At 67.6% G+C, this 108175-nt stretch carries 118 protein-coding genes, 1 tRNA gene and 1 riboswitch (1 of these 120 cut by a window edge); of the genes, 56 read left to right on the top strand and 63 right to left on the bottom strand.

Annotation, left to right across the window (positions count from 1 at the left end; genetic code table 11):
- The 12 genes from ACK4SG_RS06610 to ACK4SG_RS06555 all read left to right on the top strand — a co-directional run.
- Positions 1-36, top strand: partial view of a potassium transporter Kup gene (locus ACK4SG_RS06610; RefSeq protein WP_409600942.1) — the final stretch only. 1893 nt of this gene lie to the left of the window's left edge; 36 of the gene's 1929 nt are visible here — the last part of the coding sequence; the start codon falls outside the window, past its left edge; it ends in the stop codon at positions 34-36.
- An 87-nt stretch (positions 37-123) separates the two neighbouring features.
- On the top strand, positions 124-1158 hold the full coding sequence (gene ruvB / locus ACK4SG_RS06605; protein ID WP_409600941.1) for a Holliday junction branch migration DNA helicase RuvB: 1035 nt from the start codon (positions 124-126) through the stop codon (positions 1156-1158).
- On the top strand, positions 1151-1567 hold the full coding sequence (gene ybgC, locus ACK4SG_RS06600; protein WP_409600940.1) for a tol-pal system-associated acyl-CoA thioesterase: 417 nt from the start codon (positions 1151-1153) through the stop codon (positions 1565-1567). Before ruvB ends, ybgC begins: the two co-directional genes overlap by 8 nt.
- On the top strand, positions 1567-2352 hold the full coding sequence (tolQ, locus tag ACK4SG_RS06595; RefSeq protein ID WP_409600939.1) for a protein TolQ: 786 nt from the start codon (positions 1567-1569) through the stop codon (positions 2350-2352). The genes ybgC and tolQ overlap by 1 nt, the downstream gene beginning before the upstream one ends.
- Positions 2353-2359: 7 nt before the next feature.
- Positions 2360-2803, top strand: a complete 444-nt coding sequence (gene tolR / locus ACK4SG_RS06590; protein WP_409600938.1) for a protein TolR — start codon at positions 2360-2362, stop codon at positions 2801-2803.
- A gap of 7 nt (positions 2804-2810) precedes the next feature.
- Entirely contained in the window at positions 2811-3710 is a 900-nt protein-coding gene (locus ACK4SG_RS06585; RefSeq protein ID WP_409600937.1) for a cell envelope integrity protein TolA, read from the top strand.
- Between the two features lie 91 nt (positions 3711-3801).
- Positions 3802-5106, top strand: coding sequence for a Tol-Pal system beta propeller repeat protein TolB (gene tolB, locus ACK4SG_RS06580; RefSeq protein WP_409600936.1), 1305 nt, complete (start codon positions 3802-3804; stop codon positions 5104-5106).
- A gap of 79 nt (positions 5107-5185) precedes the next feature.
- On the top strand, positions 5186-5719 hold the full coding sequence (gene pal / locus ACK4SG_RS06575; protein WP_409600935.1) for a peptidoglycan-associated lipoprotein Pal: 534 nt from the start codon (positions 5186-5188) through the stop codon (positions 5717-5719).
- Positions 5719-6495, top strand: a complete 777-nt coding sequence (ybgF, locus tag ACK4SG_RS06570; protein WP_409600934.1) for a tol-pal system protein YbgF — start codon at positions 5719-5721, stop codon at positions 6493-6495. Before pal ends, ybgF begins: the two co-directional genes overlap by 1 nt.
- A gap of 9 nt (positions 6496-6504) precedes the next feature.
- Positions 6505-7191: a 7-carboxy-7-deazaguanine synthase QueE gene (gene queE, locus ACK4SG_RS06565; protein WP_409600933.1), complete on the top strand. Its 687-nt coding sequence runs from the start codon at positions 6505-6507 to the stop codon at positions 7189-7191.
- A 26-nt stretch (positions 7192-7217) separates the two neighbouring features.
- Positions 7218-7919: a 7-cyano-7-deazaguanine synthase QueC gene (gene queC / locus ACK4SG_RS06560; RefSeq protein WP_409600932.1), complete on the top strand. Its 702-nt coding sequence runs from the start codon at positions 7218-7220 to the stop codon at positions 7917-7919.
- Positions 7920-7958: 39 nt separating this feature from the next.
- Positions 7959-8034, top strand: a tRNA-Lys gene (locus ACK4SG_RS06555).
- Here the strand turns inward: ACK4SG_RS06555 and ACK4SG_RS06550 are convergent.
- The 6 genes from ACK4SG_RS06550 to ACK4SG_RS06525 all read right to left on the bottom strand — a co-directional run bounded on the left by ACK4SG_RS06550 (position 7993) and on the right by ACK4SG_RS06525 (position 12781).
- Positions 7993-8202, bottom strand: coding sequence for a hypothetical protein (locus tag ACK4SG_RS06550; RefSeq protein WP_409601341.1), 210 nt, complete (start codon positions 8200-8202; stop codon positions 7993-7995). The genes ACK4SG_RS06555 and ACK4SG_RS06550 overlap by 42 nt on opposite strands.
- Before the next feature lie 34 nt (positions 8203-8236).
- Positions 8237-8455: a TraY domain-containing protein gene (locus ACK4SG_RS06545; protein ID WP_409600931.1), complete on the bottom strand. Its 219-nt coding sequence runs from the start codon at positions 8453-8455 to the stop codon at positions 8237-8239.
- A 238-nt stretch (positions 8456-8693) separates the two neighbouring features.
- Positions 8694-9638 (bottom strand): ribokinase, encoded by a 945-nt coding sequence (locus tag ACK4SG_RS06540; RefSeq protein WP_409600930.1) that lies wholly within the window; start codon positions 9636-9638, stop codon positions 8694-8696.
- Positions 9639-9640: 2 nt separating this feature from the next.
- On the bottom strand, positions 9641-10918 hold the full coding sequence (locus tag ACK4SG_RS06535) for a nucleoside permease (RefSeq protein WP_409600929.1): 1278 nt from the start codon (positions 10916-10918) through the stop codon (positions 9641-9643).
- 122 nt (positions 10919-11040) lie between these two features.
- Positions 11041-12174: a diguanylate cyclase domain-containing protein gene (locus ACK4SG_RS06530; RefSeq protein ID WP_409600928.1), complete on the bottom strand. Its 1134-nt coding sequence runs from the start codon at positions 12172-12174 to the stop codon at positions 11041-11043.
- Positions 12175-12220: 46 nt separating this feature from the next.
- Positions 12221-12781 (bottom strand): TMEM165/GDT1 family protein, encoded by a 561-nt coding sequence (locus ACK4SG_RS06525; RefSeq protein ID WP_409600927.1) that lies wholly within the window; start codon positions 12779-12781, stop codon positions 12221-12223.
- A 291-nt stretch (positions 12782-13072) separates the two neighbouring features.
- On the opposite strand from ACK4SG_RS06525, the gene ACK4SG_RS06520 reads away from it, so the two are divergent.
- The 5 genes from ACK4SG_RS06520 to ACK4SG_RS06500 all read left to right on the top strand — a co-directional run bounded on the left by ACK4SG_RS06520 (position 13073) and on the right by ACK4SG_RS06500 (position 17318).
- The gene (locus ACK4SG_RS06520; RefSeq protein WP_409600926.1) at positions 13073-13999 is read left to right on the top strand and encodes an SPFH domain-containing protein; all 927 of its coding nucleotides are present in this window, start codon (positions 13073-13075) and stop codon (positions 13997-13999) included.
- A gap of 2 nt (positions 14000-14001) precedes the next feature.
- Positions 14002-14445: an NfeD family protein gene (locus tag ACK4SG_RS06515; protein ID WP_409600925.1), complete on the top strand. Its 444-nt coding sequence runs from the start codon at positions 14002-14004 to the stop codon at positions 14443-14445.
- Positions 14446-14499: 54 nt separating this feature from the next.
- The gene (gene gcvT, locus ACK4SG_RS06510) at positions 14500-15600 is read left to right on the top strand and encodes a glycine cleavage system aminomethyltransferase GcvT (protein ID WP_409600924.1); all 1101 of its coding nucleotides are present in this window, start codon (positions 14500-14502) and stop codon (positions 15598-15600) included.
- Positions 15601-15673: 73 nt separating this feature from the next.
- Positions 15674-16069, top strand: coding sequence for a glycine cleavage system protein GcvH (gene gcvH, locus ACK4SG_RS06505; protein ID WP_409600923.1), 396 nt, complete (start codon positions 15674-15676; stop codon positions 16067-16069).
- Between the two features lie 688 nt (positions 16070-16757).
- Complete coding sequence (locus ACK4SG_RS06500; RefSeq protein ID WP_409600922.1) at positions 16758-17318, top strand: histone H1-like repetitive region-containing protein; 561 nt, start codon at positions 16758-16760, stop codon at positions 17316-17318.
- A gap of 132 nt (positions 17319-17450) precedes the next feature.
- On the opposite strand, the gene ACK4SG_RS06495 is transcribed toward ACK4SG_RS06500, so the two are convergent.
- The gene (locus tag ACK4SG_RS06495; RefSeq protein WP_409601340.1) at positions 17451-18770 is read right to left on the bottom strand and encodes a serine hydrolase domain-containing protein; all 1320 of its coding nucleotides are present in this window, start codon (positions 18768-18770) and stop codon (positions 17451-17453) included.
- Between the two features lie 109 nt (positions 18771-18879).
- Between ACK4SG_RS06495 and ACK4SG_RS06490 the strand changes: the two genes are divergently transcribed.
- Positions 18880-19476, top strand: coding sequence for a LemA family protein (locus ACK4SG_RS06490; protein ID WP_409600921.1), 597 nt, complete (start codon positions 18880-18882; stop codon positions 19474-19476).
- A gap of 73 nt (positions 19477-19549) precedes the next feature.
- Positions 19550-21439 carry a M48 family metallopeptidase gene (locus ACK4SG_RS06485; RefSeq protein ID WP_409600920.1) on the top strand — a complete coding sequence of 630 codons (1890 nt, stop codon included), beginning with the start codon at positions 19550-19552 and terminating at the stop codon, positions 21437-21439.
- 108 nt (positions 21440-21547) lie between these two features.
- Here the strand turns inward: ACK4SG_RS06485 and ACK4SG_RS06480 are convergent, their stop codons facing one another.
- On the bottom strand, positions 21548-23155 hold the full coding sequence (locus ACK4SG_RS06480; RefSeq protein ID WP_409600919.1) for a GMC family oxidoreductase: 1608 nt from the start codon (positions 23153-23155) through the stop codon (positions 21548-21550).
- A gap of 129 nt (positions 23156-23284) precedes the next feature.
- Here ACK4SG_RS06480 and ACK4SG_RS06475 point away from each other — a divergent pair, with 129 nt between their 5' ends.
- Positions 23285-24637: an NTP/NDP exchange transporter gene (locus ACK4SG_RS06475; protein WP_409600917.1), complete on the top strand. Its 1353-nt coding sequence runs from the start codon at positions 23285-23287 to the stop codon at positions 24635-24637.
- 50 nt (positions 24638-24687) lie between these two features.
- On the opposite strand, the gene ACK4SG_RS06470 is transcribed toward ACK4SG_RS06475, so the two are convergent.
- Both ACK4SG_RS06470 and ACK4SG_RS06465 read right to left on the bottom strand, forming a co-directional pair.
- On the bottom strand, positions 24688-25125 hold the full coding sequence (locus ACK4SG_RS06470; RefSeq protein ID WP_409600915.1) for a hotdog fold domain-containing protein: 438 nt from the start codon (positions 25123-25125) through the stop codon (positions 24688-24690).
- Between the two features lie 105 nt (positions 25126-25230).
- The gene (locus ACK4SG_RS06465) at positions 25231-27711 is read right to left on the bottom strand and encodes an acyl-CoA dehydrogenase (protein WP_409600913.1); all 2481 of its coding nucleotides are present in this window, start codon (positions 27709-27711) and stop codon (positions 25231-25233) included.
- 171 nt (positions 27712-27882) lie between these two features.
- On the opposite strand from ACK4SG_RS06465, the gene ACK4SG_RS06460 reads away from it, so the two are divergent.
- From ACK4SG_RS06460 to ACK4SG_RS06425, 8 genes are all read left to right on the top strand, one after another.
- Positions 27883-28458 (top strand): TetR/AcrR family transcriptional regulator, encoded by a 576-nt coding sequence (locus ACK4SG_RS06460; RefSeq protein ID WP_409600911.1) that lies wholly within the window; start codon positions 27883-27885, stop codon positions 28456-28458.
- An 86-nt stretch (positions 28459-28544) separates the two neighbouring features.
- The gene (locus ACK4SG_RS06455; protein ID WP_409600909.1) at positions 28545-30296 is read left to right on the top strand and encodes a phosphoenolpyruvate carboxykinase (GTP); all 1752 of its coding nucleotides are present in this window, start codon (positions 28545-28547) and stop codon (positions 30294-30296) included.
- Positions 30297-30590: 294 nt separating this feature from the next.
- Entirely contained in the window at positions 30591-33620 is a 3030-nt protein-coding gene (locus tag ACK4SG_RS06450) for a TonB-dependent receptor domain-containing protein (protein ID WP_409600907.1), read from the top strand.
- 126 nt (positions 33621-33746) lie between these two features.
- On the top strand, positions 33747-35318 hold the full coding sequence (locus tag ACK4SG_RS06445) for a tetratricopeptide repeat-containing sulfotransferase family protein (protein ID WP_409600905.1): 1572 nt from the start codon (positions 33747-33749) through the stop codon (positions 35316-35318).
- Entirely contained in the window at positions 35315-36904 is a 1590-nt protein-coding gene (locus ACK4SG_RS06440) for a sulfotransferase (RefSeq protein WP_409600903.1), read from the top strand. The genes ACK4SG_RS06445 and ACK4SG_RS06440 overlap by 4 nt, the downstream gene beginning before the upstream one ends.
- A 236-nt stretch (positions 36905-37140) precedes the next feature.
- Positions 37141-37725: an RNA polymerase sigma factor gene (locus ACK4SG_RS06435; RefSeq protein ID WP_409601339.1), complete on the top strand. Its 585-nt coding sequence runs from the start codon at positions 37141-37143 to the stop codon at positions 37723-37725.
- Positions 37722-38216 (top strand): hypothetical protein, encoded by a 495-nt coding sequence (locus ACK4SG_RS06430; protein WP_409600901.1) that lies wholly within the window; start codon positions 37722-37724, stop codon positions 38214-38216. Before ACK4SG_RS06435 ends, ACK4SG_RS06430 begins: the two co-directional genes overlap by 4 nt.
- Before the next feature lie 10 nt (positions 38217-38226).
- Positions 38227-39117, top strand: coding sequence for a DUF4097 family beta strand repeat-containing protein (locus tag ACK4SG_RS06425; protein ID WP_409600899.1), 891 nt, complete (start codon positions 38227-38229; stop codon positions 39115-39117).
- A 114-nt stretch (positions 39118-39231) separates the two neighbouring features.
- On the opposite strand, the gene ACK4SG_RS06420 is transcribed toward ACK4SG_RS06425, so the two are convergent.
- A complete protein-coding gene (locus ACK4SG_RS06420) occupies positions 39232-40101 on the bottom strand; it encodes a hypothetical protein (RefSeq protein ID WP_409600897.1) in 870 nt (289 codons plus the stop codon).
- Between the two features lie 127 nt (positions 40102-40228).
- Entirely contained in the window at positions 40229-41128 is a 900-nt protein-coding gene (locus tag ACK4SG_RS06415) for an Hsp33 family molecular chaperone HslO (protein WP_409600895.1), read from the bottom strand.
- Positions 41129-41238: 110 nt separating this feature from the next.
- Between ACK4SG_RS06415 and mtgA the strand changes: the two genes are divergently transcribed.
- From mtgA to ACK4SG_RS06395, 4 genes are read left to right on the top strand one after another with little or no spacing between them, the layout of a single operon-like run.
- On the top strand, positions 41239-41994 hold the full coding sequence (gene mtgA / locus ACK4SG_RS06410; RefSeq protein WP_409600893.1) for a monofunctional biosynthetic peptidoglycan transglycosylase: 756 nt from the start codon (positions 41239-41241) through the stop codon (positions 41992-41994).
- A gap of 59 nt (positions 41995-42053) precedes the next feature.
- A complete protein-coding gene (locus tag ACK4SG_RS06405; RefSeq protein WP_409600891.1) occupies positions 42054-43106 on the top strand; it encodes a glycosyltransferase family 2 protein in 1053 nt (350 codons plus the stop codon).
- A complete protein-coding gene (locus ACK4SG_RS06400; protein WP_409600889.1) occupies positions 43066-43494 on the top strand; it encodes a CBS domain-containing protein in 429 nt (142 codons plus the stop codon). The genes ACK4SG_RS06405 and ACK4SG_RS06400 overlap by 41 nt, the downstream gene beginning before the upstream one ends.
- 25 nt (positions 43495-43519) lie before the next feature.
- Positions 43520-43894: a CBS domain-containing protein gene (locus tag ACK4SG_RS06395; RefSeq protein ID WP_409600887.1), complete on the top strand. Its 375-nt coding sequence runs from the start codon at positions 43520-43522 to the stop codon at positions 43892-43894.
- 10 nt (positions 43895-43904) lie between these two features.
- On the opposite strand, the gene ACK4SG_RS06390 is transcribed toward ACK4SG_RS06395, so the two are convergent.
- A complete protein-coding gene (locus ACK4SG_RS06390; RefSeq protein WP_409600885.1) occupies positions 43905-45509 on the bottom strand; it encodes a peptide chain release factor 3 in 1605 nt (534 codons plus the stop codon).
- A 133-nt stretch (positions 45510-45642) separates the two neighbouring features.
- On the opposite strand from ACK4SG_RS06390, the gene ACK4SG_RS06385 reads away from it, so the two are divergent.
- Positions 45643-46764, top strand: coding sequence for an HDOD domain-containing protein (locus tag ACK4SG_RS06385; RefSeq protein WP_409600883.1), 1122 nt, complete (start codon positions 45643-45645; stop codon positions 46762-46764).
- Here the strand turns inward: ACK4SG_RS06385 and ACK4SG_RS06380 are convergent.
- Positions 46677-47549: a M23 family metallopeptidase gene (locus tag ACK4SG_RS06380; protein ID WP_409600881.1), complete on the bottom strand. Its 873-nt coding sequence runs from the start codon at positions 47547-47549 to the stop codon at positions 46677-46679. The two genes, ACK4SG_RS06385 and ACK4SG_RS06380, sit on opposite strands and share 88 nt — an antisense overlap.
- 121 nt (positions 47550-47670) lie before the next feature.
- A riboswitch (SAM riboswitch) is annotated at positions 47671-47790 on the top strand.
- A gap of 93 nt (positions 47791-47883) precedes the next feature.
- Here ACK4SG_RS06380 and ACK4SG_RS06375 point away from each other — a divergent pair.
- The 3 genes from ACK4SG_RS06375 to ACK4SG_RS06365 are packed head-to-tail and all read left to right on the top strand — an operon-like array spanning position 47884 to position 51304.
- Positions 47884-48960, top strand: a complete 1077-nt coding sequence (locus ACK4SG_RS06375; protein ID WP_409600879.1) for a homoserine O-succinyltransferase — start codon at positions 47884-47886, stop codon at positions 48958-48960.
- A complete protein-coding gene (gene metB / locus ACK4SG_RS06370; RefSeq protein WP_409600877.1) occupies positions 48957-50168 on the top strand; it encodes a cystathionine gamma-synthase in 1212 nt (403 codons plus the stop codon). Before ACK4SG_RS06375 ends, metB begins: the two co-directional genes overlap by 4 nt.
- On the top strand, positions 50165-51304 hold the full coding sequence (locus ACK4SG_RS06365) for a homoserine dehydrogenase (protein ID WP_409600875.1): 1140 nt from the start codon (positions 50165-50167) through the stop codon (positions 51302-51304). The genes metB and ACK4SG_RS06365 overlap by 4 nt, the downstream gene beginning before the upstream one ends.
- On the opposite strand, the gene ACK4SG_RS06360 is transcribed toward ACK4SG_RS06365, so the two are convergent.
- The 3 genes from ACK4SG_RS06360 to ACK4SG_RS06350 form a co-directional block, all read right to left on the bottom strand.
- Positions 51250-53430, bottom strand: a complete 2181-nt coding sequence (locus ACK4SG_RS06360) for a putative bifunctional diguanylate cyclase/phosphodiesterase (protein WP_409600873.1) — start codon at positions 53428-53430, stop codon at positions 51250-51252. The genes ACK4SG_RS06365 and ACK4SG_RS06360 overlap by 55 nt on opposite strands.
- Positions 53431-53434: 4 nt before the next feature.
- Positions 53435-56509: a diguanylate cyclase gene (locus tag ACK4SG_RS06355; protein WP_409600871.1), complete on the bottom strand. Its 3075-nt coding sequence runs from the start codon at positions 56507-56509 to the stop codon at positions 53435-53437.
- Positions 56510-56626: 117 nt separating this feature from the next.
- The gene (locus ACK4SG_RS06350) at positions 56627-58009 is read right to left on the bottom strand and encodes an L-serine ammonia-lyase (protein WP_409600869.1); all 1383 of its coding nucleotides are present in this window, start codon (positions 58007-58009) and stop codon (positions 56627-56629) included.
- A 72-nt stretch (positions 58010-58081) separates the two neighbouring features.
- On the opposite strand from ACK4SG_RS06350, the gene ACK4SG_RS06345 reads away from it, so the two are divergent.
- On the top strand, positions 58082-58315 hold the full coding sequence (locus ACK4SG_RS06345; RefSeq protein ID WP_409600867.1) for a glutaredoxin family protein: 234 nt from the start codon (positions 58082-58084) through the stop codon (positions 58313-58315).
- Between the two features lie 64 nt (positions 58316-58379).
- On the opposite strand, the gene ACK4SG_RS06340 is transcribed toward ACK4SG_RS06345, so the two are convergent.
- Positions 58380-58925: a YceI family protein gene (locus ACK4SG_RS06340; RefSeq protein WP_409600865.1), complete on the bottom strand. Its 546-nt coding sequence runs from the start codon at positions 58923-58925 to the stop codon at positions 58380-58382.
- Positions 58925-59509: a cytochrome b gene (locus ACK4SG_RS06335; protein ID WP_409600863.1), complete on the bottom strand. Its 585-nt coding sequence runs from the start codon at positions 59507-59509 to the stop codon at positions 58925-58927. The genes ACK4SG_RS06340 and ACK4SG_RS06335 overlap by 1 nt, the downstream gene beginning before the upstream one ends.
- Before the next feature lie 165 nt (positions 59510-59674).
- Between ACK4SG_RS06335 and ACK4SG_RS06330 the strand changes: the two genes are divergently transcribed.
- A complete protein-coding gene (locus tag ACK4SG_RS06330) occupies positions 59675-63190 on the top strand; it encodes a two-component regulator propeller domain-containing protein (protein ID WP_409600861.1) in 3516 nt (1171 codons plus the stop codon).
- 201 nt (positions 63191-63391) lie between these two features.
- Here the strand turns inward: ACK4SG_RS06330 and hemE are convergent, their stop codons facing one another.
- Positions 63392-64468: a uroporphyrinogen decarboxylase gene (gene hemE / locus ACK4SG_RS06325; protein ID WP_409600859.1), complete on the bottom strand. Its 1077-nt coding sequence runs from the start codon at positions 64466-64468 to the stop codon at positions 63392-63394.
- 87 nt (positions 64469-64555) lie between these two features.
- A complete protein-coding gene (locus tag ACK4SG_RS06320) occupies positions 64556-64810 on the bottom strand; it encodes a hypothetical protein (protein ID WP_409600857.1) in 255 nt (84 codons plus the stop codon).
- A 96-nt stretch (positions 64811-64906) separates the two neighbouring features.
- Between ACK4SG_RS06320 and ACK4SG_RS06315 the strand changes: the two genes are divergently transcribed.
- Positions 64907-65287, top strand: a complete 381-nt coding sequence (locus ACK4SG_RS06315) for a VOC family protein (RefSeq protein ID WP_409600855.1) — start codon at positions 64907-64909, stop codon at positions 65285-65287.
- Between the two features lie 13 nt (positions 65288-65300).
- Here ACK4SG_RS06315 and aroB read toward each other — a convergent pair whose 3' ends face one another.
- Positions 65301-66401, bottom strand: a complete 1101-nt coding sequence (gene aroB / locus ACK4SG_RS06310) for a 3-dehydroquinate synthase (protein ID WP_409600853.1) — start codon at positions 66399-66401, stop codon at positions 65301-65303.
- Entirely contained in the window at positions 66398-66931 is a 534-nt protein-coding gene (locus ACK4SG_RS06305) for a shikimate kinase (protein ID WP_409600851.1), read from the bottom strand. The genes aroB and ACK4SG_RS06305 overlap by 4 nt, the downstream gene beginning before the upstream one ends.
- Before the next feature lie 107 nt (positions 66932-67038).
- Between ACK4SG_RS06305 and ACK4SG_RS06300 the strand changes: the two genes are divergently transcribed.
- Genes ACK4SG_RS06300 through ACK4SG_RS06285 form a run of 4 tightly spaced genes read left to right on the top strand, consistent with a single transcriptional unit; the run spans position 67039 to position 69014 of the window.
- Positions 67039-67242 (top strand): dodecin family protein, encoded by a 204-nt coding sequence (locus ACK4SG_RS06300; protein WP_409600849.1) that lies wholly within the window; start codon positions 67039-67041, stop codon positions 67240-67242.
- Between the two features lie 37 nt (positions 67243-67279).
- Positions 67280-67876, top strand: coding sequence for a pyridoxamine 5'-phosphate oxidase (gene pdxH / locus ACK4SG_RS06295; RefSeq protein WP_409600847.1), 597 nt, complete (start codon positions 67280-67282; stop codon positions 67874-67876).
- Positions 67873-68217 carry a hypothetical protein gene (locus tag ACK4SG_RS06290; RefSeq protein WP_409600845.1) on the top strand — a complete coding sequence of 115 codons (345 nt, stop codon included), beginning with the start codon at positions 67873-67875 and terminating at the stop codon, positions 68215-68217. Before pdxH ends, ACK4SG_RS06290 begins: the two co-directional genes overlap by 4 nt.
- On the top strand, positions 68214-69014 hold the full coding sequence (locus tag ACK4SG_RS06285) for a cobalamin-binding protein (protein ID WP_409600843.1): 801 nt from the start codon (positions 68214-68216) through the stop codon (positions 69012-69014). Before ACK4SG_RS06290 ends, ACK4SG_RS06285 begins: the two co-directional genes overlap by 4 nt.
- Here ACK4SG_RS06285 and ACK4SG_RS06280 read toward each other — a convergent pair.
- The 3 genes from ACK4SG_RS06280 to ACK4SG_RS06270 are packed head-to-tail and all read right to left on the bottom strand — an operon-like array spanning position 69002 to position 70996.
- On the bottom strand, positions 69002-69490 hold the full coding sequence (locus tag ACK4SG_RS06280) for a DUF4426 domain-containing protein (protein WP_409600841.1): 489 nt from the start codon (positions 69488-69490) through the stop codon (positions 69002-69004). The two genes, ACK4SG_RS06285 and ACK4SG_RS06280, sit on opposite strands and share 13 nt — an antisense overlap.
- A 10-nt stretch (positions 69491-69500) precedes the next feature.
- A complete protein-coding gene (proC, locus tag ACK4SG_RS06275) occupies positions 69501-70319 on the bottom strand; it encodes a pyrroline-5-carboxylate reductase (RefSeq protein WP_409600839.1) in 819 nt (272 codons plus the stop codon).
- Entirely contained in the window at positions 70316-70996 is a 681-nt protein-coding gene (locus tag ACK4SG_RS06270) for a YggS family pyridoxal phosphate-dependent enzyme (protein WP_409601338.1), read from the bottom strand. Before ACK4SG_RS06270 ends, proC begins: the two co-directional genes overlap by 4 nt.
- Before the next feature lie 157 nt (positions 70997-71153).
- On the opposite strand from ACK4SG_RS06270, the gene ACK4SG_RS06265 reads away from it, so the two are divergent.
- From ACK4SG_RS06265 to ACK4SG_RS06240, 6 genes are read left to right on the top strand one after another with little or no spacing between them, the layout of a single operon-like run.
- Positions 71154-72191 carry a type IV pilus twitching motility protein PilT gene (locus tag ACK4SG_RS06265; protein ID WP_409600837.1) on the top strand — a complete coding sequence of 346 codons (1038 nt, stop codon included), beginning with the start codon at positions 71154-71156 and terminating at the stop codon, positions 72189-72191.
- Between the two features lie 48 nt (positions 72192-72239).
- Positions 72240-73370: a PilT/PilU family type 4a pilus ATPase gene (locus tag ACK4SG_RS06260; protein ID WP_409600835.1), complete on the top strand. Its 1131-nt coding sequence runs from the start codon at positions 72240-72242 to the stop codon at positions 73368-73370.
- A 43-nt stretch (positions 73371-73413) separates the two neighbouring features.
- Positions 73414-73980, top strand: coding sequence for a YqgE/AlgH family protein (locus tag ACK4SG_RS06255; RefSeq protein WP_409600833.1), 567 nt, complete (start codon positions 73414-73416; stop codon positions 73978-73980).
- On the top strand, positions 73977-74459 hold the full coding sequence (ruvX, locus tag ACK4SG_RS06250) for a Holliday junction resolvase RuvX (protein WP_409600831.1): 483 nt from the start codon (positions 73977-73979) through the stop codon (positions 74457-74459). The genes ACK4SG_RS06255 and ruvX overlap by 4 nt, the downstream gene beginning before the upstream one ends.
- 36 nt (positions 74460-74495) lie before the next feature.
- Positions 74496-75422 carry an aspartate carbamoyltransferase catalytic subunit gene (locus ACK4SG_RS06245; RefSeq protein WP_409601337.1) on the top strand — a complete coding sequence of 309 codons (927 nt, stop codon included), beginning with the start codon at positions 74496-74498 and terminating at the stop codon, positions 75420-75422.
- 31 nt (positions 75423-75453) lie between these two features.
- Positions 75454-75837 (top strand): YbjQ family protein, encoded by a 384-nt coding sequence (locus tag ACK4SG_RS06240; RefSeq protein WP_409600829.1) that lies wholly within the window; start codon positions 75454-75456, stop codon positions 75835-75837.
- Between the two features lie 53 nt (positions 75838-75890).
- On the opposite strand, the gene ACK4SG_RS06235 is transcribed toward ACK4SG_RS06240, so the two are convergent.
- From ACK4SG_RS06235 to ACK4SG_RS06175, 13 genes are all read right to left on the bottom strand, one after another.
- Positions 75891-76514 carry a DUF1294 domain-containing protein gene (locus tag ACK4SG_RS06235; RefSeq protein WP_409600827.1) on the bottom strand — a complete coding sequence of 208 codons (624 nt, stop codon included), beginning with the start codon at positions 76512-76514 and terminating at the stop codon, positions 75891-75893.
- Between the two features lie 4 nt (positions 76515-76518).
- Complete coding sequence (gene mgtE / locus ACK4SG_RS06230) at positions 76519-77880, bottom strand: magnesium transporter (RefSeq protein ID WP_409600825.1); 1362 nt, start codon at positions 77878-77880, stop codon at positions 76519-76521.
- Between the two features lie 114 nt (positions 77881-77994).
- On the bottom strand, positions 77995-79722 hold the full coding sequence (ptsP, locus tag ACK4SG_RS06225) for a phosphoenolpyruvate--protein phosphotransferase (RefSeq protein WP_409600823.1): 1728 nt from the start codon (positions 79720-79722) through the stop codon (positions 77995-77997).
- Positions 79722-79991, bottom strand: coding sequence for an HPr family phosphocarrier protein (locus tag ACK4SG_RS06220; protein WP_409600821.1), 270 nt, complete (start codon positions 79989-79991; stop codon positions 79722-79724). The genes ptsP and ACK4SG_RS06220 overlap by 1 nt, the downstream gene beginning before the upstream one ends.
- Positions 79992-80030: 39 nt before the next feature.
- The gene (locus ACK4SG_RS06215; protein ID WP_409600819.1) at positions 80031-80423 is read right to left on the bottom strand and encodes a PTS sugar transporter subunit IIA; all 393 of its coding nucleotides are present in this window, start codon (positions 80421-80423) and stop codon (positions 80031-80033) included.
- Positions 80424-80475: 52 nt separating this feature from the next.
- Positions 80476-81345: an RNase adapter RapZ gene (rapZ, locus tag ACK4SG_RS06210; protein WP_409600817.1), complete on the bottom strand. Its 870-nt coding sequence runs from the start codon at positions 81343-81345 to the stop codon at positions 80476-80478.
- On the bottom strand, positions 81342-82298 hold the full coding sequence (hprK, locus tag ACK4SG_RS06205) for an HPr(Ser) kinase/phosphatase (RefSeq protein ID WP_409600815.1): 957 nt from the start codon (positions 82296-82298) through the stop codon (positions 81342-81344). Before hprK ends, rapZ begins: the two co-directional genes overlap by 4 nt.
- A gap of 40 nt (positions 82299-82338) precedes the next feature.
- Positions 82339-82665: a ribosome hibernation-promoting factor, HPF/YfiA family gene (hpf, locus tag ACK4SG_RS06200; protein WP_409600813.1), complete on the bottom strand. Its 327-nt coding sequence runs from the start codon at positions 82663-82665 to the stop codon at positions 82339-82341.
- Between the two features lie 466 nt (positions 82666-83131).
- Positions 83132-83851 (bottom strand): LPS export ABC transporter ATP-binding protein, encoded by a 720-nt coding sequence (gene lptB / locus ACK4SG_RS06195; protein ID WP_409600811.1) that lies wholly within the window; start codon positions 83849-83851, stop codon positions 83132-83134.
- Entirely contained in the window at positions 83851-84366 is a 516-nt protein-coding gene (lptA, locus tag ACK4SG_RS06190) for a lipopolysaccharide transport periplasmic protein LptA (protein WP_409600809.1), read from the bottom strand. The genes lptB and lptA overlap by 1 nt, the downstream gene beginning before the upstream one ends.
- Positions 84350-84904, bottom strand: coding sequence for an LPS export ABC transporter periplasmic protein LptC (lptC, locus tag ACK4SG_RS06185; RefSeq protein WP_409600807.1), 555 nt, complete (start codon positions 84902-84904; stop codon positions 84350-84352). The genes lptA and lptC overlap by 17 nt, the downstream gene beginning before the upstream one ends.
- Complete coding sequence (locus ACK4SG_RS06180; protein WP_409600805.1) at positions 84901-85446, bottom strand: KdsC family phosphatase; 546 nt, start codon at positions 85444-85446, stop codon at positions 84901-84903. Before ACK4SG_RS06180 ends, lptC begins: the two co-directional genes overlap by 4 nt.
- Positions 85446-86432 carry a KpsF/GutQ family sugar-phosphate isomerase gene (locus tag ACK4SG_RS06175; protein WP_409600803.1) on the bottom strand — a complete coding sequence of 329 codons (987 nt, stop codon included), beginning with the start codon at positions 86430-86432 and terminating at the stop codon, positions 85446-85448. The genes ACK4SG_RS06180 and ACK4SG_RS06175 overlap by 1 nt, the downstream gene beginning before the upstream one ends.
- A 67-nt stretch (positions 86433-86499) precedes the next feature.
- Between ACK4SG_RS06175 and ACK4SG_RS06170 the strand changes: the two genes are divergently transcribed.
- A complete protein-coding gene (locus ACK4SG_RS06170; protein WP_409600801.1) occupies positions 86500-86733 on the top strand; it encodes a BolA family protein in 234 nt (77 codons plus the stop codon).
- A complete protein-coding gene (gene murA, locus ACK4SG_RS06165) occupies positions 86733-88004 on the top strand; it encodes a UDP-N-acetylglucosamine 1-carboxyvinyltransferase (RefSeq protein WP_409600799.1) in 1272 nt (423 codons plus the stop codon). The genes ACK4SG_RS06170 and murA overlap by 1 nt, the downstream gene beginning before the upstream one ends.
- A 19-nt stretch (positions 88005-88023) precedes the next feature.
- Here murA and ACK4SG_RS06160 read toward each other — a convergent pair whose 3' ends face one another.
- From ACK4SG_RS06160 to ftsH, 10 genes are all read right to left on the bottom strand, one after another.
- The gene (locus tag ACK4SG_RS06160; RefSeq protein WP_409600797.1) at positions 88024-88446 is read right to left on the bottom strand and encodes a hypothetical protein; all 423 of its coding nucleotides are present in this window, start codon (positions 88444-88446) and stop codon (positions 88024-88026) included.
- Between the two features lie 62 nt (positions 88447-88508).
- Positions 88509-88991: a cupin domain-containing protein gene (locus tag ACK4SG_RS06155; RefSeq protein ID WP_409600795.1), complete on the bottom strand. Its 483-nt coding sequence runs from the start codon at positions 88989-88991 to the stop codon at positions 88509-88511.
- A 34-nt stretch (positions 88992-89025) separates the two neighbouring features.
- Positions 89026-89421, bottom strand: a complete 396-nt coding sequence (locus ACK4SG_RS06150) for an ACT domain-containing protein (protein WP_409600793.1) — start codon at positions 89419-89421, stop codon at positions 89026-89028.
- Between the two features lie 14 nt (positions 89422-89435).
- Positions 89436-89570, bottom strand: coding sequence for a hypothetical protein (locus tag ACK4SG_RS06145; protein ID WP_409600791.1), 135 nt, complete (start codon positions 89568-89570; stop codon positions 89436-89438).
- Positions 89560-89781 carry a hypothetical protein gene (locus ACK4SG_RS06140; RefSeq protein ID WP_409600789.1) on the bottom strand — a complete coding sequence of 74 codons (222 nt, stop codon included), beginning with the start codon at positions 89779-89781 and terminating at the stop codon, positions 89560-89562. The genes ACK4SG_RS06145 and ACK4SG_RS06140 overlap by 11 nt, the downstream gene beginning before the upstream one ends.
- 8 nt (positions 89782-89789) lie before the next feature.
- Positions 89790-90176: an MAPEG family protein gene (locus tag ACK4SG_RS06135; RefSeq protein WP_409600787.1), complete on the bottom strand. Its 387-nt coding sequence runs from the start codon at positions 90174-90176 to the stop codon at positions 89790-89792.
- A 52-nt stretch (positions 90177-90228) separates the two neighbouring features.
- The gene (locus tag ACK4SG_RS06130; RefSeq protein ID WP_409600785.1) at positions 90229-90579 is read right to left on the bottom strand and encodes a YrdB family protein; all 351 of its coding nucleotides are present in this window, start codon (positions 90577-90579) and stop codon (positions 90229-90231) included.
- Between the two features lie 72 nt (positions 90580-90651).
- Complete coding sequence (locus ACK4SG_RS06125; RefSeq protein WP_409600783.1) at positions 90652-92358, bottom strand: cation:proton antiporter; 1707 nt, start codon at positions 92356-92358, stop codon at positions 90652-90654.
- Between the two features lie 175 nt (positions 92359-92533).
- Positions 92534-93562, bottom strand: coding sequence for an HPF/RaiA family ribosome-associated protein (locus ACK4SG_RS06120; RefSeq protein WP_409600781.1), 1029 nt, complete (start codon positions 93560-93562; stop codon positions 92534-92536).
- A 34-nt stretch (positions 93563-93596) separates the two neighbouring features.
- On the bottom strand, positions 93597-95441 hold the full coding sequence (gene ftsH, locus ACK4SG_RS06115; protein ID WP_409600779.1) for an ATP-dependent zinc metalloprotease FtsH: 1845 nt from the start codon (positions 95439-95441) through the stop codon (positions 93597-93599).
- A gap of 326 nt (positions 95442-95767) precedes the next feature.
- Here ftsH and ACK4SG_RS06110 point away from each other — a divergent pair, with 326 nt between their 5' ends.
- A complete protein-coding gene (locus ACK4SG_RS06110; RefSeq protein WP_409600777.1) occupies positions 95768-96802 on the top strand; it encodes a 2-hydroxyacid dehydrogenase in 1035 nt (344 codons plus the stop codon).
- Between the two features lie 21 nt (positions 96803-96823).
- Here the strand turns inward: ACK4SG_RS06110 and ACK4SG_RS06105 are convergent, their stop codons facing one another.
- The 11 genes from ACK4SG_RS06105 to ACK4SG_RS06055 all read right to left on the bottom strand — a co-directional run bounded on the left by ACK4SG_RS06105 (position 96824) and on the right by ACK4SG_RS06055 (position 103981).
- Positions 96824-97066 carry a hypothetical protein gene (locus ACK4SG_RS06105; protein ID WP_409600775.1) on the bottom strand — a complete coding sequence of 81 codons (243 nt, stop codon included), beginning with the start codon at positions 97064-97066 and terminating at the stop codon, positions 96824-96826.
- Between the two features lie 19 nt (positions 97067-97085).
- Positions 97086-97496 (bottom strand): hypothetical protein, encoded by a 411-nt coding sequence (locus tag ACK4SG_RS06100; protein ID WP_409600773.1) that lies wholly within the window; start codon positions 97494-97496, stop codon positions 97086-97088.
- A 63-nt stretch (positions 97497-97559) separates the two neighbouring features.
- The gene (locus ACK4SG_RS06095; RefSeq protein ID WP_409600771.1) at positions 97560-97826 is read right to left on the bottom strand and encodes a hypothetical protein; all 267 of its coding nucleotides are present in this window, start codon (positions 97824-97826) and stop codon (positions 97560-97562) included.
- 126 nt (positions 97827-97952) lie between these two features.
- Positions 97953-98339 carry a hypothetical protein gene (locus ACK4SG_RS06090; RefSeq protein WP_409600769.1) on the bottom strand — a complete coding sequence of 129 codons (387 nt, stop codon included), beginning with the start codon at positions 98337-98339 and terminating at the stop codon, positions 97953-97955.
- A 120-nt stretch (positions 98340-98459) separates the two neighbouring features.
- Positions 98460-98927, bottom strand: coding sequence for a hypothetical protein (locus tag ACK4SG_RS06085; protein WP_409600767.1), 468 nt, complete (start codon positions 98925-98927; stop codon positions 98460-98462).
- 75 nt (positions 98928-99002) lie between these two features.
- Positions 99003-99473, bottom strand: coding sequence for an HNH endonuclease (locus ACK4SG_RS06080; protein WP_409600765.1), 471 nt, complete (start codon positions 99471-99473; stop codon positions 99003-99005).
- Between the two features lie 141 nt (positions 99474-99614).
- A complete protein-coding gene (locus ACK4SG_RS06075) occupies positions 99615-100052 on the bottom strand; it encodes a hypothetical protein (protein WP_409600763.1) in 438 nt (145 codons plus the stop codon).
- A gap of 625 nt (positions 100053-100677) precedes the next feature.
- Positions 100678-101235 (bottom strand): hypothetical protein, encoded by a 558-nt coding sequence (locus ACK4SG_RS06070; protein ID WP_409600761.1) that lies wholly within the window; start codon positions 101233-101235, stop codon positions 100678-100680.
- Positions 101236-101959: 724 nt separating this feature from the next.
- Positions 101960-102175: a hypothetical protein gene (locus ACK4SG_RS06065; RefSeq protein ID WP_409600759.1), complete on the bottom strand. Its 216-nt coding sequence runs from the start codon at positions 102173-102175 to the stop codon at positions 101960-101962.
- Positions 102176-102336: 161 nt separating this feature from the next.
- Positions 102337-102966, bottom strand: coding sequence for a hypothetical protein (locus tag ACK4SG_RS06060; protein WP_409600757.1), 630 nt, complete (start codon positions 102964-102966; stop codon positions 102337-102339).
- Positions 102967-103045: 79 nt separating this feature from the next.
- On the bottom strand, positions 103046-103981 hold the full coding sequence (locus tag ACK4SG_RS06055) for an HNH endonuclease (protein WP_409600755.1): 936 nt from the start codon (positions 103979-103981) through the stop codon (positions 103046-103048).
- Positions 103982-104649: 668 nt separating this feature from the next.
- On the opposite strand from ACK4SG_RS06055, the gene ACK4SG_RS06050 reads away from it, so the two are divergent.
- Positions 104650-105162, top strand: a complete 513-nt coding sequence (locus ACK4SG_RS06050) for an SAM-dependent methyltransferase (protein ID WP_409600753.1) — start codon at positions 104650-104652, stop codon at positions 105160-105162.
- Between the two features lie 160 nt (positions 105163-105322).
- Here the strand turns inward: ACK4SG_RS06050 and ACK4SG_RS06045 are convergent, their stop codons facing one another.
- Positions 105323-105559: a hypothetical protein gene (locus tag ACK4SG_RS06045; protein ID WP_409600751.1), complete on the bottom strand. Its 237-nt coding sequence runs from the start codon at positions 105557-105559 to the stop codon at positions 105323-105325.
- 99 nt (positions 105560-105658) lie between these two features.
- Between ACK4SG_RS06045 and ACK4SG_RS06040 the strand changes: the two genes are divergently transcribed.
- Complete coding sequence (locus ACK4SG_RS06040) at positions 105659-106087, top strand: HD domain-containing protein (RefSeq protein WP_409600749.1); 429 nt, start codon at positions 105659-105661, stop codon at positions 106085-106087.
- 100 nt (positions 106088-106187) lie between these two features.
- On the top strand, positions 106188-106427 hold the full coding sequence (locus ACK4SG_RS06035) for a hypothetical protein (RefSeq protein WP_409600747.1): 240 nt from the start codon (positions 106188-106190) through the stop codon (positions 106425-106427).
- Between the two features lie 97 nt (positions 106428-106524).
- Here the strand turns inward: ACK4SG_RS06035 and ACK4SG_RS06030 are convergent, their stop codons facing one another.
- The gene (locus ACK4SG_RS06030) at positions 106525-107091 is read right to left on the bottom strand and encodes a hypothetical protein (protein ID WP_409600745.1); all 567 of its coding nucleotides are present in this window, start codon (positions 107089-107091) and stop codon (positions 106525-106527) included.
- 68 nt (positions 107092-107159) lie between these two features.
- Complete coding sequence (locus ACK4SG_RS06025) at positions 107160-107702, bottom strand: hypothetical protein (protein WP_409600743.1); 543 nt, start codon at positions 107700-107702, stop codon at positions 107160-107162.
- 89 nt (positions 107703-107791) lie between these two features.
- Between ACK4SG_RS06025 and ACK4SG_RS06020 the strand changes: the two genes are divergently transcribed.
- On the top strand, positions 107792-108058 hold the full coding sequence (locus ACK4SG_RS06020; RefSeq protein WP_409600741.1) for a hypothetical protein: 267 nt from the start codon (positions 107792-107794) through the stop codon (positions 108056-108058).
- Positions 108059-108175: the final 117 nt, after the last annotated feature.

The raw sequence follows: 108175 nt of genomic DNA, 5'->3' as shown, positions 1-108175 counted from the left end.
AGGCTGGTGGAACTGGGCGCGCAGGTCGAGATCTGACGGCGTTTCACGTCCTGGCAAAACCCCGTTGCCGGCTTCTGCCGGGCGGGGTCGGTAAATGCGTCCACATCGGGCGATAATCCGGGCATGACAGACCCTCGCCTGATCGCCCCCGCCGCCACCCGTGAAGATGACGTGGTAGACGCCAGCATCCGCCCGCGCCGGCTGGACGAATACCTCGGCCAGCAGCCGGTGCGCGAGCAGATGCAGATCTACATCGAGGCGGCCAAGGGCCGCGGCGAGGCGCTGGACCACGTGCTGATCTTCGGCCCGCCCGGGCTGGGCAAGACCACGTTGTCGCATGTGATCGCCAACGAGCTGGGCGTCAACCTGCGGGTCACCTCCGGCCCGGTGATCGAGAAGGCCGGCGACCTGGCGGCGCTGCTGACCAACCTGCAGCCGCACGACGTGCTGTTCGTGGACGAGATCCACCGCCTGTCGCCGGTGGTCGAGGAGATCCTCTACCCGGCAATGGAGGACTGCCAGATCGACATCATGATCGGCGAGGGACCGGCCGCGCGCTCGATCAAGCTCGACCTGCCGCCGTTCACCCTGATCGGCGCCACCACCCGTGCCGGCCTGCTGACCGCGCCGCTGCGCGACCGCTTCGGCATCGTGCAGCGGCTGGAGTTCTACTCGCCGGATGAACTGGCGCGGATCGTCCGCCGTTCCGCGCAGATCCTGGGTATCCCCTGCGACGCCGAGGGTGCGGGTGAGCTGGCGCGGCGCTCGCGCGGCACCCCGCGCATCGCCAACCGGCTGTTGCGGCGGGTGCGTGACTTTGCCCAGGTCAAGGGCGATGGCACCATCGATGCCGCCATTGCGCGCGCGGCGATGGACATGCTGAAGGTGGACCCGGAGGGCTTTGACGAGCTTGACCGCCGCATGCTGGGCACGATCATCGATGCCTTCGACGGCGGCCCGGTCGGCGTGGAATCATTGGCCGCGGCGCTGAGCGAAGAGCGCGGCACGCTGGAGGACGTGATCGAGCCCTACCTGATCCAGCAGGGTTTTCTGGTGCGCACCGCCCGCGGCCGCATGGCCACGCCCAAGGCGTACCGCCACCTGGGCTTCAAGGCCAAGGCCGGCGCGCCGGGACTGTTCGAGGCCGGCGATGGCTGAGCCCTTCGCCTGGCCGGTCCGCGTCTACTGGGAAGACACCGACGCCGGCGGCGTGGTCTACCACGCGCAGTACCTGGCCTTCATGGAGCGCGCCCGCAGCGAGTGGATGCGCGCCATCGGCCTGCACCAGGACGCGCTGCGCCGGGGGCAGGACCTGGTGTTCGTGGTGCGCGCGATGGAGGTCGACTTCCGCGCGCCCGCCCGCCTGGACGATCAGCTGTCGGTCAGCGTGGCCCTGCTGGAATGCCGTGGCGCCAGCCTCGTGCTGGCACAGCGGATCGAGCGCGACGGCGCCCTGCTGGTGGCTGCGACGACGCGGATCGCCGCATTGCGCGCTTCCAGCTTCCGGCCCTGTCCATTGCCCGAGTTCCTCTCATCGACCCTCAAGCCGCTGTTGGAGACCCCTTGATGCCCGCATCGACGATGCTGCAATCCCTGCCGCAGGCGCTGCCCGACGCGGCGGCCCCCGACGCCGTGGCGCTGGCCGCGACCACCGCGCAGGCCGCGCCGCCCGCCGACCCGGGACTGGACATCCTGCACCTGGTGCTGCACGCCAGCCTGCCGGTGCAACTGGTGATGGCGCTGCTGCTGCTGGCCTCGCTGGCGTCGTGGGTGATCATCCTGCGCAAGAAGCGCGTGCTGGACCGCGCCGAGCGCGAGGCCGACCGCTTCGAGGAGACCTTCTGGTCCGGCGTGGAGCTGCCCAAGCTGTACGCGGCGGCCACCGAGCGCCACCGCGACATCGAAGGGCTGGAGGCGATCTTCGAGGCCGGCATGCGCGAGTTCAACCGCATCCGCCAGCGCCGCGGTGTTGACGCGCGGATGCAGCTGGAAGGCGCGCAGCGCGCCATGCGCGCGGCCACCTCACGCGAGTTGGACGGGCTGGAGCGCAACCTCGAGTTCCTGGCCAACGTCGGTTCCATCAGCCCCTACGTCGGCCTGTTCGGCACGGTATGGGGGATCATGATTTCGTTCCAGGGCTTGGCCAGCATGAAGGAAGCGACCATCGCCACCGTCGCGCCGGGCATCTCCGAGGCGCTGGTCGCCACCGCGATGGGCCTGTTCGCCGCGATCCCGGCGGTGTGGGCCTACAACCGCTTCGCCACCCGCGCCGAGCGCATGGCGGTGCGCTACGAGACCTTCAGCGAGGAGTTCTCCTCGATCCTGCAGCGCCAGACCCACGGCGACGACTGAGGCGCGCATGGCACTCGCAACCGCAAGCCGCCGGCACCGCAAGCGCAAGCTCAAGGCCGAGATCAACGTCGTTCCCTACATCGACGTGATGCTGGTGCTGCTGATCATCTTCATGGTCACCGCGCCGCTGCTCAACGTGGGCGTGGACGTGAACCTGCCGCAGGCCGACGCCAAGTCGCTGGAGCAGAAAAAGAAACAGCCGGTGGTTGTGCAGGTCGGCAAGGACGGCGCGCTGGCGTTGACCTACGAAGGCGTGGATCGCCCGCAGGCGGTGGATGCGCGGCAACTGGTCGCCAAGGTGCGCGCCTTCGTCGAGGCCGATCCGCAGCTGGCCGTTTACGTGGCCGGCGACCGTGACGTGAGCTACCAGAGTGTCTATGAGGTCCTGTCGCTGCTGCAGCGCGACGCCAAGGTGTCGCGCGCCGGACTGATGGGCGAACCGAAGCGGTGACGACCCGGTGAAGCAGACGCGCACCGACACGTGGATGGCGCTGGTGCAGGCGTTGTTGCTGCACGCGGTGCTGTTCGTGCTGCTGTTCGCCGGCCTGCGCTGGTCGCAGCGCAGCGTGGTCGAGCCTGCGCAGGGCGACCCCATCGAGGCCGACCTGGTGGCGGTGTCCGACCTCAGTGCCTCGATGCAGCGCGCGCTGCAGCGCGCACCGAAGGCGCAGCCCGTGTCGCCGCCGGAGCCGGACGTTCCGACACCGTTGCCGGATCCCCTCCCGGAGGCGGCACCCCCGCAGCCGAAGGTGCTGCCGCCGCCGGTACCGGACCCGGCGCCGGTGGAGCAGGAGAAGGTGCAGCGCGATGCGCCCTCGCCGCAGGTCGCCAAGGTGCCGCGCGAGCAGGAGCAGCAGCGCAAGCAGCCTGACCAGGCGGAACTCCTGGCCAAGCAGCAGCAGGAGCAGGCCCGCCAGAAAGAGCGCGAACTGGCCGAACTCCGCCGGCTGCGCGAGCAGGCCGCGCGCGAGCGCAGCCTGGCCGAGCAGCGTGCCCAGCAGCTGGCCGAGGCCCGCTCGGCCAGCACGGCCACGGCCACGGCGCCGCCGTCGCCCGGCAACCGCGGCACCGATCCCAGCCTGCAGGCCAAGTACGCCGCCGCGCTGCAGCAGGCCATCCTGCGCCAGTGGATCCGCCCGGAAACCGTGCCGTTGGGGCAGCGCTGCCGGATTTCGATCCGCCAGCTGCCGGGGGGCGAGGTGGTCGATGTCGATGTGTCCGCCAGCTGCCCCTACGACGCGGCGGGACGCCAGTCGGTGGAGCGCGCCGTCTACAAAGCCTCGCCGCTTCCCTATGCCGGCTTCGAGGCGGTGTTCAACCGCAACCTCAACCTGAACTTCGTTGCGGAAGACCGTTGAGCGTGCGGGTTCCTTTCCGGTCCGCTTGCGTTCATCCTCGCGTCGTCCGGATCGGCCAACCTATTCTTCTCGTCCCTGCCAGTGAGGCCGCATGAAGCGTATCGCCCGCCGCCTGCTTGTCCCGCTGCTGTTGCTGCCCGCCTGCGCGGCGCTGGCGCAGTCCCGCGGCAGCCTGGAAATCGACATCGTCGGCGGCAACGCCGCGGCCCTGCCGATCGCGGTGGTGCCGTTTGGCGGCAATTGCGGTGATACCGATGTGGGCGGCGTGGTGCGCGCCGATCTCACCCGTTCCGGGCAGTTCCGCAGCCCCGATCCGGCCAGCCTGCCGGAACGCCCGGTCCAGGGCAGCGAGGTGGCGTATCCGACGTGGCGGATGCTCAAGCAGGACTATCTGCTGATCGGCCGCTGCGTCAGCGGCGGCGACGGTTACCGCACCGAGTACGAGTTGTTCGACGTCGCCAAGCAGGAGCGGCTGCTCGGTTTCGCGCTCACCGCGCCCGCCGGCGCCATGCGCGACGTTGCCCACCAGATCAGCGACGCGGTGTACGAGAAGATCCTCGGCGTGCCCGGCGCCTTCTGGACCCGCATCGCCTACGTCTCCGCCACCGGCCTTGGCCGCAACACCCGCTATGCGCTGGTGGTGGCCGATGCCGACGGCTACAACCCGCATACGGTGGTCAATTCCACCGAGCCCCTGCTGTCGCCCTCCTGGAGCCCGGACGGGCGCAAGCTGGCCTACGTCAGTTTCGAAGGCGGCAACTCCGGCATCTGGATCCAGGACATCGCCACTGGCAGCCGCGAGAAGGTCACCAGCTTCCGGGGCATCAATGGCGCGCCCGCGTTCTCGCCGGACGGCAGCCGTCTGGCCATGACCCTGTCCAAGGGCGGCAACCCGGACATCTACGTCCTGGACCTGGGCACCCGCCACCTGACCCAGCTCACCAACCACTTCGGCATCGACACCGAGCCCACCTGGAGCCACGACGGCACCAGCCTGTACTTCGCCTCAGACCGTGGTGGCCGCCCGCAGATCTACCAGATGCCGGCCAGCGGCGGCAGCGCCAACCGCGTCACCTTCGATGGCAGCTACAACGCCAGCCCGTCGCTGTCCTTCGATGGCAAGAAACTGGCCACCGCGCAGGGCGCGGGCAACACCTACCGTATCGCGCTGATGGACCGCAGCACCGGCGCCGCGCGCTGGAGCCTGCTGTCGCCGGGTTCGCTGGACGAATCCCCAAGCTTTGCTCCCAATGGCGCCATGCTGGTGTACGCGGCCCGCGAGGGCCGGCGCGGCGTGCTGTACACCGTGTCTGCGGATGGCCGCGTACGCCAGCGTTTGACCCTGGGGGGCGAGGATGTCCGCGAGCCTGCCTGGTCGCCCTATCGCAAGCGCTGACTCACGGCGCCATCACGCAAGAACCGGCTAGACTCACTGGCCACTGCCTCCCTTCCCACCTTACAGCGAGGATCTTCCGATGACCGTTCCGCTTCCGCACATTGCCCGCATCCTTACCGTTGCCGCGCTGGCCTCCGTCGTCGCTGTCGGCTGCTCCAAGAAGGTGAAGGAAACCCCGCCCGTTGAAACCCCGGTCGAAACCGCGCCGGCCACCACGGCCCCGATCAACACCGCGCCCGGTGCCTACACCCCCGCCGACCTCGATTCCGATGCCTGCCTGCGCCAGCGCGTGGTGTACTTCGACCTGGACCAGGACGCGCTGAAGCCGGAGTTCCAGGCTGCCATGAGCTGCCACGCCAAGTACCTGCGTGACCGTCCCGGCGCGCGCCTGCGCTTGGAAGGCAATGCCGACGAACGCGGCAGCCGCGAGTACAACATGGGCCTGGGCGAGCGCCGCGGCAACGCCGTGTCGGCCGCGCTGCAGGCCAATGGCGGCAGTGCCACCCAGCTGACCGTGGTGAGCTACGGCGAGGAGCGCCCGGTGTGCAACGAGTCCAATGAAGAGTGCTGGGCCAAGAACCGCCGCGTCGAACTGATCTACACCGAGAAGTGATGCGCGCCCGCGTCTCTCTGCTGGCCGCGGCGATGCTTCTGGCGTCGCCGTTGGCCTTGGCCCAGCGGGCCAGCCTGGCGGATCGCGTCGCGGCTCTGGAAGCCCGCGCCGCGGGCGACCAGAACGGGGTCGTGCTGGTCAACCAGATCGCCGCGCTGCAGTCGGAAGTACAGGCGCTGCGTGGCCAGATCGAAGAGCTGCAGCAGCAGCTGGAGCAGGCCAAGCAGAGCCAGCGCGTGCAGTACCTCGACCTCAGCGGGCGATTGGATCGGCTGGAGGGCACCGGCGCCGTGTCATCGGCAGGGCCGGCCACGGCGCCCACGCCAGTGGGCGCAGCGTCCGCGCAGGCAACCACGCCGCCTGCGGCACCTGCCCCTGCACCTGCGAAGGACGAGCAGGGTGCCTATGCCCAGGCCTTCGACGCATTGAAGAGCGGCGACTACGTGGAGTCCGCGCGGCGGCTGCGTGACTTCCTGGCCGCCTACCCGGCCGGCGCGCTGGCGCCGAACGCGCTGTACTGGCTTGGCGAGAGTTACTACGTCACCCAGAACTACGCCCTGGCGGCGGAGCAGTTCCGTGCGCTGCTGGACCGCTATCCGACCAACGACAAGGCGCCGGGCGCCCTGCTGAAGCTGGGCCTGTCCCAGGCCGGCCTGCGCCAGACCGAGGCCGCGATGGCCACGCTGCGGCAGGTGGGGCAGCGCTATCCCGGCTCCGACGCCGCCCGGATCGCCGAGGATCGCCTGCGCTCGATGCAGATGGCCGGCAGCCGGTAAAATGCGCGCATGAACGACGTCGCCGATGCGGCCGCCGCATCGGCGGCATCCCGGTCCGAGCGCCTCAAGCTCACCGAAATTTTTCTGTCCCTGCAGGGCGAAGCCCGCGATGCCGGCTGGCCCACGGTCTTCGTGCGCCTGACCGGCTGCCCGTTGCGTTGCCAGTACTGCGACACCGCCTATGCCTTCCACGGCGGGCAGTGGTGGGATATCGACGCCATCCTGGCCGAAGTCGCCCGCCTGGGCGCGCGCCATGTCTGCGTGACCGGCGGCGAGCCGCTGGCGCAGAAGCGCTGCCTGGTGCTGCTGGAAAAACTGTGCGATGCCGGCTACGTGGTGTCGCTGGAGACTTCCGGCGCGATGGATATCGCCGGCGTGGATCCCCGCGTCTCCCGCGTGGTGGACGTCAAGACGCCGGGCTCGGCGGAGGTCGGCCGCAACCTGTGGGCCAACCTGGGGCAGCTGACCCCGCACGATCAGGTGAAGTTCGTCATCTGCTCGCGCGAGGATTACGACTGGGCCAAGGGCGTGCTGGCCGAGCATCGCCCGCATGAGCGCTGCGACGTCCTGTTCTCGCCCAGCGCGGGGCAGGTGGAGGCGCGCGCGCTGGCCGACTGGATCGTCGCCGACCGCTTGCCGGTGCGCTTCCAGATGCAATTGCACAAGCTGCTGTGGAACGACGAACCGGGCCGCTGAGGCGGTCCCGACCGACAGGCCCCGACATGAACGCAACCGCCAAACCCGCCGTCGTCCTTGTTTCGGGCGGCATGGACTCCGCCGTCGTCCTGGCCATCGCCCGGGAGGCCGGCTTCGCGCCGTATGCCCTCAGCGTGCGCTATGGCCAGCGCCACACATCGGAGCTGGACGCGGCCGCGCGCGTGGCCGCAGCGCTGGGCGCGGTGGCCCACAAGACCGTCAACGTGGACCTGCGCAGCATCGGCGGCTCGGCGCTGACCGACGAGGAGATCCGGGTCCCCACCGATGCCGACGGCCACGTGATCGGGCAGGGCATCCCGTCCACCTACGTGCCGGCGCGCAACACCATCATGTTGTCGGTCGCGCTGGGCTGGGCCGAGGTGCTGGGCAGCACCGACCTGTTCTGCGGCGTCAATGCGGTCGATTACTCCGGCTATCCGGACTGCCGCCCGGAATTCATCGCCGGCTTCGAGGCCTTGGCCAACCTGGCCACCAAGGCCGGCGTGGAAGGCAGGCGCTTCCGGGTACACGCGCCGCTGATGCGGATGTCCAAGGCCGACATCGCCCGCGAGGGCCTGCGCCTGGGCGTGGACTTCGCGCAGACGGTCAGCTGCTACCAGGCCGATGCCGAGGGCCGCGCCTGTGGCCACTGCGACGCCTGCCGCCTGCGCGCGCAGGGCTTTGCCGAGGCCGGCATGACCGACCCCACCCGCTACGTCATCGGTTAGAATGCGCACCCCGGCGTCATGCCGCGGCAATCCTTTCGTGGGCCGTTAGCTCAGTCGGTAGAGCATCGGACTTTTAATCCGCTGGTCGTTGGTTCGATTCCAACACGGCCCACCACCTCACAACAGTCGGTCTCGCATTCGGACTCAACCCACTGTTCGTTGGTTCGATTCCAACACGGCCCACCACTGCACCGCACCAGCCGCCAATGCTGCGCGGATCGTCGATCTGAGCGAGGCGTTTTTCCAGGAAGTCTTTGATGCGCTGGGCGGTCTGGCGATCCAGCTTGGCAATGTCCTTGCGGGCGGCGCGCAGGTATTCAATCCGTCACGCCACGCCAGAACTCCTCGCCGCCGATCACTTCGCCCTTGCCTTGCTTCAGGTCGATCAGGCGTTGCTCTGCAAGGTACAGATCTTCGAGGTCATCCAAGTGCTCAAGGATGGCTTCGCGGGCATAGAACGTCTTGGTGCGCCCGGTGGCTTTCGCCAGTGCTTCAAGGCGGTGTTCCACTTCGGCGGGCAGTCGGATTGCAAGCATGTGTGGCTCCCGTCCTTAATTGCTTTACAGGTATAGCAAACCGATCTGGTCGGCGTAATCAACATCCTTTCTCGCGGGGGGGGGTGAGCCTGTTGTGAGACGAAGGGCGGGGCATGGCAGACGCTTGTCCCGGGATGCTGTGGGGGCAGGTCAACCTAGAAGGGCTTGTCGTTGTGGGCGGTGGTCAGCCCGCTGGCCGGTGAGCGGCGGCGGCCCATGCGGGCGGGAGCGCCTGGATTTAGTCGGTGAGGTGCGGCATCGCCAGTGCCGCGCCGGCCTGTTCGGTCGAGCGCGCGGCGAAGCGACCGGCGAACCGGACGTGCTCGATGAAGGCCGCGTCGGGGCGGCGGGCCAGTGCGGCCGCAAGGGCGCCGTTGAAGGCGTCGCCCGCGCCGGTCGTGTCGACGACCTGCGCCGGCTCGGCGGAGACGCGGTAGCAGGCGGCGGAGTCGCCGCGCAGCGCCCCCTCGGGATGCGAGACGAAGCAGCCGCTGGCGCCCAGCGTGACCACCACGGTGCCGTGCGGCAACAGGTCGCGGCACAGCGCGTGCAGGCGCTGCTGGTCGAGGCCGGACACCGCGTCGGCATCGATGCGCTCGCCGACGTGGCGGGCGACCAGCGCGGAGAATTCCGTCTCGTTCGGGGTCAGCAGGTCGGTCCGTACCAGCATTGGTTCGTCGATGGCGACGTTGGCGGGCGCCGGATTGAGGATCGCCGTCGCCCCGGCGGCGCGGGCGGCCTCCAGTGCACCGGCGACCGCGTCCAGCGGGGATTCCAGCTGCACCAGCACCACGTCGCCGGCCGCTAGGCCATCCAGCGCCGCCGTGACGAAGGCCGGCGCCAGCGCGCCGTTGGCGCCGGGCCCGATCACGATGCAGTTGCGGCCCTGTGCATCCACGTAGATGCCGGCGGTGCCGGTGGGGGCTGCGACCACCATGGCGCGCAGATCGATGCCGTCGCCTGTGCACAGGTCACGCGCGAGTTGCGCGCCGACGTCGTCGCCCAGCGCGCAGACGAAGCGGGTGGTCGCTCCGGCCCGCCGCGCGGCGACCGCCTGGTTGAAGCCCTTGCCGCCCGGGCCGGTGGCGTAGCTGCCGCTCAGGGTGGCGCCGGGTGCGGGCAGCGTGGCGACACGCCAGACGTGATCGACGTTGAACGAGCCGGCGACGAGGACGCGCGCCATGCTCAGGGGTTGCCCACGTCGGCGGCACCGTGCGCGGGCACCACGCGGTGCGGGTCATGGCGATGCTTGAACAGCGGCACGAAGGCCACCGCCATTGCCAGCGAGTACAGCGCAAACGTGGTCCAGATGCCGTGCCAGTCCTTGGCGCCGCTGGCGTCGGTGAAGAACCGGTCGATCATCCAGCCGCTGATCGCACTGCCCAGCACTGCGCCGATGCCGTTGGTCATCAGCATGAACAGGCCCTGTGCGCTGGCGCGGATCTTCGGGTCGGCCTGCTGCTCCACGAACAGCGAGCCGGAGATGTTGAAGAAGTCGAACGCCATCCCGTACACGATGCAGGACAGGATGATCATCCACAGGCCGGCACCCGGGTCGCCATAGGCGAACAGGCCGAAGCGCAGGAACCAGGCAAGCATGCTGATCGTCATCACCGTCTTGATGCCGAAGCGCTTCAGGAAGAACGGGATGGTGAGGATGAACAGGGTTTCGCTGATCTGGGAGATCGAGATGATCACTGCCGAGTGGCGCACGCCAAACGTATCCTTGAACTGCGGCAGGTTCTCGAAGTCCTTCAGGAACGTCACGCCGTAGGCATTGGTGAGCTGAAGTGCGGCACCCAGCAGCATCGCGAAGACGAAGAAGACCGCCATGTCGCGGTTGCGGAACAGGCGGAACGACGTTAGGCCAAGCGCATCCACCAGCGAGCGGCTTTCGTCGCGCCCCAGGCGCGGCGGCGCGGCGGGGAGGGTGAAGCCGTACAGCCCCAGCAGGAACGAGCCGGCTGCCGCCACGTAGAACTGGCCTGGCGAGGACTCGAACCCGAGCCAGCTCGTGGTCCAGGTTGCGGCGATGAAGCCCACGGTGCCCCAGACGCGGATGGGCGGGTAATCGCGCACCACGTCGAACCCCTGCTGCTTCAGTGCGTTGTAGGCCACCGCGATCGCCAGCGAGATGGTGGGCATGTAGCACAGCATGGTGGCCAGGATCAGCCAGAAGAACTGTTCCGGGTTGGCCGCGCTGGGCAGCAGGCACAGGAACACACCCCCAAGGATGTGCAGCGCGCCGTACAGGCGCTCGGCGTTGATCCAGCGGTCGGCGACGATGCCCATCAGTGAAGGCATGAACAGCGCGGAGATACCCATGGTGGAGAAGATCGCGCCGAAGCTGGTGCCCGACCATTGCCGGTTCTGGAACCAGTACGCGCCCACGGTGATCAGCCATGCCCCCCAGACGAAGAACTGGAGGAAATTCATCACGGTCAGGCGTAGCTTCAGGCTCACATGGGCTCCCAGGCCAGGCGGCAAGGTGCGCCTGTTGGGCGCAGGGTAGTCATGGCGGCCATCGCGGGCAAGCGGAGCGCGCCCGGTCGGATGCGGTGGGGGGCGTGCCGCCCCGGGCAGGGTCAGCGCAGCACCACCCGGTTGCGCCCTTCCAGTTTGGCCTGCGACAGCCGCAGGTCGGCCCGCCGCATCAGCTGCGAGAGATCGGCACCGTCGCCGGGCCAGCACGCCATGCCGGCGCTGAAAGTGAGCCGGATGGGGTCCGCATCGGGGGCCGGTATGAAGGGCCGGTTGGCCAGCTCGCGCCGCTGTTGCTCCAGTCGCTCCCAGGCCCGGCCTGGCGGCAGTGCCAGCAACAGGACGAATTCTTCGCCGCCCAGGCGGACCAGCAGGTCGTCTTCCTCCAGCCCCTCGCGCAGGACATCCACCGCATGCCGCAGGGCGCGGTCACCGGTGGACGTGCCGACCGCGTCGTTGATGCGGCGGAAGTGATCGAGGTTGATCAGGCCAAGCGACAGCGACCCGCCGCGTTCGCGGGCGGCCTCCAGCAGCGCCGGAAAATGGTGGGCCAACAGCGTCCGGTTGGGCAGGCCGGTCAGGCCGTCGGTGCCGGAAAGCTCCACCAGCCGCTGCATGCGGTAAACCACCGCGGCCATGATCGCGGTGACGATGCCGATCAGCAGCAGGCGTTGCAGCACGCTTGCGGCGCGGACGGTGCCGGCATCCACCGAGACCAGTTCCTCCGGTGCCTCTGCCAGCGCGAACACCGCCGCGGCCAGCGCGCCGTACTGCAGCATCGCCAACAGGCCGGCGTACAGGGTCAACCGGCCATCGTTGCGCAGCGCCGTCATACAGATGGCGACCAGATAGAACGCCCAGGCCACCATGCTGTTCAGGCTGGCTGCTGGCGAGTCCAGGGCCAGCAGCACCAGGACCAGCGTGGTGAGGGTGATGTCATAACCGGTGGTCAGCCAGGGCAGCCAGCGGAAACGGTGCGGTTGGCGGGCCAGCAGCAGAATCAGCTGCGAGGCGATGACGGCGAGGATGACGCCGAACACCCCGGCGATGCCCTGCGAGGGGCCGTACTGGCCGGTGGCGATGCTGGTCAGCGGCAGCAGCAGCAGCGCCAGGGAAAGGATGGCCCGCAGCTTGGCGACCAGAAGCTCGCCGCCGGCGCCAATCTCCAGCATCAGGGCGTCCGGCGGCGCGCGGAAGCGCCGCCAGAACTCCCGTAGTCCGAGTCCGAAACTGTCCACGCATGTCCCCCGTTGCCGCGCAGCATAGGGCGCGGCCCGGCTTGCCTCAAATGCCGGCCAGCGCCGCCCACAGGCCCAGCAGCAGGAAGATACAGGCTGCGGTGATGCGTGCCGCCTTCAGCGGCAGTTTTTCGGAGAACCGGCTGCCCAGCGCCACCACCGGCACGTTGGCCAGCAGCATGCCCACGGTGGTGCCCGCCACGACCTGCCACAGCGGCGAGTATTTGGCCGCCAGCAGGACGGTGGCCACCTGCGTCTTGTCGCCGATCTCGGCAATGAAGAACGCAATGGTGGTGGCAACGAAGGCGCCACGGGCGGGCAGGGCTTCGTCTTCGTCCAGCGTGTCCGGCTTGAGCGTCCACAGCGCGATGCCGATGAAGCTGATGGCCACGATCCAGCGCAGTGTTTCGGGGGTCAACCAGTGCGCCACCAGCGCGCCGATCCAGCCGGCCAGGGCGTGGTTGAGCAGGGTGGCAGCAAGGATGCCCGCGACGATCGGCCAGGGCCGGCGGAAGCGCGCGGCCAGCAGCAGGGCAAGCAACTGGGTTTTGTCGCCGATCTCGGCCACAGCCACGGTGCCAGCGGAGACAAGCAGGGGGTCGAACATGGAAAGCTCCGGGGCCGGGCGCATTCGCGATGGACGCGAAGGCAAACGCCGCGTCGCCCGGCCGGGTGCGCGTCGCATGCCTTCGGTCTTGCCCGCGCCGATCGAACCGATCCACGCTGCGCGCCATGGCCTGCCGGCCAAGTATGTTGACGCGCGGGCCGCGGCATTGCGCCGCGGCGGGCTACTCCCCGAATGGAAGTGGTCAACATTGTAGCCGAGCGGCGTCGCGTCCGTGCCAGGGACGTCGCGCCGGCTCGCTATACTCGCCGCATCACCCCAGGGAGAACACCGATGGCCCCGATTCTTGCGCTGATCCTGCTGCTGGCCGGCGTGATCCTGCTGTCCAAGACCGTCCGCATGGTGCCGCAGGGCTACGAGTGGACGGTGGAGCGCTTCGGCAAGTACACCCACACCATGGGTCCTGGCCTGCACTTCCTGATGCCGGTGGTTTACGGCGTGGGGCGCAAGATCAACATGATGGAGCAGGTGATGGACGTGCCCAGCCAGGACGTGATCACCAAGGACAACGCCGTGGTGAAGGTGGACGGCGTGGTGTACTTCCAGGTGCTCGATGCCGCCAAGGCGGCCTACGAGGTGGCCACGCTGGAGATCGCCATCCTCAACCTGGTGATGACCAACATCCGCACGGCGATCGGCTCGATGGACCTGGACGAGTCGCTGTCCAAGCGCGACGAGATCAATACCAAGGTGCTGCATGCGGTGGATCAGGCCACCCATCCGTGGGGGGTCAAGGTCAACCGGATCGAGCTGAAGGACATCCAGCCGCCGCGCGACCTGGTGGACTCGATGGCGCGGCAGATGAAAGCCGAGCGCGAGAAGCGCGCCAACATCCTGGAGGCCGAAGGCTTCCGCCAGGCGGCGATCCTGAAGGCAGAAGGCGAGAAGCAGTCCAACATCCTGGAGGCCGAGGGCAACCGCGAGGCGGCCTTCCGCGAGGCCGAGGCCCGTGAGCGCCTGGCCGAGGCCGAAGCCAATGCCACCCGGATGGTCTCGGACGCAATCGCCAGCGGCAACGTGCAGGCGATCAATTACTTCGTCGCGCAGAAATACATCGAGGCGTTCAAGGCGCTGGCCGAGGCGCCGAACCAGAAGTTCGTGATGATGCCGATGGAGTCGGCGGGCGTGATCGGTTCGCTGGCCGGCATCGCCGAGCTGGCCAAGGACGCAATGGGCAAGGCGTCGGCGAAAGGGGGCTGATCATGCGTTGGGATGTCTTCGCCTGGGCAGCGGTCGCGCTGTTGCTGTTCGCCGCCGAGGCGATGGCGCCCGGCGCCTTCATGCTGTGGCTGGGCTTCGCCGCAGTGGCGGTGTTTCTTGGCGTGCTGCTGATGCCGGGCATCCCGCTGCTGGTGCAGGTGGCGGCATTCATCGCCTTGAGCTTCGTGTCCATCCAGGTCTACCGCCGCTGGTTCCGGCGCCGCGAGCGTCCCAGCGACCAGCCAACCCTGAACCGCCGCACGGCCGCGCTGGTCGGCACGGTGGTACCGCTGGAGCGCGCCATCGTCGAGGGACGCGGCCGGGTGCAGATCGCCGACGCCTACTGGGAGGTGACGGGGCCGGACCTGCCGGCCGGCACCCATGTCCGTATCACTGGCGGCGATACCATGGTCCTGCAGGTGGAGCCTGTGCGGGCTGGCGCGTAGGGCATTGCCATCTGGGATAATGGGCATCCCCACCACCCCTCAGGCAGGCCGCCCATGGCGCACAAGACCATCCTCAACGACACCCACCGCGCGCTCGGGGCCAAGATGGTGGACTTCGGCGGCTGGGACATGCCGATCCATTACGGCTCGCAGATCGAGGAACACCATCAGGTGCGCCGCGACGCCGGCATGTTCGACGTCAGCCACATGACGGTGGTCGATCTGGAAGGTCCGCGTACCCGCGAGTTCCTGCGCCACCTGGTCGCCAATTCGGTGGACAAGCTGGTCAAGCCCGGCAAGGCGCTGTACACCGCGATGCTGAACGAGCGTGGCGGCGTGATCGACGACCTGATCGTCTACTTCATGTCCGAGGACTGGTTCCGCCTGGTGGTCAATGCCGCCACCCGCGACAAGGACCTGGCGTGGATCACGGAGCAGGCCTGGCCGTTCGGCGTTGCGGTGAAGGAGCGTCCCGAATTCGGCATGATCGCCGTGCAGGGCCCCAACGCCCGCGACAAGGTCATCGGCCTGCTCCGCGAGGACGACCGCGGCCCGGTGTCCAAGCTGACCCGCTTCGCCGCCCGCACGGCGACCACGGTTGATGGCGTCGAGGTCTTCGTCGCCCGCACCGGCTACACCGGTGAGGACGGCTTCGAGGTGATCGTGCCAGAGGCGCAGACCGTCGCGTTCTGGAACGCGCTGCTGGCGGCGGGCGTCGCGCCTGCCGGCCTGGGCGCGCGCGACACCCTGCGCCTGGAAGCCGGCATGAACCTGTACGGCCAGGACATGGACGAAGACGTGACCCCGTTCGAGGCGGCGCTGGCCTGGACCGTCGCGCTGGACGAGGGGCGCGACTTCATCGGTCGCGCCGCGCTGGAGGCCCAGCAGGCTGCCGGCACCGCCCGCCAGATGGTCGGCCTGGTGATGGACGAGAAAGGCGTGCTGCGGCACGGCCAGAAGGTGCTGACCGCCAACGGCGAAGGCGAGATCCTCTCCGGCACCTTCTCGCCGACCATCGGCAAGGCCATCGCGTTCGCCCGCATCCCGGCCGGCGACCCGGGCGAGGTGCGCGTGGACATCCGCGGCCGCGAGGTGCCGGTGCGCGTGGTCAAGTTCCCGTTCGTCCGCGACAACACCATCCAGCCCGGCATCTGACTTTCCCGGCCCCGCTCCGCTAGACTTTTCCCGAATCCCAACCCCCACGCACTGCGCGACAGGAGTCATCCCGATGAGCGAGATCCCCGGCGACCTCAAGTTCCTCAAATCCCACGAATGGATCCGCGCCGAAGGCAACGGCAGGGCTACCGTGGGCATCTCCGATCACGCCCAGGGACTGCTTGGCGACCTGGTCTACGTGGAGCTTCCGAATGTCGGCGACACCCTCGAAGCCGGCAATGCCTGCGCGGTGGTGGAATCGGTGAAGGCGGCGTCCGACGTCTACGCGCCGGTCAGCGGCAAGGTGGTCGAGGTCAATGCCGCCCTGGCCGACAAGCCGGAAACCATCAACGAGGACCCCTACGGCGACGGCTGGCTGTTCGTGATGGAACTGTCGGACGCCGAGCAGCTCAATGACCTGCTGGATCCGGACGCCTATGCCGAGTTGCTGGAAAGCGAAGACCACTGAGCCTCCCGCAAGTGATGCTCGTGAAGACCCGCGGCGGAAACGCTGCGGGTTTTTTCTTGCCAGCGTGGGGTGCTGCGGACGGGGCTGGGCGGCTGCGTCCGCACCGGATGCGCGGCATCGCGGCGGTGCATCGGTGCCGAAAAGTTCGCGCATTTTTCGCGCAAACGCGTTTGTGCGACGCGAAATCCGATGCCGGTGATGCGGCATGCGTGCACTGGCGGTGGACGTCGTTCAAGCGCGGAGCTCGGTGCTTGCTGCCACCCGCACGTACAGCGTGCTTGCCATGACTGGATTGCTGCAAGCCGCGCCAGTACTTGCGTGCAGACGATTGCATGATCGTCGACGCGCATCACGCTGGCGCGTTGCGCACATGCGTGGACGACGCGCCGGTGTCGCCGGTTGCGCTTGCCGTCCGTGCGGCGAGGAGAAACTTCGCGAAAGATTGTTGACACTTGAAAAAAGCGTGATTAGGTTTCGCCCAGCAGACGTTACCTGCGGAATACGGTGAGCAAGCAGAGCGCAAGGGCAGGCGGCACCCAAAGCAATTCCACCTGTGGCATCGAATGGTGGATGCGGGCTTCCCTTCCTTCCGATACCTGCAAGCCCTCCACCTCCGGCGGTATCCGCTTCCAAGCCTGCAGCGTATGGCGCCGCGGGTTTTTTAGTGGAAGGGCAACGTCGCCCGCCGATGCGGCGCCCGTCGCAACATCGGTACAGCATCCGTTCCGGCGCGCCCTGCGCGCCGGCGGTCGATCGCAGGTCCGATACCTGCGGCGTCTTTCGTAACTGGGCTTTACCGATTTACCCATTGACGAGGAGCCATCCCATGGCTGTGAAGAAAGCTGCGAAGAAAGCCGTCGCCAAGAAACCGGCGGCGAAGAAGGCTGCTGCCAAGAAGGCAGTGAAGAAGGTGGCCGCCAAGAAGCCGGCCGCCAAGAAGGTCGCGAAGAAGGCTGTTGCCAAGAAGACGGTCAAGAAGGCCGTTGCCAAGAAGCCGGCCGCCAAGAAGGCGGTGAAGAAGGTTGCTGCCAAGAAGCCGGCTGCCAAGAAGGCCGTGAAGAAGGCCGCTGCCAAGAAGCCGGCTGCCAAGAAGGTTGCGAAGAAGGCTGTTGCCAAGAAGCCGGCCGCGAAGAAGGCCGCTGCCAAGAAGCCGGCCGCGAAGAAGGCCGCTGCCAAGAAGCCGGCCGCCAAGAAGGCGAAGCCTGCCGCTGCGCCGCAGATGCCGTCTGCGCCGGTGTCTCCGCTGTAAGTCGTTCGCGACCGGCCCGGGTGCTGCCCGGTCCGGCGCATGCAAGACCCTGAAGACCCTTCCCGTTGCCCAGGCGGGAGGGGTTTCTTTTATGCGGGAAGACAGTGCCGTGCCGAGGGGCACGGCCTGCGGTCAGGGCGGCGAAGCCTTGGCGGACCAGGCGCTGCTGTTGGTTGGTGCGCCGTTGCGTTCGGCATAGAGCAGGCCTTCCGACGCTTCCAGCGTGTCATCGTCCAGCCATTGCCCACCCTGCAGGCCGAGGGCGCTGTCCAGGATCGTCGGCAGCAGGCCACTGGGCAGCCCGCTTTCGCTGTTCCAGAGGATCACCACGCCCAGGTCCTGTTCCGGCAGCAGTGCCATGGCGCCCCGGTAACCCTGCACGGCGCCACCGTGGAAGACCACCTGGTGCCCGGCATAGTTGTAGGCACGCCAGCCCAGCGCATAGCCGGCCGAGCTCAGGCGTTCGCGCCGCCAAGAAGCGCCGCGGATTTCACTGGGCGTCGAAATCAGCGGGGCGTGCAGCGTTGCCAGCAGGGGCGCCGGCAGCACATCGGGGCGGTGGCCTGTATGCGCCAGCAGCCACTGCGCCATGTCGCTGATGCTGGCGTTGACGCCGGCGGCGGGCGCCACCCGGTAGTAGTTCGGTTTCGGCATCAGCGAGACCCAGCCGCCGCGGCCGCGCACGTGGGGCTTCGCCCAGCGAGCGCTCGCCTCGATCCCTTCCAGCCCGTAGCTGGCATCGTGCATGCCCAGCGGCTTGAAGATTCTGCGCGCCACTTCCTCGCTGTAGAAGCGGCCGGTGGTGGCGAACACGACATCGCCGATCAGGCTGAAGGCGACGTTCTGGTAGGCGTAGCACTGCCCCGGTGCGCAGGCCATGGGGGCGTTGGCCATGCGCTGGGTCAGGTCACGGTAGTCCGCATTGGCCTCCAGGTCGCGGTCGAGGGCGTTGTGCGGCAGGCCCACGCGATGGCTGAGGATGTCCGCGACGGTCACCTGCTGCGCCGCATCGGGCATCGACAGCCGGAACGAGGGCACGAAATCGGTGAGGCGGCTGTCCCAGCGCAGCACGCCGTCATTGACCAGGATGCCGGTCATGGTGCCGGCGAAGGACTTGGACAGCGAGGCCAGCCGGAACACCGTGTGCGCATCCACCGGCTGCGGTGCCCGCACGTCGGTCACGCCGTAGCCGCGCGCACTGAGGATGCGGCCGTCCTTGACGATGGCCATCGCCATGCCGGGAATGCGGCCGTTCGCCACCAATGTCTCCGCAATCGCCTCGAAGCGGGCGATGTCGAGCGGGGGGGGGGCATTGGCCGCAGGCAGCGCGGGCGGCAGGTCGGCGGCAGAGGCGCCGGCAGCCCGCAGGATGGTGCCGGTGGACGGCACCGCATCCTGGTTGGCGGAACCGGCCGCCAGCGGCAACAGCGCCGCGATCAATCCCGCCTGCAAGGCGTGCTTGCGGATGCGCCCTTTCATCGGCGTTGCCCCCTGCGTATGCTGCGTTGACGGGTCGATTCTAGCGCCTGTTTCCACGATTGCATGAACAAGGGGAGCTTCGATGGGTAGCCTGCTGATTTTTATCGCCATTGTGGCGGTGGTCGTGTTCTGGGTTATCGGCATCTACAACGGTCTCGTCACCGCACGGAACGGCTACAAGAACGCGTTCGCCCAGATCGACGTGCAGCTGCAGCGTCGCTTCGACCTCATCCCCAACCTGGTGGAAGTGGCCAAGAAGTACATGGCGCACGAGCGCGAGACGCTGGAGGCGGTGATCGCCGCGCGCTCCGCCGCGCAGTCCGGCCTGGCCGCGGCCAAGGCCAGCCCGGGCGATCCCCAGGCGATGGCCCAGCTGGCCGCCGCGCAGGGCCAGCTCAATGCCGGTTTGGGTCGCCTGCTGGCGGTGGCCGAGGCCTATCCGGACCTCAAGGCCAACCAGAACATGATGCAGCTCACCGAGGAGCTGACCAGCACCGAGAACAAGGTCGCGTTTGCGCGGCAGGCGTTCAACGACATGGTGATGGCCTACAACAACCGCCGCGAAGTGTTCCCGAACAGCGTGTTTGCCGGCATGTTCGGTTTCCAGCCGGCCACGCTGCTGGAGATCCCGGCGGAACAGCAGGCCCAGGTGCGCGCCGCGCCGAAGGTCGAGTTCTGAGTGCCCGCGCCATGGCCATGCCGGCCTTCGGCGTGGCGGTGGTATCGGGCCCGAGGGAGGGCGTTCGCTGGCCATGAATTTCTTCGAACACCAGGCCGCGGCCCGGCGCGCTTCGGCGCGGCTGGTCGTGCTGTTCGCGCTGGCGGTGGCCGGGATCGTGGCGGCGGTGGACCTGGCCGTGTGGATGGTGGCGCCGTCATGGCGGATGCTGGCTTTCACCAGCGGCCTGACCGTGCTGGTCATTCTGCTTGGCTCCCTGTACCGCATCGCCAGTCTGGGCAATGGTGGCGAGGCCGTTGCCCAGCAGATGGGGGCGACCCCGGTGGCACCGGATACCACCGATCCGTCGCTGCGTCGCCTGCGCAACGTGGTGGAGGAGATGGCCATCGCCTCCGGCGTGCTGGTGCCCAAGCTTTACGTGATGGAGGAGGAGGCTGGCATCAATGCCTTCGCCGCTGGCTTCAGCCCGTCCGACGCCGTGGTGGCGGTGACCCGCGGCGCGCTGGATCGGCTCAACCGCGATGAGCTGCAGGGCGTGGTGGCGCACGAGTTCAGCCATATCCTCAACGGCGACATGCGGCTCAACCTGCGCCTGATCGGGGTGCTGTTCGGCATCCTGATGATCGCCCTGATCGGCCGCAAGGTGCTGGAGTACGGCCGTTTCGGCAGCCGCAACAAGAACGCCGGCGCCTTGCTGGTCGCGGCCCTGGTGGCGATGGCGGTGGGGTACATCGGGTTGTTCTTCGGCCGGATGATCAAGGCCGGCGTCAGCCGTTCGCGCGAGCGGCTGGCCGATGCCAGCGCCGTGCAGTTCACCCGCCAGACCGCCGGGCTTGCCGGTGCGCTGAAAAAGATCGCCGGGCTGGAGGCGGGCGCGCGTCTGAGCCATCGCGGCGATGCCGAGGAAGTCAGCCACATGCTGTTCGGCGATGGCATCGGGTTTTCCGGCCTGTTCGCCACCCACCCGCCGCTGTTGGAACGCATCCAGGCGCTGGAGCCGGGCTTCCGTGGCGAACAGCTCAAGCGGCTCGCCGCGGGCTGGCGGGTGACGCCGCCCGACGGCCTGCGCGAGGACGTGGCGCTGGGGCTGACCGGAGGAGGTGACGGCGCGCTGCCGGCCGCGCAGGCGCAGGTGCGGGTCTCGCCCGCGCTGGTGTCGGCGCAGGTGGCGACACCCGCCTCCGACGACTACCGCCGCGCGGATGCCATCGTCGAGGCGCTTCCCGAGGCGCTGCGCGACCTGGCCCGCGACCGCACTGCAGTGATGCCGCTGCTGCTGGCCCTGCTGCTGGCCGAGTCCGACGACACGTTGGATGCACAGCGGCAGGCGATCGCCGCGCGGCTGGGCGATGCAGTGGCCGATCATGCCGTGCGCATCCACCAGCAGCTCACCGCCGACCTGCACCCGAGCCTGCGGCTGCCACTGGCGGCGCTGGCGTTCCCGGTGCTGCGCCTGCGCCCGCGCCCGCAGCTGGACGTATTTCTCGATGCCGTGCGCGCGGTGATCGAAGCCGATGGTGCGGTGTCCCTGTTCGAATACTGCCTCGCCCGCCTGCTGGACGTGCAGGTGCGCGAATCGCTGGACCCGGCACGCCATGCGCGTTTCGGCAGGCGCAAGCCGGGCAATGTGCGACAGGAGTTCGCCACTTTGCTGGCGGTGGTGGCGCGCTACGGAAACACCGACGAGGCTGCGGCACGGCGCGCCTATCTGGCCGGTCTGCAACGCGTGCTGCCACGCGACCATCTGCCGTATGCGCCCCCCGCGAATGGCGTGCTGGCGCTGGACGCGGTGTGGGAGCCGCTGGACGCGCTGGATCCGTTGGCCAAGCAGGCGCTGGTGGAAGCCGTGACCGATGCGATCAGCAGCGATGGCCGCGTCAGCGTCGAAGAGGCGGAGCTGCTGCGCACGATCTGCGGCGTGCTGCACTGCCCGCTGCCGCCGGTGTTGGAGCAACCCGCCTGAAGGCAGGCGACGGGCAGCAGCCGGTTGCCCGGTGCTGCCTGCGGACGAATCGGCGGAGGTGGCGGGGCGGCATCGCGATGTCTTGCCCCGCAATGCTTCGCGGCAAGGTCAGGTCGCTGCCATCCGGATCAGGTCCGCCGCCCGCTCCGCGATCATGATAGTGGGCGCATTGGTGTTGCCACCGGGCAGTTCCGGCATCACCGAGGCATCGACCACGCGCAGGCCAGCCACGCCGCGCACGCGCAGCAGGGGATCGACCACTGCCGCCTCGTCGCTGCCCATGCGGCAGGTGCCGATGGGGTGGTACACCGTCTCGGCGCGGTTGCGGACGAATTCGATGAAGTCGGCCTCGCTGCGCGGCCTGTCCTTCGGGAAGATCGGTGCGCCACGATAGGGGGCGAAGGCCGGCTGTGCCAGAAGATCCAGCGACAGCTTGGCGCACTCGACCATCATCTTCATGTCGAAGCCCTCGGGGTCGCCGAGGTAGTTCGGGTCGATGATCGGCTTGTCGGCTGCGCGGTTGCTGGCCAGTGCCACCCGGCCGCGGCTGCGCGGGCGCAGGAAGCAGGCGTGCAGGGTGTAGCCGTCGCCCGGCAGGCGGTTGCGGCCGTGGTCGTCGATCATCGCCGGGATGAAGTGCAGCTGGATGTCCGCGCGGTCATCCGGGGCCAGCTTTGATCGCACGAAGCCTGCGCCTTCCGCCACGTTGCTGGTGCCGGGGCCGCGGTGGCCGCCGACGTAGTACTGCAGTGCCGTTTTGACTTCGCTGATACGGTCGTAGCTGATCGGCTGCGTGCAGTGCTGCAGCGTGGTGACGTCCAGATGGTCCTGCAGGTTGGCGCCGACCCCGGGTGCGTCGTGCACCACCTCGATGCCGAGATGGCGCAGGTGATCGGCCGGGCCGATGCCCGACAGCATCAGCAGCTGCGGCGAGTTGATCGCGCCGCCGCTTAAGATCACTTCGCGCGCAGCCTCGAAGTGGAAGCCCTGGCCGCGGATCGCGCAGACCACGCCATTGGCCCGCCCTTTGACGAAGGTGATACGGCTGACCTGGGCATGGGTGCGGATGGTCAGATTGGGGCGGGCTTTGACCGGATGCAGGTACGCCACCGCCGCCGAGCAGCGCGCGCCGTTGCGCTGGGTGACCTGGTACAGCCCCACGCCTTCCTGCTGCGGGCCGTTGAAATCGGCGTTGCAGGGCAGCCCGAGCTGCTGGCCGGCCTGGATGTACACCTCGGTGAGCGGGTTGACGTAGCGCAGGTCGGAGACCGTGAGCGGGCCATCTGCGCCGTGGAAGGCATCGGCACCGCGGGTATTGCCCTCGGATTTGCGGAAGTAGGGCAGCACGTTGTCCCAGTGCCAGCCCTCGGCCCCGGCGGCCGCCCAGGCGTCGTAATCGCCAGGCACGCCGCGGATGTAGCACATCGCGTTGATCGAGCTGGAGCCGCCCAGCAGCTTGCCGCGCGGACACCACATCACGCGTCCGCCCAGCTGCGGCTGCGGAGTGGTGGCGTAGTCCCAGTTGATCGACTTCAGGCCGGCGATCCTGGCCAGACCCGCCGGCATGTGTACGAACGGGTGCCAGTCACGCCCGCCGGCTTCCAGCAGCAGCACCTTGACCGACGGGTCCTCGCTCAGCCGGTTGGCCAGTACGCAGCCGGCCGAGCCGGCGCCGATGATGATGTAGTCGTACACGTGGGATCCTGCGGCGGGCATGCCCCGACCGTAGGCGGGGCGGTTAGAGCATTTGCTCGATGGGTCTGCGCGGTGCACTGGCGTCAAGGCTGGCATTGGGCGTGTGGCGCGGGTACCGTTGCGCATCGCTGCTTCCCGAACTCCGGTTCCATGGCCGACACCTCGCCCGCCTTAGGTCACCTGGCCCGGTTCCGGGCTGCACTGCGGCAATCGCCACCGCTGGTGTGGGCGTTTCTGTATTTCTTCTTCCTGCTGACCGGCTATTACGTGCTGCGTCCGGTGCGTGAGGCGATGGGCGCATCCAGCGAGGTGACCGCGCTGTTTCCGCCGGCAATGGTGCGGTTCTTCGCCGCCCATGGCATTGCGCTGAAGGACCTGCAGCTGCAGGTGCTGTTCACCCTGACGTTTCTGATCATGCTGGTGCTGCAACCGGTCTATGGCTGGCTGGTCAGTCGCTGGCCGCGACGGGTGTTTCTGCCCGCGGTGTACGGGTTTTTCATCATCACGCTGTTGCTGTTCCATGCCGCCTTCCATGCCGGGATGCCGGGGCGCGGCATGGCGTTTTTCCTCTGGCTGACCGTGTTCAACCTGTTTGCGGTGGCGGTGTTCTGGAGCTTCATGGCCGATGTCTTCAGTGACACGGAAGCGCGGGCGGTCTATGGCTACATCGGTGCCGCCGGAACCGTGGGGGCGATCCTGGGGCCGGTGCTGACCCGGCTGCTGGTAGAGCGAGTCGGGATCGCCCAGCTCATGCTGGTGTCGGCCGGCTGCCTGCTGCTGTGCATCCTGTGTCTGATGCGGCTGCGGCGCCATGCGGTGGCGCGTGAGGCGCGCCGGCATCTGACCAGCGGCGAGCAGCCGATGGGGGGCACCGTGCTGGCGGGGTTGCGGCTGGTGGTGCGCGAGCCCTTGCTGCGCTGGCTGGCCGTGTTGACCGTGTTCGGTGTCGGTGTCGGCACGCTGCTGTACAACGAACAGGCGGCCATCGTGCGGCAGTTCTATCCGGATCCGCAGGCGGCCACGGCCTATTACGCCGGCATCGACCTGGCGGTGAACGGGCTGACCCTGCTGGTCCAGCTATTCATCACCCGTGCCCTGCTGTCGCGGTTCGGGATCGCACCGGCCCTCATGCTGCCGGCGCTGGCGGTGGTGCTGGGCTATGCCGCGCTGGCCGCTTCGCCGCTGCCACTGCTGGTCGCCGTGGTGCAGGTGGCGACCCGCGCCGGTGAGTTTTCGCTGGGCAAGCCGGCGCGCGAGACGATCTACACGCGGGTGGCGCGGGAGTGGCGCTACAAGGCCGGGGCAGCCATCGACACGGTGATCTACCGTGGCGGCGATCTCACCTTCGTCTGGCTGCACAAGCTGCTGTCGGCGTTTGGCTCGCAGGCCGTGTTCGCGGCCGGGCTGCTGGTGGCTGGCGCCTTCACCCTGGGGGCGTGGCGGGTGGTCGGTGAGGCAAAGGCGCTGCCGGAAGGCCGCGATGGGCGTGAAGGCGTGGACTGAGCCTGCTTGCGCCGGCGCGGTTGGCGCTGATGGGGATGCCGCTGTCCCGATCAGTCGCGCGGCGTGATCCACATTGCGATGGTCGCCCGGAACACCGCCTCGCCGGCAGTGTTTTCCACCACCACATCGAACGGCAGGTCATAGCCCGTTTCCGCTTCGCGCGGCGCCAGTGCGGGCGTGGCGATGGCGCGCATGGTGCCCACCGCCTTCTTCAGGTACGCCACGCTCATGCCTTTCGGAATCCAGCGCATCGACGCCGGGATGCTGGCATCGCAGGCCAGGCCGCCGGTCAATTCGGCGAGGTTGCACAGGGCGATCGCGTGTACGGTGCCGATGTGGTTGGTCACCGCACGACGGTGCCGGAAGGTGGCGACGCAGCGGCCCGGCTCCAGGGTTTCGATGCGCGGCGCGATGCTTGAGAAATACGGCGCCTTCCAGCACACCAACCTGGAGAACAGCCATTTGCCGCCGGGTTTGCCCAACAGCATTCGGTATGTCGACAGAACCCGGTGGCGCATGGCGTGCTGCGATCCGTTGCGGGAGGCAAAAACGGCGGGCCGGGGCCCGCCGTTGATTGCAGTGGCGTGCGCCGGTCAGGCCGCTTCGCGCGGATGGCGGGCGCGCTGCGGCAGATCGTAGTAGCTTGCCGCGCGCAGCTCGTGGGGGTCGAAGTCGTCCACGGTGATCGTGTCCAGTGTGATCGCGTGCAGCTCTTCCAGCTGCTGGCGTTCTTCCTGGGTGATCCAGCCCTCGCGCACCCCTTCCTCGAGCTGCGCGGCGAAATCCAGCGCCTCGATGTCCTTGGACTTGAGTGCCTTCAGGAACTTGCGCTCGACCGGCTCGGCAGCGATGGCCTTGGCCAGGTAGCTGTTGATGCGCCCACCGGGATTGTGTTCGCCAGGCGTCAGGAACACGCCGTCTGCCAACCGGTCGCGCGCTTCGTTGGGGTTCATCAGCAGGTTGGCCACCCGCCGCGACAGGCGGTCGCCCGGTGCCACCGCACGCCGGCCCCACGGGAACACCACCGGCCACAGCAGCCAGCCCAGCGGCTTGATCGGGAAATTGCGCAGCGCCTGCGACAGCGCCAGCTCGATCTCGTAGGCGCTGTTGTGGAAGGCCCAGGCCAGCAGCGGCTTGTCGGCCTCCGGGCAGCCTTCGTCGTGATAGCGCTTGAGCACCGCCGCCATCATGTACAGGTGGCTGAGCACATCGCCCAGGCGGCCGGACAGGGATTCCTTGAACTTCAGCCGTCCGCCCAGCGCGCCCAGCGAGACGTCGGTCAGCAGGGCCAGGTTGGCGGCATAGCGGTTGAGCTTGCGGAAGAACTTGCGGGTGTAGGCGTCGCCCGGCAGTCCCGTCTGCAGGCGCGCGCCGGTCAGGCCGAACCACAGCGAGCGTGCCGCATTGGAGATCGCGCCGCCGATGTGCGGATACAGCGCGCCGTCCAGCGCCTCCAGGCCGGCTTGCGCATCCGGGTCCTGCGCCGCGCGCATTTCCTTGAGGATGTAGGGATGGCAGAGGATCGAGCCCTGGCCGAAGATCAGCAGGCTGCGGGTCATGATGTTGGCGCCTTCCACCGTGATGGCGATGGGCGCGGCCTGCCACGCGCGGCCGGCAAAGTTGCGCGGACCAAGGATGATGCCCTTGCCGCCGATGATGTCCATCACGTCCTTGGACACTTCGCGGGCAGCCGTGGTGCAGTGGTACTTGGCGATCGCCGACGGCACCGACGGCACGTCGCCGCGGTCCACCGCCGCGGCAGTGGCCTGCGCCAGCGCGCTGATCGCGTAGGCCTTGCCGCCGATGCGGGCCAGCGCTTCCTCGACGCCCTCGAAGCGGCCCACCGACAGGCCAAACTGCTTGCGGATGCGCGCATAGGCACCGGTCACCACCGCGCCGGTCTTGGCGCCGCCGCTGGCGGTGGAGGGCAGGGTGATGGAGCGGCCCACGGCCAGGCACTCGTTGAGCATGTTCCAGCCCTTGCCGGCCATCTCCACGCCGCCAATCAACTGGCTGAGCGGGATGAACACGTCCTTGCCGTGGATTGGCCCGTTCTGGAACGGCGAGTTCAGCGGGAAGTGGCGGCGACCCACGTCCACGCCCGGGGTGTCGCTGGGCAGCAGCGCCAGGGTGATGCCGATATCGCGGGTATCGCCCAGCAGACCGTCCGGGTCGTACATGCGGAAGGCCAGGCCGATCAGGGTGGCCACCGGCGCAAGGGTGATATAGCGTTTGTCGAAGGTCAGCCGGACGCCCAGCACATTGGCGCCGTTCCACTCGCCCTTGCAGACGATGCCGAAGTCGGGAATGGAGGTGGCGTCGGAACCTGCGAACGGGCCGGTCAGGCCGAAGCAGGGCACTTCCTGGCCGCTGGCCAGGCGCGGCAGGTAGTAGTCCTTCTGTTCCTTCGTGCCGTAATGGTTGATCAGCTCGCCCGGGCCCAGCGAGTTGGGCACGCCGACGGTGGCGCTGACCACGCTGGAGATGGAGGCGATCTTCTGGATCACCTTGTGGTGGGCCAGCGCGGAGAAGCCCAGGCCGCCGTACTGCTTCGGAATGATCATTCCGAAGAACTTGTTTTGCTTGATGAAGTCCCACAGCTCGGGCGGCAGGTCCGCGTGGACGTGGGTGATCTCCCAGTCGTTGATGCGCTTGCACAGCTCTTCCACCGGGCCATCGAGGAACGCCTGCTCCTCAGGGGTGAGCTGCGGCTTGGGGTAGGCCAGCAGTTTGTGCCAGTCCGGCTTGCCGGTGAACAGGTCGCCCTCGAAGCCGACCGAGCCCGTTTCCAGCGCGATCCGCTCGGTCTGTGACAGCGGCGGCAGCGCCTTGCGCAAAAAGCGCAGGGCCGGGGCGGTGACCAGCGGCTTGCGGATTGCCGGGATCAGCAGCGGCACTGCCACCAGCGCCGCCAGCACGGCGGCCGCGGCGGTGGCGCCAGGGCTTGCGCCCAGCAGCCAGCAGGCCACCAGCAGGCTGGCGGTGATCGCAGCCCAGACGGCAAGGCGCAGGCGGTGGTAGGCGGTGAATGCACCCGCGAGAAGCAGGGCGAGGAAGGGCAGCACGACACTCATGGCGGGACTCCCGTTGGAGGGTGGTCATGGGGCGGCAGGCATTGCGCGCAGGCGGCGCCCTGCTTACCATACGGTCTAGTATGGCGTTTGCGTCGGCGCTGTCAACGCGCAAAATCGAGTGAAAACTCAGCATACTGCGTCCCGCCGATACCGTATGGAAGCCTTGCCGACATGACTGCAACCGCCCCCCGCACCGGGCGCCTGAGCGCCGACGACTGGGCCCGCGAGGCGCTTGACCAGATTGCAGAGCAGGGCGTCGCCTCGGTCGCCGTGGAGCCGCTGGCGCGGCGGCTGGGCGTCACCAAGGGCAGCTTCTACTGGCATTTTCCGTCCCGCGATGCCCTGCTGCAGGCCGCCCTGGAGCGCTGGGAGCGCGACGAGCAGACCGCCTACGGCGCGCTGGAGGCGATCGACGATGCCACCGAGCGCCTGCGCACGCTGTTCCGGCTGATCGCGCAGCACAACAAGACACACATCATCTATTCCGAGCTGCTCAAGGCCGCGGGGCATCCCGCCGTCGACGCGGTGCTGGGGCACGTGCTGGACCGCCGCATCGGCTTCCTGTTCAAGTCCTTTCGCCAAGCCGGCCTGAGCCAGAAGGATGCGCTGAACCGGGCGCGCATGACCTACGCCATGTACGTGGGCGTGCTGCAGCTGGAGCTGCCCCGCTTCCAGGCCCGCCAGCCGATCGAAGGCTTCGACGGCTACATCGAACACATGATGGCGACGCTGGTGCCGCAAGGCTGACCGCCACCGCGCGGCGCGTCGGATCGGCGTGCCGCGGTCTGCAAACGATTTCAAGAACCGCCGCACAGGCCAAGGACTCCGACCCCATGACCAGCACGCTCGAATCCCTCAACCAGTGGGTCGCCGAGGTGGCGCGCCTCACCCGCCCCGCCGCCATCCACTGGTGCGACGGCAGCGACGCCGAGAATGCGGCGCTCATCGAGTCAATGCTGGCCGACGGCACCCTGCACCGGCTCAACGAAGCGACCCACCCCGGCAGCTACCTGCATCGCTCGCATCCGGACGATGTGGCGCGCGTCGAGCACCTGACCTACGTGTGCACCACCCACCACGAGGACGCCGGCCCCAACAACCACTGGATGGCCCCCGACGAGGCCCATGCCGAGATCGACGCGCTGTTCGACGGCTGCATGCAGGGCCGCACGATGTATGTCATCCCTTACTGCATGGGCCCGATCGACTCGCCGCTGTCGCGCTGCGGCGTGGAGATCACCGATTCGCCCTACGTGGTCGCCAACATGCGGATCATGACCCGCATGGGCGCCGCGGCGCTGGCGCGGATCGAACGCGACGGCACGTTCGTGAAGGGGCTGCACTCCATCGGTGAGCTCGACCCCAACCGCCGCTTCATCATGCATTTCCCCGAGGAGCTGACGATCAAGTCGTACGGCTCCGGCTACGGCGGCAATGCGCTGCTGGGCAAGAAGTGCCACGCGCTGCGCATCGCGTCCTGGCAGGCCCGGCAGGAAGGCTGGCTGGCCGAGCATATGCTCATCCTCGGCATCGAGAACCCGCAGGGGCAGACCCATTACATCGCCGCGGCGTTCCCCTCGGCCTGCGGCAAGACCAATCTGGCCATGCTGATTCCACCGGAAGGCTATCGCCGGGCCGGGTGGAAGGTCTGGACCATCGGCGACGATATCTGCTGGATGCGTCCGGGTGCCGACGGCCGCCTGTACGCAATCAACCCCGAGGCGGGCTTCTTCGGCGTCGCCCCCGGCACCTCGGCCAAGTCCAACCCGAACGCGCTGGCCTCGATCCAGTCCAACACCATCTTCACCAACGTCGGGCTTACCGCGGACAACCAGCCGTGGTGGGAGGGCCTGGACAATGGCCAGATCCCTGCCGTGGACTGGCGCGGCCGCCCGTTCGATCCGGCCAACGGCCCGGCGGCGCATCCCAATGCGCGCTTCACTGTCAGCGCGAAACAGTGCCCCTCGTATTCGCCGATGGCGGAAGACCCGCAGGGCGTGCCGATTTCTGCCATCGTGTTCGGCGGCCGGCGCGCCTCGCTGGTGCCGCTGGTGTTCGAGGCCCGCGACTGGACCCACGGCGTGCTGGTGGGCGCCGCCATGGGCTCGGAAACGACGGCGGCGGCCACCGGTGCGGTCGGCGTGATGCGCCGTGATCCAATGGCGATGAAGCCGTTCTGCGGCTACAACTTCGCCGACTACTTCGCGCACTGGCTGTCGTTCGACAAGCCGGGTGCCCGGTTGCCCAAGGTGTTCCACGTCAACTGGTTCCGCAAGGGCGACGACGGCAAGTTCCTGTGGCCGGGCTTCGGCGACAACCTGCGCGTGCTGGAGTGGATGATCGGGCGCGTGGAAGGGCAGGCCAGTGCCGTGGAGACGCCCATTGGCCATCTGCCAACGGAAGCCGACCTCAATCTGGAGGGCGTGCCGCTGTCCGACGCAGCGCGCGCCAAGCTGTTCGGCCTGGACCGCGCCGGCTGGCAGGCCGAGTTCCACAGCATCGGCGAGTACCTCGCCGAATACGGCCCGCGCCTGCCGCAGGCGCTGCGGGACGAACAGCGCAGGATCGCCGCGGCCTTGGCCTGAGCGGGGCGGCACGGGGTACCGCGAGGCATCAGGTCTGATCCGGGCCGCGCGGGCTTGCCCCGGCCGGCGGCCGGCATCCCGTGCGTGCCCGGCGCCGGAGGGGGCGGCATTCTACGGAACCCGCAGCACTGCAAGCCGCCTCCGCGATGAACCTGAATGCGCATTCCGTTAGGTGAATGCGCCCTGAGGGGCTTGTTAAAGAAATGTTGACTGCTCTATAGTCGGTCGGTCAGGCCGTCTCAGGTCGGGCGTATTTGTACATCAGTCACTTCGTCCCAATGGGGGTTACACACAATGGCTTCTAATTATCTTGCCAAAGGCCTGAAGCGGAGCGCGCTCACCGTCGCTCTGGGTCTGTGCTTCGCTGGCGGCGTCCAGGCGCAGACCAACACCGCGGGTGCGGTGGTCGGTCGTGCTGCGTCCGGCGACACCATCACCATCACCAACCAGGCGACCGGCTTCAGCCGCACCATCACCGTCGACGCGACTGGTTCATACCGTTTCTCGCAGCTGCCCACCGGTCAGTACCAGGTCAGCCGCAATGGCGGCTCGCCGCGCACCGTGAACGTGAACGTGGGTAGTGCCGCGAACGTGGACTTCACGGGCGGCGACGCCACCACGCTGGACGCCGTGACGGTGATCGGCTCCGGCGCGATCAACCCGATCGACGTGTCGTCGGTTGAGTCCACCACTATCCTGACCGCCCAGCAGATCGCCAAGATTCCGGTGTCGCGCGACACCACATCCGTGGCCCTGCTGGCCCCGGGCACCGTGCGCGGCGATAGCGCTTTCGGCAATCTCGCGTCGTTCGGTGGTTCCTCGGTGGCCGAGAACCAGTACTTCTTCAACGGCTTCAATATTACCAACTCGTTCAATAACTTGAACTTCGCGCAGGTGCCGTTCGAGGCAATCGCCGAGCAGCAGACCAAGACTGGCGGCTATGGCGCCGAGTTCGGTCGCTCCACCGGCGGCGTGGTGAACCAGATCTCCAAGCGCGGTACCAACGAGTTCAAGGCCGGTGGCAACATCTTCTGGTCGCCGAGCAGCCTGAATGCCACCTCGAAGAGCCTGTACCTCAACGATGGCACCCTCTCCGCTGATCGCAGCAACAACACCGTCGGTACCGAGCTGACCTCCTCGATCTGGGCCAGCGGTGCCCTGATCCAGGACCGCCTGTTCGCCTATGGCCTGGTGCAGTACACCGACCTCGGCGAGAGCAAGACGATGTCCTCGACGCGCGGCTTCAGTACCGTCGGCACCAGCACCCAGCCCAAGTGGCTGTTGAAGATGGACTGGAACATCAATGACAGTAACATCATTGAGTTAACCGCCCTCTCCGACAAGCGCAAGTTCGAGACTGACTACTTCTCGACCACGTACTCCGACCCGGTCAAGCCGGTCAACCCGCAGCTGAACCAATACAAGGGCACGGCGTTCGACGAGCGTGGCGGCGATACCTACATCGCCAAGTACACCGGCTACCTGACCGACAGCTTCACCCTGTCGGTGCTGGCCGGCACCAGCGAATCCTCGCGCAGCAACTACTCGGTTACCGCCGACGGCACCGTGAACAGCTACACGGGCACGGTCGGCGTGCCGGCCAACGGTTGCCCGGTCATCGTGGACGCGCGTCCGTCCGTCGTGAATGGCCAGACCGCCGCCATCGCCGGTTGCGCGCTGGCCAACTTCCTGGGTCGTCCGGACGCCAAGGACACCCGCGACCAGTTCCGCATTGACGCGGAATGGCAGCTGGGCGACCACCTGCTGCGCGGCGGCGTGGACATCGACAATTTCAAGTCGGTGGCTGGTGAGTCCTACTCGGGTGGCGTGGTGTGGCGCTACGGCCGCTACACGAGGACCGGCTACACCGGCGAGAACGAAGTCGTGCGTAAGCGCGTGTTCCAGTCCGGCTCCACCGTGGCTGTTGACCAGAGGGCGTTCTACCTGGAAGACAGCTGGAGCATCACGCCCCACTTCATCGCCTACCTCGGCGCCCGTTGGGACACGTTCGACAACAAGAACGGCGATGGCGAGACCTTCGCCAAGATCAAGAACCAGTTCGCGCCGCGACTGGGCTTCTCGTGGGACGTGAACGGCGACTCCAGCTTCAAGGTCTATGGTAACGCCGGTCGCTACGCCCTGCCGCTGACCGCCACCGTCGCGGTGCGTGGTGCGTCCAAGTCGCTGTACAGCGAGCAGTACTACACCTACACCGGCGTGGATGCGACCACGGGTGCGCCGACGGGCCTGACCCTAATCAACAACCCGGCCAATGGTCGTCCGATCCGCTACCTGAATAACGAGTTCGGCGTCGGCAAGAACCCGCAGACCATCGCCGACCAAGGCCTGAAGCCGATGTACCAGGACGAGTTCATCCTGGGCTTCCAGAAGGAGCTGACCAGCAACCTGTCGCTGGGTGCGCGCCTGATCCGCCGCGACCTGAAGGCCGCGATTGACGACACGTGCGATTACCGCCCGATCATCGACTGGGCGCTGGCGAATGGCTTCACCGATAACGGCAGCGGCGGCTTTCAGGAAGTTGCGGACAAGACCCAGAACAGCGATATCGCGGTCTACAACCCGGGCTTCGCGTTCTGCCACCTGTACAACCCGGGTCGCGATGTGACCTTCAAGATGGACATCAACGGCGACGGCACCCTGGAAGAGGTCAAGCTGACCGCCGACCAGCTGGGCCCGAAGGCCAAGCGTAAGTACTCGGCGTTCGAGGTCTTCTTCGAGGGCAGCTGGGACCGCGCGTTCCTGCAGGGTTCGTACACCTATGCCAAGAGCATCGGCAACACCGAAGGCGGCGTGAAGTCGGATAACGGCCAGTCCGACACTGGCACCACCCAGGACTTCGACTATCCGGAGCTGGCGGAAGGTGCCTACGGCTATCTGCCGAATGACCGTCGCCACAGCTTCAAGCTGTTTGGCAGCTACGACATCACGGATACCGTCACCGTTGGCGGCAACCTGATCGTGCAGTCCGGTCGTCCGATCAACTGCTTCGGCTTCCACCCGGTCAATTCGGGCTACGCCAACAGCTATTTCTACTGCCAGGGCGAGCAGGTTCCGCGTGGTACCGCGGGCCGTCTGCCGTGGACGAGGAAGCTGGATCTGAACCTCGCGTGGACCCCGGCGTTCGCGGACAAGAAGCTGACCTTCAAGGTCGACGTCTTCAACGTCTTCAACAGCCAGGACGCCGTCAACGTCAACGAGTACGGCGAGGACCAGTCTGGCAACTGGCAGCCGAACGTTTGGAAGTCGGTCACCGGCTACCAGACCCCGCGATCGTATCGCTTCATGGTCCAGTACAGCTTCTGATCCTGAAACAATTGTTGTGCTTTGGACGGCCGCCTTGTGCGGCCGTCCTTTTTACGGGGCATGCAGGAGGAGCGATTACACTTCCTGCACGGAGCAATTCTCGGAACGGCGGCGCAAAGAATGGACGTGGATGCAACCCGGGATTGGCAGACAGCCGAACAACTCAGCGCGCAGGGGCAGGTGGATCAAGCCCGGCCGCTGTATATGGGCCTCCTCGCGAACCGCGCCATTGCGCCCTATGCACATCTGCGGCTGAGCGTCGCGGACCAGAAGGCCGGCAACGTTCGCGGTGCCGTGCGCCATGCGCTCGATGCGTTCGCGAAGGCGCATGCCGATCCCGCCCTGCTCGAAATGCTCTGCAAGCTGCTGCTGCGGCTCGGGGAGACACATGCCGCTCTGGCCTGCGCGAACGCCCTGCTGGGCCTGCCTACGCCCGCCGGGGCATTGGCTGAAGTCGGCAAGATGCTGTCGGACCACATGCTCCCCGACGCGGCCCTGTCCCTGCTGCGCCGTGCAATGGCGGAGGGCATGGTGAATGCGCCCGCGATGCAGTACCTGCTGGGCCTCAACCTGATGTACGCGGGCGACCTTGGTGCCGCAGAACGCGTGCTGGAGGCGAGCGTGCGGGGCAATCCCGGCTTGGCCCCCGCGCACTGGGCGCTGGCCAAGATGGGCAACGAGGCCGGCCGTGACGAGAGGATCCGCCGCCTGCGGGCGCTGCTGGACGGGCCCGACGGGAACGGAAGCGACGCCTCGCTCCTCTGGTACAGCCTGTTCCACGAGTTGGACCGGGACGACCAGGTCGCCGCCGCATGGCCTGCTTTGGAGGAAGCCATGCGGATCCGCCGGCGGCAGGTGCGTTACGACGAATCGGCCCAGGAGGCCCTCTTCGCCGAGGCGACGGGGGCCTTGCGGCTGGCGGTGGGCGCACCCGTGGACGTGACGCCGCAAGGGCCGGCGCCGATCTTCATCGTCGGGCTTCCGCGGAGTGGTACGACCGTGATCGAACAGGCCCTCTGCCGGCAGGCGGACGTGGCCAGCGCCGGCGAGCTGCGCGATCTCCCGGCCCAGATGCGGTGGGTCGCCGAGCGCGCGGGGCCCTTCCACGTGGACGCCGACCTGTTGCAGGCCGTTGGGCGCGACCAGCTCCACTCACTGGGCGAGCGTTACCTCGCGCATACCCAGTGGCGCGCCCGCGGGCATGCGTTCTTCGCCGACAAGTGGCCGGAGAACTATCTCGCCATCGGCCCTATCTTGGCGTCCCTGCCCAACGCCCGCGTGGTCTGCGTCCGGCGTGGCGGCGCGGATGCCTGTTTCTCGAACCTCAAAGAATGGTTCGCCGCTTCGTATCCCTACAGTTACACGCAGGAGGAGGTGGCGCGGCAGTACATCCGCTACGAAACCTTCCTGCGCCGCGTCCGCGAGCTGGGATCCCCGCGCGTGACATTTGTGGAGTATGAGACCTTCGTACGCCAGCCGCAGGCCGCGATCGAAGCGCTGAAGCTGCTGCTCGATCTTCCCGACAGGGCCTCGCCGCAACCCAGCGAAAGCGTCCCGACCGCCAGCGCCGTGCAGGTGCGTTCATCCGTCAGCATGCGCCACGTCGGGTCGTGGGCACGGTACGCCGCGTGGCTCGGGCCGATGCTGGAGGAACTTGCGCGCGGTGGCTTCCCGCAGGACCGTGGGATAGCCCCGTGAGCGATACTGGCGGCGCAATGCTGGCCATGCTGGAGTACGCTCGCCCATTGGCGGAGCAAGGTGACTTCGCGGGGCTCCGGCACATCCTCGATGGCATCCGGGTTGACCGGGAGGTGAAGGCGCGGCACCTGGTGGAAGCGTCCTATGCCGAATCCCTGCAGGGGCGTTACCGGAATGCGCGGACCGCCGCCGTGATGGCCTATTGCCTGCATCCGGTCGACATCGAGACGCGCCGGCAACTGGCGGCCCGCCTTCGCACGACCAACGATGCCGCGCTGCTGCGCGACCTCATCGCGCGCTCCGGCCCGCTGGACCGGATACCGATTCCCCTGTTGCTGACCTATGCGGCGCAACTGTCTTACCTGAACCTGCAGGAGGCCGCGCTGCCGTTCCTCGACGAAGCTCGCCGCGCCGATCCGGACTATCCGCCGACGCTCCTCTCCCGAGGGCAGGTGCTGACCTACCTCGGCAGGATCGACGAGGCTGTTCGGGAGTTCGAGCGCTGCATCGGGGTCGCACCGCAGATCGGACAGGCGCACTGGTTCCTAGCGCATGTCCGGAAAGCGACTGGAGAGCGCAACAACGTCGCGAGGCTGCGTGCGCAGCTGGCCCGCCCGGGGCTTCCTGTGCACGAGGAAATTTCCCTGGCGTTCGCGCTGCACAAGGAGCTGGACGACCTCGGTGACCATGCGACTGCCTGGCAGGCGCTGCAGCGCGCGTGCCGTGCCAAGCGCGGCACGCTCAACTACCGGTCCGCGGACACCTCGCGCCTCGTGGATGCTCTGATGGCGATCCCGGACGGGCCCACCGCCGCGACGCCGGATCCGGCCGCGCCGACGCCCCTCTTCATCGTCGGCATGCATCGATCGGGTACCACGCTGCTGGAGCAATTGCTGGATGGCAGCCCTGACGTGCGCGGCGTCGGCGAGCTGTACGACTTCACCAGCGCCATGCGGTATGCCACCGACCACCATTGCCGCGGCGTGATCGACCTCGGCATCGTGGAGCGTTCCCCGGGCGTGGACCTCGCCGAGGTGGGGCGCCGCTACCTGGCGGGTATGGCGTGGCGGTTGGACGAAAAGCGGTTCTTCACCGACAAGCTGCCTTCCAACTTCCTCAACATCGGCTACATCTGCCGAGCGTTGCCGGGTGCCAGGATCCTGCACATGGTCCGCGACCCCATGGAGACCTGCTTCTCCAACCTGCGGGAACTATTCTCCGACGCGAACCCCTATTCGTACGACCAGCAGGAACTGGCCCACTTCCACGGCGAATACCGGCGGCTGATGGCGCACTGGCATGCCCGCTTCCCCGGGCGCATCCTTGATGTCGATTATGCCGAACTGACCCGCTCGCCCGAGGCCACCATGCGGCGCGTCGCGGCGTTCTGCGGGCTCGACTACGTCCCGGCCATGCAGGACCCCCGAAGTAGCCGCCGGGCCGTGGCCACGGCCAGCGCGGTGCAGGTGCGGGACGGGGTGGTGCGTCGGGAGACGCCCAAGTGGACGCCCTACGCCCCCTTCTTGGGGGCGCTGATGGACGGGCTGGAGGCCGACGCGGGCGCCAGCCCGCAGGACGCCGTGTAGTTGACCTGCCCCCACTGAGCCGTACCACACGAAGCTAGGTAGAGTCCGTCATCCAGAGAGGACGGACATGTGCAAGAATCGATTCACCGCAGAACAGATATTCGGGCTCATCAAGCAGGCCTAGGTCGGCGTGGCGGTGTTGGAGCTGGCCCGGTAACACGGCTTCAGTCCGGCCGGCGTGAACCCCCGCGCCTGACTTAAACCCCCGGCGCCCCCGCTGCATCACAATCACCATGCTGATGCAGACCCTGACGCCCGCCGTGGAACCCGACGCCGCCGCGTTCGACGCCGGCGAAGACGTCGCCCTCGCGCGCCGCGCCGCGAGGGCGGACGTGCAGGCGTTCGAGCAGCTGTACCGCCGCCACCACCGGCGTGTGCATGGGGTCATCGTGCGGCTGGTGGGCCAGGCCGGCGCGCGGGCGGAGGATCTGACCCAGGAGGCGTTCGTGCGCGCCTGGCAGGCCCTGCCCGGCTTCCGCTTCGAGAGCGCGGTGTCCACCTGGCTGCATCGGCTGGCGGTGAACACCGCCCTGATGGAGCTGCGCGCCCAGCGCAGCCGGCCCGGCCTGGATGGTGACGAAGAGGCGCTGGCCGCTGCGGCCACGCCCGACACCGCGGGCCAGGCCCTGCTGGGCCGCGACCTGGAACGGGCCGTGGCCACCCTGCCGCCGCGCGCCCGCGCCGTGCTGGTGCTGCACGACGTGGAAGGCTGGAAACACGAAGAGATCGCCGAGGAGCTCGGCATGGCGGTGGGCAGTTCCAAGGCCCAGCTGCATCGCGCGCGCGGCTTGCTGCGTATGCGCATCGGAGACGCCCTATGAACGACATCCAGGATATCGGCGAGGCCGAATTGCGGCTTGCCCTGCGCGGCCTGCGCCGCGACATCGAACCGTCCCGCGACCTCTGGCCCGGGATCCAGGCGCGCCTGCCCCCGCAGCGTGCAGTTGCGCGTCCACCACGGGTCTGGCCGTGGGCGCTGGCCGCCTCGATGACGCTTGCGCTGGGCCTGGCCTGGCAGGGCAGCGCTCCGGTCGCGCCGCGACCCGTGCCGGTGGCAACGCCGCGGGTGGCGGCCGCGCCGATCACGAACGAGGCGGACGCGCTGACCCTGCACTACGAAGCGGCAATGCGTGAGCTCGACATCGGCAGCGTGCCGGCCAGCTGGCAGGCCGGGCTGGAAGCACTGGACCACAGCGCCGCGCTGGTCCAAGCCGCGTTGCGCCAGCACCCCGACTCGCCGCAGCTGCTGGAGCAGCTGCGCCGGCTTTATGCGCGCCGTATCGCCCTGTCGCGGCGCGCGCTGTTCACTTGAGGATTACGAAATGCGCATCCATGCCAAGTTGCTGTTGACCACGCTGGCGATCGCCGTCGCGCTGCCTGCGGCCGCGGGCACGCCCATCAGCCAGGTGCATCCGCTGGACGCGCGCGGCCGCGTCGAGATCGAGAACCAGAAGGGGCGCGTGGAAGTCATCGCCTGGGATCGCCCGGAAGTGAAGCTGGGCGGCACCCTGGGCGATGACGTGGAGAAGCTGTCGGTCGAGGGCGATGGCCGCGTGCTGCGGATCAAGGTGCAGTACCCCGCGCGCAACCGCAGCGCCGAAGCCAGCCATCTGGTCGTACAAGTACCGCTGCTGGCGGATCTGGACGTCGAGACCGTGTCCGCCGATATCAACGTGCAGGGCCTGGCCTCACGCGAGCTCGCGCTGGAGTCCGTCAGCGGCGACATCGTCGCCAACGGTGCCCCGCGCCGCGGCAGCATCAGCTCGGTGAGCGGCGATATCCGGCTGGCGATGAACAGCCCCAGCCTGCGGGTTGAGACGGTCAGCGGGCAGCTGGCCGTGCAGGGGCGCCTGGACGGCGAAATCGCGCTGGAAACCGTGTCCGGCGACGTGCGCCTGACCACGCTGGGCGAGCGCGTACGCAAGCTCAAGGCCAGCTCGGTGAGCGGCGACATGGACCTCTCCACCGGGCTTGCGGAGGATGGTGAGATCCGGCTGGAGAGCGTCAGTGGCGACCTGCTGCTGCGGCTTCCGGCGAACCTGTCTGCGCAGGTGCAGGGCGAGAGCTTCAGTGGTGACCTTGCCGCGCCGGGCGCGAAGATCAAGAAGGAGGCGTTCGGCCCGGGGTCCAGTTTCCGCGTCCGTTACGGCGCCGGGAAGGGCGATATCCGGCTGCAGACGTTCTCGGGTGATGCGCGCCTGGTGCTGCCCTGATCTTCGCCAGGGCTTCGATAGGCCAGATCCAAACGCACGAAGGCCGCATCTTTGGATGCGGCCTTTGCTGTTTGCGGCGTCGGCAAGTGCAATGCGGTCGGGCGGGACTTGCGGTCAGAGATCCTGCTGGTAGCGCACGTAGGGCACCGTACCCTCATCGGCTTGCTCGCCTTTGATAGAGAACGGATTCTTGCCGCGGGTCACCACGTTGTCGGCGCCCACGCTGAGCTGGCCGTTCCACGGCGTGCGCCAGGTCAGGCCCAGGCCCAAGCCCTTCCAGACCGCGCTCTCGCCCGGCACGTTGACCACCCGGCCGACGATGTTGGCGCCAAAGGCCCCGTAGCCGCCGCCAATGCTGAGGCTGCGGGTGTTCCATTCATCCGCCAGCTGCGGCACGTCCGCGGCCGGCACCAGGCGGGCACGGGCAACGGTGCCGCCCACGCTGACGAAGCCCTCGCGGCTGATCGACTTTTCCGCGAACAGCGAGAAATCGTTCTGGCTGTAGCGCGCGCCGCCCAACTGGCCGGGCGAGAGCCAGGCCGGCAGCGTATCGCGGCCGTTGCCGAAGCTCAGGCCCAGCTTGCTGCCATTGCGCGACAGGCTGACGCCGGCGTTGCCGTGGCGGCTTGCCGTCCCCGGCTTGTCACCTTCCAGCGAGGCCAGGACGCAGTTGCTGGCCAGCTGGCCGATGGCCGGCGCCATGCCGCCGCGGCGGTCGCACAGCAGCGCCAGCGAGTCGCCCGACTGCAGGCCGAACGTGGCTTCCAGCGTGGTGCTGCCGAACCGCCAGCGCGTGCCGGCGCCGGTGCCACCGGTGGCGGGCTCCAGCAACAGCACGGCCTCGAGCTTGCCGCTGTCGCGATTCAGGACGGGGACCACCTTCGAATCACCGCGGCGGGCCTTCCCGGTTTGCGCGTGCACGTTGCCGCTGGCGAAGGCCAGGGCAAGCGCGGCAGCGGCAAGGGGCAGGACGCGGAAGGACATCGTTGGCTGTGACCGGCCCGGATGGGCCAAGTTCCCCGGTAAACGCGGTGTTGATACGCAGAACAGCCTAGCCGGTTTATGTTTCTTTAACAATATCCCGCCGCTGCGCCGAACTGTGACGGCCGCCTCATTGCAGGCGTGGCGCGGCCGGTTGTGCCCCGGCTTCCCGGGCGAACAGGGCCGCGATCTGGGGGGCGTCGAACCCGTAGTCCTGGCCGCAGAACTCGCACAGTACCGAAGCGGTACCGCCGCCCGCTTCCACCGCGGCGTCGGCCTCTTCGCGCCCCAGCGAGACCAGCATGCCTTCCACGCGCTCGCGCGAGCAGGAGCAGGCAAAGCGCAGCGGCTTCTCGCCCACCAGCTGCGGCGCCTCCTCGTGGAACAGCCGGTGCACCACCTCGGCTGGCGGCAGCGCCAGCAGTTCCTCGGCGCCGAGCGTGTCGAACAGGGCGCTGGCGCGGCGGAAGCCGTCCTCGTCGCCTTCTTCGCCCGGAAGCTTCTGCAGCAGCAAACCGGCGGCGCGCTGGCCGTCGCAGGCCAGCAGCAGGCGCGTGGGCAGCTGCTCGGACTGGCGGAAATAATCCTCCAGTGCACCGTCTAGCCGTTCCGAGTGCAGCGCCACCAGCCCCTGGTAGCGCAACGGCTCGCCGCCGCCGAGGCCGGGGTTCTCGATGGTCAGGGCGAGCAGGGCGTCGGCGCCCAGCGCGCGCAGGTCGCGGGAGAGGGGCTGGGCACCGTCGTTCAGGCGGACGATGCCACGCAAGGTGCCGGCGGCCGTGCATTCGGCGAACAGGGTGCCGATGGCGCCGCGGCTGCGCAGTTGGATGGACAGCCGGCCGTCCACCTTGGCGTGGCCGGTGAGCAGCGCGGCGGCAGCCGCAGCTTCACCCAGCAACTCCGCCGCGGCGGCCGGGTACTGGGCACGTTCGGCAATGCTGCGCCAGGTCTCGTCCAGATGGACGGCCACGCCGCGCACGCCGGCGGCCGGAAGCAGGAAGCGCAGCTGCGCGTCGGGGATTCGGGACATGATGGATACCGGGAGGGAGGCCGCCCGCGGATAATGCGCGGACTGGCAGGTGGGGAGGGAATCATGGATCGAAATGGGGCGCATGGGCGCGGATCGCAAGGTGGGCGGGCATGAGCGCGACCGGGCGCAAGCGCCGCCTGCGCGGCTGGTGGTGGAAGCTGCCGCTGGCGTTCGCGCTGTTCAGCATCGTGCAGGTGCTGGTGCTGCGGTTCATCGATCCGCCGTTTTCCGCTTTCATGGCCGCGCGCTGGGTGGACGCGGCGCTGGCCGGCAACCCGGGGTTCCGCCTCGCGCATGACTGGCGCGACTTGCGGGCGATGTCGCCGAACCTGCCGCTGGCGTTGATTGCCGCGGAAGACCAGAACTTTGCCCGCCACCACGGCTTTGATTTCGATGCCATCGAAAAGGCGCAGGCGCACAACGAGAAGATGCGGAAACGTGCAGAGAAGCGCGGCACGCCGGTCAAGCGCATCCGTGGCGCCAGCACGATCAGCCAGCAGACCGCAAAGAACCTGTTCCTCTGGCAGGGCCGTGGGCCCACCCGCTGGCTGCGCAAGGGCCTGGAGGTCTGGTACACGGCACTGATCGAGACGCTGTGGCCCAAGTGGCGCATCCTGGAGATGTACGCCAACGTCGCCGAGTTCGGTGATGGCGTGTACGGCGCCCAGGCGGCCTCGCGCCGTTACTTCGGCAAGGACGCCGCGCGCTTGACCGCTGCCGAGGCCGCGCGCCTGGCCGCGGTGCTGCCCAGCCCGAAGCGCTACAACGCCGCGCGGCCAGGGCCGTATGTGCAGCGGCGGGCGGCGGCCATCCAGCGCCAGATGGGCGCACTTGGTGGTAGCGCTTATCTGCGCGCGCTGGAGTGAGTGGTGCCCGGCGCATCCCCGGCCAGGGCGCCGGAGGACATGGCTGGCATACTGCGTGGATGGATGGGATCGCACCGGAACACCGCTGCCTGACCCTGGTGGTGGCTGCCTATAACGAGGCGGAAGCCCTGCCGCGCCTGCAGCCGCGCATCCGCGCCGCGTTGGACATGGCCGAGGCCGAGGGGCTGGAGGCGCGGGTTCTCTATGTCGACGACGGCAGTCGCGACGGGACCTGGGACCTGCTGCGGCGCTTCGCCGCCGAGGATCGCCGGGTGGCGCTGCTGCGGCTGTCGCGCAACTTCGGCAAGGAGGCGGCGCTGACTGCCGGTCTGGACCGCGTGGAGCGCGGCGCGGCGCTGATCCTGGATGCGGATGGCCAGGACCCGCCGGAGCTGTTGCCGCAGTTTTTGGCGAAATGGCGTGAAGGCTATGACGACGTGCATGGCACCCGCATCGCCCGCCAGGGCGAGGGCGTATTCAAGCGCGCGAGTGCGCACGGGTTCTATCGCGTGATCGGCGCGCTCTCGCGCACGCCGGTGCCGCGCGATACCGGGGATTTCCGCCTGCTTTCGCCGCGCGCGCTGGCGGCCTTGCGCCAGCTGCGCGAGCGTCACAGGTTCATGAAGGGGCTGTTCGGCTGGATCGGCTTCAATGCCGTGTCGATCCCCTACCAGCGCGATGCGCGCATCGCCGGGCGCAGCAAGTTCAACGCCTGGAGGCTCTGGAACTTCGCGCTGGAGGGCATCACCAGTTTTTCCACCGCACCGCTGCGCCTGGCCACCTACGCCGGCCTGGCCACCGCGCTGCTGGCCTTCGGGTTTGGTGCCTGGGTGGTGGTGCGCGCCCTGTTGTGGGGAGATCGGGTAGCGGGCTGGCCGTCGCTGATGGCTGTGGTGCTGTGCCTTGGCGGTGTGCAGCTGATGGCGCTGGGAATGATCGGCGAATACCTGGGCCGGCTGTACGAGGAGTCCAAGCAGCGGCCGTTGTACCTGGTGGATACCTGGCGGCCGGCGGAGGGAGTATCCTCGGCCCAGCATTCCGATCTTGTTCCCGACACGAGAGGAGCCCGCTATGCGCACGGTAAGGCAACTGCTGGAGGCGAAGTCGCCTGAGGTCATCGCGATCGGCCCGGACGCCCCGGTGCTTGATGCCATCCGCCTGATGGCCGAGCGCCAGATCGGTGCCCTGCTGGTGATGGAGGGACCGCGCCTGGTCGGCATCCTCTCCGAACGCGACTACGCGCGCAAAGTCGTTCTGCAGGGGCGTTCCTCCAGGGACACCCCCGTGCGCGACATCATGACCACCCAGGTAGTGACGGTGGCGCCAGGTGACAGCATCGACCACTGCATGCAGCTGGTGACCGACCGCCGCATCCGCCACCTGCCGGTGCTGGACGGCGGTACCGTGGTGGGTGTGCTGTCGATCGGCGACCTGGTGAAAACAGTGATCGAACTGCAGCGGCAGGACATCGACCAGCTGCAGCGCTATATCGTGTCGTAGCCCGGCCAGGGCAGGGAGACGCCACATGCGCAGGGTCGTCCAGGACGTGCTGCAGGCCAGGCCCGATGCCGTGTTGCCCATGGTCGCGCCGGACGGTACCGCCAGCGATGCCATCCGGGTGATGGGTGAACACGACGTGGATGCAGTGCTGGTGATGGAGGGCGGGCGGCTGGTCGGGCTGGTCACGGAACGCGATCACGCGCGCAAGGTCACCTTGAAGGGCCTGTCGCCCTACGCCGTCCGCATCGTGGACATCATGACCCGCGACGTGGTCACGGTGTCGCCGTCGACGACGCTGGACGAATGCCGGCAGCTGCTCGCCAAAAACGGGTTCCGCCATCTGCCCGTGGTCGATGGGGAGCAGGTGGTCGGGCTGCTGTCGATGCCGGAACTGTGGTGATGGGCCTGCGTCAGCGCACTTCCATCGACTGCGCGTGCTCGCGGGTGGCCAGGAACGTTATCGCCGGTGCGCGCTCCTGCGCCAGCTGCAGGTTGACCCGGCTGGGCGCGAGGTAGACCAGCTCGCCGGCCGCGTCGATGGCCAGGTGCAGGGCGTTCTTCTCGCGGAACTCCTCGAGCTTTTTCGCATCGTCACAGCGGATCCAGCGCGCAGTCGCCACCTGTACCGGCTCGAACGTCGCCTCCACGCCATACTCGTCCTTCAGCCGGTAGGCGGCCACGTCGAACTGCAGCATGCCCACCGCGCCCAGGATCAGGTCGTTCGACATCAGCGGCTTGAAGAATTGCGTGGCGCCCTCTTCGCTCAGCTGGGCCAGGCCCTTCTGCAACTGCTTGAGCTTGAGCGGGTCGCGCAGGCGCGCGCGGCGGAACAGCTCCGGCGCGAAGCTGGGGATGCCGGTGAAGCCCAGCGCCTCGCCCTCGGTGAAGGTGTCGCCGATCGAGATGGTGCCGTGGTTGTGGATGCCGATCACGTCGCCGGGGAAGGCGCTTTCCGCAATCTCGCGGTCGGAGGCCATGAAGGTGAGCGCATTGGCCAGCTTGACCTCCTTGCCGCTGCGCACGTGGAAGGCCTTCATGCCGGCGCTGAACTTGCCGGAGCACACGCGCATGAACGCCACGCGGTCGCGGTGCATCGGGTCCATGTTGGCCTGGATCTTGAAGACGAAGCCGGTCAGCTTGGGTTCGCCTGCCGACACCTCGCGCGTGGTGGTCGCGCGCGCGCGCGGCGCAGGCGCGTGCTGGACGAAGAAATCCAGCAGCGGCTGCACGCCGAAGTTGTTGACGCCCGAGCCGAAGAACACCGGCGACTGCTTGCCTGCCAGGTAGGCGGTCTGGTCGAACGGGGCCGACGCGCCTTGCACCAGTTCCAGCTGGTCGCGCACTTCAGCCAGCAGCTGCGGGCCGATGGCCGCGGCCACGCCCGGGTCGTCCAGCGACGGGAAGATGGTGGAATCCTGGCGGGTGAAATTGCGGCCCGGCTCGTACAGATGGACTTCGCCGCTGATCAAGTGCACCACGCCCTTCAGGCGCTGGCCCATGCCGATGGGCCAGGTCACCGGCGCGCACTGGATGCCCAGCACCGATTCGATCTCGTCCAGCAGCTCGATGGGATCCTTGCCCTCGCGGTCGAGCTTGTTGACGAAGGTCATGATCGGCGTGTCGCGCAGCCGGCACACCTCCATCAGCTTGATGGTGCGCTCCTCCACGCCCTTGGCCACGTCGATCACCATCAGCGCCGAGTCCACCGCGGTGAGCACGCGGTAGGTGTCTTCGCCGAAGTCGGCGTGGCCGGGCGTGTCCAGCAGGTTGACGATGCGGCCTTCGTACGGGAACTGCATCACCGAGCTGGTCACGGAGATGCCGCGCTCCTTCTCCAGCGCCATCCAGTCGGACGTGGCGTGGCGCGCGGCCTTGCGGCCCTTGACCGATCCGGCCATCTGGATTGCGCCTCCGAACAGCAGCAGCTTTTCGGTGAGCGTGGTCTTGCCGGCGTCGGGGTGGGAGATGATGGCGAAAGTGCGACGACGCGCAGCTTCAGTGGCGACTTCTGACATTGCGAAATTATACCGGCGGGGGCAGCATGGCCGCAGCGGGGCCGGTCGCTATCGTTCCCCACGTTCACCAATGGCGTGGGCAGGGCCGGGTGTCGATCGCCTGCCAGTGCAAGACCAGATCAAGGGTGACCTAGTGCGCATAGTCATTGTGGGTGAGGATGCGGCGCGGGCCGCGGAGTTCGATCAGGTGCTGGGCGACTTTGGCCTGGACTGGGTGATCGAGTGGTTGCCGGAGGTCACGGCCGTGGACGGGGACATGCCCGCGTTTGACGTGTTCGTGTGCGGGCTGACGCCCGGCCCCATCGGCGGCCCGGAGCTGCTGGCGCGGGTGGCGGCGCTGTATCCGCAGGCGGTGCGCATCCTGCTGCTGGACCAGAACCCGGACGAGGCCAGCGTCGATATCGCCCAGGGCCTGGAGTCCGCACACCGCGTGCTGGGCCGCCCGCTGGATCCGGTGGAGCTGGTGACCGCAGTCGAGAGCGTGGTGGACCTGCGCGAACTGCTGGACAACGAGGTGCTGAAACGCACGCTGGGCCGGATCAGCTCGCTGCCGCCGCCGCCGCGGCTGTACCTGCAGCTGACCCGCCTGCTGCGCGATCCCGAGGCCAGCAATGCCGCCATCGCGCAGGCGCTGTCGCAGGACCCGGCGATTGCCGCCAAGGTGCTGCGCCTGTGCAATTCCGCTTATTTCTCGGGCGGGCGCGAGATCAGCGACATGCGCTCGGCCGTGATCCGCTTGGGGCACCAGGCCCTGCTGCGGCTGGTCCTGACCGTGGAGGCGTTCGGCGGGTCGGGCTTCGGCACCGGCAAGTTGCGCGAGCAGGTGCAGGACCGCGCCCTGCGCGCCAGCAACCTGGCGCGCAGGCTGTTGCCGGGGCCCAGCGCCGAGCTGGCAGCGACCGCCAGCCTGCTGGCCGAGGTCGGCCGCTTGTTGCCTGGCGTGGCGACGGCCGAGGCCGGCGATACGGCCGCGGCGGAGGGCGAGGAGGCACCCGATTTCGCCGAGGCCGGGGCGTACCTGCTGGGCCTGTGGGGCCTGCCCATGCCGATCGTGGAGGCGGTGGCCTATCAGCAGCGGCCCGGCCAGATGCGCTCGGGCGGCTTCTGGGTGACCGGCGCCGTGCACGTGGCCACCGCGCTGGTGGCCGGGCAGGAGCCGGACGAGGCCTACCTGCGCGCGGTCGGCATGCTCGACAAGCTGCCGCAGTGGCGCGAACTGGTGGAGCCATCGCTGCTGGACGACCAGGCCGCCTGACCCGGCGCCGGCACCACGCCGGGCATCCGGAACGGGATCGCCTCCAGCTGCTGGTCGCGGTTCACCTGCACGGCGAAGTGCAGGTGGGGGCCGCTGCTGTAGCCGGTGTTGCCTGACATTCCGATGACCTGCCCGGCCGCCACGCGCTGGCCGGGGCGCACCCGCGCGCCGCCCTTCGCCAGGTGCGCATAGAGCGCCATGCTGCCGTCGTCGTGCAGGATGCGGACGAGATTGGCGCGGTCGATGTCGCGCGCCCGATCCAGCCCGCCGCGGTCGAACCCGTCCCGCACCTGCATTACCACGCCCGCGCGCGCCGCCAGCACCGGCGTGCCTTCTGGCACTGCGAAATCGAGCGCATAACGGTTGGCCGGATCGCGGTGGCTGAAGCTGCCCTCGAACCCCTGCTCGATGCACGCCTCCGCGGCTGCGACCGGCCGCCGGTAGGCGACGTCCTGCGGGCGGGCGTTGGCGCTGCCGGGGATGCCCCGCAACCGCAGCCGCAGCCAGCCTTCGCGTCCTTCCGGCGCCTGCAGCAGTGCCACCAGCGTGCTGCCGCCGGCGGGCACGCTGGCGCGCGCGGGCAGGGCGGGTTGGCTGGCGGGCACGGGGCCGCTCGCGACGTCCAGCCGCACCTCGATCGGGCCGGCCAGCAGGTTGTCCGCCCATGCTTCATAGCCCGCTGCGCCGGGTTCGATCCGCAGCCGCGCCACCGGGTTGGCGGTATCGTCCCGCGCCGCCGTGGGCAAGGCGAGTATCAGGCTGGCCAGCAACAGGGGCGTGCGCATGCGCATCGCCCAAGTATGCCGCGGCCGCTTTTCCACGGGCATCGTCATGATGTTTGGTTATTTAATCGCTTCATGCGGATAAAGCGATTGACGTGAGCTGCCCCGACCGGCAGAATGCGTCCATCCATCGAGACCGGCGGAGGGACAGGCCCTTTGATGCCGGGGCAACCGGACGATCGCGCACGCGGTCGTCGAGGTGCCAAATCCTGCGGGGACCTGTGCGTCTGCCGGAAGATGGTTGCGAGGCCGCCGCGTGCGGTCCGCGACGCCGACGTGGTCGGCCTTCTGCTCCCCGTGCGACTCCGATGGGCCGTCCAAATCCCCGGAGTCCGCCATGAACCTTGCCGAACGCATCGCCCCCGACCGCCGTCCCCCTCCCCGGGCGCCGGGGGCGATGCGTCCGGCATCCTCCCACGCGGATGGCGCCTGCCGCGGCAGCGTGGATGCGGTGCTGGCCACCCGCTACGCCGGCCCGCGTGCGCTGCGCCTGGACTACGAGCTGGTTGGCCCCGTCGACGCGCCGGTGGTGTTCGTCGCCGGCGGCATCTCCGCGCACCGCCACGTCGCCGCGAATGCCCTGGACGCGACACCCGGCTGGGCGCCAGGCCTGCCGGGCGCCGGCCGTGCGCTGGATCCGGCGCGACTGCGCCTCCTCGCATTCGATTACGTGGGCGCCGACGGCAGCCTGGACGCGCCCATCGACACCGCCGACCAGGCGGACGCCGTGGCGCTGCTGCTGGACGCGCTGGGCATCAACGCGCTGCACGCCTTCGTCGGCTACTCCTACGGTGCGCTGGTCGGGCTGCAGCTGGCGGCGCGCCATCCGCGTCGCCTGCGCCGGCTGGTCGCCGTCAGCGGCGCGCATCGCCCGCACCCGTATGCCTCGGCGTGGCGGGCCCTGCAGCGCAAGGCGGTGGCGCTGGGCCGGCTGCAGTGCGCCGACGAGCCGGGGCTGTCGCTGGCGCGCCAGCTGGCCATGCTGAGCTACCGCACGCCCGAGGAGTTCGCCGAGCGCTTCGACGCGCCGCCCGTCCTCAGCAACGGCCGGGTGCGCGTGGCCGCGGAGGATTATCTGGATGCCGCCGGCGCGAAATTCGTCGCGCGGGTGTCGGCCACCGCGTGGCTGCGTCTGTCCGAATCCATCGACCTGCACCGCGTCGATCCGGCCGCGATCGGCGTGCCGGTATCGCTGGTGGCGGTGGAAGGCGATCCGCTGGTGCCGCTGGCGGACGCGGTGGCGCTGCTGGAGGCCCTGGGCGATCGCGCTCGCCTGCGCGTGCTGCGCTCGCGCTACGGCCACGACGCCTTCCTGAAAGACACCGACCGCATCGACGCCCTGTTGGCCAGCGAGCTGGCCCTGGTCGATGCCGCGTCCCCGTCGCCGTCCCCCATTTCCGGAGCATCCGCATGAGCCACGTCAGCCCCGTCCCGTCCGGCCGTCCGGCCACCCGCGCAGTGCGCGCTGGCATCGACCGCGACACCGCCTTCGGTGCGGTGACACCGCCGCTGGTGCTGTCGTCCAACTTCAGCTTCGCCGGCTTCAACGAGAAGCGCGCCTACGACTACACCCGCAGCGGCAACCCCACCCGCGACCTGCTGGGCGAAGCGCTGGCCGAACTGGAAGGCGGCGCCGGTGGCGTCATCACCGCCACCGGCATGGCGGCGATCAGCCTGGTCCTGCACGCCCTGCTGCGCCCCGGCGACGTGCTGGTGGTGCCGCACGACTGCTACGGCGGCAGCTGGCGGCTGTTCAACGCGCTGGCGGCGAAGGGTGCGTTCGAGCTGCTGACCTGCGATCTCACCGATCCGCAGGCGGTGGCTGCGGTGCTGGCGCGCCGGCCGGCGCTGGTGTGGATCGAAACCCCGTCCAACCCGCTGCTGCGGATCACCGACCTGCGCTTCGTGGTCGGCGCCGCGCAGGCGGCCGGGGCGCGGGCGGTGGTCGACAACACGTTCCTTTCGCCGGTCCTGCAGCGGCCGATCGCCGACTTTGGTGCCGACGTGGTGGTGCATTCGACCACCAAGTACATCAACGGGCACAGCGATGTGGTCGGCGGCGCGGCGGTGGCGCGCGATGCCGAGGTCTACGCGCAGCTCACCTGGTGGGCGAACGCGCTGGGCCTCACCGGTGCGCCGTTCGACAGCTTCCTCACCCTGCGCGGGCTGCGCACGCTGGATGCGCGCCTGCGCGTGCACCAGGAGAACACGCAGGCGCTGGTGGCGCTGCTGGACGGCCACCCGGCGGTACGCGCGCTGCACTGGCCGGGGCTGGCCACCCATCCGGGCCACGCGCTAGCGGCGCGCCAGCAGCATGGCTTCGGCGCGATGCTGAGCGTGGAGCTGGACGGAGGGGAAGCGGCGGTACGCGCGTTCCTGGACGGCCTGCGCTGGTTCACCCTCGCCGAGTCGCTGGGCGGCGTGGAAAGCCTGGTCGCGCATCCCGCCACCATGACCCACGCGGCGATGAGCGTGGAGGCGCGCGCGCAGGCCGGGATTTCCGACGGCCTGCTGCGGCTGTCGGTGGGCATCGAGCATGCCGACGATCTGGTGGCCGACCTGGCCGATGCCCTGGCGCGCGCGCAGGCCGCGTGTGCGCGCAAACGGCAGGCGGTGCGATGAACGCCCGGCTTGTCGCGCTGCCGTTGCCCGACGCCGCGCCCGCCCGGGTGGCGCTGCTGGGCACCGGGACGGTGGGGCGGGCCGTGTGGGCGCGGCTGGCCTGCTGGCAGGGCACGGCGCTGGGCGCGCGGCTGGCGCTGGACTATGTCGCCAATTCGCGGGTGGCGATGCTGGCACCCGCCCATGTGGCCGGCGATGTCGGTGCGTTGCTGGCGCGCGCCACCCGCGCGCATGCGCTGGAGGCGGTGGATGCCGCGCTGGGCGCAACCGGCACCCGCATCGTCATCGATGCCACTGCGTCCGAGGCGGTGGCGGACCGGCACCCGCACTGGCTGGCGCGCGGCGTCCACGTGGTCACCGCCTGCAAGTTGGGGCAGGGCACGTCGCTGGCGCGCTGGCGGGCCATCCAGGCCGCGCGCGAAGCCGGCGGCACCTGCTACGGGGACAGCGCCACCGTCGGTGCGGGCCTGCCCATCCTGCGCTCCCTGCGCGCGCTGCAGGCCGGCGGCGACCGCATCCACGTGATCGCCGGCGTGCTGTCCGGTTCGCTCGCATGGCTGTTCCACCAGTACGACGGCCTGCGGCCGTTCTCCGGTTTCGTGCGCGAGGCGCATGCGGCGGGTTACACCGAGCCGGACCCGCGCGAGGACCTGTCGGGCGAGGACGTGCGCCGCAAGCTGCTGATCCTTGCTCGTGCCGCCGGGGTGCCGCTGGCGCCGTCTGATGTCGCGGTGGACTCGCTGGTACCCGAAGCCCTGGCGGCGCTGCCGCGCGCGGCGCTGTTCGACGCCCTGCCGCAGCTCGACGCCCCGCTGCGCGCGCGCTACGCCGCCGCGTGGAAGCAGGGCGCGCGGCTGCGCTTCATCGCCCGGCTGCACGCGGACGGAAGCGCGCGGGTGGGGCTGGAGGCATTGCCCGCGGAGGATCCGCTGGCGGGCGGCGGGGGTACCGACAACCGCGTCGCACTCTGGACCGACCGCTATCCGCGACAGCCGCTGGTGCTGCAGGGGCCGGGCGCCGGCGCCGAAGTCACCGCGGCGGCACTGCTGGACGATGCGCTGGCGATCCAGGCCAGCGCTACTCAGGGCGCGATGCCGAAGAACGTCGCGATCGGTGCCGGCCGCTGGAACACGTAGCCCTGCGCGTAGTCGACCTGTAGCGCCTGCAGCCGGCGCAGCTGCTCCTCGGTTTCCACGTGTTCGCCCACCGCGCGCATGTCCAGCAGGTGGGCGATCTCGGTGATGGAGCGCACCACCGCTTCCGACAGCGGCGAGCCTGCAAGGTCGCGCACGAAGCTGCCGTCGATCTTGAGGTAATCCACCGGCAGGTCGCGCAGGTAGCTGAAAGAGCAGAAGCCGGTGCCGAAGTCGTCCAGCGCGAACCGACAGCCCAGCTCGCGCATGCGCGCGATGAAGCGGCGTGCGCGGACCAGATCGCGCACCACGTTGGTCTCGGTGATTTCCAGGCACAGCTGGCCGGGGCGCAGCACGCTGCGGCGCAGGCGCTCGGCGGCGTACTCCGCGAACTCCTCGTCCACCAGGGTGGCGCCGCCCAGGTTGAGGTTGCACTGGCTGATGGCTTCCGCCGTTGCGGGGTGGCGTTCCATCCATTCCAGCAGGGCGTTCAGCATGTGGCGGTCCAGCCGCGGCCCCATCCGGAACCGCTCGGCCGCCGCGATCAGGTTGGCCGGTGGGCGCAGCTGGCCGGCGGCATCGCGCCAGCGCAGCAGTACCTCGAAATGCGCGCCTTGGGCACCCGGTATGCGCAGGTCCACGATCGGCTGGCACCAGAGTTCGAAGCGGCGTTGGTCCAGTGCTTCGTGCGCGTCCAGTGCATGCCGCATCATCCGGTTGCGGATGCGCAGGCTCTCGGCGTTCTGGCCCGCGACAAGCAGCCGATTGCCGCCCAGTTCCTTCGCCTCGTGGCAGGCGGTGTCCGCCTGCGAGAGCAGCTCGTCGAAACTGGCATGCGGCGGCACGCTGGTCGCCAGGCCGATGCTGGCGGTCGTGCGCAGGTTGCCGCCCTGCCAGGCCACGCGCTCGGCTTCGATCGCGGCCAGCAGCTGGCGTGCCGGGATCGCGGCGGTTTCCGCGTCCTGTTCGACCAGCAGGGTGAACTCGTCGCCACCGCTGTGTGCCACCAGCGTGTTGCCGCCGAAGTGCTTTCGCACCAGTCCGGCGACATGGCGCAGCATTTCGTCGCCGGCGGCGTGGCTGGCGGAATCGTTGACCAGCTTGAAATTGTCGAGATCGACGTAGAGCAGCGACAGGGGCCCGTCCGAGGTGGCCAGCCGGGCACGCGCCTGTTCCTCGAAGGCGTCGCGGTTGAGCAGGCCGGTGAGGGGGTCGAAGGTCGCCCGTACCTGCAGCGCCGTCATTGTCTCGAAGCGGTCGTGGTAGGACGCGACCAGCAGGATCGGCACCACCGAGTTCACCACCAGCGTGCCCATCATCAGGGCGGTGTCGTGCAGGCTCTCCGGGCGGGCGAAGCCGCCCAGCCCAAGCCCCAGGACAAGGCCCAGCACGATGGTGACCACCATCGAGGCCGCCGCCGTGAACAGCGGCGGATAGCGCGCGGCCGACCACAGCAGCAGCGCCAGTGGCAGGGTGGCGATAGCCAGCGGGTACATGCTGCCGTCGCGGATCACCATCATGCCGCCGGCCAGCACCGCCAGCATGGCAAGGACCCACAGCAGCCGTTCGTGGCGACGCGGCTCGACCGGCAACAGCGGGCCGATGCGCATGCCTCGGGCGAACAGCAGGAGCAGGGTTGGCATCACCGCGGTGACCCCCAGCAGGTCACCCAGCGCCCATTGCAGGTAGACCCGGCCCAAGTCCGCGGACGGGACCATGCCTGCGTAGGCCATCCCCAGCGTGCCGATCAGCGCACTGACCAGGCACAGCAGCACGGCGCCACGCAGCAGCAGGAAGCCGTCGGCGATGCGCAGCTGCAGGTGCGGGCGCCGGCGCCGCACGTAGGCGCATGCCACCAGCGTACCGATGAAGTTGCTGGATGCCGAGAACGGCAGGAAGGCCATCGGCACCGGCACCATGACCAGGTGCAGCAGCAGCTGGGCGATGGGAAGGACGATGGCATAGCGCAAGCCATAGCGCAGCACCAGCGCATAGCCGATGCCAGCGGCCGGCCAGAACAGGGTGACGTCGGCGGGCGTCCGCAGATACAGCACCGCGATGACCGCGCCCGCGAAGTACAGGGCGGTCAGCAGGGCTCCCCTCAGTACGTTCGCGATCGCGCTGGCCATCTGTTCAGCCCCGCCCCGGCGTATCGCCCGGCGGTTGCCCCAGGCCGTGGCCAAACAGCTCCAGCAGCCCGCTTTCCAACAGCTTGCGCGGGTTGCCCTGGAAGGATGCCAGGTCATCCCGCGCGGTCGCGCCCGGTCGCGGCCGATAGGCCATCCAGCCGTTGCGGCCCGATGTCTTGGCCTGGTACATCGCGCGGTCGGCCAGGGTCACCAGTTGCTCCCAGTCCAGCAGGTGCGGGTGGTGGGCGAACAGCGGGCACTCCACCAACCCCGCCGACACCGTGAGCCGGTGCTCGACGCCGTTGCCGAGGTCGAAGCGGTGCGCGGCAATGCGCGCGCACAGACGCTCGCCGATCCCCGCCAGGCTGCCGCGGGGTTGGGGGCGCAGGACCAGCAGGAACTCCTCGCCGCCCCAGCGCGCCACGTAGTCGCCGCTGCGCTTGAGCTCGCCCAGCAACTGGCCGAGCTGCTCCAGCACGCGGTCGCCGGCGGCATGGCCCCAGGTGTCATTGATGGTCTTGAAGTGGTCCACATCGAGCAGGGCGATCACCATCGCCTGATGCCCCTCGGAGAAGGCCGGATCGCGCTCGTAGAAGGACAGGTCGATGGGCAGCTGCTGGGTGAGGTAGCGGCGGTTGTACAGGCCCGTGAGCGGGTCGGTGAAGCTGATTTCCTTGAGCCGGGCATTGGCTTCCTGCAGGGCCTGGGTGCGTTCCTGCACCAAGCGCTCCAGCGCGGCGCGTTGGCGGCGATACCGGTATTGCAGCCAGCGGTAGCCGGCAAACACCAGTCCTGCAAGCACCATGGCAAGTACGGCCGCAAACGCCTTGGTCTGGTAGAAATGCGCCGGCACGTGCAGCCGCAGCCGGGCAGGGCCGGCCAGTGGCGCATCGGGGTTGCGATCGACCAGCTCGAACAGGTAATCGCCCGGTGCCAGCCCGGCATAGGCGATGCTGCGTTGACCCGGGGTGTCTAGGGCCTGCCAGTCGCGGTTATGGCCGACCAGCCGGTAGTGCAGCTCGGGCAGGCGCGCCGGGTCGAGCGCGGGCGCGCTGAACTCGATCTTCAGGCTGCGCACATCCAGGGGCAGGCGCAGGCCCTTGGGCTCTGGCAGGAACGTCTGCTGGCCCGCCACCACGCGTTCGATCCGCAGTGGCCAGGCCGGTCCAGCAGGCAGGGGGGCGGCACTGACCTGCAGCACGCCTTCACGGGTAGGCAGCCACAGCAGGCCATCGCGCAGCAGGCCGCGGCCATTGCCGACGCCGTTGCAGCATTTGCCAGGCTGGCCGCCGGGGCGGTCGAAGCCGGAGTTGATGACGATGCGCGCCTGCAGCGGTGTGGCGGGGTTGTGGGGAATTCGCCGAAGCGCGCGCAGGGGCAGGCGGTAGATGCCCTGGGCGCCGGCCACCCAGAGGTCCTCGCCGATTTCCACCAGATGGGTCGGCACGTTGGACGGCAGGCCATGGGATTGCGCCAGTTCGTGCCAGCGCCGCTGCGCGTACAGCCAGAGTTGTTGGTCGCCGCCCAGCACCAGGGTGCCGTCGCCCAGCTCCAGGAGTGCGGTGACCCCGACCCCGTCCGGCAGCCCGGTCTGCCGGCCCAGGGGCTGCAGCGTGCCGTCCTGCCAGGCATACAGACCCTGCGCGGTACCCAGTAACAGGCGGCCGTCGCGGGTCTGGTACAGGATGCGCACGCGTGGATCGGTCAGGCCCGCCTGCGCGTCATAGCGTTGCAGCCTACCCTGCCAGAGCCGGAAGGCGCCTTGGGCGGTGCCAAACCAAAGCGCCCCATCGCGCGTGCGCAGGATGGCGTGCACTTGCGCCCCTTGCAGCGGGGCCAGCAGCGGCGGGAGTTCGGGCTGGGGCTGACCGCGCCGCAACACGGCCACCCCGCCGCGGGTGCCGATCCAGAGTGCATCGGGTTCGGCCAGCAGGCTGTAGGCATCCGGATGCGGCAGGGCGCCGCCGCGCACCACCGGCGTGAAGCGGCCGGCCTGCCAGCGGGACACCCCGTCGCTGCCGCCCACCAGCACGCTGCCGTCGGGTGAGGCCACCACCGTCCACAGCAACGGGGAGGTCAGCCCCTCCGACGTGGAGAGCAGCCGGGTCCGGCCATTCCAGATCCTGGCCAGTCCGTCGGTCAGGCTGCCGGTCCACAGGCTGCCCTCCCGGTCTTCGAAGATCACCCGGACGTTGCGGCTGCCGGGCTGCTGTTCGATGCGCTCCGGCGGGCGGCCGGGGAACAGCCGTTCCAGGTAGTGCGGGGTGGCCAGCCAGAGGTTGCCGTCGCGGTCGCAGGCCAATGCTTCGATGGCGCGCAGGCGCTCACCCTGCTGGCCGGCCACCAGATCCCAGTGCTGGTCGCGCAGGCGCAACAGACCGCTGCGGGTGCCGGCCCAGAGCGTGCCGTCGCACCACGCCAGATGATCGGCGTCGGCATGTTCCAGCCCGGCCGGGAAGGGCAGCACCTGCCGCTGTCCGTGCTGGATCCGGGTCACCTGGCCCGGGCTGCCCGCCCACAGGGTATCGCCTTGTACCAGCAGGCCGGTGACCGGGCCGGGCAGGGCATGCAAGCGGCGCAGTCGCTCACCGGCGACGCTGTACACGCCATCCGGCCCGGCCGCCAACACGGTGTCGCCCGCCAGCGTCAGGGCGTTCACCGGGAACCGGCGTGCGCTGGGAATGGGATCGGCCGGCACCGTCCGCAGCTGGCCCTGGGCCAGCACCAGCAGGCCTTGCGGGGTGCCGATCCACAGCCGGCCCTGGCGATCCGGCAGCAGCGCCTGCGCCATGTTGTCCAGGCCCAGCACGCGCGGGCGGGAAACGCGTTCGAAGTGCACCCCGTCGAAGCGGACCAGGCCCGCCTGGGTGGCCAGCCAGAGCCGGCCTTCGGCATCCTGGGTGATGGCCATGACGCTGATCTGCGGCAGGCCCTGCGCCACGTCCCAGGTGTCAACCAGGTAATCGCGGTAAGGCTTGTCTGGCTGCAGCGCGGCGGCCGGCAACACAATCGCCCAGGTCAGCAGGGCGCAGGCGGCCCACTGCGTCAGGCGGACATAGGCCCGGCGCAGGCCGCACACATTCCGCGCGGAGGATGGACAAGCGATCGCGATGCCCCCCGAGACCGTTCCGGTTTCCAGATTAACCCTAAACCGATAGCGGCCAGCAAGGGCAGGACTTGACCCCGGCCCGGCCGGTCAGCACTCGATGACGTTGACGGCCAAGCCGCCGCGGCTGGTTTCCTTGTATTTGTCCTGCATGTCGCGGCCGGTGTCGCGCATGGTCTTGATGACCTTGTCCAGCGAGACCTTGTGGCTGCCGTCTCCGCGCAGGGCCATGCGGCTGGCGTTGATCGCCTTGACCGCGCCCATCGCGTTGCGCTCGATGCAGGGGATCTGCACCAGCCCGCCGATCGGGTCGCAGGTCAGGCCCAGGTTGTGCTCCATGCCGATCTCGGCGGCGTTCTCGACCTGCCCCGGTGTGCCACCCAGCGCGGCGGTCAGGCCCGCGGCGGCCATCGAGCAGGCCACGCCCACCTCACCCTGGCAGCCCACTTCGGCACCGCTGATCGAGGCGTTTTCCTTGTAGAGGATGCCGATCGCGGCGGCGGTCAGCAGGAAATCGAACACGCCCTGCTCATGGGCGCCGGGGCAGAAGCGGGTGTAGTAGTGCAGCACGGCCGGCACGATGCCGGCGGCACCGTTGGTGGGCGCGGTGACCACGCGGCCGCCGGCGGCGTTTTCTTCGTTCACTGCCAGCGCGTAGAGGTTGACCCAGTCGAGCACGGTCAGCGGATCGCGCAGCGCGGCTTCCGGTTTCGCTGCCAGTTCGGCGTGCAGCGCCGGGGCGCGGCGCGCCACGTGCAGGCCGCCCGGCAGGGTGCCGCCAGCGCGCATACCGCGCGCGACGCAGCTCTGCATGGCCTGCCAGAGCTCGCGCAGGCCGTCGCGGATGGCCTCCGGCGTGCGCCAGGCCTGTTCGTTCTCGAACATCAGCTGGGCGATCGTCAGCCCGCTGCGCTGGCACTGCGCCAGCAGCTCGGTGCCGCTTGCGAATGGATACGGCAGCGCAGTGGTGTCGGCGACGATGCGGTCCTCCGCGGCTTCGTCCTGGTTCACCACGAAGCCGCCGCCGACGGAGTAGTAGTCGCGGGTGGCGATTTCGCCACCGTCGGCATCGAAGGCGGTGAAGCGCATGCCGTTGGTGTGGAAGGGCAGTTTCTGGCGCTTGTTCATCACCAGGTCGCGCTTCTCGTCGAAGGCGATCTCGTGCTTGCCGCCCAGCCGCAGGCGCTTGCTGGAGCGGATGCGTTCCAGCGCGGACGGGATGATGTCGGGGTCGATTTCGTTCGGCCAATGGCCTTCCAGCCCCATCAGCACCGCCTTGTCGGTGCCGTGACCGCGGCCTGTCAGCGCCAGCGAGCCGAACACCTCGGCGCGCACGCGCGCGGTGCGCGCCAGCGCGCCGTCCTCTTCCAGCCAGTGGCTGACGAAGCGCGCGGCTGCGCGCATCGGGCCGACCGTGTGCGAGGAGCTGGGGCCGATGCCGATCTTGTAGAGGTCGAAAGTGGAGACGGCCATGGACGCGGGGATCGCCGGGAGAGGGAGGGCGGTATTCTAGGCGCCCCGCGAGGCCCACCACGACGCAGGCGTATGGGACTGATCCTCTACCAGCGCGACCACTGCCACCTGTGCGACCAGGCGCTGGCCGCGCTGGCGGCCGCGCGCGCGCCGGCGTTCGAAAGCGTGTTCATAGACGAGGACGCGGCGCTGGAGGCGCGCTATGGGCTGCGCGTGCCGGTGCTGCACGACCCGACCAGCGGCGACGAGCTGGACTGGCCGTTCGATGCCGACACCCTGCGCGTGTTTCTGCGACTTCACCCTTGAGGAAGGTCTGAACAACCCCGTTCTGGCGTTGTCAGCCCATGCCGCGCCCGGCGCAGGCGGGATGTCAGGGCGCCGGGGCCAACACCACGCGCGTGCTGACGGCGATGGCATCGGGGATCAGGCCCGTGTCCGCCCATTGCCCGCCGCCCACGCCGAACGCCAGCCGTGGCACCGCGGCGCGTCCGAACAGCACCGGCCTGGCGCCTGGCGTCCATTCGAACGTCAGCGTCACCGGCTTGCTGACGCCGCGCAGGGTCAGCGAGCCGTCGGCGGCGTAGCGGTTACCGCCGAGCGCGCGGAAGCGGGTGGCCACGTAGGTGGCCTGCGGGAACTTGGCGGCGTCGAAGAACGCTGCGCCGCGCATTTCACCGTCGTAGTCCGGGTTGCGCGTGGTGGCGGTGGCCATCGGGATGGTCACTTCCAGCCGCGAGCTTTGCAGCCGCTGCGGGTCGAACGACAACCGGGTGGTGAAGCCCGGGAAGCGGCCAACGAACACGTCGCCCTGGTATTTGCCGGCAAAAGCGAGGGTCGAGCCGGGCGCCTGCACGTAATCGGCGGCTATGGCGGGAACGGACAGGGCCAGCAGGGCTGGCAGCAGGAACGTGCGCATCAGTGTGTCTCCAGGGCGTCGTGCGCGCGTGCGCGCCGGCGGCCGCGCGGCAGCATGCGGGACAGGGTGGCATCGCGCAGGAACAGGTGGTGATGGAACGCGGCGGCGGCATGCAGCACCACCAGCGTGGCCATCGCCCAGAACAGCAGCTCGTGCGCTTCCACCCACAGCGCGTGCAGGGCTTCGTCACGCGCCGCCAGTGATGGCAGGTTGACCAGGCCGAACCATTGCAGCGGGAAGCCGGCAGTGGAATTGAGCAGCCAGCCGGTCAGCGGTAGCGCCAGCAGCAGCACGTACAGCGCGACGTGGGTGATGGTGGCGATGCGCGACTGCCAGTGCGGCGTGCCGGGTATCGGTGCTGGTGCGCCGGCACGCCAGCGCACCAGCAGCCGCAGCAGCGCAAGCCCCAGTATGGTCAGGCCAATCGACTTGTGCAGCGCGTAGGTCGCGATCTTGTCCGGGCCGTTCGGGAGGTCGCCCATGGTCAGGCCCAGCCAGGCCATTACCAGGATCAGCACGGCGACCAGCCAGTGCAGCAGTTGGCTGGCGCTGCTCCAGTCGGTGCGCGGCGCGGGCGTGGGCATGACAGGGCATCCGTCCTAGAGTTGCAGGGATTCTAGAGGTCGCCCACTGGCCGCGGTGCGCTTGCAAGTGCAACGCTCCGTTGCCAGCATCCCAAGTGGGGAAGGCGGGCAGATGCCGCCGCGCAGTGCGCACGGCGGGCTGCCGCTTGGACGACAGGGGGAGGCATGGCAAACCGGATCTGCCTGATGGTGCTGTTGTGGCTGGCGTGTGCGTGCGCGCTGGCGGCCGTGCCGGAGCGCCCGCGCTTCCGCATCGTCGGGCCTGCGCAGGGGCTGCCGTCCACCGAGATCCGCGCGCTGGCGCGCGACGCCGACGGTTATCTGTGGGTGGGTACGGCGGACGGTCTGGCCCGCCACGACGGGGTCGGCATGCGCGTTTGGCGCTATCAGCCGGGTGACGCCAACGGCCTGCCGGGCAACCATGTGCAGGCTCTGGTAGTGGATGCCGCCAACCGCGTCTGGGCTGCGGTGGAGGGCGAAGGCGTCAGCGTGCTGGATGCCGGCCGTCGCCGGTTCACCCATCTGCGCCGCGCCACCCATCCTGCGCTGGGCAGCGACGATGTCTGGGCGATGGCGCCGCAGGGCGGGGCCGTGTGGCTGGGCACTTACGACGGCGGCCTGACCCGCGTGGATGCGGACGGCGCGATGCGCCGCTACACCGCCGACCACGACCGTCTGCCGGCAGATACCGTGCTGGCACTGGCCACCGATGCGGGGGGCGTGCTGTGGATCGGCACCACCGCGGGACTTGCCCGCCTGCGCGGCGACGGCGGTATCGAACCGGTGGCGCTGCCCGGGGCCGAGGGCGTGCCGATGGTCTATGCACTCTCGTCGCAGCCGGACGGTCTGTGGGTGGGCACCTCGGTGGGTGTGTGGCGCCTTGCCGGCGGCCGCTGGATGCAGCCGGACTGGTCGCCGATGTTCCACCGCCCCAATGCTCTGGTGGCGATCGCCACCGACCGCGACGGCCACCACTGGATCGGCAGCCAGCGCGGCCTGTGGCGTCAACGCGATGCCGCCCCGCCGGTACCGGTGCCCTTGGGCGGTCCCGACATCCCGCGGGTCATCAACAGCCTGGTGCTGGCGGACAACGGCGGCCTGTGGGTGCCGGTGGCCGGCCTGGGCCTTGGCTACCTGCGCTCCGACTGGCGCCAGTTGGCGGATTTCAACGGCCCGGCCGACGGACTGCAGGGTGCCATGTACCGGGCAATGGCCCGGGCCAACGGCGGCGGTGTGTGGCTGGCCGGACAGGGAGGGATGATCGAGCACATGGACAGCGAGGGCAATGTCACCGCGCTGTCTCCTGATCTGCTGGCACGCCTGCGCAGCGTCAAGCCCTCGGCGATCGTCGAGGATGCCGGCGGTCGGCTGTGGGTGGCGCACCGCGGTGGGCTGGTGCGGATTGGCACTGATGGCGCGATCGACGAATGGACACCCGGGGACCCCCGCGCGCCGGCCCCGGCCAGCCTGATCGTCCGTCTGGCGCTGGGGCCGGACGGCAGCCTGTGGGTCTGCGCGCCCGGTGCCGGCATCCAGCAGCGCGACCCCGCGACCGGTGCACTGCTGCGCGACCTGCCGGCGGGCGCGGCGAGCGGGTTGGACGATGCCGACATCGACGAGCTGGTGCTGGCGCCGTCGGGCGCGCCGTGGCTGGCGGCCCGGCAGGGCGTGTTGCGCTTCGACCCGGCGGCTGGGCGCTTCCAGGCGGTGCCGGGGTTGGACGGCGAGCGCGCATTCTCGCTGGTGTTCGACGGTGCGGACACGCTGTGGGTGCAGCGCCTGTCGGGGCTGATGCAGTACCGCTGGCGCGATGGCGGTTGGCGCGAGGCGCAGCGCATCGATGCCCGCCAGGGCTTGCCGGCGGTGGCCGCCTCCGCGCTGCTGGTGGATGCCCGCCATCGGGTCTGGATGACCACGTCGCGCGGCCTGTACCGCTGGGACCCCGCGCTGCGGATATTGCGCCGGCTGGGCGCGGGCGAGGCGGGTGGCAGCGAGGAATACATCGAGCGGGCGGCGCTGTGGCGCGACGACGGCGTGCTGGTCGCGGCCACCGCAGACGGCGGCCTGCGGCTGGTGGATGCAGAGATGGCCGACCCCGCGCCGATGCGCCCGGCGCTGCGTTTCGACGGCTTCGCCGTCCGGCGAGCCGGCGCCTGGCAGAACCTGCCATTGCAGGATGGCGTGGCGCTGGCGGTGGGCGATCGCGAACTGCAGGTGTCCGCGCGCCTGCTGGCCTTCGACGACCCGGCGGGCAACCGCTACTGGTCCCGCCTGGACGGCTTCGACCGCGACTGGGTGGCCTTGGGGGCCAGCGGCGAGCGCGTGTTCACCGGCCTGGCGCCCGGCCGCTACACGGTGCGCGTGCGCGCCCGTGATGCCGCAGGCAACGTCGCGCCGGAGCAGCGCCTGACGTTGCGGGTGCCGCCGCCGTGGTGGCGCAGCCCGCTGGCGCTGGCCGCGTGGACGCTGCTGGCGCTGGCGCTGTTGGCCACGCTGGCATGGACGTACCGGCAGCGGCTGCGGCGTCGCCATGCCTGGCAGCTGGCCGAGCAGCAGCGCCAGCTGGCCGAGCAGGCGTCGGAGGCGAAATCGCGGTTCCTGGCCACCCTCGGCCACGAGGTGCGCACGCCGATGACCGGCGTGCTGGGCATGGCCGAACTGCTGGAAGGCACGCCGCTTGACGCACGCCAGCGCGGCCACGTGCAGGCCATCCGCCGCGCCGGCGAACACCTGCTGCGCCTGGTGAACGATGCGCTGGACATGGCGCGCATCGAAGCGGGCAAGCTGGAACTGGCGCCGGCGCCGTTCGCGCTGCGGCCGCTGCTGGACGAGGTGGCCGGGCTGATGGCGCCGCTGGCGGCGCGCAAGGGCTTGGCGTTCGACCTGCGCGTGGCGGCAGGCCTGCCGGTGGCGCTGCTGGGCGACCGCACCCGTGTGCAGCAGATCCTGCTGAATCTGGTCGGCAACGCGGTGAAATTCACCGAGGCCGGGCACGTGGCGCTGGAGATCACGGCATTGTTGCCGCAGGGGGTGCGCATGGTGGTGGCCGATACCGGGCCAGGCTTGGGTGAAGCGCAGCGGGAACGGCTGTTCCGCCGCTTCGAACAGGCCGACGGCGCGCGCACCGCGGCGCGCTACGGCGGCAGCGGCCTGGGCCTGGCGATTTCGCAGGAACTTGCGGCGGCGATGGGGGGCCGCATCGCGGTGGAGAGCACCCCGGGGCAGGGCACCCGCTTCATCGTGGAACTGCCGCTGCCCGCCGCGGCGCCTCCGGGCGCGGACACGACCGCGGGGCCGGCGTCATCGGTGCCCGCCGGCCGCGCGCTGCTGCTGGTCGAGGACGATGCCATCGTGGCGGAGGCCATTGCCGGCCTGCTGCGGGCGCAGGGCCATGCGGTGACGCATGTCGGGCATGGCCTTGGCGCGCTCACCGAAGCCGCCACCGGGCGCTTCGATGCCGCCCTGCTGGACCTGGACCTGCCGGGCATGGACGGCCTGGCGCTGGCCCGCGCGCTGCGCGAGAGCGGTTTCGCGGCGCCGCTGCTGGCGGTTACCGCGCGTGCCGATGCGGAGGCCGAAGCGCAGGCGCGCGCGGCCGGCTTCGATGGGTTCCTGCGCAAACCCGTCACCGGGGCGATGTTGGCGCGTGCGCTGGAGACGCTGCGGGACGTGAAGGGATAGCCCGCGCGCCTGTTGCGGTGCCTGCCCGATGGCGTGGCTGGGCGGTGTTTCGTGATGCGCCCGCGCGTCCAGAGACACGCGTCGTGAAGCGGGCCTGGCTGCGGCATCGCACCCGGCGCCAGCGGGCCGCGCAAGTCGCTCCCCGATACTTGCCTGGTTGCGCTGCCCGCTGGCGCCGGATGCTCGTCGCAGCCGTGGGTGTCAGCGCTTGCTGTAGGCGTGCACTTCGTCCACCAGCACGGCCACGTGGTCGGGGTTCATGTCCGGCGACATGCCGTGGCCAAGGTTGAAGACGTGGCCTTCGCGGCTGCCACCATTGCCGGCGGCGTAGCTGTCCAGCACCGCGCGGACCTGCGCGCGCACCGCCTCGGGGTTGCCGTACAGCATCGCCGGATCCATGTTGCCTTGCAGTGCCACCCGGCCAGCGTTGCGGCGCGCGGCATCCTCCAGTGTCACCGTCCAGTCCACACCGATGGCGTCGGCACCGCTGGTGAACAGCGCGTCGAGGTGCGGGGCATTGCCCTTGCCGAACAGGATCACCGGTGCACCGAGCCCTTTCAGGGCGGTGGCGATGCGGGTGAGATAGGGCAACGAGAACTCGCGGTACATCGCCGGGCCCAGCGTGCCGCCCCAGGTGTCGAACACCTGCAGCGCCTGCGCGCCTGCGGCATGTTGCGCGCTGAGATAGGCGATCACCGCCTCGGTGATCGTGGTGAGCAGCCGGTGCATGGCGGCCGGTTCGTTCAGCGCCAGTGCCTTGACCTTGCCCCAGTCCTTGCTGCCGCCGCCTTCCACCATGTAGCAGGCCAGCGTCCACGGGCTGCCGGAAAAGCCGATCAGCGGCACCCGGCCGTCCAGCTCGCGGCGGATCAGGCGCACCGCGTCCATCACGTAACGCAGCTCGGTCTCCATGTCGGGCACGGCCAGTGCGTCGATCTCGGCCACGCTGCGCAGCGGGCGCTCGAACTTCGGGCCTTCGCCCTCGACGAAATGCAGGCCCAGCCCCATCGCGTCAGGCACGGTGAGGATGTCGGAGAACAGGATCGCCGCATCCAGTGGGAACCGGCGCAGCGGTTGCAGAGTGACTTCGCAGGCCAGTTCCGGGGTCTTGGCCATGGCCAGGAAGCTGCCGGCGGCCTTGCGGGTGGCGCGGTATTCCGGCAGATAGCGACCGGCCTGGCGCATCAGCCAGACCGGGGTGCAGTCCACCGGTTCGCGGCGCAGCGCGCGCAGGAATCTGCTGTCGAAAGCAGGGCCGTTCTTCAGGGGCGTGGTCACGTGGGACTCTCCGGGCGGGGCATCGTGCCCGCGTGCGCGGGCAGCCGGTGGAAGGGGCGGTGGCGAACGGTGATCGCCGCGCTGGCGTCATTTCGGCGCATCGGCGCCCTGCGCGAACACCAGCTGGAAACCTTTCTTCAGCTGCGCGTCGCGTTCCTTCTCCAGCGCCGCCAGAGCGCTGGGCTGGTCGCTGTACAGGGTCTTGCGCAGGGTGCTGCGGCCGCCGGTCTGGCCGGTCTCGCGCAGCAGCTCCCACCCGCCCAACAGGTCAGGCTGGAGCTGGAGCTGGACGAAGCGCGGAGCTTCGCCAGCGAGAGGACGTTGTTGCAGCAGCAGGCGCATGGGGCGGCATTGTAAGGTGCGTGGCCGGCGCCCGCGCGCCCCGGCGCTACATCGCCGGCCGGCCGTGCTGGCCGGGGAGCACTTCAGGAGGACGACATGCAGCGCGTGATCGGCATCGGCGGCATCTTCTTCAAATCACCGGATCCCAAGCGCCTTGGCGCCTGGTACCGGACGCATCTTGGCGTGGACGTGACGGACTGGGGTGGCGCGGTGTTTCCGTGGGGTGGTCCTGACAGCGCGCCCGGCATGACCCTGTGGACGCCACTCGCCGCGGATTCGGACTACATGGCTCCCAGCACCGCGCCGTTCATGGTGAATTTCCGGGTGGCCGACCTTGACGCGCTACTGGCCGCGCTGCGTGAGGAAGGCTGCCAGGTGCTCGACAAGCGCGAGGACTCGGAATTCGGCAAGTTCGGCTGGGTGATGGACCCGGATGGCAACAAGGTCGAGCTGTGGGAACCGCCGCCGGGGCAATGAGGCCTGCGACCGGTCAGCCGGCGTCGCCCAGAACCGCCAATACCGCAGCTTCCTCCACACCGGTCACCACATGGGCCAGACCGGGGCCGTCCCAGAGGATGAAGCGCAGGCCGTCCGCCTGCGCCTTCTTGTCCAGCCGCATCCGCGCCAGCAGTGCGTCCGGCGCCAGCCCGGCAGGCAGTGCCACCGGCAGGCCGAAGCGCAGCAGCAGCGTACGCAGCGCCTCCGCGTCCGCCCAGGAGGCCAGCCCCAGCGTGGCCGACAGCCGCGCCGCCAGCACCATACCCACGGCCACCGCCTCGCCGTGGTTGAGGCCGTCGCCGTAGCCCTGCTCGGCTTCAATGGCATGGGCGAAGGTGTGGCCGAAGTTGAGCAGTGCGCGTTCGCCACGTTCCAGCGGATCGCGTGCGGTGATCGCGGCTTTGTGTTCGCAGCTGCGGGCGATGGCCTCGGCCAGTGCGTCTGATTCGCCTGCCAACAGGGCGTCGGCGTGGTCGGTCAGCCAGGCGAGGAAGGCGGCATCGCGGATGGCACCGTACTTGATCACTTCCGCCAGCCCTGCGCGCAGCTCGCGCGCTGGCAGGGTGCGCAGCGTGGCGGTGTCGGCCACCACCGCGCGCGGCGGATGGAAGGCACCGACCAGGTTCTTGCCCTGCGGAATGTCCACCGCGGTCTTGCCGCCGACCGAGGAATCCACCATCGCCAGCAGGGTGGTGGGCAGCTGCACGACGTCGATCCCGCGCATCCAGCAGGCGGCGGCGAAGCCGGCCATGTCGCCCACCACGCCACCGCCGAGCGCGAACACGCAGGCGTCGCGGGTAGCGCCCAATGCCGCCAGCGCGTCGATCACGCTGCCGAAGGTGGCCAGGGTCTTCTCCGCCTCGCCGGCGGGCACCACGTGGCGGGCCAGGTGCAGGCCGGGCCGGGCGGCGCGCAGCGCGGCCTCCACCCGGTCCGCGTACAGCGGCGCCACATGGCTGTCGCTGACGATCAGCGCGTGGCGGCCGCGCAGCGTCTCCGCCAGCAGCGCGCCGTCGTCGAGCAGGCCGGGGCCGATATGGATGCGATAGGGCGCGGCGCCGGCCACGTCCACCGTGCGTGCGGTTGCGGTCATGCGGGGTGGCTCTCCAGGGATGCCAGTCGGTCGGCCAGCATGCGGGCCGCAGCATCGGGCGCCAGCGTGCCGGGGGTGAATACGAGATGCGCCGTGTCCCGGTACAGCGGCTCGCGCTGCGCCTGCAGGGCGGCCAGGGTGCCGGCCGGATCGGCGGTCTGCAGCAGCGGCCGCCCGGTATCGCCGCGGAGCCGCGCCAGCTGGATCACCGGATCGACGGTCAGGTACACCACCGTGCCGGCTGCGCGCATCGCCGCCCGGTTGCCGGCGTCGAGCACCGCGCCGCCGCCCGTGGCGACCACTGCGGGTGCGCCGGCCAGCACGGCGCGCAGGGTGTCCGACTCGCGGCGGCGGAAGCCGGCTTCGCCTTCGGCGGCGAACAGCGCCGGGATCGACTGGCCGTGATCGGCCGCGATGCGCGCGTCGACGTCCACGAACGCGCACCCCAGCCGGGCTGCGAGCGCCTGGCCCAGCGTGGTCTTGCCGGCGCCCATCGGGCCGACCAGGACGATGTGGTGGGAAACATGCATGCGCCACATGCTAGCAGCGGGGGCACTGGCGCCTGCGCGCTGCGTTCACGCGCCGGGGTGCAGGGTAGAGGTCCGGCAATGCCGCCGGGCCACGTGGGAGCCGCGCCATGTCCGTCGCCAAGGTCATCGAACTGAACGCATCGTCCAAGACCAGCATGGAGGATGCCGTGAAGCACGGCCTGCGCAAGTGCGCGGAGTCGGTGAAGGGCATCAAAGGCGCCTGGGTCAATGAGATCAAGGTTGTCACCGACGATGCCGGCAACGTGCAGGAATGGCGCGTCAATTTGCGGGTGAGCTTCGTGGTGGAGTAGGCGTGCGCGGTGCGTCCAAGCGCGCGACAATGCACGCATGGACATCCTCCCCACCGACATCCTCGCCACCTTCCAGACCCTGTTCGACGAAGCCGCCGCGGCCGGCGAGCCCGACCGCACCGCGATGACCCTGGCCACGGCCACGCCAGATGGCCGCCCCTCGGCGCGCACGGTGCTGCTGAAAGCGCATGACCCACGCGGCTTCGTCTTCTACAGCCATCTTGACGGCCGCAAGGGGCGCGAGCTGCAGGCCAATCCGCGCGCAGCGCTGCTGTTCCATTGGCCGCGCGTGCGCGACGGCGTGCAGGTGCGGATCGAAGGTGCGGTGGAGGTGGTCTCCGACGACGAGGCCGACGCCTATTTCGCCAGCCGTCCGCGCGGCAGCCAGCTCGGTGCTTGGGCGTCGAAACAGTCGGAGACGCTGGACACGCGTGAAACCTTCGAGGCGCGGCTGGCCCAGTTCGAGCGCGAATTCGAGGGGCGCGAGGTGCCGCGACCGCCGCGCTGGACCGGCTTCCGGGTGGTGCCACATGCGGTGGAGTTCTGGTACGGCGCGCAGTACCGCCTGCACGAGCGCCAGTTGCACGAGCGTGGCCCGGACGGCACCTGGACGGCGCGGATGCTGTATCCGTGACTCTGCGGCCGGTCTACCGGGTCACCGTGTTCGTGCCGCCCGCGCACCTGGAGGCGTTGAAAGCCGGGCTGTGCGCGGTGGAGCCGCTGGTGCTGGGCGATTACGCCGAGGTGCTGTGGACCGCAGCGCCGGGCGAGGAGCAGTTCCGCCCGCTGGCCGGCGCCCGGCCGGCCCAGGGCAGCGTAGGTGAGCTGGCCCGGCTGCCGAGCGTGCGGCTGGAATTCTCGTTGCCGCGCGAGCCCGAACGCCTGGCGCGCGTGATCGACGAAGGCATCCGCCCCCACCACCCGTGGGAGGTGCCGGCGATCTTCGTGGACGAGTGCTGGGCCGCGCTGCCGTGAGCGGGCCGCGCCGCATCGTCTGTCTGACCGAAGAGCCCACCGAGGTTCTGTACGCGCTGGGCGAGCAGGACCGCATCGTCGGCATCAGCGGCTTTACCGTGCGGCCACCGCAGGCGCGACGAGAAAAGCCCAAGGTCAGCGCCTTCACCAGCGCCAGGATCGACGAAATCCTGAAGCTGGAGCCCGACTTCGTCATCGGCTTCTCTGACATCCAGGCCGACATCGCCGCCGAGCTGATCCGCCGCGGCGTGGAGGTGTGGATCAGTAACCACCGCAGCGTGGACGGCATCCTGGACTACGTGCGCCGGCTGGGCGCGCTGGTCGGTGCCGGCGACCGCGCTGCCGCCTATGCCGATGCATTGCAGCGCAGGCTTGCGGCCATCGCGGATGAAGCAGCGCGGCTGCCGCGCCGGCCGAAGGTGTATTTCGAGGAATGGGACGAGCCGCCGATCACCGGCATCCGCTGGGTGGCGGAGCTGATCCGCATCGCAGGTGGGGATGACATTTTCCCGGAGCGTGCGGCAGAGCCGCTGGCAAAGGCGCGCATCCTCGAGGATTCCGACGAGGTCGTCCGCCGTGCGCCGGACATCATCCTGGGCAGCTGGTGCGGCAAGAAATTCCGGCCGGAGAAGGTTGCCGGGCGTCCCGGCTGGGGCGCCATCCCTGCCGTGCGTGATGGCGAACTGCACGAGATCAAGTCGCCGCTGATCCTGCAGCCCGGCCCCGCCGCGCTGACCGATGGCGTGGCGGAGATCGCCCGGATCCTGCAGGCCTGGGGCGTGGCTCAGCGGGGGTAGAGCTCCGCGGTGGTGGTCAGCTCGGTCCGCGCGCCGTTGCGGATCGCGGTGACACGGAACTGCACGCTGGCCGGTGGCCGCGCGGCGAACACGCCGATGTAGTCGGTCAGGCCGTCCACCTGGATCGGTTGCAACTGCAGTCCCTTCGGCGGGTCGGGCAGCACGGTGGCGGTGGCCGTGAGCTGCAGGTCGCCGACCGGCAGGGCGTTGCCGTCTGCGTCGCGCACGGTGACGACCAGCAGCGCACCATCCTGGTGGCCGTCCAGGCCGTAGCGCGTGGCCATGGCGGCATTCAGATTGGCGATGGCCACCGCCGAGGCTTGCAGGGTTGCATCGTCCACCGTGGCGGTGCTGATGCCGGCGCCCGTGGAGACCATGGCGTTGGCGGCCGGGGTGGGCGCCTGCGAGCCGCCGCACCCGGCGAGCAGCGGGGCAAGCAGCAGGAGGGTCACGAGGGACGCGCGGGTCCGATGCATGGCGGTAGCCTCAGTCGTTGGCGGCGGACAGTTCCATGCCGCGTACGCGCGCGGCATGCACGGCGGATGCGACCAGCGTGCGGAAGCCGCCGGCCTCGAAGGTCTCGATCGCGGCCTGGGTGGTGCCGCCGGGTGAGGTCACGCGATGGCGCAGCTCGGCGGCGTCCACGTCGGACTCGGTGAGCATGCGTGCGGCGCCCAGCACGGTCTGCAGCGCCAGGGTGCGGGCAGCGTTGGCCGGCAGGCCCTCGCGGATGCCGGCATCGATGAGGGCTTCGGCCAGCAGGAACACGTAGGCCGGGCCACTGCCGGAGACGGCGGTGACCGCGTCCATCTGGGCTTCGTCGTCAATCCAGACGGTCTTGCCGGTTGCACCCAGCAGGTTGTCGGCCAGGGCGCGGCCGGCGGCGTTCACCCGCGCGCTGGCGAACAGCCCGGTGACGCCCGCGCCCAGCAGGGCGGGGGTATTGGGCATCGCGCGCACCACCGGCAGGCCACCGCCCAGCCAGCGGTCCAGTTGCGTTGAGGTGATCCCGGCGGCGATCGAGACCACCAGCGGGCGTGCGGCCTGCGCCAGCGGAGCCAGGCCCTCGCAGACGCCGCGCAGCACCTGCGGCTTGGTGGCAAGCATCCAGGTGCTGGCGCCTGCCACCGCCTGCGCCCCATCCGCGAACACGGACACGCCGAAATCATTGCGCAGGGCATCGCGCAACGCCGGCACCGGTTCCGCCACGCGAATGTTGGCAGGCGCATGCCCGCGCCCCACCAGGCCGCCAATCAGGCTGCGCGCCATATTGCCGCCGCCGATGAAGGCGATGGAATCGTTCATGCTTCCGGATCCTTGTGTTTGGGCGGGCGCGGGCCGAACAGCGCGCTGCCGATGCGCACCATGGTCGCACCTTCCTCGATGGCCGCCACGTAGTCATCGCTCATGCCCATCGACAGCGTGTCGATATGGGGATGGCGGGCTGCGGTGGCGTCGAACAGTGCCGACATCGCGCGGAACGCGGCGCGCCGCCGCGCCGGGTCCGGGGCCGGGGCCGGGATGGCCATCAGGCCGCGCAGGCGCAGGGATGGCTGCGCGGCGATGGCGTCGGCCAGGGCGGGCACGTCCTCCGGCCGGCAGCCGTGTTTGCTGGCTTCGTCGTCGATGTTTACCTGAATCAGCACGTTCAGCGGCGGGGCGTCGTCCGGTCGGTGTCGCGCCAGCGCGTCCACCAGTTTGGCGCGGTCCACCGTCTGCACCCAGTCGAAGGCCAGGGCGGCGTCCTTGGCCTTGTTCGACTGCAGATGGCCGATCAGATGCCACTCCAGGCCCAGCGGCCTGAGGGCCTCGATCTTGGGCAGTGCCTCCTGCACGTAGTTCTCGCCGAACGCGCGCTGGCCGGCTGCGGCCATCGCGGCCACCGCCTCGGCATCGCGGGTCTTCGACACCGCCAAAAGGCGCGGCGGTGGCCTGTTGGGGCGTCGTACCGCGTTAGCGATCGAGGACAGGGCCGTTTGCAGGGCTTGGCTGGCGGGAAGCACTGTGTGCTGGGTGGGGTGTGGCACGGTGGTTGAACGCTGGCGTGGATGGCGCTCATACTGCCTGCGGGGCGCGGCCGGTGCCACCCATCGGCCGGCGGCATGGACTTTCCGTATTCGCAAGGCGCAAGGGGAACGCATGGATATTGCCGAACTTCTGGCATTCTCGGTCAAGAACAAGGCCTCGGACCTGCATCTGTCCGCGGGGTTGCCTCCGATGATCCGCGTGGACGGCGACGTGCGCCGCATCAACATCCCGGCGCTGGAGCACAAGCAGGTGCACGCGCTGGTCTACGACATCATGTCGGACAAGCAGCGCCGCGACTTCGAGGAATTCCTGGAGGTCGATTTCAGCTTCGAGATCCCCGGCCTGGCGCGCTTCCGCGTCAACGCGTTCAACCAGAATCGCGGCGCTGGCGCGGTGTTCCGCACCATTCCCTCGGAGGTGCTGACCCTGGAAGACCTGGGCTGCCCGCGCATCTTCAAGGAACTGATCGAGCAGCCGCAGGGCCTGATCCTGGTCACCGGGCCGACCGGCTCGGGCAAATCGACCACGCTGGCGGCGATGATCGATCACATCAACAAGAACGAATACGCGCACATCCTCTCGGTCGAGGATCCGATCGAATTCGTGCATACCTCGCAGAAGTGCCTGATCAACCAGCGCGAAGTGCACCGGGACACCCACGGCTTCAACGAGGCGCTGCGCTCGGCCCTGCGCGAGGACCCCGACTACATCCTGGTGGGCGAGCTGCGTGATCTGGAGACCATCCGCTTGGCGCTGACCGCCGCGGAGACCGGCCACCTGGTGTTTGCCACCCTGCATACCAGCTCGGCGGCCAAGACCATCGACCGCATCATCGACGTGTTCCCGGCCGGCGAGAAGCCGATGGTGCGCTCGATGCTGTCGGAGTCGCTGCGCGCGGTGATCGCGCAGGCACTGCTGAAAAAAGTGGGCGGCGGCCGCACCGCGGCGTGGGAGATCATGGTGGGCACCCCGGCCATCCGCAACCTGATCCGCGAGGACAAGGTGGCGCAGATGTATTCGGCCATCCAGACCGGCCAGGGCTCCGGCATGCAGACGCTCGACCAGCATCTGCAGGAGCTGGTCAAGCGCGGCATGGTCAGCCGCCAGCAGGCCCGCGAGTACGCCAAGGACAAGCGGCTGTTCGAATAAGCGGTACGTCGCCGACGTATACGCGCCAAGGACATCGGAGCATCCCGGATGAGCAACATCGACTTCACCTCGTTCCTCAAACTGATGGCGCACCAGAAGGCGTCGGACCTGTTCATCACCGCCGGTATGCCGCCGTCGATGAAAGTCAATGGCAAGATCAGCCCGATCACCCAGAACCCGCTGACGCCGCAGCAGTCGCGCGACCTGGTGTTGAACGTGATGAACCCGCAGCAGCGCGAGGAGTTCGAAAAAACCCACGAGTGCAACTTCGCCATCGGCGTGGCCGGCGTGGGCCGCTTCCGCGTCAGCTGCTTCTACCAGCGCAATCAGGTGGGCATGGTGCTGCGCCGGATCGAGACGCGCATCCCGACGGTGGAAGAGCTCAGCCTGCCGCCGATCATCAAGACGCTGGCGATGACCAAGCGCGGCATCATCATCTTCGTGGGCGCCACCGGCACGGGTAAATCGACCTCGCTGGCAGCGATGATCGGCTACCGCAACGCCAACTCGACCGGCCACATCATCACCATCGAGGATCCGATCGAATTCGTGCACAAGCACGATGGCTGCATCATCACCCAGCGTGAGGTCGGCATCGATACCGACAGCTGGGAGAACGCGCTGAAGAACACCCTGCGCCAGGCACCGGACGTGATCATGATCGGCGAGGTGCGCACCCGCGAGGGTATGGACCACGCGATCGCCTTCGCGGAGACGGGCCATCTGGTGCTGTGCACCCTGCACGCCAACAACGCCAACCAGGCGATGGACCGCATCATCAACTTCTTCCCGGAAGATCGTCGCAGCCAGCTGCTGATGGATCTGTCGCTGAACCTCAAGGGCGTGGTCGCGCAGCAGCTGATCCCGACGCCGGACGGCAAGGCGCGCCGGGTGGCGATGGAGATCCTGCTGGGCACGCCGCTGGTGCAGGACTACATCCGCGATGGCGAGATCCACAAGCTCAAGGAAGTGATGAAGGAGTCGGTCCAGCTGGGCATGAAGACCTTCGACCAGAGCCTGTTCGAGCTCTACCAGGCCGGCGAGATCAGCTACGAGGACGCGCTGCGCTACGCCGATTCCGCCAACGAGGTGCGCTTGCGCATCAAGCTGGCGCAGGGAGGGGACGCCCGCACCCTGTCCCAGGGCCTGGACGGCGTGGAGATTGCCGAGGTGCGCTGAAGGGCCCGGCCGGCGCGGGCGGCGCCACGCTAGAATGCGTGGCATGAACGAGCATGGCCAACGCTTCGGCAACCACCTGCTGGTCGCGCTGCCGTCGCTGCGCGACCCGTATTTCGAGCGCAGCGTCACCCTGATCTGCCAGCACGACAGTGAAGGGGCGATGGGGGTGATGGTCAATCGCCCGTCCGAGTACACCCTCGGCGATGTATTCCGCCAGATGGGCATCGCCAGCGACGATGCCGGCCTGCAGGCGCAGGCGGTGCTGTCCGGTGGCCCGGTCCACCCCGAGCGCGGTTTCGTGCTGCACGACGGCGACCGCGCCTACGATTCCAGCCTGGCCGTGGCCGACGGCCTGTACCTGACCACCTCCCGCGACGTGCTGGAAGCGATGGCGCGCGGCGAGGGCCCGCGCCGCGCGCTGGTGGCGCTGGGCTGCGCGGGCTGGGGCGAGGGCCAGTTGGAGCAGGAGCTGGTGGACGACAGTTGGCTGCTGGTTCCAAGCCGGGACGACATCCTGTTCCAGCTGCCGATGGCGCAGCGCTGGCAGGCGGCAGCCGGCAGCATCGGCATCGACCTGCTCAACCACGCCAGCCACAGCGGGCACGCATGAGCGCGGGCCCTGACGCCGCCACCCCGGCCATCCGCGCCGACGGTACCGTGCTGGGCTTCGACGTCGGCATGCGGCGCATCGGCGTGGCGGTGGGCAACGCGCTCACCGGCAACGCCAGCGCGGTCGCGGTGGTCGATGTGCATGCCGCCGGACCGGACTGGGCACACGTGGACCGGTTGCTGCGCGAATGGCGACCTGACGGCCTGGTGGTCGGCGATCCGATGACGCTGGACGGCGGCGACCAGCCGATCCGCAAGGCCGCCCGTGCCTTCGCCGCGGCGCTGCGCCAGCGCGCCCGGCTGCCGGTGGTGATGATCGACGAGCGCAACAGTTCCCAAGAGGCCGCGCGCCGCTTCGCCGCCGCCCGCGCCGACGGCCGCCGCAAGCGCCGTGACGCCGAGGTGCTGGACGCGGTGGCCGCGGCCGTCATCGTGGAGCGCTGGCTGTCCTCGCCGCGCGACGCCCAGTCCCTGGCCTGATCTTTTCCCTTCCAAGACACCCTGACCCCCATGCACCTGCACCCCGACGCCGACGGCCGTCTTCCCCATCTGCTGGACCTGTCGCGCCTGTCTGCGGCGCGGATTGACGCGCTGTTGCGTCGCGCCCAGGCCTTCGCCGAGGGCGCACAGGCGCCCGACGCGCTGGCGGGCGTGGCCGTGTGCACGCTGTTCTTCGAGCCGTCCACCCGCACCCGCCTGAGCTTCCAGCTGGCGGCGCAGCGGTTGGGCGCGCACATCCTCAACTTCGATGCCTCCACCTCGTCCGCCACCAAAGGCGAGACCGACCTCGACACCTTCCGCACCATCCAGGCGATGGGCGTGCGCGGTTTCGTGGTGCGGCACAAGGGCGACGGCGCAGTGGCCGCACTGGCCGAGGCGGCGAACCCCGGCGTGGCGGTGCTGAATGCCGGCGACGGTCGCAGCCACCATCCCACCCAGGGCCTGCTGGACATGCTGACCCTGCGCCAGGCCAAGGGCGATGATTTCTCGAAGCTCAAGGTGGTGATCGTCGGCGACGTGAAGCACTCGCGGGTGGCCCGCAGCGACCTGCACGCCCTGCGCGCGCTGGGCTGCGGCGAGATCCGGGTGTGCGGCCCCGCGGCACTGCTGCCGGATGACGGCACCCTGGCCGGCTGCGTGGTCACCCACGATTTCGATGCTGCGCTGGACGGCGTGGACGCCGCGATGATGTTGCGCCTGCAGCGCGAGCGCATGGCCGAAGGCCTGGTTGCTTCGCTGGACGACTATCACCGCGAATACGGCCTCACTGCCGCCCGCCTGCGCCGCGCCGCGCCGGACGCCATTGTCATGCACCCCGGCCCGATGAACCGCGGCGTGGAGATCGCCGACGACGTTGCCGACGGCCCGCAGTCGCGCGTGCTGGCGCAGGTCGCCAACGGCGTGGCGGTGCGCATGGCGGCATTGGAAGCGCTGTTGGCCTGAATCTTCCTCCCCACGGTGCCCGGAGGGCGCGATGACCGATCCCTACAACACTGGGCCTGTCCGTTCCGCGCCCCCCGCGCTGGGCGACGCCATGGTGACCACCGCGCAGGCACTGCCGGGCTACCGCATCGTGCGCAGCCTGGGGCTGGTGCGCGGGATTACCGTGCGCTCGCGCTCGATCGTCGGCAACTTCTTCGGCGGGCTGCAGTCGCTGTTCGGCGGCAACATCACGATCTACACCGACCTGTGCGAGCAGGCCCGCGACGAGACCTACCGCGACATGGTCCGGCACGCCCGCGCGCTGGGGGCCAACGCGATCATCGCCGTGCGCTATGACGCCACCGAACTGATGGCCGGCCTCACCGAAGTACTGTGCTACGGCACGGCCGTCGTGGTGGAGCCCGATGGCCACTGAGTCCGTCGCGCCTGTGCGGTGAAGGTGGCGCAGCGCCACCACGCGCAGGTGCGTCACCCTGCGATGGAGACGCGCATCAGCAGCAGGGCAATTCCGGCGAAGTTGAACAGGGCCGCGGCAAGGAAGGTCAGCTGGTAGCGCTGCTTGCGGGATTTGTGCCGCAGCACGCGCTGCGCCAGCCAGGCAGCGGGCCAGCCGCCCAGCAGTTCCAGCAGATGCAGCGTGGCCTCGGGCGTGCGCCTCGCCTGCGCCTGCGCGGCGCGCTTGTCGATCCAGTAGGCGAGGAAGGTGACCACGTTCACTATCAGCAGACCCGCTGGCAACAGCGCCGGGAGCCGGTCCCGCCACGCCGCCCACGCAATCAGCCCGCCCAGCAACGCCAGGAGGAAGGGCGGTAGCCAGATGAACGGTGCGCCACGATCACGCGGGTGGCCGGCGGCCGCGCGCACCTGCCGATGGGCGACGGACACCGCGCGGGCCACGTCCACCGCGCGCCAGCGGCCGTCCGGCTGGCGTTCCGGTACGAAACGCAGGAGTTCCCCCACCTCGGGGCGGCGCCCCATCCGCCGATATTCGTGGATGTGCAGGAAGTAGCGCTGCCCCGGGGCAGCGATGGCGACGATGAACCCGTAGCCGCGGGCGTCGTTCCACTCGACCAGTTTGCCCAGGCAGCCCATGCACTCAGTGCAGCAGCAGCAGCGTGGCCAGGCCCAGGAAGGTGAAGAAGCCCATCACGTCGGTGACGGTGGTCAGGAAGATGCTGCTGGCCAGCGCCGGGTCATAGCCCAAGCGCTTGAGCGTCACTGGTACCAGCACGCCGGCCAGCGCGGCAAACAGCAGGTTGCAGGTCAGGGCGACGGCGATGACCAGTGCCAGGCCCAAGTCATGGAACCACAGCAAAACCACCAGGGCCAGGACCAGGCCCAGCCCCAGCCCGTTGAGCAGCGCGACGCGTGCCTCTTTCCACAGCAGCGGGCGGATGTTGGCCGCACCGACCTGGCCCAGGGCCAGGCCACGCACCATCAGTGCCAGCACCTGGGTCCCGGCATTGCCGCCCATCCCGGCCACGATCGGCATCAGGACCGCCAGGGCCGTCAGGGCGTGGATGGTGTCCTCGAACTGGCCGACCACGCTGGCGGCCAGGAAGGCCGTGGCCAGGTTGATGCCCAACCACAGCATGCGTCGGCGGGTGGCACGCCAGACCGGGCTGAACAGGTCTTCGTCCTCGTCCAGGCCGGCTGCGCCCAGTGCCTGGTGTTCGGCCTGTTCGCGGATGATGTCCACCACGTCGTCGATGGTGATGCGGCCCAGCAGGACGTTGTTGTCATCGACCACCGGCGCCGAGATCCAGTCGTGGTCGGAGAACTTGCGGGCCACGTCTTCCGCCGGTTCGTTGACCCGGATCGCGGTCAGGTTGTCGTCGATCAGCCGGTTGATCGGCGTGCCGGGGTCGTGGGTCACCAGGTCCTGCAGCGCCACCCAGCCGATCAGGTGGTGGCGGCGGTTGACCACGTACAGGTGGTCGGTATGGTCGGGCAGCTCGCCGCGCAGGCGCAGGTAGCGCAGCACCACGTCCACGGTGGTGTCGGCGCGCACCGTCACCACATCGGGGTTCATCAGGCGGCCCGCGCTGTCCTCCTCGTAGGACAGCACCTGCTCCAGGCGCTCGCGGTTCTCGCGGTCCATCGACTTCAGGACTTCATCGATGACCGTATCCGGCAGGTCTTCCACCAGGTCGGCAAGGTCGTCGATGTCGAGGTCGGAGGCAGCGGCGACGAGTTCGTCGTCGTCCATGTCCGCGATTAGCGACTCGCGGACTTCCTCGCCCACATGGACCAGGACTTCGCCGTCGTCCTCGGGATCGACCAGGCCCCACACCACCTTGCGCTTGGCCGGCGGCAGCGATTCCAGCAGGTTGCCGATCTCCGCCGGCGACAGCGTGTTGATCAACCGCTTCACCGGCCCCAGCCTGCCGCTGTCCAGCGCGTCGCTGAGCAGGCGCAGCTGGCGTGCGGTCTTGTCGTGGCGAATCGCTTCGGCCATGCGGGCTTCCGGCTGGAGGGTGGGCACGCAGCGCGTTGCGATACGCAGGCCCGGGTCAGGCGTTCATGTGGCGCCATTATCGCCCGCGTGGCAGGCGTTGCCCACCCCGAACGTTCAGACGGTGCTTGGCGCCCGGTCTGCCAGCCAGCGGGCGATGCCATCCTGGTGGCGTGCACGCAGCAGGGCCGGCGCGGCAGCGCGCAGCTGGCCCAGGTCGCAGCTGCGGATCGCGCGGCGCACGTCCAGCAACGTGGCCGGGTGCAGGCTCAGTTCGGTCAGGCCCAGCGCCAGCAGCAGCGGCACGAACGCCGGATCGGCGGCGATCTCGCCGCAGACGGTGACCGGCTTGCCGCGGCGCTGGCCGATGCGGACCACGTCGCGCAGCACGCGCAATACCGCCGGGTGCAGCGGCGAGTACAGGCCATCCAATGCTTCGTTGGTGCGGTCCGCGGCCAGCAGGTACTGCACCAGGTCGTTGGTGCCGATGGACAGGAAATCGCACTGATCGATGAACGACGGCAGCGCCAGCGCTGCGGCCGGCACCTCGATCATCGCCCCCAGTGCCAGCTGCGGCGAGGTTTCCTTGCCCTCGGCGCGCAGCTCGCGCAGCACCACGTCCAGCGCCTGCCGGACCGCGCGGACTTCCTCGCCGCAGGTGATCATGGGCACCAGCACCCGCACCGGGCCATAGCCGGAGGCGCGGGCGATGGCGCGCAGCTGGGTGTGCAGCAGGTCGTGTCGCGCCAGCGACAGGCGCACGCCGCGCAGGCCCAGCGCGGGGTTGGGTTCGTCGCGCAGCGCCAGCCCGGTCTTGTCGGCCTTGTCCGCGCCCAGATCCAGCGTGCGGATGGTGACGGTGCGGCCGGTCATCGCCAGCACAGCGTCGCGGTAGGCGCGGAACTGCGCCTCCTCGTCGGGCAGCGTGCTGGTGCCCAGGAACAGGAATTCGGTGCGGTACAGGCCGACGCCGGCGGCGCCCAGCGCATGCGCCTCGGTGACGTCACCGCGCGACTCCGCGTTGGCCCACAACTTGATGTCCACGCCGTCCAAGGTGCGGGTGGGTTCGCGCCGCAGGCGGTTGAGCTGGCGCCGTTCGCGCTTGGTCTCGGCAACGCGGCGGTGGTGCTCGCGCAGGTCGGCGGCGTTGGGCTCCAGCACCACCAGGCCGCTGGCGCCATCGATCACCAGCACGTCGCCGTCGTTGATCTTCTGCAGCGCCTGCGCCGCGCCCACCACCAGCGGCAGGTGCAGGCTGCGGGCCAGGATCGCGCTGTGCGAGAGCGGGCTGCCGCCGGCGGTGACCACGCCCACTACGCCTTGCGCCTGCAGTTGCGCCAGTTCGGCAGGGGCGACGCTGTCGGTGACGAGGATTTCGCCGGAGGCACCCTGCAGATCGGCGCGGCGGCGGTGCAGCGCGGCGTGCAGGCGCCCGATCACCTGGTCGATGTCGTCGATGCGGCTGCGCAGGTAGGCATCGTCCATGCCTTCGAACACCGCGGCAATGCGGTTGCGCTGCAGGCGCAGGGCATAGTCGGCGGTATACAGGCCGGTGCGGATCAGCGCATCGATGCCGGACAGCAATTCGGGGTCGTCCAGCAGCAGCGCATGGAGATCGAGGAATTCGCCGATCTCGTGGGCCAGCGCCCCGTGCAGGCGCTCGCGCAGGTCGCGCATCTCGGCACGTACCGCGGCCACGGCGTCATGGAAGCGGGTCAGCTCGGCATCCACCTCCGCCGGCGTGATCCGGGCCTCTTCGATGTCCAGTGCGTGCGGCAGGCGCACGCGGGCCCGTCCAAGCGCGCTGCCACGGGCGGCGGCGGTGCCGGACAGGACTTGGCGCATCAGCTGTCCTCGTCGAAGCGACGTTCGAACAGTGCCGTTACCGCATCGGCGGCGGCCTGCTCGTCCTCGCCGTCCACCCGCAGCACCACCTCGGCGCCCGGCCCGGCGGCCAACAGCATGACGCCCATGATGCTCTTGGCGTTGACCTCGCGGCCGCGCGCCTCCAGCGTGGCCTGGCAGGGATAGCCCGACAGGAGCTGCACCAGCTTGGCGGTGGCGCGGGCATGCAGGCCCAGGCGATTGGTCACGCGCAGTTCGCGCCGGATCATGTGGCGTCTCCCCGGGGCGGCCGGCGGTGGGCGGTGGGTTCAGGCGTCATCGACGATCGCCCCGTTGCGCGCGCCGGCAGCGGCGACCGCCGGCAGGTCGTCCAGCGGCAGTTCCGCGTAGTTCATCACCCGCAGCAGCATCGGCAGGCTCAGTGCCGACACCCGTCGCGCCGGCGTGCCCAGGCGTGCCAGGCGCGCGGCGATGTTGGCCGGGGTGGCGCCGTACAGGTCGGTCAGCAGCAGCACGCCGTGGCCGCCGTCCACGCGCCGCATCGCCGCGCTGGCCTGCGGCAGCAGGGCAGCGGGATCGGCGTCGAACGGTACTTCGAACGCTTCGCAGGCCAGCGGCAGCTTGCGCAGCAGGCGCGTGGCCACCGCCAGCAGGGCGCTGCCGATGCCTTCGTGGGTGATGAGGAGAATGCCGACGGACATAGCCTGCAAACTTAGCAGACGCGGGCGATCCCGCGGAAGCGCCGGCGCGGGGTCAGTCGATCTCGCGATGGTGCACCGTCACTTCCGCCCAGCCGGTGGCGCGGCAGTGCCGGGCCATGCGCTCCGCCAGGTAGACCGAGCGGTGGCGTCCGCCGCTGCAGCCGAAGGCCACGGTGACATAGTTGCGCGTGTCCGAGCGCAGTTTGGGCAGCCAGCTGTCCAGGAAGGCCTGCACCTGGTCGACGTAGGCCGCCACCTCGGGCTGGGCATCCAGGTGGTCGCGCACCTCGGGGTCCCGGCCGGAGAGCGGGCGCAGGCGCGCGTCCCAGTGCGGGTTGGGCAGCACCCGGGCGTCGAACACGAAATCCGCGTCGGGCGGCACGCCGTGGCGGTAGGCGAACGACTGGAACAGCAGCGACAGCCCGGTGCCGGACAGGCCGAACTCCGCCAGCACGCGGCGCCGCATCTGGTGGACGTTGAGGTCGCTGGTGTCGATGCGGATGTCGGCGATCTGGCGCAGCGGCTTCAGTGCCTGCCGGTCCAGCGAGATCGCATCCGCCAGCACCAGCCCCAGGTGGCTGAGCGGATGGCGGCGGCGGGTGTCGGCATAGCGGCGCAGGATCACCTCGTCGCGCGCCTCCAGATACAGCAGGCGGGGGTTGATACCGAGCGCGCCCACCTGCGAGAGCACCGCCGGCACTTCCGCCAGATCGCCCAGGCTGCGCGCGTCGATGACCACGGCGATCTTGGACGGTGCCGATTCACTGGCCTGCAGCAGGCGCACGAACGCCGGCAGCAGTTCCGCCGGCAGGTTGTCCACGCAGTAGTAGCCGAGATCCTCCAGCGTGTGCAGTGCGCCGGACTTGCCCGAGCCGGACATGCCGCTGACCACCAGCATGGTGGGTGTCTCGCGGGCGTTCATTGCGCAGCGCGCTCCAGGAAGTGGCTGTGGCGGGCCATGAACGCGGCCGCCGGGTCGATGCCCTTGCTGCGCAGGATGTGCATGCGGGTGGCGGCCTCGGTGAGCACCGCCAGGTTCCGGCCGGCCATCACCGGCAGGGTGATCATGGGCACGTCCAGGTCCAGCACGCGCCGGCTGCCGATGTCACCGGTCAAGCGCTCCATGCCGCTGGGGCTGGGCTCCAGCGAGGGCTTGCTGAGATGCACGATCAGGCGCAGGTACTTGTTGCGCTTGACCGCGGTGTCGCCGAACATCTGGCGGATGTTGAGCACGCCCAGGCCGCGCAGCTCCAGCATGTCCTGCAGCAGCTCCGGGCAGGTGCCGTCCAGCACGTCGGGGGCGATCTGGGTGAATTCAGGGGCGTCGTCGGCCACCAGCCGGTGGCCGCGCGTGACCAGTTCCAGCGCCAGCTCGCTCTTGCCAGAACCCGACTCGCCGGTGATCAGCACGCCGATCGAATAGATCTCCATGAAAACGCCGTGCAGGGTGATGCGCGGTGCCAGCCGGCGCGCCAGCATGTACTGGAGGTGGTTGAGCAGCTCGTGGCCGCGGCGCGGGGACACCCACAGCGGGGTGTCGGACTCCTCGGCGGCGATGCGCAGGTCTTCCGGGCACGCCTGGTTCTTGCTGATGACCAGCGCCAGCGGGCGGAAAGCGATGATCTTGTGGATGGTCTCCCAGCGCTGGCGGGCGTCCAGCCCGTCCAGCCATTCCAGCTCTTCGGAGCCGAGGATCTGCACCTTGTTGGGATAAATGGCATTGAGGTAGCCCGCCAGCGAGGGCCGGCGGGCCACCGTGTCCACCGCTTCCAGTACGCGCTGTTCGCCGGATGCCTGGCCCGCCAACCAGCGCAGACCCAACCGCTCCTGCTGGTTGGCGAACAGTTCGGCGGCGGTGATGCGGGCGGCGCTCATGGCCAGGCGCACATGGGAGGAAGACGGTGGGCGGGCATGATCAGTCCAGCGTCCCGCTCTTGACCAGGCTTTCGCCGCGGTGGTGGTCCACCTGCTTTTCCTTGTACTTGATCAGCTGCCGGTCCAGCTTGTCCACCAGCAGATCGATCGCGGCGTACATGTCCTGGCCGGTGGCGTCGGCGTGCAGTTTGCGGCCCGCCAGGGTGACGTTGGCCTCGGCCTTGTGCGCAGGCTTCTCCAGTCCCAGCTGCACGCGGATTTCGCAGTCGCCCTCGAAATGCCGTCCCAGCCGCTTGAAGCGGGTTTCCACGTAGCTGCGCAGGGCGGGCGTGACATCCATTTGCTGGCCGTAGGTTTCGATCTGCATGCTTGACCTCCTTCTGCTGAGGCCGCGGGCGGGGTGCCTGCGGCGGTGGGGCGCACCGGCGTTGCCGATGCGTACGCACGGGTGCCGTGCCGGAACGAGCAGTGCCCTGGAGTGCATCGTGGACGCACGCCGATCCGACAGCAGTTCTTCGGTCTCCAACGTATCCGTCCGCCGGGCATCCGACAAGGGCTGGCACGCGCGCGGACAAGGCCGGTCATCGACGCATCGGCCGCGTTCAGGGAGCCGGTTTGGGGTGATGCCGGCATCCAGGGCAGTGGCCGGTGCGCTCTTTGGCACAGGTTGCCGCTGCGCGGTCGTGGCGGGATGCGATGGCTGGTGCGGCAGGCGTTGCTCAGCCTCCGTGGCCGGATGTTGCCGGGCATCGTTAGCGAGGCGCTGCTTCATCGCCCCCAGCATAGCGCCGGGCGGCGTTAAGAACCGGTATCCCCGCGGCGGCGCGGGATGCTTACAGACGGAAGCTGTCGCCCAGGTAGACCCGGCGCACGTCGGGGTTTTCCAGCAGGTCGGCCGGCGCGCCCTGCGCCAATACACCGCCATCGGCAAGGATGTAGGCGCGGTCGCAGATGCCCAGCGTCTCGCGCACGTTGTGGTCGGTGATCAGCACCCCAATGCCGCGCTCTTTCAGATGACGGATGATGCGCTGGATCTCGTTCACCGAGATCGGGTCGACGCCGGCGAAGGGTTCGTCCAGCAGGATCATGCGCGGTTTGCCGGCCAGTGCGCGGGCGATTTCCACCCGGCGCCGCTCGCCGCCGGACAGGCTGGCACCCAGCTGTTCGGCGACATGGCCGATCTGCAGCTCGTCCAGCAGCGCGTTGAGCTCCGCCTCGCGGCCGTCCTCGTCCAGATCGGGGCGCAGCTCCAGCACCAGCCGGAGGTTGTCGGCCACGCTGAGCTTGCGGAACACCGATGCCTCCTGCGGCAGGTAGCCCAGCCCGAGCTTTGCGCGGGCGTACATCGGCTGGTCGGTGATATCCGTGCCGTCCAGCACGATGCGGCCGGCGTCGGCGGCCACCAGGCCGACGATCATGTAGAAGCAGGTGGTCTTGCCGGCGCCGTTGGGGCCCAGCAGGCCCACCACTTCGCCGGGGTTGAGCGTCAGCCCGAAGTCGCGCACGACCTCGCGCGACCGGTAGCGCTTGCGCAGCCCCTCCGCCAGAAGCATCAGGGTGACCCCTGGGCGCCGCCCTGCTTCGGCAGGATCCGCATCTTGACGCGGCCGCCGCCGTTGCCGCCGCTTTCCAGCTGGCCGGTCTTGAGGTTATAGACCACCCGTTCACCGACCAGACTGCCGCGGTTCTGGGTGATGGTGACGTTGCCGGTGAACACGATCACCTCGTTGCGCATGTCGTAGTCGACGTTCGCCGAACGCGCGTCGATCCTGTCGCCGTCGTCCATTTCCTGCTGCAGGGTCACGCCGCCGCTGAACTGCGCGCGGCTGGGCTTGCCCGCGACCTGCACCACCACCGCCTTCTCGGCGACGATGCGCAGCGTGCCCTGGGTGATGGTGGCGTTGCCGGTGAACGTGCAGGTGGCGTTCTCGCCCAGCCCGCAGTCGCTGCGCGCGGCCTCGATGTCCATCGGCTGGTTGCGGTCGGAGCTGCGTGCGCCCGCGCCACCGGTGGCGGCCAGCAGGGCCAGTGCCAGGGCGCCGGCGGCGAGTTCAGTCGTGCGGGACATAGTGGGTGCGTACCTGCGAAAGGAGCGAAACCTGCTGGCGGTTGAAATCCGCTTCCAGGCCGATGCCCCGCATTGTAAGTCCGGGACGGGTCACGGTGACGGCAGCCGTGGAGTTGGCGCGGTTGCGCTCCAGGTCCAGGGCCAGCCAGTCGGTGGTGATGCGGGTGGGTGGGGGCGCGTCCGGCGGGCTGTCCGCCACCACCTCGCCGCGCAGTTCCAGCTGGCTGCCATCGGCGGGGACGAAGCCGCGCTGCGCGCGCACATCCCAGTAGCGCCCCAGCCGATCCGGTACCAGGAAGCGGGGTGTGTCCAGGCGCATCGCGCGGTCGGCCGGGTCGCGCTGCAGCATGGGGCCGCGCAGGGTGAAGGACTCCCGGCCCTGCCTGTCCAGCGCGGTGATCTCGAAATCGCGCAGCACGTAGTCCGGGCGGGTGGTCAGCACCTGCTCGTCGGCCGGGTGTGCCATCCGCCAAACCGACCAGCCGCTGGCGATCGCGCCCAGCAGCAGGAGCAGGGTCAGGGCGAGCCGCCAGTTCATGGGTGTTCGCCGTGTGCCAGCAGCGCGTCCACCCGGCCCTGCGCATGCAGCAGCAGGTCGCAGGCGTCGCGCGCGGCGCCCTCGCCACCGCGCAGCGGGGTGATCCAGTGCGCGGCCGGTCGCACCCACGGGTGGGCATTGGCCGGGGCGATGGCCAGGCCCACGGCGCGCATGACGGCCAGATCAGGCAGGTCGTCGCCCATGAAAGCCGCTTCGTCCATGCCGATGCCCATCTCCGCGGCGATGCCGCGCATGCACTCCAGCTTGCTGCGCTCGCCGATGTGCAGGCGGGGCACCTTCAGCTCGCGGCCGCGGGCCAGGGTGACCGCGCTGCGGCGCGCGCTGACCAGCGCCACCTCGATGCCAGCCTTGCCCAGCAAGACCAGACCCAGGCCGTCCTGCACGTGGAAGCGCTTGCTCTCGCGCCCGTCGCTGTCGAAGGCCAGCCCGCCGTCGGTCAGGGTGCCGTCCACGTCGAAGCCGATCAGGCGGATGCGTGCGGCGCGTTCGAGTAGGTCGGCGGGGAAGTCGGGCATTGCCATCAGACCACCCGCGCACGCAGCAGGTCGTGGATGTTCAGCGCGCCAACCAGCCGGCCGTCTCTGTCGGTCACCAGCAAGGCGTTGATCTGATGGGCTTCCATCAGCTGTGCGGCTTCCACCGCCAGTGCATCGGCGCCAATGGTCTTGGGCGCGCGGGTCATCACTGCGTCGATGCGGGTGGAGCGCACGTCCACCCGCGCATCATCCAGGCTGCGGCGCAGATCACCATCGGTGTACAGGCCCAGCAGACGGTTGTCGCCGTCCACGATGGCGGTCATGCCCAGCCGCTTGCGGCTCATTTCCATCAGCGCCTCGCTGATGCTGGCCTCGGGCGTCACTTTCGGCACGTCGTCGCCGACGTGCATCACGTCGGTGATATGCAGCAGCAGGCGCCGGCCCAGCGCGCCGGCCGGGTGCGAACGGGCGAAGTCATCAGCGGTGAACCCACGCGCTTCCAGCAGGGCCACCGCCAGCGCATCGCCCATGGCCAGCGCTGCGGTAGTGCTGGCGGTGGGCGCCAGCCGCAAGGGGCAGGCTTCCTGCGGGACCGCCACGTCGAGATGGATGTCGGCTTCGCTGGCCAGGGTGGAGGTGGCGCGGCCGGTCATCGCGATCACCGGGTTTCCTTGCCGCTTCAGTGCCGGCAGCAGCAGCAGGATTTCATCGCTCTCGCCCGAGTACGACAGCGCCAGCACCACGTCGGCGTCGGTCACCATGCCCAGATCGCCGTGCGCGGCTTCGCCCGGATGCATGTAGAACGCCGGAGTGCCGGTGGAGGCCAGGGTGGCTGCGATCTTGCGCGCCACGTGGCCGGACTTGCCCATGCCGGTGCAAACCACCCGGCCGCGGCAGGCCAGCATGGCGCGGCAGGCATCGCTGAACGCGCCGTCGATGCGCGCGGCAACCGTTGCCAGCGCGTTGGCCTCCACGGCGAACACCCGCCGGCCGCTGGCGGCGAAATCGAAGCTGTCTGGCAGGGCGGGCATGGGCGGGGGCTCGGCGGGATTCCGCTAGACTTGGCCTTTCAGTTTACGACAGCCCCCCTGCCACGCCATGAACGCCGACACTATCCGCCAGCTGATCGAATCCGGCCTGCCCGGCGCCCGCGCCGAGGTGCGGGGCGACGACGGCGTCCATTTCGAGGCCACCGTGGTGTGCGCTGCCTTTGCCGGCAAGCTGCCGCTGGCGCGCCACCGGCTGGTCTACGCCACGTTGGGCGACCGCATGGGCGGGGAGATCCACGCCCTCCAGCTCAAGACCCTGACGCCCGAGGAGGCGGCCGCCTGATGCAGAAGATCGTGGTGGGTGGCGGCGCCTGCCTGATGGGCGAGGTCCGCATCTCCGGCGCCAAGAACGCGGTGCTGCCAATCCTGTGCGCCACCCTGCTGGCGGATACGCCGGTGCGGGTCACCAACGTGCCGCGCCTGCACGACGTGCTGACCACCGCCAAGCTGCTGGCTGGGCTGGGCGCGGGTGTCGTCCACGAAGGTGATGTGATGACGGTCGATCCGCGCAGCGTGAACAGCCACATCGCGCCCTACGAGCTGGTCAAGACCATGCGCGCCTCGGTGTTGGTGCTGGGGCCGCTGCTGGCGAGGCAAGGCGTGGCGGAGGTGTCATTGCCCGGCGGCTGCGCCATCGGCTCGCGCCCGGTGGACCTGCACATCAAGGGCCTGCAGGCACTGGGCGCGGAGATCGTGGTGGAGCACGGCTTCATCAAGGCGCGCAGTGCCGGCCGCCTGAAGGGCGCGCGCCACGTGTTCGAGCTGGTCAGCGTGGGCGCCACCGAGAACGTGCTGATGGCCGCCACGCTGGCGGAGGGCACCACGGTGCTGGAAAACGCGGCGATGGAGCCGGAGATCGTCGATCTGGCCGAGTGCCTGAACGCGATGGGCGCCCGCATCAGCGGACACGGCTCGTCGCGCATCGTGGTGGAGGGCGTGGAGCGGTTGCACGGCTGCACACACGCGGTGGTGGCCGACCGTATCGAATGCGGAACCTTCCTGGTCGCCGCCGCCATGACCGGCGGCCGCGTCACCGCCACCCACGCCCGCGCCGACACCATGGACGCGGTGCTGGACAAACTGCGCGAGGCTGGCGCGGAGGTCACCGTCGAGTCCACCGCCGATACGGGCGACCGCATCACCGTGGACATGCACGGCAAGCGCCCGCGCGCGGTCAATATCACCACCGCGCCGCATCCGGCGTTTCCCACCGACATGCAGGCCCAGTTCATGGCGCTGGACTGCATCGCCGAGGGCGTGGGCGTGGTGACCGAGACGATCTTCGAAAACCGCTTCATGCACGTCAACGAGCTGCTGCGCCTGGGCGCGGACATCCACGTGGACGGGCACACCGCGGTGGTGCGCGGCGTGGCCCAACTCAGCGGCGCACCGGTGATGGCCACCGACCTGCGCGCCTCGGCCTCGCTGATCCTGGCCGGGCTGGTGGCCGACGGCGAAACCACCATCGATCGCATCTACCACTTAGACCGCGGCTACGAGCACATCGAAGCCAAGCTGTCCGCTCTGGGGGCCAGCATCCGCCGCATCAACTGACGCGGCGGAACATTGCCGGTCAGCGCAGCACGCCGCGCGCTGCGGCGCGGCGTGCCAGAACCAGCAGACCGATCCCCACCAGCAGCACCAGCCCCTGCAGCGCCCACACCACGGGCGTAGTCAGCGCAACGCCGTTGGCCAGGACGAACAGGCCGATGTCCTGCGCCACGATGCCCAGCAGCGACAGCGCCAGCAGCGGCACCGCCCAGCGCCGTGCCAGCAGCAGCCCCACGCAGCCTGCCACCCCGCCGAACACCGCCGTCGCGGTGGCCGCCACCGCCCACGCCGGCCGCGCCGCGTACAGCGCCTGCTGTGCGGCCGGCAGCGCCGCGATATCGGCCGCGGTCAGCCGCAGGTCGCTGATGAACGCCGCGCAGCCCAGCAGGTTCCACAGCAGCGCCAGCCCCGCCCACACCCGCAATCCCCGTGTCGCCTGTTGCATGGTGGCCCTCCCCGGCCGATGGATGGCCGCACTCTACGCCCGCGGCGCGCGCCGTGCAGGCCTCACCAGGGCGTGCCGTCCTTGTGCAGGAAGCGCCAGGCGCCGTCCACGCGCACGGCTTCAAGATCATCGTCCGGATACGTCACCCGGTCGCCTGCCGTGCGTGACCCCACTTCCAGATAAACCACCGGCGCATCGCTGCGGTTGACCAGCTGATGGGCATCGCCGGTGCCTGCGCGGAAGCCGGCGCACATGCCCGGCGCCAGCGGAGTTTCACCTGAGTTGGTGATCAGCACCGGCGTGCCCCCCAGGATGTAAACGAACTCGTCCTGCACGGCATGCGCGTGACGCAGTGCCGACACCGCACCGGGCAGCAGGCAAGTCAGGTTCACGCCGAAATCGGCCAGCCCGAACACATCACCCAGCGCACGCTTCTCGCGGCCCTGCATGCGTGCTGCAAACGGCGGCGGATAGGCAGACGCAACTGTGCGCGGCGGCACGTCGGCGGCAATACAGGCAACAGGGGCAGGGGATTGATCTGGCATGGCGGGCTCCGTGACAAGCGTTGGGTGGCGGGGATCAGGCGACCTCGACATGCCCCGCAGCCGCCAGTACCGCCTGCGCGGTTGCCAGGGCTTCCGCCTTCACCAGCAGGTAGTCGGTGTCGAAGGTGCTGATTGCGAAGATGCCGATGCGCGCCGCCGCCAGCGGCGCCAGCAGCGCCGACAGGATGCCCACTTCGTCGAACGCGAACGGCCCGTGCAGGCGCAGTACGCGCCAGCCGCCTTCCACGCGATCGGCCGCCGGCATCCGGGCTTCCGGGCAGACCAGGGAGAGTTCGTCCGCGGTGCGCGAGATGGTGGAAAAGCCGGGCCCATCCAGCACGCCGGGCGGCACCGGGGCGGCCGGATCCAGCCGGGCGATGGCATAGGTGTCGGGCAGCAGCGAGTAGCGCAGCGGCATAGCGGTGTCCATCGAACGATCGGCGGTCAGAGGTAAAGCACGGCGAACAGGCCGCCGACCAGCGCCCCGCCCAGCGCGATGTCTGGCCGGATCGCGCGGCGATGGTCGCGCACGACGGCCCAGCGGGTGAACAACGGCCGGGCCGGTGGGTCAGGCCGCATCGGCATCATCGCGCCCGATGCGCCATGCCCATCGCGCGAGGACCAGCCCTGCCACCAGCGGCCCGCTGCCCAGCGCGCCGCCCAGTCCGCACAGGTTGCCGGCGTTGGCCGGTGCGCACAGCGCCCAGATTCCAAGGCTGCCGCCAACCAGCCAGCCGCCCACGCCCAGCGCCACCACCACGCGACGGACGGCCGCAGCGGAGAGGTGCATCGGGCGGCTCAGGCCAGCAGGTCGCGCACGGCGCCCACCAGCCCGGCCAGCAGCAGCGCCAGGATCGGCAGCATCGACAGCGCGAACCCTGGGCCGCGACGGGCCGGTGCCACGGTGTAACGGCGCCAGTAGACCAGCCGGCCCAGCAGGTAGATCGCGCCGACGCCCGCCACCCACGTCGCCGGCCAGTAGCGCGCGGCGATGTACAGCGACGGCAGGAACGCCACCAGCAGCTCGATGGTGTTCATCTGCACCCGGTAGGCGCGCTCGAACAGTTCGTGACCGCTGACTGCCGGGGCTTTGACCCCGTAGCGCCCGCGCGCCTGCCCCACCAGGATGCCGAACCAGACCAATTGCAGCAGAGCGAGCAGGGCGACCAGATCGACGTAGGGCATGGGTATTCCTCGGGACGGAAAGGCGCCGGTGGCCGGCGGTATGCGCTACAGGCTAGCGCGGTCCGGGCCGGCTTGTGTGGTGATTTCGATACGCCACCCAGCGCAAGCCTTCATGCAGCAACACTGCACCTGCCAACATCAACGCCCAGCGCGTGGCGCCGATCGCCGCCAATCCGGCGACTGCGGCCGCGAACAGTCCCAACTCAACTGCCAATCGAGCCCAGACGGGCATTGCAATCCGTGCGCGGGGGGACACACAGGCGGCCCACAACAGGGCTGCCCCCAGTGGCGCCAGGGTTGCCAGCAGGGTCGCACCCATGCGGGTCTGGCCGGCGTTTGCGCCCCAGAACGCCACTGCACCCAAAGCGGCGAGTTCCAGCAGAAACCGCAAGGCCTGCTGCATCGGAGACATGGTAGGCGCAGGAATGGTGCGATCCGCTCGTCGTGGGCTGGTCATGTGTTCCACCGCCACAGCTCAGATTGCCGCGTGCTGTTGCCCATCAACACGATGGCCGCTGCCCGTGATTGTGGCGTCCGGATGTCCGGGAAAGGCTTCCCGGCTCAATGCGGCCTCCGCCAGCGCCATGCCAACTGCTGCGGTTTCGAGGTAAACGCGGACACCGGGCTGAAGGCGCAGCTGCTCGGCATCGTGTTCATTGGCGCAGACGGCGATGACGGGGAGATCGGGGCGATGCCGGCGCACGGTTGCCACGGTGTGCTGTGCCGGGATCGGCTGACGGTAGGTCACAATCAGCAGGCGTGCCCGTTCTAGCCCTGCGGCCAGCAGACTGGCGGAACGGCTGGCATCGCCGTAGCACACCGGCGCGCCTGATGCCCGGGCGTCCTGCACTTGCGCGTCGCTGGCTTCCAGCAGCAGATGGGGGACCCCACGTTCGCGCAAGGCGTGACTGACCGCCAGCCCCAGCCGGCCGGCACCGCAGACGATGATGTGATCCTGCAACTGGCAGGCGTGTACGGCGATGTCGCTTTCCTCGGCCTGGGGCGGTTGCGCCAGCTGCGTGGTGCGAGTGAGCAGACCGGCCCAGCGTTCGTGCTGGCGGATCAGCAGCGGTGCGATCGCCATGCTCAGGACCAAGGCCACCAGGGCCGGCTGGGCGATGGCGGCGGGGATCAGCCGGTGCTGCAGTGCCATGCCCAGCAGCAGCAGGGCGAACTCGCCGCCGTGGCCGAGTGCGATTGCGGTGCGCCAGGCATCGACCGAGGACAGCCGGGCCGTGCGCAGGGCCAGGTAGTTCAGCCCCATTTTCAGCGGGATCAGTGCAGCCAGGCCGGCCAGGACCAGAAGCGGCGAGGCCACGATCCGGGTGGGGTCCAGCTGCAGGCCGAGGGTCACGAAAAACAGGCCCGAGAGCACGTCGCGGAACGGCTTGAGGTGCCGTTCCATGTGGTGGCGTGAGTCGCTCTCACCCAGCACCATGCCGGCCAGAAACGCGCCGAGCGCGGCGGAGACCCCGATGCTGTGGGCGGCAGCGGCGGCCGCGATGACCACACTCAGCGACACAAGTACGAAGCTTTCTTCGGACCCCTGTCGCGCCACCCAGGCCAGCAGTCCATGCAGAACGCGACGGGCCACCAGGGCCGCCACGACGAACAGGGCCAGCACGCCGGCGACCTCGCCAAGGATGCGTAACGGGCTGACCGCCTCGCCGCGCGCCCAGATGGCAAGCAATGCCAGCAGTGGCACGCTGGCCAGATCCTGGAACACCAGCACCGCGATGGCTGTTCGGCCGTGGCGGGTGGTCAGTTCGTCCTGCTCTGCCAATTGCCGGGCAACCAGTGCGGTCGAGGACATGGCCGCCGCTGCACCGAGCAGAGCCGACCCAACAGGCGGCAACCCCAGCCACCACAGTGCCAGCCCGACCGGGGTGGCCACCAGCAGCATCTGTAAGGATCCAGCCAGCAGCACAGTCCGGCGGGTCAGCCAGAAATGGCTGAGCGAGAACTCCAGGCCCACCATGAACAACAGCAGTGCCACGCCCAGCTCCGAGAGAAACGTCAACGCAGGACCCGGCACGATCCAGGCCAGCAGGGCCGGACCCAGCAGCACGCCCACGCCCAGATAGCCCAGCAAGGAGGGGATGTGCAGGCGGGCGGTCAGCAGAGCCGCAAAGCTGCAGGCGGCCATCAGGATCAGGGTTGGCGTCAGCAGATCGGCGTTCATGGCTCAGAGGTGATAGAACCCGGCATGCCGCCGGGCTGAGGGAAGCAAGTCTGGCAGAAAGTCAGATATCGCCGGCGTATAACGCGAAACCGGCCCGTATGGGCCGGAGTGCGCGCCGCCGATGCGACGCGTGCCATGCGCAGGTCATGCGGTGGCACGCGTTGAGATTGGCAGATTAGAAGCCCGCCTGGCGCAGATGCGCGTCGAAAAATGCGCGCGCATGCGCCAGCAGGTGCTCGGCGCGTGCCAGTTCCAGATCCAGCACGGCAGCGATGTCCGCCATTGCCAGCCGCTCCAGTTCGGCCAGCATCCAGACCCGGCGCCAGACGATGGGCAAGCCGACCAGCCGCCCCAGCCCATAGTCGCGGGCGCTGGTGTCGTCCGTGCGCGTTTCGTCGGTCTCGATGGCCGGCAAGGTGTCGTCGGCGACGATATCGCTGAGTTGCAACGCCTCGTCCGGCTGGTAGAACTCGTAGAGCTCTTCCTGCACCATGGCCTCGGCCTGATCGACGGCGTCCTGTTCGGGGCTGGATTGCAGCGACACGATTTCGCCGTGCCTGCGTCGCGCCTCGACCTCGGCATCCAACACCCGGAAGGCCTCGCGCAGCAGCTCGCGCAGCAGCGTCTCCGCCGGGCGATCGGCTTGCCCCTGCGTCAGCACGGCCAGCACGGCTTCATCCACCACGTCCTGCACGCTGGGGTCTTGCGAGGGCAGCTCCCCGCTGGCGCGCAGATAGGCCAGCTCGTGCCGCACGATCCGCGTAAGCTGCGGCAACAGCGGCTCGATGCCATGGCGGGTCTGCGTCTGAACCTGCTCCGGCACTGCGACCTGGGCTGCCTTGAGTTGGCGCAGCCGGGCCCGGCGTGCCTTGCGGCGGTAGTCCGCCTGGCCATGCAGCCGCTCCTTGTGCTTCTTCACCTCGCGCAGCAGGCGTTTTTCTGCCTCGGCAAGCGCGCTTTGGATGTCGATGGCCTCACCGTGGGCCACCAGGACATCCTTGCGCGGCAGGTGCAGGCGCAAGTGCGCGGTGCACTTGGCGGCGCCCTTGCTGTGATGCTTGACGGTGGCATGCAGATGCAGGTCACCGGGGTATCCGGCCAGCAGCGGCCCGAGGTGTTCACTTGCCCAGGCCTCGACGGCGGCCTGCAGGGATTGATGGGCGGCGTGGTCGCTGCCCTCGTGGGTCAGAGTGATCTTGAGCATGGTGCAATTCCTGTGTGGGAAAACGTGAGAAATGTCAGGCCTGCGGCCCGGAGTTTGACGCTGATGGCCGTACAAGGTCGACGGTCAGCCGCTGGATGTCCTGCTCGTCCAGTGTTTCCCGCGCCAGCAGCTCGCGCGCGCAGCGCTCCACCACCTCGCGGTTGGTTTGCAGAATGCGGAAGGCGTGCTCGAAGGCGTCCATCACGATGGCGCGGATCGCCGCGTCGATGCGTGCCTGGGTGGACTCGGCCACGCGGCAGCCGCCGGCCGCCAGCTCCGGCACATCCAGAAAGCGCGGCCGCTGCGCCTCGAAGGCGATGTAGCCCAGATCCTCGTCCATGCCGAAGCGGGTGATCATGTCGCGGGCGATGTCGGTGGCACGCGCCAGGTCGTCGGCGGCGCCGGTGGACAGCTCACTGAACACCAGTTTTTCCGCCGCACGCCCGCCCAAGAGCACGGCGATCTTGTGTTCTAGGTCGGCACGCGTCATCAGGAAGCGGTCCTCGGTGGGGCGCTGCAAGGTGTAACCTAGGGCGCCGATACCGCGCGGAATGATGGACACCTTGTGCACCGGGTCGGTGCCGGGCAGGGACAGCGCCACCAGCGCGTGGCCCATCTCGTGGTAGGCCACTGTCTCGCGCTCCTTCGGATTGAGCACGCGGCTCTTTTTCTCCAGTCCGGCGACAATGCGCTCGATGGCGGCGGTAAAGTCCTGCAGTTCAACCGCCTGCGCGCGGCGCCTGGTGGCGGCCAGCGCCGCCTCGTTGACCAGGTTGGCCAGATCGGCGCCGGAAAACCCGGTGGTCAGCGCCGCGACCTGTTCCAGATCGACATCTGCGGCCAGTTTGATCTTGCGCACGTGCACCTTGAGGATGTCCAGCCGGCCCTTTTTGTCGGGCCGGTCCACCAGCACCTGACGGTCGAAACGGCCGGCGCGCAGCAGCGCCGGGTCGAGGATCTCCGGCCGGTTGGTGGCCGCCAGGATGATCAGCCCGACCGAGCTGTCGAAGCCGTCCATTTCGGTCAGTAGCTGGTTGAGCGTATGCTCGCGCTCGTCGTGGCCACCCACGGGGCCACCGACGCCACGCGCACGGCCCAGCGCGTCGAGCTCGTCGATGAAGATGATGGCCGGCGCCTGGGCGCGTGCCTGCTCGAACAGGTCGCGCACGCGTGCCGCGCCCACGCCGACGAACATCTCAACGAACTCCGAGCCCGAGATGGAGAAGAAGGGCACGCCGGCCTCGCCCGCCACCGCCTTGGCCAGCAGCGTCTTGCCGGTGCCCGGCGGGCCCACCAGCAGCACGCCCTTGGGGATGTGCGCGCCCAGCCGCCCGTAGTCCTGCGGGTTCTTCAGGAACTCGACGATCTCCACCAGCTCCGCTTTGGCCTCGTCCACGCCGGCGACATCGGCAAAACTCACGCCGGTGTTCTTCTCCACGTACACCTTGGCGCGGCTTTTGCCGATGCTCAAAAAGCCACCCGCGCCTTGCTTTTCGGCAAAGCGGCGGAACAGTAAGAACCAGACACCAAAAAACGCCAGCGCCGGCAGCACCCACGACAGGATGTCGCGCAGCCAGGTGTTTTCCACCACCCGGGCGTAGGGTACCTTGTATTTCGACAGGCGCTCGGCCAGGTCTGGCTCGACGCGCGTGGCCACCAGCGTGGTTTTGCCGCGTGCGTCCGGGGCTTTCAGTTTGCCGGTGATCAGGCGATCCGATACCAGCACTTCGGCCACACGGCCTTGCGCCAGCGCTTTCTCGAACTCGCTATACGGCACCGGCTCGACCTGGGCAGCGGTCTGCCAGTAGCTTTGCAGCATCACGAGCGACAGCAGGGCAAACAACCAGTAGCCCAGATTCCATTGGTTTTTCCGTTCCATCCAGAACACTCCTGGCGGTCAGATTGCGTAGCTCCGTAGGGCGAAAAGGCGGCTGCCTTCGATGCGCTGCTGGTGAGGCAGGGCCTGCCGGGGCAAGCACACCCGCAGGCAGCGGGCTGCTTGGATATGGGAACGGGGAAAAGGAGCTTCAATGGGGCGAGTGTAAGTCGCCGTGGCAGCATATGCGCCGAAAGCCCGGAAGCTTCCGCCGCAAGCAGGCCGTAGAAGACGCACCAAGCCGGCCCGGCGCTACCATGCCGCGATTGCGGGCGTCGATCACCACGGGGGGACGGGAAATGCCAGATCCAACGCAGCCAGCCAGCGCGATGGCCGCTACGTCCAGTCAGACGCAGCGCCCGCGGGTGGCGGTGTTCAGTACCCGAAGCTATGACCGCACCAGCCTGACCGACGCCGATCCCGGCCAGCAAATCGACTGGGTGTTTTTCGACCAGCGGCTGGATGCCGCGACGGTCGGCGCCGCCGAGGGTGTGCTGGCCGTGTGCGTGTTCGTCAACGATCAGGTCGATGCCGCTGTCGTGCGGCAACTGGCCGCCATGGGCGTGCGCCTGGTGCTGCTGCGCTGCGCCGGGTTCAACAACGTCGATCTGGTCGCGGCGGCCGAAGCCGGCGTGGCGGTGGCGCGGGTGCCGGAATACTCGCCGCATGCCGTGGCCGAGCACACCCTGGCCTTGCTGCTGGCTTTAAATCGCAAGATCCACCGCGCCTACAACCGGGTGCGCGAGGGCAACTTTGCGCTGGATGGCCTGCTGGGCTTTGATCTGCACGGCAAGACCATCGGCGTGGTGGGCACTGGCCGCATCGGCGCGACGTTCTGCCGGATTCTGACCGGCTTTGGCGTGCATCTGCTGGCAACCGACCCGGCCCCCAGTGAGGCAGTCCGCGCCATGGGGGTGCAGTACGTCGAACGGAATGAGTTGCTGGAGCGCAGTGACGTGGTGTCACTGCATTGCCCGCTGACCCCGGCCACCCGCCACCTGATCGACGCAGCGGCACTGGCGCGGATGAAACCGGGCGCCATGCTGCTCAATACCAGCCGCGGCGCGGTGGTGGATGCCAAGGCGCTGATCCGCGTGCTCAAATCCGGCCAGCTTGGGGCGCTGGGGCTGGATGTGTACGAAGAAGAGGCCCACCTGTTTTTCCGCGACCTGTCCGGACAGGTGCTGCAGGACGACGTGTTTGCCCGCCTGCTCACCTTTCCCAATGTGCTGATCACCGGCCACCAGGGCTTTTTCACCCGGGAAGCACTCGCCGCTATTGCGGCCACAACGGTCGATAACCTGCACCAATTCCTGGTCACCGGCCAGCCGCGACACCCCGTGTCGGTGGAGCGGATTGCGTAGGGGATGGGGCGTCGGTGCGAGCTACCAGAAAAAGGTTCTTACTTCTGGAACGAACAGGCCCACCACAAACCAGATCGTGTGCCCAACCCAGCAGACAAGCGTGTAGAGGGCAATCTGCTCCGAATTCCATTGTAGAGCAAAGAACCAGTCCACGATCAGCAAGGAACGCCAGCCTTCGAACCACGCGGCAGCTCCGCCCCACACTACCCACCACACGAAGGCAGTGTTCGCTAGGTACAAGGCGATCCAAAGGAAGAGGTTCATGCAGTCTATAACACCCGAATTAAGCCGCGCCGCGAGGCGGTGTCGGCTTGGACGAATCGCTGGGATTGACCGCCCGGGCTGTGATGTACCCGACTATCCCGCCAATAGCGCCGCACAGCGCAAGCCAAAGGAAAGTTGGCACAGCAAGCTCTGGGGTGGCCAGCAGCAAGATGCTCCATGGGAGTGCTGCGCACAGTGCGCCGATTAGTACCCAGGTGATCCAATTGAGTCGCTTGAGGTGGTTGAGCAAGAGCAGCGCAGGGATCACCAGAAATAGCGTTTGTGCAGCTGCAACCATGAGCGGAAAAACAATCAGCTTGGGGTTTTGGGATAGGAAGAAGCCGGAGCCCAGCGAGTCAAAAACTACGAAAGCCGCAACGGCAGCGAATGTCCCTGCGAGTGATCCAATGAACAGCGCGTTGAATTTCATAGCGGCAGTCATAACGCCTGAGTTAAGCTGCGCCGCCGAAGCGGCGTCGGCTTGAATGACTTGTTAGAACTCAGCCGTACGCTTTGGATAGACATGGTAGCGGTTAGGACCCGTACGCTCGACGACGACACAGTCTCCGGCCTTTAACTGGTGGGTGGCAAAGAACTCACCGACCCAGGCGCGCTTGCGGAAGATCTTCTTGTCTCCTGCAATGTCAGTAATGACTGGCTCGCCAATGCCAGAGTGAACCTCCAAGAGTTGAGACGCCAGCTCCGCCTCTGAGCTGCCACCAATAGAGGCGACGGGGAAAAGTTCCATGATGCTCGTCAAGTATAGGTGATTGTTGTTCAAGTTGCCCTGCGTGAGTTCAATAATTCCGTAGCGCAAAATCTATCCCCTGAGTTCTAACACCTGAGTTAAGCCGCGCCGCAAAGTGGCGTCGGTTTGAATGAATTATTAGGTTGCAGCCGGGTGACTCGCTCGCTTCTTGACGAGTGCTTGACCAAGTTGGGCGCCTACGATGGTTGCTACACCGGAACCCAAGAACGCAGCCCAGTTGTGTCGAGCAATTCCTGGAAGCGGATTTGGATCGACTGGTGCCGCGATTGCATAAAGGAAGTAGACCGTAACGGTCCAGAGGGCTAGCCAAAGGGCGATCGCTGGAAGAACGAACCCATTGCGTGCGACGATGCCACCTGCGAAGGCGCTCAACAGCGCTATCACTACAGATCGAAGGCCGATTTGTTCAACCGAGTCTGCCAAGAATGCGTTGGCAACGTTGTAAAAGAGGAAGGCTGTTGCAATCAGGATAACGATGCCGAGCCAGAGCCTTGTTGACGACATGCGAAAAATCTCCTTTAGCAACCAAACGTTTGAGGTAGCCGGCCGCCGTAGCCGCGCAGCGGCGGAGGGAACCTGTAAGCGCAGCTTGCAAGCGGTCCGTGTTAACTGAAAGGTTAGGTCTCAGTGCACAAAGTACTGAAGGTAGGCTTCGGTTAGAGTGTCTTGCTTGATACCACCGAGATACTCGACGCTGATCTTGAGAGCGAACCCGACAGAATCACAGTTTCTACAACTGTTGTTTTCAGAAACTGAAATCATTTTGAACTGAGAGGCGTCCTTGCTTGGTGCAACTTGTTGCGCAAGAGCGAACACGGATCCGAGGGATATAGTTACTCTTGGTGAGATCGGCTGGCCCTGAGACATAGGGACGACAATCTGTTTTGATTCTTTTCCGGGCTCCGCTGGCAAGAGCACTGCTACAGATGTGACGGTGGCAGAGGACTCAGAATACTTGTTTGTCAGGGTTAGCTTTGCTTCCTGGCCTTCCAAGTGAATGGCATAGTCCAAGTTACCACCGAGCTCTTTGGCAATGGTTGCATTGGTCGAGAGGGCAAGCAGCGAAACTGCAACGACAGATAACGGACGCATGAGCGCTCCTTGTGAGTAGAGACCTAACACCTGATTTAAGCCGTGCCGCGAAGTGGCGTCGGTTTGAATTAATTGTTAGAGCTTGCCTGCTCGCTTGCCACTATTACAGTCAAAGCAAAGTGTCCAAAGATTGCTGTCATCATTTGTGCCTCCATTCGCCACGGCCACCTTATGATCTACCTCAAGTCTTGCTCCATCTTTGGCAGTTTTTCCGCATATCTGGCAGCGGTAGGAGTCACGCTTAAGGATCTCGAATCGCTTCCTCTTGGTTAGCGGAATACGTGTGTAGCGGATCCGTAATAGCTCAAAAAGCTTGATGCTGCCATTATGCTTCCACTTTTCCGCCAGATTATGCGCGTTCTCAGGTCTGTGGGCTAGCTCGCTTGATTGAAGCTTCTTTATGCTGCGTTCTAGGTAACGCCAATTTTCAGAACCGTGATGTTGAAAATGATCCTCTTTGGCGAAAATATCACATGCGACACAGTAGTAAATGTCAATCTTATCTGGGTCAGCATCCCCATGTAAGAAGTAACGATTTGCTTTCATGGTGGCTCTAACACCTGAGTTAAGCCGCGCCGCAGCGGTGGTGGGTTCTACTCCGAAAGCGAGGTCTGGCTAGGATAGTGCGTCGCCGGTGGTCTCTGTCAAGGCGATGTGTGTCACCACCATCCTTGGCATTCGGCTTGGTCACTGGCCAGTTTGCGTAATGCGCAGGGTGGCCTGCGGGGCGATGCCGCGGTCGAGTGATTGCAGTTCGATTTCATACTGGCCCATGCGGGCGGTGGTGGGTTTGCCGCCCATCGGGCTGGTATTGAGGCTGAATTCTTTTCCCGGGCCGTGGGGGGGGGTCCAGCGCAGGCGGATTTCGGCATTGCCTTCCCAGACGCATTGCACGCCCGGTGGGCAGCGGGAATCGTTGATCAGGGCGAGATAGGCGAGCTGGCTGGCATCGGGCAGGCGGGCGTGTTCGCCTAGCGACAGGACGAGTATCAGCGGCGCAGACGGTGTTTCACCGGGGGCGGTGGGTGTGGGCATGGCGGTGTTCTCCGGGCGGGGGGCGGCCGCCTGTGGGCTGGCGGCGCAGGCGGCCAGCAGAAGGGCGGCAAGGGCGGGCAGCAGACGCATGGCAACCTCCAAGAGGGGGTTGCGTTGGTATAGCACGTTGCCGGCGGGGATGGCGGCCAGTGTGGGCGCGGTGTGGGAATCCCCGGATATGTCAGAAAGTCCGGCTGGCCATGGTCGGCGTTGTGCCGATCTGATTCAGTGATCCTCGCCGTCGCCGCCCATTGCGAGGGATGGGCAAAGCACAATGAAATGACGCTTTGGCCGCGCCTTGAGGCGGGCGGTCACCTTGAACGATGATTTGGCACCGCCTAAGGGAGCACAATTTTAAGTGTGCAGAAGTACAAGGCAACGCAAAACGTCCAGTAAGCCCAAAGCGTCAGCCGAATAGTTGAAATTTTTTGCGCCCAGCGACAAAAAGATGCACCTACACCTAAGAATGCTACGCCGCCAGTGATTAGGGATATGCCAGCGAGAACTGCGTGGCCGCCATGCAAAGTATTTTTTCCGAACAGCCAATAACCGAAATCTGGCCCCATTATGGGTGGAAGTGTGGCTGTAACAACTGCCCTCACGCCAGGCACAATGAGAAAGAATGCAAAAGGAGAGACGATAAGCATTACGAGGGATGTATGTACCCAGGTAGGTAGATCCTCATCTCGGACTCGCCAAATCGACATATATGCACCTAACGTTCGACGTAATGGGCTGGCCGCAGGCCAGTCCCCTTGACGGAGGGGTTATGTTCTTCGCACGGTTGAACGAGCAGCCCGTAGTTGGCCTGCTTGGCGTAAACGAACCGTCCGGTGCTGACCTCAAAAAGCATGTCAGTGGACACGATCCTTCCCCACCAAGTTTGGATGAAGAGAAGGTCCTCATTGATCCACTTGAGGCGTGCGTTGTCCCTGAGCCCCACTATTTCGATACGCCAAGAAACCGCATCTCCCTTTGTTGAGAAAACGTCGATCGTATTGGAGTAAGGCCCTGGCTTCATTGTGTCGGCGATGACGACACGGTTGAATGCTCTTGTTCGATGAGGAGACTCTGGAGTGAACTCCGGATCGCTTTCGCGGAGTACGCGGTCGGGCCTTTGCAGCAAAGGTTTGACGGAAAAGCGGCTTTCCAGCGGCACGAAGTGTGAGTCGTCGTACTTGACTACTTGATCGTTACAGTCCATCAGAGGCTCTGTTGCGCAGACCTCGGTGGCGGCAATGATAAGAATGAAGCCGGCGGCGGCTAGTCGCATTCTGAAGAACCTAACGTTTGAGCTTAGGCCGCGGCCAGTCAGGGCCGTCGCGCCTGTAGCGAATGGTTGGGCATCAGCGGGCCGAGTTGCTTTTTCTAACTAGGCTAACGATGCCTGCAATAGTAGCAATTAGGAGCACCGGGTAGATCACAAGAAGATCTATGCGGATATTGCACTCGCCCGTACACAGAACACGCGCATACATCAGGTATTCATAGACGCCGTATGCTGCCCATAGCGCCGCGATTACCCCTGGAAGCACCTTCCCTCGCAAGTAGGCAGCTATGGCGAATGCAACTCCAATGAGGAGTGCGCCGAGAGGAAAGATGATTAGTAGAGATAGTGTTTCCATGATACCTAACGCTGGAGCTAAGCGGCCACATCAATCGCAAAGCGATTGATTGGTCCGCTTGAGCGAAATGTTAGGCGCAGAGCATTGCATAGATTTGGAAGACCGAGCCCACGAGGACAGCCGCAAACCCTATCACCTGATGCAGAAACTGACCTCGGAGCTCGGCCGACAACGTCTCGATGTTGGCCGAAAAGGTGTCGTACGTGACGGCAGACGGAAACTTGCTTAGCGCTCTCCGAGTGCGAAACGACTGAACTGCAAGATAGAGCGCGCCAAGAAGCTGGACCAAGACGCCGACTAGTGCCGCAAGCTCTGAAGACATCCGATGCCTCGCCCGAAGTTGAAAGACTCTGACCTACCAGGTTGCTGCCGTTACTCGGGGCGTTTCCACTCAGATTGCCGCGACTGGCCGATGTGGGCCAGCCATGCTTCTGCTTGTGCGGGAATAGAGATGTTGGCGTAGATCGAGTCCTTCTGCAGGTACTGCCGAATCGTCGTGAGCTCTTTCTCGATTCCTTTCAGATAGCCGTGAACCACGAGGCCGATCCAAGCAACCAATACGACGAGAAGAATGACGAGGAAGATCATGACGCTCTCAACTCCTTGATAGAGAAGCTTCAATGCACGACGAACGAACAGCTGCGCCTAACACCTGAGTTAAGCCGGGACGCGTAGCGGCTTGGCGATGTGGTACACGATACCGCGTTAGCCGAGCCGCGAAGCGGTCTCGGCTTGAACGAATAGTTAGATCACTTATTGCGGTTATACCAAGCTTTTGTTTGGTTAATAGTCTTGTGAAGAGTTTCGAGTGCTCGCGCAGACATTCCAAGATGATATGTGGTGTTGCTATTAATTTTTTCTGTCAGATGGACAGTGTTTCTTACCTTCCTTAGTGCCTCTAACTCGGTTACTAGTACTGAATTAATAATTTTCTCTTCTTTGGCAACGGCGATATGCCACCAGAATTTCTGTCCTCGGACGGCTGCGCTGAGATCGCCAAAACGACTCCATTGAATCTTGGCGTTGCCTGATGGGAACTTGTGTTCAAACTGACGGCCTTTGAACTTGTTCTTCTGCAAACCATGGGAAATCATTTCAGAAAGCATAGTCTCGCAGATTGATCCATAGTCAATTACTTGTGCTCTTACATGCGCGAATTGCTCCTTGTCCTCGACAAGAAGCGCAAGGCCAACTTTGTATATCCATCTAGCTCCGTGGAAGGTATCGCAAATTGCGCTCCGGACGTTGTCATCTTTGATATGCTCAAACCACTTCGTGTCAAGCTTTTCGGCATCCGCTATTCCGGTGCGTGCGAACCCGGAAACCGCATTAATCATCGCCTTGCCGAAGTGTTCCGGAACCGCCTTTTCAGCAACCATGACACTCTCCAAAGTGATCTAACGTGGAGGTCACCGGCGCTGCGCCGCTTTTTGGCGCAGCGTCCGGTGGACCGCAGGGTTATGCCTTCCCGTTGGCATGTTGGAACAAGAAATTGGCCAGAAGATATTTGGTGTGAGATCTATTGGCTGGATCGAAGACATAAAGCACAGCATCGTCTATGGAACGAGCGAAGGCTTCTTGCTCTCCGCAATATTCGATGGTAGAGGCAATTCCGAAGATCGACACAACGCACGAGTTGTGAAGTAGCAAGACGTAGTGAGCATCTTGCCCAGGCAATATGGCCTTCAGAGGGCCGAGGTCAATGCCGAGGCCACCGGCAATTTCATCCCGTCGTTGATGCCGGAGAGCGCATCGAAGGGCCTCGGCGACGGGAGAGCCGGTTACATACATATCTCCGAACTCAAGCGCTGCAATTTCGTAGGCAATCTTGATGCTTTCGAGGACAAGGACGTTGATATCAATTGAGAACAAATACTTGATTGTTGGCTGGTGGGAAACCGGCACAGCGACCTTCTTGGCGTCCTGAACAGCCTGAGCTACCTTGGTTTGAATGTCGTCGTCAGGCATACCGAGACTTCGGTAGTAGCGAGTGATCTTTTTCCGAAGGATGGACTCAATGTCTCCTTCATCTTCCTTGTCAATGGTGATGCTGATTTCGAGACCCTGATCGGTTCTTTGCTCGGTAACCATCGGCTTGACGTATGGCTTGAATTGCTCATCAAGCCGGACGCTCAACTCCCGGCCTTCGTGGGTTATTGCTCCGTAAGCACCGAATGGATTGGGAACTGAGCCGCCCTTTCCCGGAATCTGATAGGACTGACGTGGCAATTGAACCAGCACGGTGTTGGAAAACGGGCCGTCGATTGTGCTGCCGAGATTGCTGTTGCATTCCTTGCAGAGTAGCCTCGGTTTCAGAGAGCCTCCGATGCAGTCTGGAACAATATGTTCCTCTGTGAGTTCACGCTCGTTGCGGCAAAAGATACATAGGGGCATGGTTAGTGTTCCCAGAAGGTATAACACCTGAGTTAAGCCGGACCGCTGCGCGGCACGGCGTGATGGTACACGTCACCATTTAAGCCGAGCCGCGAAGCGGTCTCGGCTTGAACGAATAGTTAGGTCTAGCTCTCTGTGTAGGAAGCGCCAGACGGACTCACAAGAACCCGATACTCACGAGAACGCCACGCCTTGCGAGCTTCAGGAGAAACATTGGCCGGCAATGTTGTGCGAAGCCGAAAGCTCGCCATTTGCGTCTCGCCTACCGTGACGGGCTTGGACCAACCGATAAACTCCCACCCCTTACTGGCTGGGAGTTGGTAGAGAACGGGTGACTCACCCAGATCGTCGTATGACGCCGTGATGTAGAGCTTTACGCTTGGGCAGGATGCGACAGGACCCCCGCACTCAAGCACAGCTTCTGGAATTGCGAAGACACGCACAAAGTACGGTTGGTTCGAAGAAGAATCGGTGGTTGCGATTTCCTCAAGCAGACCAAGAGTGGACGCTAGGCCGACATTCTTGGATGGCGCGAGGTCGCGTGCGAAAGCGATCGCTGGAAGAAGGACAGCCAAGGCGACGAGATATTTCATGCTAGACCTAACGCAGAGTTAAGCCGTGGCGGAACGCCATCGGCTTGAACGCCCTGTTAGGGCGGAATGCACACTATGGAGAAGCAGTTGGACGCAGATGGAAAGCAAGTGCTGGACCCCTGCTGCGGTGGCCGCATGATGTGGCTCGACCGCGAGAACCCGAACGTGGTGTTCGGCGACAAGCGCAGCGAGGTCATCACAGTCACCGACCGATCGCACGGGAACGCGAATGGCCAGCGCACCTTGCGGATTGAGCCAGACGTGCCGCTGGACTTCCGGGCGCTTCCATACGCGGATGGCACGTTCAAGCTGGTCGCGTTTGATCCGCCGCACCTGGTCCGCGCCGGCCCGAAAAGCTGGTTGGCGGCGAAATACGGGAAGCTCAGCGAGAACTGGCGGGATGACTTGCGCGCCGGATTTGCCGAATGCTTCCGCGTGTTGTCCACCGACGGAGTGCTGGTTTTCAAGTGGAACGAAACACAGGTGAAGGTGACCGAGGTGCTGGCGCTGACGCCAATCGCGCCGATGTTCGGTCACTTGTCTGGCCGGAAGGGCTTGACCCACTGGCTCGTGTTTATGAAGCCCTAACACCTGAGTTAAGCCGGCCCGCTGCCGGTAATTCCAAGCCCCGTTGAAGCCGAGAAGCGGGCTCGGCTTGGACGAATTGTTAGACCCCCGGAGTATCTACGCATGTGGATAAATACTGAACGTGAGCGCGACGCCACTGAATCACTAATTGCAAAAGGACTTAAGAAGAAACCTTGCGAACCCATTCCTCGAAATGATCAACCGCAATCAGCCGCGTTTCGGATACTGGCTGTGAAAGCAGCGCCGTGCGTAGAGCATCAAGTCGATAAAGGCTCATTGCGCGGAATCGGTCTTTCGGGATCTCTTGGGCAAGAGCAAGAATCAGTGAGCGGAGTGAATCAATCTGCCCTTGAATGTAAGCGGGATACTGAAAAAGATGATCGTAACCTTGGGACATAAGGAATCTCCATTCAGGGGGCTAACAACCAAGTTCAGCGGTGACGCGAAGCGGCATCCGCTGCGACGCAGAGTTATGCCCCAGCAACCGGAGCACGATATGACGCTAGTAGAGAAAGCCAAAGACCTGGCGCACCGCGCACATGCCGGGCAGGTGGACAAGGCAGGACGCCCGTACATTGAGCATGTAGCGCGCGTGGCGGCCGCGGTGGCAGACGATCCCGAAGCCGAGGCGGTGGCGTGGCTGCATGATGTGCTGGAGGACTCCGAGAGCCATGCGGACGAAGTTTACGCCGGCTTTCCGCAGAACATAGTTGGCGCTGTTGTGATGTTGACACGCCACGCATCCGGGACGAATAGCGAATATTACGCATCCATCCGACTGTTCCCGGCAGCCCTGCGCGTCAAGCTGGCCGACATAGCCGACAACGCCGACGAAGCACGGCTTGCGCTACTGGATGAAAAGACGGCTGCAAGGCTGCGAAGGAAGTATGCGAAGGCGCTAGCAGCGCTGGGGCATAACACCTGAGTTAAGCCGGCCCGCATGCCGGACATTTCAAACCCCGTTGAAGCCGAGATGCGGGCTCGGCTTGAACGAATTGTTAGCACTCAACTTATTGGAGAGTGACATGAGCAACAAGATCAAGGTGCAAGTGAGCATTGAAGGCCGGTGGCGTGCTGGCGGTGTTGTTGAAATGACCCGTGAGCAATACGAAATGTTGGGCGCACGACTTGATACTCGCCCGCGCGGCTACGAACGCGAAATGCTGTCCTGGGAAATCATGGACGCCTGCCGGATCGAGCTGCGCGACGGCGACGTTGATGATTTGGAGATCGAGGATTTCATTGAAGTCGGCGTTGAGGTCTAACACCTGAGTTTAGCCGCGCCGCTGCACGGCCACAAAAGAGAACGCAAGATACCTTGAAAGATTGTGGCCGTGAAGCGGTGTCGGCTTGAACGAATTGTTAGGTGGCTGGCTCTATGAGAGTGAATCGCACGCCTGCTGCGGAGAGGTCAGCTGGTGTTAGCCAAAGGATTGATTTGTGGGGAATCTGGCGGGCCTTGGCAATCAAAGACTCCGAAAAGCCAGCGTGGCGCAACATGTCGTCAGAAATCTTCTGCCTGGCCGGTGCGGCCAAAAGCTCCAACGGTCCCGGAGCCTCCTTCCTTGGTCGTCCTGCGTGGAGCCCGAGACGTGCACTGGAGGTCAGTTCACGATGATCCGCTGCGGCCCAGAGATGAACGCATGCGCTTGCACATTTACCCGCGACGCGCACAGCAATACCGTGTTCGTTGAGCAGTCGCGCAGCTCCCTTTGCTTGGAGTGTGAGTCCACCTGGACTCTCGATGTAGACACGTTTAATTTTTGGATTCTCCGCAATCTTGAGGCGAAGTTCTTCCTCAAATCCATCGGTAATTCGACCGAGCACCATGAAATGCCCGAGTCGTTCGATCGGGGCAATTCGGAATTGCGGCGCAGGTGCGGAGCCGCTGGATGCTAGGAGTGCCAACAAAATTGCGAGGGTCTTCAAGCCTGCCACCTAACACCTGAGTTAAGCCGCGCCGCGAAGCGGTGTCGGCTTGAACGAATTGTTAGCCTTCACAGGTGATCGCACGCTGCGTGGACGTATTCAGAAAACGTTTCAATATCGCGTAGTTTCGACGCGATGTCGGGCTCGTTTTCAAAATATCCAGCTAAACGTTTGACCTGTTCCTCCTCCTCATGGTTGATTCGCGTAGTGACGCACCAACCGGGGCCATAACTAATCATGACATCGGTGATGCTGGAACGTTCGGCTGCAAGTTCCATCGCGGCGTGAAAATTTATGTCCGACGCCAGCCTATGAAATGGCTGACCAACTTTGTGTGACGGATGGTTAATATGGTCAATGCAGGATCCGAGGCCACGCTCTTGGGCGAGGTTATATACGCAGTCCACCTGCAGCATTAAGCGCCAGATCTCTGCGTCCTCGGCACGCACGACAAACACATCGCAGCCAAGGCGCTCCGAGAACCCTCGTGCGACTGCCGTTGCGTCATCGAACCTGTCAGCTTCGTAGCCGAAGCGCAACAGCACGCCGTATTCATCTGGCCCACAACGTGAACAGCGTGGTGGTGAATCGGGAATGAAGAAGTCATCCATAAAGGCTAACGCTGCGGTTAAGCCGCGTAGCGAAGCGGAGTCGGCTTGAACCGCCTGTTAGCTGGCAACGAACAATGACGGAGAACGAGATGAAGGTTTACAGCGTAGCGATTGAAGCGATGTGCAATGTCGTGGTGTTGGCAGATTCAGAGGATGAGGCGCTGAACATTGCCACGCGCAACGTCAGATACGGGGATTTCGAGCTGACAACTGGCGGGCCGGCGGATGAAATCAACGACGACCCGGAAGAAGAAAACCTAGCCCGCGCCACTTACATCCGACACGCGGACAAGATTTTCGGTAGCGATGGGCGGGAGCTGAGGCCGGCGCAGGCGCTGCAGCTTCTTGCCAGCTAACGCCTGAATTAAGCTGCGCCGCGAAGCGGCGTCGGCTTGAATGAATTGTTAGTAGCGCTATTCTGGAAGTGAATAGCCGACTTTTGTGTCAGTGACGGTGATAAATCCTTGCTGTTC

The organism is Thermomonas sp. (assembly GCF_046293095.1).
Taxonomy (GTDB): domain Bacteria; phylum Pseudomonadota; class Gammaproteobacteria; order Xanthomonadales; family Xanthomonadaceae; genus Thermomonas.
This window is presented reverse-complemented; position numbering and strand designations above follow the sequence as displayed.

Bases quoted from the DNA above. Each gene is read 5' to 3' on its own strand.
- ruvB (WP_409600941.1), top strand. From the start codon at position 124: ATGACAGACCCTCGCCTGATCGCCCCCGCCGCCACCCGTGAAGATGAC.
- ybgC (WP_409600940.1), top strand. From the start codon at position 1,151: ATGGCTGAGCCCTTCGCCTGGCCGGTCCGCGTCTACTGGGAAGACACC.
- tolQ (WP_409600939.1), top strand. From the start codon at position 1,567: ATGCCCGCATCGACGATGCTGCAATCCCTGCCGCAGGCGCTGCCCGAC.
- tolR (WP_409600938.1), top strand. From the start codon at position 2,360: ATGGCACTCGCAACCGCAAGCCGCCGGCACCGCAAGCGCAAGCTCAAG.
- tolB (WP_409600936.1), top strand. From the start codon at position 3,802: ATGAAGCGTATCGCCCGCCGCCTGCTTGTCCCGCTGCTGTTGCTGCCC.
- pal (WP_409600935.1), top strand. From the start codon at position 5,186: ATGACCGTTCCGCTTCCGCACATTGCCCGCATCCTTACCGTTGCCGCG.
- ybgF (WP_409600934.1), top strand. From the start codon at position 5,719: ATGCGCGCCCGCGTCTCTCTGCTGGCCGCGGCGATGCTTCTGGCGTCG.
- queE (WP_409600933.1), top strand. From the start codon at position 6,505: ATGAACGACGTCGCCGATGCGGCCGCCGCATCGGCGGCATCCCGGTCC.
- queC (WP_409600932.1), top strand. From the start codon at position 7,218: ATGAACGCAACCGCCAAACCCGCCGTCGTCCTTGTTTCGGGCGGCATG.
- ACK4SG_RS06545 (WP_409600931.1), bottom strand. From the start codon at position 8,455: ATGCTTGCAATCCGACTGCCCGCCGAAGTGGAACACCGCCTTGAAGCA.
- ACK4SG_RS06540 (WP_409600930.1), bottom strand. From the start codon at position 9,638: ATGGCGCGCGTCCTCGTCGCCGGCTCGTTCAACGTCGATCACGTCTGG.
- ACK4SG_RS06525 (WP_409600927.1), bottom strand. From the start codon at position 12,781: ATGTTCGACCCCCTGCTTGTCTCCGCTGGCACCGTGGCTGTGGCCGAG.
- ACK4SG_RS06520 (WP_409600926.1), top strand. From the start codon at position 13,073: ATGGCCCCGATTCTTGCGCTGATCCTGCTGCTGGCCGGCGTGATCCTG.
- ACK4SG_RS06515 (WP_409600925.1), top strand. From the start codon at position 14,002: ATGCGTTGGGATGTCTTCGCCTGGGCAGCGGTCGCGCTGTTGCTGTTC.
- gcvT (WP_409600924.1), top strand. From the start codon at position 14,500: ATGGCGCACAAGACCATCCTCAACGACACCCACCGCGCGCTCGGGGCC.
- gcvH (WP_409600923.1), top strand. From the start codon at position 15,674: ATGAGCGAGATCCCCGGCGACCTCAAGTTCCTCAAATCCCACGAATGG.
- ACK4SG_RS06500 (WP_409600922.1), top strand. From the start codon at position 16,758: ATGCGGCGCCCGTCGCAACATCGGTACAGCATCCGTTCCGGCGCGCCC.
- ACK4SG_RS06490 (WP_409600921.1), top strand. From the start codon at position 18,880: ATGGGTAGCCTGCTGATTTTTATCGCCATTGTGGCGGTGGTCGTGTTC.
- ACK4SG_RS06485 (WP_409600920.1), top strand. From the start codon at position 19,550: ATGAATTTCTTCGAACACCAGGCCGCGGCCCGGCGCGCTTCGGCGCGG.
- ACK4SG_RS06480 (WP_409600919.1), bottom strand. From the start codon at position 23,155: ATGCCCGCCGCAGGATCCCACGTGTACGACTACATCATCATCGGCGCC.
- ACK4SG_RS06475 (WP_409600917.1), top strand. From the start codon at position 23,285: ATGGCCGACACCTCGCCCGCCTTAGGTCACCTGGCCCGGTTCCGGGCT.
- ACK4SG_RS06470 (WP_409600915.1), bottom strand. From the start codon at position 25,125: ATGCTGTTGGGCAAACCCGGCGGCAAATGGCTGTTCTCCAGGTTGGTG.
- ACK4SG_RS06465 (WP_409600913.1), bottom strand. From the start codon at position 27,711: ATGAGTGTCGTGCTGCCCTTCCTCGCCCTGCTTCTCGCGGGTGCATTC.
- ACK4SG_RS06460 (WP_409600911.1), top strand. From the start codon at position 27,883: ATGACTGCAACCGCCCCCCGCACCGGGCGCCTGAGCGCCGACGACTGG.
- ACK4SG_RS06455 (WP_409600909.1), top strand. From the start codon at position 28,545: ATGACCAGCACGCTCGAATCCCTCAACCAGTGGGTCGCCGAGGTGGCG.
- ACK4SG_RS06450 (WP_409600907.1), top strand. From the start codon at position 30,591: ATGGCTTCTAATTATCTTGCCAAAGGCCTGAAGCGGAGCGCGCTCACC.
- ACK4SG_RS06430 (WP_409600901.1), top strand. From the start codon at position 37,722: ATGAACGACATCCAGGATATCGGCGAGGCCGAATTGCGGCTTGCCCTG.
- ACK4SG_RS06425 (WP_409600899.1), top strand. From the start codon at position 38,227: ATGCGCATCCATGCCAAGTTGCTGTTGACCACGCTGGCGATCGCCGTC.
- ACK4SG_RS06420 (WP_409600897.1), bottom strand. From the start codon at position 40,101: ATGTCCTTCCGCGTCCTGCCCCTTGCCGCTGCCGCGCTTGCCCTGGCC.
- ACK4SG_RS06415 (WP_409600895.1), bottom strand. From the start codon at position 41,128: ATGTCCCGAATCCCCGACGCGCAGCTGCGCTTCCTGCTTCCGGCCGCC.
- mtgA (WP_409600893.1), top strand. From the start codon at position 41,239: ATGAGCGCGACCGGGCGCAAGCGCCGCCTGCGCGGCTGGTGGTGGAAG.
- ACK4SG_RS06405 (WP_409600891.1), top strand. From the start codon at position 42,054: ATGGATGGGATCGCACCGGAACACCGCTGCCTGACCCTGGTGGTGGCT.
- ACK4SG_RS06400 (WP_409600889.1), top strand. From the start codon at position 43,066: ATGCGCACGGTAAGGCAACTGCTGGAGGCGAAGTCGCCTGAGGTCATC.
- ACK4SG_RS06395 (WP_409600887.1), top strand. From the start codon at position 43,520: ATGCGCAGGGTCGTCCAGGACGTGCTGCAGGCCAGGCCCGATGCCGTG.
- ACK4SG_RS06390 (WP_409600885.1), bottom strand. From the start codon at position 45,509: ATGTCAGAAGTCGCCACTGAAGCTGCGCGTCGTCGCACTTTCGCCATC.
- ACK4SG_RS06380 (WP_409600881.1), bottom strand. From the start codon at position 47,549: ATGCGCACGCCCCTGTTGCTGGCCAGCCTGATACTCGCCTTGCCCACG.
- ACK4SG_RS06375 (WP_409600879.1), top strand. From the start codon at position 47,884: ATGAACCTTGCCGAACGCATCGCCCCCGACCGCCGTCCCCCTCCCCGG.
- metB (WP_409600877.1), top strand. From the start codon at position 48,957: ATGAGCCACGTCAGCCCCGTCCCGTCCGGCCGTCCGGCCACCCGCGCA.
- ACK4SG_RS06365 (WP_409600875.1), top strand. From the start codon at position 50,165: ATGAACGCCCGGCTTGTCGCGCTGCCGTTGCCCGACGCCGCGCCCGCC.
- ACK4SG_RS06360 (WP_409600873.1), bottom strand. From the start codon at position 53,430: ATGGCCAGCGCGATCGCGAACGTACTGAGGGGAGCCCTGCTGACCGCC.
- ACK4SG_RS06350 (WP_409600869.1), bottom strand. From the start codon at position 58,009: ATGGCCGTCTCCACTTTCGACCTCTACAAGATCGGCATCGGCCCCAGC.
- ACK4SG_RS06345 (WP_409600867.1), top strand. From the start codon at position 58,082: ATGGGACTGATCCTCTACCAGCGCGACCACTGCCACCTGTGCGACCAG.
- ACK4SG_RS06340 (WP_409600865.1), bottom strand. From the start codon at position 58,925: ATGCGCACGTTCCTGCTGCCAGCCCTGCTGGCCCTGTCCGTTCCCGCC.
- ACK4SG_RS06335 (WP_409600863.1), bottom strand. From the start codon at position 59,509: ATGCCCACGCCCGCGCCGCGCACCGACTGGAGCAGCGCCAGCCAACTG.
- ACK4SG_RS06330 (WP_409600861.1), top strand. From the start codon at position 59,675: ATGGCAAACCGGATCTGCCTGATGGTGCTGTTGTGGCTGGCGTGTGCG.
- ACK4SG_RS06320 (WP_409600857.1), bottom strand. From the start codon at position 64,810: ATGCGCCTGCTGCTGCAACAACGTCCTCTCGCTGGCGAAGCTCCGCGC.
- ACK4SG_RS06315 (WP_409600855.1), top strand. From the start codon at position 64,907: ATGCAGCGCGTGATCGGCATCGGCGGCATCTTCTTCAAATCACCGGAT.
- aroB (WP_409600853.1), bottom strand. From the start codon at position 66,401: ATGACCGCAACCGCACGCACGGTGGACGTGGCCGGCGCCGCGCCCTAT.
- ACK4SG_RS06305 (WP_409600851.1), bottom strand. From the start codon at position 66,931: ATGCATGTTTCCCACCACATCGTCCTGGTCGGCCCGATGGGCGCCGGC.
- ACK4SG_RS06300 (WP_409600849.1), top strand. From the start codon at position 67,039: ATGTCCGTCGCCAAGGTCATCGAACTGAACGCATCGTCCAAGACCAGC.
- pdxH (WP_409600847.1), top strand. From the start codon at position 67,280: ATGGACATCCTCCCCACCGACATCCTCGCCACCTTCCAGACCCTGTTC.
- ACK4SG_RS06280 (WP_409600841.1), bottom strand. From the start codon at position 69,490: ATGCATCGGACCCGCGCGTCCCTCGTGACCCTCCTGCTGCTTGCCCCG.
- proC (WP_409600839.1), bottom strand. From the start codon at position 70,319: ATGAACGATTCCATCGCCTTCATCGGCGGCGGCAATATGGCGCGCAGC.
- ACK4SG_RS06265 (WP_409600837.1), top strand. From the start codon at position 71,154: ATGGATATTGCCGAACTTCTGGCATTCTCGGTCAAGAACAAGGCCTCG.
- ACK4SG_RS06260 (WP_409600835.1), top strand. From the start codon at position 72,240: ATGAGCAACATCGACTTCACCTCGTTCCTCAAACTGATGGCGCACCAG.
- ACK4SG_RS06255 (WP_409600833.1), top strand. From the start codon at position 73,414: ATGAACGAGCATGGCCAACGCTTCGGCAACCACCTGCTGGTCGCGCTG.
- ruvX (WP_409600831.1), top strand. From the start codon at position 73,977: ATGAGCGCGGGCCCTGACGCCGCCACCCCGGCCATCCGCGCCGACGGT.
- ACK4SG_RS06240 (WP_409600829.1), top strand. From the start codon at position 75,454: ATGACCGATCCCTACAACACTGGGCCTGTCCGTTCCGCGCCCCCCGCG.
- ACK4SG_RS06235 (WP_409600827.1), bottom strand. From the start codon at position 76,514: ATGGGCTGCCTGGGCAAACTGGTCGAGTGGAACGACGCCCGCGGCTAC.
- mgtE (WP_409600825.1), bottom strand. From the start codon at position 77,880: ATGGCCGAAGCGATTCGCCACGACAAGACCGCACGCCAGCTGCGCCTG.
- ptsP (WP_409600823.1), bottom strand. From the start codon at position 79,722: ATGCGCCAAGTCCTGTCCGGCACCGCCGCCGCCCGTGGCAGCGCGCTT.
- ACK4SG_RS06220 (WP_409600821.1), bottom strand. From the start codon at position 79,991: ATGATCCGGCGCGAACTGCGCGTGACCAATCGCCTGGGCCTGCATGCC.
- ACK4SG_RS06215 (WP_409600819.1), bottom strand. From the start codon at position 80,423: ATGTCCGTCGGCATTCTCCTCATCACCCACGAAGGCATCGGCAGCGCC.
- rapZ (WP_409600817.1), bottom strand. From the start codon at position 81,345: ATGAACGCCCGCGAGACACCCACCATGCTGGTGGTCAGCGGCATGTCC.
- hprK (WP_409600815.1), bottom strand. From the start codon at position 82,298: ATGAGCGCCGCCCGCATCACCGCCGCCGAACTGTTCGCCAACCAGCAG.
- hpf (WP_409600813.1), bottom strand. From the start codon at position 82,665: ATGCAGATCGAAACCTACGGCCAGCAAATGGATGTCACGCCCGCCCTG.
- lptB (WP_409600811.1), bottom strand. From the start codon at position 83,851: ATGCTTCTGGCGGAGGGGCTGCGCAAGCGCTACCGGTCGCGCGAGGTC.
- lptA (WP_409600809.1), bottom strand. From the start codon at position 84,366: ATGTCCCGCACGACTGAACTCGCCGCCGGCGCCCTGGCACTGGCCCTG.
- lptC (WP_409600807.1), bottom strand. From the start codon at position 84,904: ATGAACTGGCGGCTCGCCCTGACCCTGCTCCTGCTGCTGGGCGCGATC.
- ACK4SG_RS06180 (WP_409600805.1), bottom strand. From the start codon at position 85,446: ATGGCAATGCCCGACTTCCCCGCCGACCTACTCGAACGCGCCGCACGC.
- ACK4SG_RS06175 (WP_409600803.1), bottom strand. From the start codon at position 86,432: ATGCCCGCCCTGCCAGACAGCTTCGATTTCGCCGCCAGCGGCCGGCGG.
- ACK4SG_RS06170 (WP_409600801.1), top strand. From the start codon at position 86,500: ATGAACGCCGACACTATCCGCCAGCTGATCGAATCCGGCCTGCCCGGC.
- murA (WP_409600799.1), top strand. From the start codon at position 86,733: ATGCAGAAGATCGTGGTGGGTGGCGGCGCCTGCCTGATGGGCGAGGTC.
- ACK4SG_RS06160 (WP_409600797.1), bottom strand. From the start codon at position 88,446: ATGCAACAGGCGACACGGGGATTGCGGGTGTGGGCGGGGCTGGCGCTG.
- ACK4SG_RS06155 (WP_409600795.1), bottom strand. From the start codon at position 88,991: ATGCCAGATCAATCCCCTGCCCCTGTTGCCTGTATTGCCGCCGACGTG.
- ACK4SG_RS06150 (WP_409600793.1), bottom strand. From the start codon at position 89,421: ATGGACACCGCTATGCCGCTGCGCTACTCGCTGCTGCCCGACACCTAT.
- ACK4SG_RS06145 (WP_409600791.1), bottom strand. From the start codon at position 89,570: ATGCGGCCTGACCCACCGGCCCGGCCGTTGTTCACCCGCTGGGCCGTC.
- ACK4SG_RS06140 (WP_409600789.1), bottom strand. From the start codon at position 89,781: ATGCACCTCTCCGCTGCGGCCGTCCGTCGCGTGGTGGTGGCGCTGGGC.
- ACK4SG_RS06135 (WP_409600787.1), bottom strand. From the start codon at position 90,176: ATGCCCTACGTCGATCTGGTCGCCCTGCTCGCTCTGCTGCAATTGGTC.
- ACK4SG_RS06130 (WP_409600785.1), bottom strand. From the start codon at position 90,579: ATGCAGCAGGCCTTGCGGTTTCTGCTGGAACTCGCCGCTTTGGGTGCA.
- ACK4SG_RS06125 (WP_409600783.1), bottom strand. From the start codon at position 92,358: ATGAACGCCGATCTGCTGACGCCAACCCTGATCCTGATGGCCGCCTGC.
- ACK4SG_RS06120 (WP_409600781.1), bottom strand. From the start codon at position 93,562: ATGCTCAAGATCACTCTGACCCACGAGGGCAGCGACCACGCCGCCCAT.
- ftsH (WP_409600779.1), bottom strand. From the start codon at position 95,441: ATGGAACGGAAAAACCAATGGAATCTGGGCTACTGGTTGTTTGCCCTG.
- ACK4SG_RS06110 (WP_409600777.1), top strand. From the start codon at position 95,768: ATGGCCGCTACGTCCAGTCAGACGCAGCGCCCGCGGGTGGCGGTGTTC.
- ACK4SG_RS06105 (WP_409600775.1), bottom strand. From the start codon at position 97,066: ATGAACCTCTTCCTTTGGATCGCCTTGTACCTAGCGAACACTGCCTTC.
- ACK4SG_RS06100 (WP_409600773.1), bottom strand. From the start codon at position 97,496: ATGAAATTCAACGCGCTGTTCATTGGATCACTCGCAGGGACATTCGCT.
- ACK4SG_RS06090 (WP_409600769.1), bottom strand. From the start codon at position 98,339: ATGTCGTCAACAAGGCTCTGGCTCGGCATCGTTATCCTGATTGCAACA.
- ACK4SG_RS06085 (WP_409600767.1), bottom strand. From the start codon at position 98,927: ATGCGTCCGTTATCTGTCGTTGCAGTTTCGCTGCTTGCCCTCTCGACC.
- ACK4SG_RS06080 (WP_409600765.1), bottom strand. From the start codon at position 99,473: ATGAAAGCAAATCGTTACTTCTTACATGGGGATGCTGACCCAGATAAG.
- ACK4SG_RS06075 (WP_409600763.1), bottom strand. From the start codon at position 100,052: ATGCGTCTGCTGCCCGCCCTTGCCGCCCTTCTGCTGGCCGCCTGCGCC.
- ACK4SG_RS06070 (WP_409600761.1), bottom strand. From the start codon at position 101,235: ATGCGACTAGCCGCCGCCGGCTTCATTCTTATCATTGCCGCCACCGAG.
- ACK4SG_RS06065 (WP_409600759.1), bottom strand. From the start codon at position 102,175: ATGATCTTCCTCGTCATTCTTCTCGTCGTATTGGTTGCTTGGATCGGC.
- ACK4SG_RS06060 (WP_409600757.1), bottom strand. From the start codon at position 102,966: ATGGTTGCTGAAAAGGCGGTTCCGGAACACTTCGGCAAGGCGATGATT.
- ACK4SG_RS06055 (WP_409600755.1), bottom strand. From the start codon at position 103,981: ATGCCCCTATGTATCTTTTGCCGCAACGAGCGTGAACTCACAGAGGAA.
- ACK4SG_RS06050 (WP_409600753.1), top strand. From the start codon at position 104,650: ATGGAGAAGCAGTTGGACGCAGATGGAAAGCAAGTGCTGGACCCCTGC.
- ACK4SG_RS06045 (WP_409600751.1), bottom strand. From the start codon at position 105,559: ATGTCCCAAGGTTACGATCATCTTTTTCAGTATCCCGCTTACATTCAA.
- ACK4SG_RS06040 (WP_409600749.1), top strand. From the start codon at position 105,659: ATGACGCTAGTAGAGAAAGCCAAAGACCTGGCGCACCGCGCACATGCC.
- ACK4SG_RS06035 (WP_409600747.1), top strand. From the start codon at position 106,188: ATGAGCAACAAGATCAAGGTGCAAGTGAGCATTGAAGGCCGGTGGCGT.
- ACK4SG_RS06025 (WP_409600743.1), bottom strand. From the start codon at position 107,702: ATGGATGACTTCTTCATTCCCGATTCACCACCACGCTGTTCACGTTGT.
- ACK4SG_RS06020 (WP_409600741.1), top strand. From the start codon at position 107,792: ATGAAGGTTTACAGCGTAGCGATTGAAGCGATGTGCAATGTCGTGGTG.